This is a genomic window from Streptococcus cristatus ATCC 51100, assembly GCF_000222765.1.
GTDB lineage: Bacteria > Bacillota > Bacilli > Lactobacillales > Streptococcaceae > Streptococcus > Streptococcus cristatus.
Genome location: NZ_AFUE01000010.1, coordinates 1 through 115,343, shown reverse-complemented (window position 1 = coordinate 115,343; position 115,343 = coordinate 1). Strand labels below are relative to the sequence as shown.

Sequence of the window (115,343 nt, the reverse complement as noted above, 5' to 3'; positions counted from 1 at the left end):
ATCCCGATGAGGTAGGCAAAAATGGACAAGGCGAGACCAAATAGTGGATTGCTCCAAAGATTAGACATGATCCATCCCTCCTTCCTCATAATCACCTTCAAAATGCTGCTTGATGAACTGTACGACAAGGGCAATGACGATCACATTTAAAACAATGGCACCAAGGATAATCAAGATAATCGGTAGCAGGTAAGGAGCAATCACATGAAATTTATCCATAATCCCAACTGCCGGAGGTAGAAAAAGAATGGTCATATTGGCTAACAGAAAATTGCCGACCATACTGACGTGACGGAGTCTCAATAACTTAAACTGCAGAGCAAGAAATAGCAAGATTAAGCCGATAATACTACCTGGAATGGGAAGATGGAAGACACTTGATATCCCCTCTCCAATGATGGAAATCGAGAATATAATCATCAACTGGACATATAACTTCATGCAGAACCTCCGAAACTTTCTATGTACAGTTTACTCCTTTTCAGAAAAATTTCAAGGTTTTTCTCAAATAAAAAAGATGGAAACGAATCCATCTGATTGCTTACAACTATACTTGCTTCTGCATTCCGCGGGTCTAGCATTAAACAAAGTGATTATCGTTCTTCGTCCCGCTATCAAAAAAACGCCTTTAGGCGCTTCTTGAAATACAACGGAAGACATGGGATTCGAACCCACGCACGCTTTTACACGCCTACTGCGTTTCCAACACAGCCTCTTAAGCCTCTTGAGTAATCTTCCATAAAAGAGAAAGACCTGCTTTCTCAAAACTCTATCCATTATACCACATTGCAGCTCCAGCCGCTATACTTTCCGTTATATTTTTTCGAAATTTCTATTAATTCCCAAACATGTTGGTTTATGCTAGGGAGCTCTGTGGTATCGAATCGGGATATTTCTAGTTTGTAAGGACGAGGATCTCCTTCTTCTTTTTTCCTAGAAGAAATATCATAATCAAGAGCAGAGGCATCCCCCATAAAGGAAACACGATCATCGTAAGTCTCAAAACTAAACTGATGCCTGATTTCCCGTAGTTGACTATGGTCGTCCCCTTCTTTTTCTAGGCGATACCAGATACGCTGGTTTAAAATAGATTGGTACTCATATTCATTCGGATACAAGAAGTCAAAGTATTGTTTCCATTCAGGATCCACCAGAGTAGCTGAATTATATTGATACTTCGAAAATTGCTCCATTACCTGAGCAATAATCGGCATGTGCCGCTCTCTATCTCTCAAATAGTAATAAAATTCTATATGACCATCTGTGATGACTACTCCGACATAGATAGCCGCAATGCGCTTCATCGCTTCTGAAAGACGATCTTCGATGAGGTTCAAATTAGAAAATTCGTCATAATCTGGAAACCCTGTCTCTGGATCAACATTCAAAATAGCAATTCTCAAACGTAGTGCATAAGTATAGGATGAATAGGGAGCGATAGAATTCAACGCTAAATTTAGACGGATACTAGCCATTCGGTCATCAATAAGGGTCGAAAAAGAGCCCCATTCATTCGGAAGATTTTCTAAATCAACACAAACTTTCTCAATGGGTCGATGACTATCTTGACTCTTCCCTAAGATTTTTCCAAAAAAACTCATATCATCAAAAACCTCATTTATATATCCCTATGGAGCCGGTGGGAGTCGAACCCACGTCCAAACACCTGCCAACACATTTGTCTACGACCATAGGCCATGTCTTCATTTAACTCAGCTTTGACACATGGCTCAAGCCCAAGCTAAGCGAGTCTATCAATCTCTTGTAAAATCCCTAGACTTAATTTTACCGTAGCTTGCTCATAATAAGACCGGTCATCAGACACAAGCAATCCGAATCAGGTCACGCTGGCTGGTTTTTAGGCAGCTAAAGCGTAAGAATTGTTATTTTTTGCAGTTATATTTAACTGGCGTTTTACATCCGCTAGATGAGTCGCAAAATGTGCCGCATAAATGCCTGTCGAATCCGTAACGACCCCAAGACAAGTAACTATTATACCAAAATAATGTCCTAATTGCAAAAATCAAGATAAAATTACTCCAAAGATGCTAAAATTCCCTTGATATAAGGCACCAAGGGGATTTAACTACATATGATCTTTTACTGCAACTGCTACCATTCTAGCCTTGGCTCTTGGCTGTCCTGCTACTGACATCTCCATCACTATTATAGCTTTCCTTGCTCCCAATTCCTCAAGCTGCGAAGTGACGATGATTTCTTGATCAATAGGCGTCGGGCTCTGGTAATCAACTTCTAAGCGGGCTGTGATAAAGCGACCAATGACTGTATCTTGGGTCAAGTCCAAGCCTTTTTCTTGATGGGCAAACCAAGCTGCTGAAGCTGTTCCATGGCAATCAAAAATCATAGCAATCATGCCACCAAAAAGATTAGCCGGCACACCACCAGTATAGTGAGATTCTGGTCGTATTCTAGTGACACATTCCTTCCCATCCAAGCTAGGATAAGTCTTTAAATGCAGGCCTAGATCATTCTTAGGGCCGCAGCCCCAACAATGTTGAAATCGGTCGCCATATGTATCTTGAATCGCAATCTTTCTTGTTCCTAAAGTCATACCAGTTCCTTTCAAAAATGATTTTGTAAGCGTTTTTTGACTAGTATATCAGCCTTTGGAGCAATAGTAAATAGAAAGCAAGGCCAATATATTTTAATTGTTGCTATAATCTGATTTTATAAGTTTTTCTACCTCTTTCTTGAATTAAAAATACTCATTTTCAGCCTTAATAGCCTTTCTAAAGCATAGAAAAACCAAGAAGGCCCGATCTGGCTTCTTGGTTTCATCTAATTTTATAACTTCTTCTATTAGAATAGTTCCTGAATTGGTTCAAAAATAATCCGTTCAATATCAGACAAGTAGATAGAGAGTTGTTGTTGCTTATTAAAGAAGGCTGATAATAAATCATTGCCTTGGATTTTATCTCCAAAACTCTGCATCTTTTCTTGAATGTCTGGAGTCGGCATTTGACCTGTTTGAGCCAGTTGCTGCAGCTCTTTCTGGAAAGCTAGGTAGTCATCAAAAATAGCCTTGGCTTCACTATTCGCATTGATAGCCTGCTTGCTTTCTACCACAGCTTTGTACTCTGGCATTTCACGAAGTCCTCGACTGAGTTCATTGGCTAAATCATAAATATTTGACATAGAGTTCTCCATTCTATATTAGTCTACGGACACTAGGTAATCCGTATTTTCTTTTACTATTTTAGCAGATTTTTCCAAATCTTGGCGATTTTTAAAGGTGATTTGCAGAATACCGTTGATATCTTCTCGGTTTTCCTCGTTGATACGAATATTGACGACTGAAATTCCACGCAGAAGCTCCAGAATGCCCAAAATCGCATCTTCTTCGTCAGGCACTTCAATAAAGAGGTCATAAAAGCTATCCACACCCGCTCGCTTATGAATTTCCATCTGCTTACGGCTCTGCCGTCCTCGATCGAAAAATTCCCAGATAGCTGTCTCGTCCTTGGCCTCAATCGCTGCGGCCACCTTGTCTAACTGATCTTTAAAATCTTCCAGCCGCTCCAAGATAGCTTGAGGATTTGTCAAGAGGATAGAGGTCCACATACCCGGCTCACTCTCCGCAATCCGCGTCATATCTCGAAAACCACCGGCTGCAAAAGATTGGGTCAGCTCATGCTCCTGGCTATAAGCTGCCGCTTGCTCCATGAGGCTGGAGGCTAGGATATGCGGAAAGTGACTGATTTGACTGGTCACTCGGTCGTGCTCAGCTGCATCCGCCTGGATAAAGCGGGCATGAAGACCACCCAGCAAGTCTTTCATTTCCTCAATAGTACCAGGTTTGGTCAGACTAGAGGGCGTGAAGATATAATAGGCATTTTCAAAGAGGGTGACATGGGCAGCCTTGGCTCCGGTCTTGTGACTTCCAGCCATAGGGTGAGCTCCGACAAAGCGGACGGGCTTATTCTGCAGATACTTTTCTGCAGCTGCCACAATCTCTGCCTTGGTCGATCCAGCATCTGAGATGATAACATTTCCCTTCAGGTCCAGCTCCGCTAGATTTTTGATAAATGCTATGGTCTGCTTGATGGGCACAGCCAGAATAATCACATCAGCCAATGGAGCAAAGGCCGCAAAATCAGCCGTCACTCGGTCTACCATTCCACGTTCCAAGGCAACTCTGCGCGATTCTTCACTGCGATTATAGCCAAGAATCTCTATCTCAGGATGAGCTCGCCTAATGCCCAGAGCCAAAGAAGCTCCAATCAGTCCCAGACCTGCGATATAGACTGTCTTTCTCTCCATGCCCACTCCTCTCTTCTAAAAGTTCTTGACAAATTCCCGATGGCGGGCTACCGCATCCTTTAGTTCTTCCAGATTGTCCGAAGAAAACTTCGCTAGGACTTCAGTGGCTAAAATTGTTGCCACCACGCTTTCCATGACAACACCCGCCGCTGGCAGAGCCGTAGGATCGCTCCGCTCCACTGTCGCCTTATAAGGCTCGTGGGTCTCAATATCCACGCTCATCAGTGGTTTATAAAGGGTTGGAATGGGCTTCATAACACCTCGTACCACGATTGGCTGACCATTGGTCATACCGCCCTCAAAGCCGCCTAGATTATTAGTCCTGCGAGTGAAGCCATCTTCCTCAGACCAGAGGATTTCATCCATGACTTGACTGCCCTTGAGACGGCCTGCTTCAAAGCCCACGCCAAACTCGACTCCCTTGAAAGCGTTGATGGACACGACTCCCTGAGCAATCTTGGCATCCAGCTTCTTGTCCCATTGGACATAGGAGCCCAGACCGACCGGCACACCGCCAACGACAGTCTCAATGACACCACCGATGGTATCCCCGTCTTTCTTAATCTGGTCAATGTAGGCCTTGATTTCTTCTTCGCGCTCGGGATTGACAATGGAAACCTCTGACTGGGCAGTTCTTTCCTTGATTTCTGCTACAGTCAGATCGTCCGGCACATCAATATCAATGCCACCAAAGGTTACGATATGGCTGGCTACCTCTACACCAATTTCTTCCAGCAAGCGCTTGGCTACCGCTCCGACTGCTACACGCATGGTCGTTTCGCGGGCAGAAGAGCGCTCCAGGGAATTTCGCAAATCGTCAAAGCGGTATTTCATACCACCAACCAAGTCCGCATGGCCAGGGCGTGGTTTGGTAATCTTGCGCAGTCCTTTTTTCTTGTCATCCACATCAGCCACACTCATAATCTCCAGCCATTTCTGATGATCCAGATTCGTGACATTAAGGGTAATCGGGCCGCCCATGGTCAAGCCATGACGAACCCCAGACGTAATCTCGACTTGGTCGCTTTCAATCTTCATGCGGGCACCACGGCCGTAGCCACCCTGACGGCGCTTGAGCTCAGCATTGATATAGTCAGCGGTCAGAGGAAGACCAGCCGGCACTCCCTCAATAATAGCTGTCAGACGAGGTCCGTGCGATTCTCCTGCTGTTAAGTATCTCATACATTTTCTCCTATTCTGGTATGGAAAGACATGGACGGCCTGTCTTTTTTTATCAAAACCGTCCAATCGTCTTAAACTCCATCTGGCACTTATTTCTTCAGAAATTCTTTCATCTCTTCCAGCGGAATCTGGTGAATGCTAGCCGAGCCCAGCTCAGGCACCAGTACTAGCTTGATAGAGTTGCCTCTAGCCTTCTTATCATGGGTCAAGGCCTGATAAAGAGCATTCTCATTCCAAGGTTGGTAATCCACTGGCAAACCAAACTTCTGACACATACGGATGATGTTTTCTGTGATTCCGGCTGGCATGAGGCCTTTCTTTTCAGCAACGCGGGAAACCTGTACCATGCCAATCGCCACAGCTTCACCGTGCATGACTTTTCCATAACCCGCCGTCGCTTCAATAGCATGCCCAATAGTATGGCCGAAATTCAGATAGAGACGGACGCCATTATCCAGCTCGTCCTCGACCACAATCTTACGCTTGACATCGCAGGAATGGTAAATGATGCTTTCAGCATGTTCCAAAATCGACTCTGGACTGCCATCCATTTCCGAAAGCTCATCCCAGAGTTCCTTATCCTCAATCAATCCGTACTTGACCACTTCGCCCATACCTTCAATCAGTTCACGCTGACCTAAAGTATGTAAGACTTCTGGATCAATCAGAACTCCGTCAGGCTGGGTAAAAGTCCCGACCATATTCTTGGCCCAAGGGGTGTTAACGCCTGTCTTACCACCGATAGAGGAGTCCACTTGGGCTGTCAGACTGGTCGGAATCTGCACGAAATGAATCCCCCGCATGTAGGTCGAAGCAACAAAGCCTGCCAAATCACCGACAACACCACCACCCAAGGCTACAATGCCGTCACTGCGGGTCAGGCCAACCTTGACCAGGAATTCATAAGCTTTGTTGACTGTCTTTAAGTTCTTACTGGCTTCGCCCTCCAAAAAGTCAAAGACAAAAGTCTCAAACCCAGCCGCTTCTAAGCTCAGCTTGACCTTTTCCGCGTAGAGTCTAGCCACTCGATTGTCCGTGATGATGACCACTTTCTGAGGCTGCCAAAGCTGACTCAGCCAGTTTCCAGCCTGAGATAAGGCTCCTTTTTCGATGGTAATATCATAGGGATGGTGGGGGAGATTTACATTCAATTTCATAAGTGCCTCCTTATTTTTCCTGCTCCACCATAGAGCAGCTGAGTACGAGTGACTATTTATACAGAGCTTCTAGCTGCTGCCAAATTTCCTGACAAGGCATGGGTTGTCCTGTCCAAAGCTCGAAAGCTTCTGCTGCCTGATAAAGCAACATACCTAGACCATTCACTGCCTCTACCTTCTGACTTCGAGCCCACTTTAAAAAAGGTGTTTCAAAAGGTTTGTAAATCACATCCGCAACTAAAATCTGGCTCGGCAGCTGATTACCTTCTGCTAATGGTAAAGTCTCGCCATCCATACCCACACTTGTTCCATTGACTAGAAGGTCTGATTGGTTAATTTTATCCTGCAAGGTAGCCAAGTCTTCTAAGTTCAAAACATGAATCCTACTCTTAGTCTGGCGGCTGATAACTTCCATCTTGCTGACAGTCTTATCATAGGAAGACTGCCGAGTAAAGACAAAGATTTCTTCTGCCTGATCCAAAGCAGCTTGAGCGATGATAGCTGTCGCGGCTCCTCCAGCACCTAAAATGGTCATTTTTTTGCCCTGAATAACAAAAGACGGCAAGCTCTTAAAAAATCCCTTGCCATCCGTATTATATCCTATCAATGTACCATTTTTATTCACCACTGTATTCACAGCCCCGATAAGACGGGCACTGGAAGCCAATTCATCAAGATATTGGATGACTTCCTGCTTGTAGGGCATTGACAAATTTATCCCAAACATATTATACCTTCGGATATTAGCAACGGTCGCTTCTAAATCCTCTGCTTCAATTTCCAAAGCAAGGTAGACACCATTGACAGCAGTCTTCTCAAAGGCAGTATTATGAATAAATGGTGAAATGCTATGCTTAATCGGCTTAGCAACCACTGCAGCTAGACGAGTATGGCCATCAATTTTCATTTAAAATCTCCCGAACAACCTTCATGTTTGCGAGGGAAACCTGACCTGGTGCACTCGGCTGTTCAACGCTGGCAAAAGACCAGCTGGAACCTGTCAAATCTGCAGCTAAGCGAGAAATCTTTCCGACTTTTCCCATAGAAATCGTCACATACTCTTGCTCAGGATTCAAAATCTTAAATCCACGAGTGTAGTTCATCAGATCCAAGACATCCTGCTCATTGTGCGCCATGACAGAAACTTTGACCACTTTTGGTGCCAAACTCGTCAATTCTGACAGAATTTCCATCATATTTTCAGGCGTTTCCTCAAAATTATGATAACTGAGAACTAAATTTGGAAACTCGAGCATTTCTTCAAATTTATCTTTATGCGAATAGTATTCAAAATCAACATAGTCTGGCGAATAAAAATTGGCTACTTCTTTGATAAGAGCAACATATTCATCATCTGACAGATCAATTTCGCCACCTTCTCCGCGACTTCGCAGCGTGAAGAGCAATTCACGGCCAGCAAATTTCTCGAAAATAGCAGGAGCAACGTTCAGAATGCTCTCTTTCGGCAAAAAGTCCGCGCGCCATTCGATAATGTCAGCATCATCATAGCGACTCACATCAATTGCTTTAGCCTCTTCTAAACTTCTGGGCATGATTGAAACGACTAATTTCATTTGTCCACCTTAATTGTAAATACCTTGAGGTAGTTACTATTCTCATCTTTCTTATTGTATACAAAGTCTGCTGGTAGACCATATTCCGCTAGATAGCGGTGAGGAACTCCTGCAAATCCTTTTTCAATTTCTTTTTTAAACTTACTTTTAGAGACATTGGCTGCGTTGGTCGAAAGAATCAATGTTCCTTTTGGACTCAAGATTTCCAAGGCCTGAGCCACCAAACGATGATAATCTTTCGAAACAGAGAAAGTCTGTTTCTTATTGCGAGCAAAGCTCGGCGGATCAAGGACAATCACATCATATTTCAACTCGTGACGCTTGGCGTATTTGAAGTAATCAAAGACATCCATGACCACGAAACGATGGGGCTCTAAATCCAAACCATTGGCTTCAAAATGCGCCTGAGAAAGCTCGCGGCTACGTTTGGCCAAATCCACCGAAGTTGTTTGACTGGCACCGCCCATGGCGGCTGCCACCGAAAATGCTGCTGTGTAGGAGAACATATTGAGCAGACTTTTTCCGCTAGCTAAGCCGTCAACCAGACTCCCCCGCACCTCGTGCTGGTCTAGAAAAATCCCAGTCATCAGTCCATCATTCATGAAGACTTGATAGCGCACGCCATTCTCCAAAACCGTAAAATAGGCTGGCGCTTCTGCTCCGTAGAGGTGGGCAGACTCATAGTCCAAACCCTTGAAGCGAATCTTCTCGTAAGCTCCAGCGACCTCAGGAAAGACCTGTTGGAAAGCAGCCACTATCTGGTCCTTGATTGAAAAAACAAAGGAATTGTACCAAGAGAAAACGGCATATTTCTCATAGATATCAACCGTAAAACCGCCAAAACCGTCACCTTCTTGGTTAAACAGGCGATAGGCTGTCGTATCCTCTGCATGACGGTAATAGAAACGCTTGTCTTTAGCTTTTTCAAATAAATGCTGAAAGAAAGCTGAGTTCAGCTCTACCTTAGCATAGGAAATCAGCCAGCCAAGTCCCTTATTTTGTAAGGAGAGATAAGCCGTTCCCAAAAACTTCCCTTGCTGACTATGCAATTCCACACATTGATCAGTGAATGAAAGAGTTGGAAAATCATTCTTATCTAGAACTAAAATTCCTTTTCTCAACTTTTCCTCTGTCTGTTTATTAACAGTAAGTTTCTTCATAAGCATTATTATACCAAATATTGTGAAAATTCTCAAAGCATATTTATTATTTTCACATAATCTTGTTTTAGTAGAAGAAATTTTCAACATTTTATATATTAAGTATTTATTTTAACAGGCGGGCTTTCAAGCAAGCTTCCTCTACTACCACTTTCCACTATCTATCATGAAGCAAAGTCAGTTTAATTTTAGATATTCTTGCGAACAATCCTGAAGCTAGGAAATAATTGCCCTTATTAAATTACCTTACAAATAAAATAAACTAAACACTAAATCACCTCAATTTTTCCTCAACTTGAAAAATTGTGATATACTTAGAAGAAGAGAATTTTTAGGAAATAAGACAAGGAAGTATCTTTCTGTGAAAAAAATAACCAAGAATTTACTCAATTTTATGAGTACAAGGCTCGGTTTCGTCTTGAGCTTACTCACGATTTATTGGTTAAAAACCATGTGGGCTTATACCGTTGATTTTAATTTAGATATTCAAGGAGCCTATCAAATTTTTCTGGCTCTGATTAACCCTTTCCCAATTGGACTTTTACTGATTGGGCTTGCTCTTTATATCAAGCCGACTAAGCTTTTTTATTGTGTCAGCACGGCTATCTACATCATGCTCTTTGTCTGGTTGGTCTCAAACTCCATCTACTACCGTGAGTTTACCGACTTTGTGACAGTCAATACCATGTTGGCCTCTAGCAAGGTGTCTGCAGGTCTCGGGGCAGCAGCCATGGAGCTCTTCCGCCCTTGGGATGCTATCTATATCATTGATTTCCCCATTCTAGGCTGGCTTTTTTATAAAAAATATATCCGCTTGGATCATCGTAGGTTTAATTTCCGCGCCAGCTTTGCCGTGACATCCCTATCAGCGATGCTCTTTTCAGCCAATCTTTTCCTAGCAGAAATTGATCGTCCTGAGCTCCTGACACGCGGATTTTCAAATTACTATGTCGTTCGCGCCCTTGGTCTTCCCGCCTTTCTCGGCTACAGTGCCAATCAAACCTATGCTGCTAATAAAGAGCGTTCCAAAGCCTCTGCCAAGGATCTAGAACCCGTTCAACAATATATCCAATCCCATTATGCTGAGCCAAACTCTGAATACTATGGTATTGCCAAAGGTCGCAATGTTATCTATGTCCATCTAGAAAGCTTTCAGCAGTTTCTGATTGATTATAAACTGCAGATGGAGGGCAAGGAATACGAGGTTACGCCTTTCCTCAACTCCCTTTACCACTCCAACTCAACTTTGGCTTTTTCAAATATCTTTAACCAGGTCAAGGCTGGAAAGACTTCTGATGCGGAGACCATGATTGAAACGGGTCTCTTTGGTCTCAACCAAGGCTCCTTCATGGTAAACTACGGCGGTACCAATACCCAGCAGGCAGCACCTTTTATCCTGTCAAAAAATGGAGATTACACATCTGCTGTTTTCCATGGAAATACAGGTAGTTTCTGGAACCGTAACACTGCCTACAAGCAATGGGGCTATAATTATTTCTTCGATGCGTCCTACTTTACCAAGCAAGACGAGACCAACTCCTTCCAGTATGGCTTGAACGATAAAATTATGTTCAAAGATTCCATCAAATATCTGGAACATTTACAGCAGCCTTTCTATGCCAAATACATCACCGTCTCTAATCACTATCCTTATACGACCAGCTTGATTGGCGATGAGATTGGTTTCCCACTGGCAGATACCAAAGATGAAACCATCAATGGCTATTTTGCAACAGCAAACTATCTCGACTCAGCTGTCAAAGCCTTCTTTGACTACCTAAAAGAAGCTGGACTGTATGAAAATTCAATTATCGTCCTTTACGGCGACCACTATGGAATTTCCAATTCTCGTAATCCAGCTTTGGCACCTTTGATCAATAAAAATTCTGAGACATGGTCTAGTTACGACAACGCCATGTTGCAGAGAGTGCCATACATGGTCGTGATACCTGGAATGGAAAAAGGAAAAATTATCGATACCTTTGGAGGACAAATCGATATGCTGCCAACCTTGGAGCATTTATTGGGAATTGACTCCAAAAATTACCTTCAAGTCGGGCAAGACCTCCTCTCACCTCAGCACCAGCAAATCGTGGCCTTCCGCTCAACCAATAACTTTGTAACACCAAAATACACAAGTTATAGCGGCCGCATTTACAACACACAAACTGGTGAGGAGATCACTCTGCCAGACGAGTCAACAACAGCTGAACTAGAAGCTATCCGAACAGCCGCAAATACACAACTGAAAATGAGCGATGCTATTCAGACAGGGGACCTATTCCGCTTTTACACAGGCAATAATCTAGGAAAAGTCAATCCTGATGATTACAACTATATCAACTCTTTGAAAGCCCTCAAGGCCATTGAGAAAGAAAAAGGCGACCAATCAACCAGTCTTTATTCAAAACGTGGCGGTGTATCCTCTGTGGATCTCTTTAATTCACCAAGTTATCGAGCACTTCACCCAGAACAATTTCACTCTAGCACTAGCAGCGAAGAGGGAACTAGCGGAGAATCTTCCAGCTCTTCTAGCTCCTCCAGTTCGAGTGCTAGTCCCTAATATCTATGAGACTACTCAACTCTTCCTAAAGCATTGAAAAATGTTTTGGGGAGAGTTTTTATTTTTGAAGCACAAAAAAGATTGAAAACTTAAGCTGCAAAGCCTGTCTTCAATCTTTTCTTATTTTTATTCATATTATGCAATCACTTCAAAAACAGAAGCGGTCAGATTTTCAACATAGAAGGGTCTCTTATGACGACTATTTCCGACCAACAAACGTAGGTGATCCGCATTCTCAAGGTAATATGGCAGGCCACTTGCGTTAAAAATGATTTCATAATGTTTTTCATCTTTAATCTCAAAAATGACGATACCACTGCCAGCAAAGGCTTCTCTTACAAAGACATGTTTGTAAATCTCTTCATAGGTTTGATAAGAAAATTCCTTCTGACTTGTCTTTAAGTGAATAATCTGCTTGATATAGTCAATACTCTCCTGATGTTGGCTGATCAGTTCCCAATTCACTTGGTTGACAGCATCGGGAGCATTGTAGCTGTTCATTGCTCTGTCACGGTCGCTAGGCAGGACTTGGCCCTCTTCGCCTGTTCCTACTAGTTTTGTGCGGGAAAATTCTTGGCCCAATTCCATAAATGCCATTCCCTGCATAAGCAAGTTCATAGCTGTTGCCAGCTCAATTCTTTTGGCCCGAGTGACCTCATCATCTTCTGGGTGCAAGTCAACCAGCAAGTCATGCAGATTGAAATTATCATGCGCCTCCACATAATTAAGAACTTGGCTCGGTGTCAAATAGGAGCCTAACTCACTGCTACCCAAAATAGCCTTTGCTATAATATCTTCAGTCGCTTGTCCGCTCACATAACCAGCTTTCAGACCACCGTAGACTTCAGCACCCTTTATCGCATCACGCTGTGTATCATTGAAGAAGCCAATTCGCGGCAGTTGATAAGCATTGTCTTTCTTAGCCTTGTCCTCTGGCATCAGGCCTGTTCCCATATCCCAACCTTCACCATAAAGCAAAATCCGTGGATCAATTTTGTCCATTTCTTCTCGGATGATATTCATGGTGGTGACATCATGGATTCCCATCAAATCAAAACGGAAGCCATCCACATTGAATTCTTCTACCCAATAGCGAAGTGAATCAATCATGAATTTGCGGAACATTTCATGCTCACTGGCCGTCTCGCTGCCAACTCCGGTACCGTTTTGGAAAGAACCGTTGGGATTCATCCGGTAGTAATAATCGGGAACCGTTGACTGAAAGGCTGAGTCAAAAGTCGAATAAATATGATTGTAAACCACATCCAAGGTCAAAGAAATCCCTGCATCATGATAAGCCTGAATCATGGTTTTCAAATCTCGGATAGCCTGACCTGGATCATCTGGATTAGAAGAAAAACTGGTTTCTGGTGCATTGTAGTTCTGTGGATCATAGCCCCAGTTATAAGTAACTTGGCCATTTTCGTCATAGTCCTTGTGTCGATCAGAAACCGGCTGGAGCTGCACGACATTGATACCTAGATTGCGAATATAATCAAAAGTGGTCTGGTCTCCCTGACTATTTCTAGTGCCACGTTGACAAGCACCTAAAAAAGTTCCTCGCAAATGCTCTGCGACACCTGAACTAGGCGATTTGCTAATATCTCGGATATGCATCTCATAGATGACCGCTTGATTTGGGTTATCTAAACGCCAAGTTGCCTCCTTGCCTTGGCATACCTTAAAACCAGCAACAGTCTTGTCCTGTTCAGCAATAATAGCTGAGCGCTTGCCATCTGGACTGGTAGCAATTGTATAAGGATCTCGCGTCAAAAAATGCTGGTTTTCAAAATGAACATGATACTGGTAGGCCTTGCCAGCTAAATCTTCTGGCACTTCCACCGACCAAACTCCGATTGTATTTTTTGCATGATCGTGCGAGTAAATTTCGCCCTTTTCCATAGGGAATTCTTTATAAACGGGTGCTTGATTATCAGAAGTTTCATAGACTAGCAATTCAACTTTTTTGGCTGTCGGAGCCCAAACTTTAAACTCATTTACCTGCCCCTGCAGACGATGCCCAAGCCAGCCTTGGTAGCCCCAGCATTCATCAAAATAATCCGACCGCATAGCCACATCGAAATTATGAGGACGTCGCCGCGAATATTGGTGGCTCGTCGTCGCCGCTTGCAAGGAATAGTAGACCTGATGATCTCCTTCAATCAACCAAACCTCTGTGGGCAAATGTACTGGCAATAAATCAATGTGGTAGTCGCAAGATTGGCTGGACCAGTCTGAACGCTTGACAATCACATGAGCCTGACTAAGGGGCTCCCAACTTTTAAAAGATAGTTCTCCCTGGATACCAAAATAATCTAGTTTAGAAAAAGGTGCTTCTTTTCCCCACTGATCCGTCTGCCACTGCCACAAATCATAAGAAAAGTAATCTCCCTTAGGATTGTGGTAATGGACAATGACTTTATAGTCTAGCATTTTTATTTATCTCTTCATTCTAATTTTTCTAAGGAAAGAGCGCTCTCATCGATTTCATCTATATTGGCGAAAAACTCCAGATGATTGTGCAAAACTTCCAATTCTACTGGTGTATCTCCTCCGTACTCACCGTCCAGATTCAACATAAAGGGGGCTTTTTTATCTAATACCTCTAGCTTCAATTTGCTGGTTTTCAGATATTCAACATTGGCATCCGTCACATGTTGGCCACCATTAATTGCTTGTATGATGAGACTAAGCATATCAAACAGCTTGGCCGTTTTTACAAGAATCAAGGTGAAATTTCCATCGTCCAGTTTTGTATCTGGCGCTAGTTTTTCAAAGCCTCCGATAGAATTAGTCAAGGCTGCAAAGACAAGCGAAATCTTGCCCTCAAAAACACCATGGTCATGCTCAATCCGTACCTTACGGGATTTGGAGCGTGGCAGCATTTTGGCTCCTTCGGCTACATAAGCCAGATAGCCTAGACGGGTCTTGACTTCACTAGGGACGCTGTAAGTCAGCTCTGTCAGCGTGCCCGCCGCCGCAATGTTGATAAAGTATTTGCTGCCATAAGCCCGACCGATATCCATCTGAATCGTCTGGTTCTTTTCGATAATGCGGGCTGCCGCTACTGGATCTCCCATGGGAATTTTCAAGGCACGCGCATAATCATTGGTCGTACCAGTTGGGATGAAAGCCAGCTTGGGGCGCACTTCTAGACCCGCAACCCCATTCACTACTTCATTGATCGTACCGTCTCCACCGGCTGCTATGACCAAATCAAAACCTGCTCTTGCTGCCCTTTCAGCCTCTCGCTGAGCAGAGAAAGGCTCTGGAGTCGTCTGGTAGGCACTGGTTTCATAGCCAACATCTTCCAAAACATCCAAGACTTCGGCAATATTTTTTTTGATAATTTCCTGCCCAGAAGTTGGGTTATAAATCAATCTTGCTTTTTTTATCTTATTTTCCATTCTCAGCCTCACAAGCTATCTAGCCAGTCCTCATCTCGAATCTCGATCCCAAGTTCTTGGGCTTTGGTTAATTTGCTGCCGGCATCGGTACCTGCCACCACCAAATCTGTCTTTTTGGACACACTTCCAGCAACATTTGCACCCAGACTCAGCAATTTTTCTTTAGCTTGATTCCGTGTTAATTTTTGTAATTTTCCGGTCAATACGACTGTTTTGCCAGCGAGAGCGGCATCAGCTGCCACTTTCTCCCCCAGATAGTCTAGGTTGACGCCAGCTTCTTGCAATTCCCGCAAGAGAAGCTGACTGCCTTCCTGCTCAAAGTAAGAATGCAGACTCTGAGCGATAACTGTCCCCAAGCTGTCAATAGAAGAAATTTCCTCTTGACTGGCCTGTGACAACTTGATCATATCGTGGAATTTCTCCATCAAAATCCGACTAGCCTTGCTTCCCACGTGACGGATTCCCAGACCAAAGAGCAATTTCTCTGCTGAGTTTTCCTTAGAAGCTTGAATGGCATTATACAATTTATTCGCTGATTTTTCCTTAAAGCCGTCCAAGGTCAGTAAATCTTCTACAGAAAGTCGATAAATTCCAGCCACATCCTTGACCAAGTTCTTATCAAAGACCTTTTCGACCACTGCTGGACCAAGGCCAGTAATATTCATAGCATCCCGGCTAGCAAAGTGAATCAAGCCTTCCTTGATCTGGGCTGGACAGAGCGGATTGATACAACGCAGAGCCACTTCGTCCTCGAAATGCACCAGCTCACTCTCACAGCTCGGACAGTGACTTGGTATTTCCAAAGCCTCTTCTGAGACCCGCTTAGACTCCACCACGCGCAAAACAGCAGGAATAATATCCCCCGCTTTATAGACGATAACGGTGTCTTTCTGACGAATATCCTTCTCTGCAATATAGTCCACATTGTGCAAGGTTGCTCGGCTAACAGTCGTCCCCGCTAGCTGAACTGGCGTCAAGTTCGCCGTTGGAGTCACAACTCCCGTCCGGCCGACTGTCCAGTCAACAGACAGAAGCTGGGCTTCCTTTTCCTCAGCTGGAAACTTATAAGCGATGGCCCACTTAGGTGCCTTGACCGTAAAGCCAAGTTCTTCTTGCACCGCCAAGTCATTGACCTTGATGACAATACCGTCGATCTCATAAGACAGACTATCCCGTTCCTGAGCAATCTTTTCAATAAATTCCCAAACGCCATCAATCGAATCCGCTAGAAAATGAATCGGATTGACTGAGAAATCCAAAGACGCTAGCTTGTTTAAGACTTCTTCCTGGCTGCCAGCCTGAGTCGGACTGGCTTCTTGGTAGAGGAAGGTTGCTAGATTGCGCTTGGCCACAACTGCTGTATCCAACTGGCGCAAGGTTCCTGCTGCCGCATTGCGGGGATTGGCAAACTCAGGCTCACCATTCTCCTGCCGCAATTGATTAACCGCATCAAAGGAAGCCTTAGGCATGTAGCACTCTCCACGAACGGTAATGTCCAGCGGTTCTTTCAAAGTCAGAGGAATATCCTTGACCCGCTTGAGGTTTTCCGTGATATTTTCACCAACAGAGCCATCTCCCCGAGTCGCCCCTGCTACCAAGATTCCCTTTTCATAGGTCAGGGAAATAGAAAGCCCATCAATCTTGAGCTCACAAATATAGGAAACCTGAGGAAATTCCTTGCGAATCCGCTGGTCAAAAGCCATTAATTCTTCACGTGAAAAAGCATCCTGCAAACTAAAGAGAGGATACTGGTGTGGATATTTTTCAAATCCTTCTAAAATCTTCCCACCCACCCGATGGGTCGGGCTATCAGGTAGGATATCAGTTGGGTACTTTTCTTCTAACTCCACTAGCTCACGATAGAGTCTGTCATACTCGCTGTCCGATACACTTGGCCTGTCTGCCGTATAGTATTCATGGGCGTATCGATTGAGCAATTTGACTAATTCTGACATTCTTTCTTTCATACTTCTATTTTATCACAAATACACAAAATCTTCCTCTATTTGTCCCGAATTCTTCCTAAAAAAGAGGACATAAAAAGAGCGGAAATGCCGCTCTCTACTGTCTTATTTTGTCAAATCAATCCTTTTTGCAATCTGGTTAATAAGGATAGCTCCAGCAATCAAGGAAGCAAACTCTCCAATAGCCGTTGTAAACCAAGTCAGGAAGAATGGCAAGCCCTGTAAGAAATACAACTCTGCCGCAATCGTCACCATCGAAATAGAAAAGAAAATGGCAAAATAGAAGTGATCCAAACGAAGCAAATCTTTAATCAGGTATTGATTCTTATAGCGGCTGAAAAGGTAGACACCTAATGATAGGAAGACTAAAGTTGACCAACCGCCGACAAAGACGTCAATGATTCCAAAGCTATATAGATTGGCAATCATACAGCCGATGGTCACTCCCAGGATGTATTTCCGATTATAAAAGGCCATAAAGTTCATCATTTCAGAAATTCTGAACTGGTAAGCACCATAGCTGATAGCATTTAAAGGGGGCGTAATCGTAAGGGCTACATAAATAGCAGCAACAATGGCAATCTGAACCAAATCACGGACTGATAAGTTTTCTTGTTTCATTTTTTCTCCTTTAGCGCATGAGCGCGTGTAATATGCTTGGCGAAAGAAGTTAAGCGCCAAGGGTTGCGTCAGACGGAAAAATCATCTCCCAAAAATCGACAACTTCACTAGTATAGCATAAATCCTAGAAATGTGATAGACTATGCTTATGAAAACTTTGATTAAAAAATTCTTTGACAATGAGGTTCTGTCCTATCTTTTCTTTGGTGTGGCAACAACTGTCGTATCCGTTGTCAGTCGGATGCTCTGCTATGAACTGACGGGAAACGAACTACTGGCTACGATTATTGGTGATATTCTGGGTATTCTCTTTGCCTTTGTGACCAACGATACTATCGTTTTCAAGCAGAAAAGACAGGGCTGTCCAGTTCGATTGGTCAAATTTTTCACTGCCCGACTGGCTACTATGGCTTTGAACTTGCTGCTAACCTTTATCTTTGTCACTAGCTTCCCGCAGATTATTGGGCAATTCGTCCACAACGATATTAAGATGGTCAATACCATTGAAACCTTGATAGCTCAAGTGCTGATTATCGTCCTCAACTATATCTTCAGCAAGATTTTTGTCTTTAAAAACAAGGCAAAATAAGAATGACTCGGCTTACTCTCCTATAAAAACAAATCTGGACCAGATAATTCTGATCCAGATTTGTTTCTATTTTTAGACTTCCAAACTGGGATTTTCAGCTGTCAAGTGGGTAATATCACCTTTGACACCGAAATATTCCTCAATCAAAGTCTGAAGTTCCGTCATAGCTGCTTGAGCACGCGCCGCCTGCTCTCCATTGATGGCTTCGATAACCAAGATGGCATCCTTGGTCTCTTCTGTCAACATGGTTCGCTGCGCTTCTCTCCAGTTAAGGCAACGGCAGACTGCTCCCTCCTCATCATAATAGATAATTTCCTCCGGTAAAGCCGGTGCGTCAGTCTCAGCTCCCAGTGGGAAAAAGGCTTCGCCACCCTTAGCCTTACCCAAATAAAGACCACCGACAATCTTGTCCAAATCCTCACCGCCACATGGAACCGCATAAGAGAGGGAAACACTATTATAAATATCTACTAAGGGATTGATTGGGTTAAATTCCCGTCCTTGACTGACCCGCTTGAGTAGGGCTTCGATAGAGGAACGCGCTCCTTTTTTGGTCTTGAATTGGCTGAAAGCCTGCCGCCACTCCTGAATGACATCATTCTGAGTGAAATTCTCATCTGGAATAAAGTCTGCTGCTCGCTTTGCGCCCTTGTCCAGCAGGGATTTGAAATACGGGTCCTTACTTTCATCAACTCTATTATCCAGCCCCTTGGCCACTAAAACACTAATCTGAGCTTCTGGAAACAAAGCCCAAAATTCATTTTCAACTGTAATTTTCATGCTTCACCTCAATAATTTCTTTTCTGGCCTTTTTTGACTAGCTCCCAGTCCTTGGTAATATTCTCTCGGACGCGAACCAGCAACTTTCCTAACTCTTTTCGCTCGTTCTCTGAAAATTTTTCCAACGAAACCTGCTCCGAATATTCGTTTTCCGCTAAGATAAGAGGATAGAGGGCCGCCCCTTTTTCAGTAACGAACCATTCCTTGTTCTTGCGGTTATTGGCAGCTGGCCGCTGTTCCAGTAAACCCTTGCTTTCTAGCTTTTTGACTGAACGAGCCACCGTCGAGCGATCTACCTTGAGCAAGTCTGACAGCTCCTCCTGAATAATCCCAGGATTCTCCGCAATCCGCACTAGATAGAGATACTGCCCCCGCGCCAAATCTATGTCACGAAACTCAATATTAGCGATTGAATCCAAAGCCCGAGCAATGATTCCAATCTCACGTAAAATTGACATACCTCCTCCTTCTGAAGATAGTATAACAGATTTTTATTGCAAATGCAATAAAATACTCTTGGATATTTATCTTTGAAAAATTTCATGAAAAACTAAACTTCCACACAGAACTCTTCCGCCTTTCCCTTATCTAGACCATCAAAAAAGAGGCTAGGAACAAGTCTTAGCCTCACTTTTGAATCATTACGCTAGGATAAATGATAAATGGGGATAAGGCCGTATTCAGTAGCTATCTTATCCAAGTTATATAAGCAAAAGAGAAGGCAAATTGTTTGGAATCTGTTTTATATGTAAGTAGAGCTGGCACTATCTGTTCGGATGCTACATCCAAAGCAAGCTCCTTCTTATCCTCCTAGTTCTCCTTTTTCAACCAGTATTCGGCGTTGTTTATTTAGTTCGCGGTCTTTGGCAATATCGTAATACAAGTCAAATTCTTCTTTGGTATTGACTGAATGTTCTTGATCATCCTTGCTAAGTTCGGCTGGAATCGTCAACCCTTCGTAAAGGTTTGTATTAGCTGGGACAAAAAGCTGATACAAATCGAGAAACTGTGGGACATCTCCATAAATCTCATCGTTATATATCTTAGAATCAATTAAGAGATAAAACTGTGAATCTTGCTCACTTAATACTTGATAAACTTTAGGCGCAGCTGTCTCCAAAACACTTCCCTTCAATACACCTTGGTGGAAGGAAAGTTGATTTTGATACAACTTATCGAGTATAGTAGTTGTTCCAAACATTACTGTCATTTCTTCCATTTTATCCTTTAAAGGACCCAGATCTACCGAAGGGCTTTCAGGATACTTTTGTATTTTTGTATCTTCCCATTCAATTTGCTTGGTTTCTAAATTCAGCCATAATTGTTTTTTCTGTGATAACTCCCATCCTCGTTTGTATACTTGTAATGGTATATAATCTTTACCATCCTTTTCGATAATACCACCAGTTTTTTCGGGTATATAATCAGGGTTATAGTCCTCTACAAGTTTATAAATATCGAGCTGACTCCCTTCCAATTTTCGATCTCCTATCCGATAAATGGACATGGCATAATAAACTTCGGGATCCTCTTTTGGTAATTTTTGTGTCCCTCTATAGGTAGAATTATGGAAATAATCACGAACAATATAGCGTTGATTGGAAGCCCCATGAACGCCTAAAAAGTTCTCAGCCACCTCTGGATTGTACTTGGCAAACAATCGATCTTCTTCTGGAGTCAGCGACTTCCAATGTACGGCCACTCCCCTGCCATCTTCTAAAAACTCATACGAATCAATTTCCCATTTTCCTGTATAGTAATCCATATTTTCATATTTTTGGCGTTCTTGCTTGGCCTGCTCTGATTGTTGGCGTTCTTGTTTATCCTGCTCTGATTGTTGATAACTATGATAACCCCATAGAAGCAGAACACCCAACAGGACGAATCCGACCATTGTTAGTACTTTCTTCACTTCTCTCACCCCTTATTTACCATATTTCTGTTCGAAATACTTTTGAAAATTCTCTTCCTATAATCTGATTTAGACAATTCGTTAGTTTTGGAATCTGATTTGAAATGATTGCCAAACTGAAAAACAAAAGAAAGATGTCTTTGTATCATTATACCACATGAGCGATACCGTCGTGAAAAGATAAGAAAAACCACCTGAACATAATTTAAGTGGTTAGCTTCATGTAGAAACGACGTCCTAAATTCCTCATCCTCTTCAAGAGACTATGAATAGACTCTATAAACCTTTATCTCTTTTTAGACTTCTTAACATATTCCTTGTACATTTTTGACTTTTTCCCATACCATTCCTCGATGGTATAGCCATATTCTTCACGGTATTTCTCTTGATTTTTATTGACTGCATTCAAGTTCTCTAGCGTTACTACACTGGATTTAAAAAATGATACCAAAAATAGGCATAAGAAAATAGGTGAAATTGGTAATAAAGCAAGCAAGAGATACGCTAGGAAATGATTAAGCCCATGGGTAAAGAGGTTGATTCCATACATCAACAACCATAAGAACAAAATAACATTCAAAAACTTTTTATAATATTCTGAGGAGAAATAATCCTTGCTAGCGCGCTGCTTTGTAACAAGGATATAAACAAGGTAAATCAGTGATAACACAAAACCAATCCAGTAGACGATACGAATTGCAACTAGAGGGATTAAATACAAGATGGCTCTAAACCAACCATAATAAAAAATCACAATCAGGCACAATTGAAGAATCTGAGTCAATAAATAGGCTTTAATACGATTTCTTTTGGAAATTATATAAAAGCTAATAAAACTGAGCCAACAAAATAAAAATAGAAGAACAAAAAACTAGTTGGAGGAATAAGGCTATTTTCTACTGATGTCAATTGCGTAACTAGGTCATGTCCATCTTCACTAGCCATTCGAAGCATAGCCATTGGAAAGTATGAGGCCCAAGTAATCAAAAACGAATATAGAGACATTACGAAAATCATTACTAATATATTCCATCCTCGCGTTGTCTCTAGTGCTTCATTAATATCTTTTTGTATCTTATCCATTTATTTTCTCCTATTTGGTTCAGGTTACATTGTAAAAGGAGGTACCATCATCATCAAAATCGAGTGGGTAAACCAGCATTGACTAAACTTCCTGATCCAACGACTCTTTGTATATTTTCGATTCTTTCCCATACCAGTCTTCTATGGAGTAGTCAGATAACTGGCGGTAATCTTCCAAATATTTTTTGAGATAGTAGCCTTGAAAATTGTTCACACTTAAAACATACAGAAAGTAAAGGAAGGGGACAAATATTATTGGATTAATGGCTACAAAAATTGAACGAAAGGTACCATTTTGCTGAATAAGATCCGAGTTTGGGAAAAAGATACGGAAAATAACTATTAGGAATAGGATAAGCCCTCCGTACCTTTTTGCAAATACAACAAAACGGTCGAGAAAATCTGCTCCTCTATTTGAGTAAGTAGACTCTTGATACAAAATTTCGAGCGTATTCTTCTGAAAATTTTGAAATAGTCTAATAAAGTACAAAATAAAAGCAACCGTATATAATGCGCCAGATAAAATCATTCCTATTATCGTTCCTGCTCCAGCTATACCTATTACTAGACACTGCAAACAAAGAAGAAAAATCATAAAATTAGACCATACATTGAAGTAATAATATGATAGTATTGACTGATTTTTTATTTTGGTTAGATCAATTAAATAGCCAGCAAACCCTACAAATCCCAATCCAAATAAAGCACCATTTATGAGGCTTACTTTCATAAATAAAAACTGCAAATTTTGAGAATCAACCCAAATACTAAAAAGAAAGATTAGAAATAGGATAAATTGTATTGTAACAAATCCTAAAAGCTTTCCCTCATAACCTTTTTCATTGAAATCCTCAAATGAAGTTTTGATATACTGATCTGTCACTAAGTTCATACTTTCCTCTAACGAGGCATTAAAAATTGTTTGTTTCATATTTCACCTATTATACATCTGTATTCTTATCTGCATGTCCTTCGTCGTCAAATCTCAGAATAAGCTCACCACTACGGCTTTCAAAGTGCGATACGAAACGACTTTGGATGCTTGCATTGAGGACAGCACCGACGATTAGCACCTTGGCAATCAAGATAAACCAAAACATGATAATCACAACCACCACTGAGCCGACAAAACGCACATCTAAAAAGCGATCTAGATAAGCTTCGATATAAACAGTAAAAAGGTTCATGAGGCTATAAATGATAACAAGAACCAAGGTCGCACCTGGTAACACATAGCGGATTTTGGGAATCTTCACATTGGGTAAAGAAAAATAAAGCAGAATCAGCGAGAGAAAGAGCATCAGATAAATCGTAGGCTCTGTCATGGTCAGCAACTGCTGGTAGAGGCCGCGGTCAAAGTGCCAGAAATCATAAAGAATCCCAACCAGCATTCGACCAAATAGTGTCAAAACGAGCGACAAGCCTAGTAGGACTTGCAAACCTAGACTCATGATAAAAGCAAAGATCCGCTCCCAGATAAGCCCCCGCCCTTGCTTCGTACCATAGCATTTATTAAAAGCCTTTTGCAAAAAAGTCATACTCTGGGAAAAAGTCCACAGGGCAGACAGGATAGAAATACTCAGCAAACCCGTCGATGGCTTGGTCAGCACATCGCGGACAACCTTGGCGATCGTCAGATACAATGACTCTGGCAGTAAGTCTTTCAGCGCAACTAAGAGCTCATCTGGCCGAATTTGAAAATAGGGCAGAATATTTGCCGCAATCAATAGCAAGGGAAAAATCGAAATCAGAAAATAATAGGCCACAGCAATGCTGGTAATATCTGCCTCCGACGCCTGATAAAAATGGAAAAAAGCTCTGAGAAATTCATTTTCTCTTATCTTTTTGATGAATCCTGTCACATCTCTCTCCTATTCAAAAAGACTGGGACAAGCCCAGCCCTGTATACTTAATAAGTCCCTTCTTCGCCCTGGCTGGTTAGAATCACAGGACCATCTTTGGTAATGACAAATTGGTGCTCATATTGGCAAGAAAGACCGCCATCTAGGGTTTTATGTGCCCAACCGGTCTCAAAGTCTGTGTCAATTTCCCAAGTACCTGTATTGATCATTGGCTCGACAGTCAGAACCATTCCCTCCCGCAGGCGCAAACCGCGTCCTGCACGGCCATAATGCGGCACCATTGGCTCCTCATGCATGGTTGGACCAACCCCGTGACCAACCAAATCACGAACTACTCCGTATCCATGACTTTCAGCATATTCTTGAATGGCTGCACCAATATCTCCAATGCGATTACCAACTTTTGCAGCTGCAATTCCTCGGTAGAGACACTCCTTAGTCACATCCATGAGCTGCTGCGCTTCTGGACTAATCTGACCAACTGCATAAGCCCAGCAAGAATCTGCGACACCACCACGGAAGCTTTCTGTATATTGCTTCATCTGCTCTACGTTGTTAAAGTCCAGCTTAGATACATCCAATTCAGCCTTGTCGACTAAGCCAACAACCATGTCCACACAGATGATATCACCTTCTACCAATTTTTGATGACGAGGAAAGGCATGGGCCACCTCATCATTGAGAGAACAACAAGTCGCATAAGGATAATCCATGATACTGCCCTCTACGCCAATCTGAAGAGGCAAGGCATTAGCTTCTTTACAGCGCTTGCGGACATATTCTTCAATGTCCCACATGTCAATACCTGGCTTGATCAAATCTCTCAAGCCGATATGAACAGAAGCTAAGAAATCTCCGCTCTTGTCCATTAAATCAATTTCACGTTGTGATTTTATAGTAATCATTATTAACCTCTTTACTAATTAATTTTTACAGTAATCGTCGCTTTGGCAACGAATAGCGAATCTAAGTAGATATCATAGTCAATCACTGCTGTCCGCCGCGTTTGATGAATAATCCGAGGCCGAATCTGCAGGACATCATCAATCTGAACAGCCTGAAAGAAATGGATCATCATCTGATCAACGATTAAGCTCTGACTATTCCTCGTCATCAACTGCTGTGTAATCCGAGTGATAATTTCCGTCAAGACGCCATTAGCCAAGACTCTATTTTGCTCCAGCATGAAAGGCTCGACAGTGAAAGAAAAAATATCCTCTTGGCGATGAAGCTTCTGGCCCACCTGCTCACTGAAGGTCGGTAGACTGGAAATCTGTGAGCGGCTCATTTTTTCCATAATATCCCGACGTGTAATCACTCCAAGAAGAGTCTGATTTCCACGCACTACCGGAATCATTTCAAAATCCTCTGCAATCATGCGCTGACTGATGTTGGCAATATTTGCTGAAAGACCAGTCATGAAGATTTTTCGGGTCATAACCTTATCCAAGGTAGTCAAAGGAGACTTATCTCCCGCATCCCGCATCGTCACGACACCAACCAGCATTTGATGCTGATTAACGACTGGAAAACGGCTGGTCCGATTACGACGAACCAAGTCCAGATAGTCACGAACGGTATCTGTATCGTGTAAGAAACCATATTCGTGACTGGCCCTATAAACCTGCTCTACTGTCAAAATATCAGTTTTAATCTGGATATTGGACAGGGCACGGTTAATCATGGTCGCCACAGTATAGGTATCGTGCTTGGTTCTTAGGACGGGAATTTCAATACGATTGGCCAGTTTTAAAACCTCTGGATCGACTTCAAATCCTCCCGTTACTAGCACGGCATTCTCATTTTCAAGAGCCAAGATCTGAATCTGCGTCCGATCCCCGACAATAAGTAGGCCGCCTTCGTTTAAGTAACGTAGGATATTTTGCTCGGTCATAGCTCCGATAGAGAACTTGTTAAATTCTTTTTCCAGTCCTCTTTCGCCAGCAAGCACCTCTGAACCAGTAATATCCGCAATTTCCTTGTAGGTCAGGTGCTCTAAAACAACCTTTTTCGACTTCACTCGGATAGTCCCACTTCTGGGTCTGGTTTCGACAATTCCTCTATTTTCAGCTTCCTTGATCGCTCGGTAGGCCGTTCCGTCGCTGACACCCAAGTAATTTGAAATACTCCGAACACTGACCCGCTTACCAATTGGAAGATTTTCAAGATAAGCCAAAATTTCCTGGTGTTTACTCATTGAAATCTCCTTTTTCGTAGCGATATTCGGTGTAATCTCTCATCTTTCTCGTATAGCGGTCGCTCCCTTTAAACTGACGGAAGAGCTTAAAACCAGCTTTCTGTGCAACTTTCTGACTAGCAATATTCTCTTCATGCGTGATAATGGTCAGACGCTTAAAATCGAATTTCGTAAAGGAAAGAAAAACCAATTCACGGACAACTTCGGTCATCAAGCCCTGTCCCCAGTAGTCTTTCCTCAAAAAATATCCTAGTTCAGCTTCTTTTTTTATTTCGTCCATTTTTTCAAATTTAATGGAACCAATCATTTCATTCGTTTCCTTATCACAAATTGCCCAAATTCCCAAGGGATTTTTCATAAAATAATTGGCGATGACATATTCACTTTCCTGTAAACTACTTTCAGTCGGAAAAATAAACTCGGTATTATCCGGATTGGAAGCAATTTTATAAAGGGATTCTGCATCTCCAAAAAGAATCGGGCGTAAAAAGGAATGCTCCGTTTCAATAAAAGAAAAAGCTGCTAACTGTGTCCACAAATTCATAGGCTTCCTCTATAAAAAATAAGCGATGAACGCTTATTCTTCGATGAGCTGGATGTCCGCACCCAGACTTCTTAATTTTTCAATAATATTGGAATAACCGCGTAAAATAAATTCAATATTGGTAATCTCTGTTCGGCCTTGAGCCATCAGACCAGCAATCACCAATGCTGCACCTGCACGCAAATCCGTTGCCTTCACAGAAGCACCTTGCAGTTGATTTGGTCCTTCATAGACGATCTGATTGCTAGCAGTCGAAATTTTACCAGTCATCTTTGCCAATTCAGCAACATGGTTAACCCGTTTCTCATAGATGGTATCAACGATTTTTCCATGACCATGAGCTGTCAACAAAAGCGGAGTGATCGGCTGCTGCAAATCCGTAGCAAAGCCAGGATAAGGCGAAGTCTTGATGTTAATAGCTTTTAATTCCTTCTGCCCTTCTACAAAGATGCTGTCTTCTGAAATGGTCATGCGCACCCCCATTTCCTCTAGCTTAGCAATGAAACTTTCCAAATGTTCATAAAGGACATTATTGATCTGGACACCTTGTCCAATTGCCGCCGCCAAAGAAATATAGGTCCCAGCTTCAATCCGATCTGGAATCACTTGATGGCGCGTTCCATGAAGGCTGTCTACACCTTCAATCGTGATAATATCAGTCCCAGCCCCACGAATATGAGCTCCCATATTGTTAAGCAGCGTAGCTACATCGATGATTTCTGGCTCACGTGCCGCATTTTCAATCACCGTACGCCCCTCAGCCTTGACTGCTGCCAACAACGTATTTATCGTGGCACCGACACTAACGGTATCCATGTAAATACTAGCTCCAGCCAAGCGTTTGCCGCCCGTTGACAATTTCATATAATTGCCTTCCATGGTCATATGAGCACCCATCGCTTCAAAAGCTTTGAGATGGAGATCAATCGGACGAGGACCAAGGTCACAGCCTCCAGGAAGCCCAACTGTCGCTTCTCCAAAACGCCCTAGCAAACTTCCATAGAAATAGTAAGACGCTCGTAGACTATTGATTTTACCAGATGGCATCGGCATATTCTTGATATTTCTAGGATCAACCTCTAGGCAATCTCCAGACCGCTTGACAGACGCTCCCATGATTTCCATGATTTCGATAAGGCTATCAACATCCGAAATCGCCGGCACACCATCTAAAGTAACAACATTATCAGCTAAAATAATAGCTGGGATAAGGGCCACAACACTATTTTTGGCACCATTAATGGTCACCTCTCCTTTTAAAGGGCGACCACCATTAATTACAATTTTTTTCATGTTTTAAAATTTAGCTCTTTCACGGTATTACTCTTTATTATATCATAGTTTTATCCATTTTCCTAGACAAAAAAGCCCTCAGTTTAAACCGAGAGCTATTATTTTATTGCAAAGCTGCTTGGAGCGCAGCTACCTTGTCTGTGCGTTCCCAAGGAAGATCGATATCTGTCCGACCCATATGACCGTAAGCAGCAGTTTGACGATAGATTGGGCGTTTCAAATCCAACATTTGGATAATACCTGCCGGACGCAAATCAAAAATTTGGCGGACAGCATTCTGAAGTCTGCTTTCAGAAACTACGCCGGTTCCAAAAGTATCAATGCGGACTGAAACGGGCTGAGCTACCCCAATAGCATAGGCCAACTGAACTTCTACTTTTTTAGCCAAACCAGCAGCTACGATATTTTTAGCGATATAACGAGCCGCATAAGATGCAGAGCGATCGACCTTGGTTGCATCCTTACCAGAGAAGGCACCACCGCCGTGGCGAGAATAGCCACCATAGGTATCCACAATAATCTTACGTCCTGTCAAGCCAGAGTCCCCTTGCGGACCACCGATAACAAAGCGGCCAGTAGGATTGATAAAGACCTTGGTCTGACCATCCAAGTATTCGCTTGGAATCACCTGAGCAATGACCTTTTGGATAACATCCTGATGAATCTGTTCATTGCTGACTTCAGGATCATGCTGAGTAGAAATAACTACCGTATCTACACGAATTGGTCGATCATTTTCATCGTATTCGACCGTAACCTGAGACTTGGCATCTGGTCGCAGATAAGACAATTCACCTGACTTGCGCAGTTCTGCCAAGCGACGCACCAGTTTATGACTGAGAGAAATAGGCAATGGCATGAGCTCTGGCGTTTCATCCACCGCAAAACCAAACATAAGGCCTTGGTCACCAGCCCCAATCAAATCCAACGGATCTTTTTGAGTATTTCCTCGTACCTCAAATGCTTCATTGACCCCTTGAGCAATATCTGGCGACTGTTCCACCAAAGATGGATGGACTCCAACTGTCTCTGCAGAAAAGCCATACTCTGTATTGGTGTAGCCAATCTCTGCAATGGTATCACGAACCACCCGATTGATATCTACATAGGCTGTAGTCGAAATTTCTCCAAAAACATGAACGGAGCCTGTATAAACAGCAGTTTCAGCTGCGACATGAGCCTCTGGATCCTGAGCTAAAATAGCATCCAAAATAGCATCGGAAATTTGGTCTGCAATCTTATCGGGATGTCCCTCCGATACAGACTCAGACGTGAAAAGTTTACGTTCTGACATAGAAATGTCCCCCCTTAAAAAATATTAAACAAGTAAACAAACTCCAAAATGATTGCAAATCATCTCGCCCACGAGTTACGACGCAAAAGGAATAAAAACGATACCTTTTTATTTCTGAAGCTAGTAAGGCGCATAGGGTGACCGCTGCATAGCTGCAACCGTTGAATGACGAGTAACTTTGGAGCCGTCATTGTTTGCGAGTTACAAAGTACTGATAGAAGTTTCCTACCATCTTATCGGGACTATATAACCTCTCCATTATATCATGATTTTTAGAATTATGCTGAATCATTTTCAAAAGAAAAGCTATAGTTCAAAACTATAACTTTATCATTTAGATTTATTCGATCTAAGCGGATGATTAGTGCTAAATATTTCAAGCAAACTATACCAACTCCGTCTGAGCAATAGCCTCTTTCACATCTTCTAGTGGCAAATGCACCAGTTCCACTTCCTTTTCCTTGTAAAGGTACTGAGCATAATCATCTATCCGATATTGGTTGATGTAGACCACACGCTTGCAGCCAACCTGAAGCAGTTGCTTGGTACAGTTTAAACAAGGAAAATGAGTCACATAAGCCGTAAATCCCTTAGGAACGCCTCTCTCAGCTCCCTGCAAGATAGCATTGACCTCTGCATGCAAGGTTCGCACGCAATGACCATCGATGACCAAACACTCATGATCAATACAGTGCTCTGTTCCTGAAACAGAGCCATTGTAGCCGGTCGATATGACCTTATTATCCTTGACTAAGACCGCACCGACCTTGGCGCGCTTACAGGTCGAACGGTTGGCAATCAAAAGTGCCTGTGCTGCAAAGTATTCATCCCAAGCTAGCCGATTTGACTTCATCATTCAGTCCTCCATCCATTCTCACTATATTATACTAAAACACTTAGCGATTGTCATCCTGAAAAGAAAAAAGTTGAAACAATGTTTCAACTCTTTGTATTCTTATTTAGCAAGTTTAGCTTTAGCTGCATCTGCAAGAGCTGTGAAAGCTGCTGCATCGTTAACAGCCAAGTCAGCAAGCATTTTACGGTTCACTTCGATCTCAGCCAATTTCAAACCATGCATCAATTGTGAGTATGAAAGTCCGTTCAAACGAGCTGCCGCATTGATACGAGTGATCCACAATTTACGGAAGTCACGTTTTTTCTGACGACGGTCACGGTATGCATAGTAGTAAGAGTTCATTACTTGCTCTTTTGCAGTACGGAACAAGATGTGTTTTGCTCCATAGTAACCTTTAGCTAATTTTAAAATACGTTTACGACGTTTGCGTGATACAACGCCACCTTTAACACGTGCCATGTTTTATTTCCTCCAATATTTCCTAGATAATTGTTACAAAATCTCTTATTTAAGACCTGTAAGCATTGCTTTGATACGTTTGAAATCTCCTGCATGCACCATAGATGCTTTACGAAGATGACGACGTTGTTTCTTAGTTTTTCCGTGGAAACGGTGAGAAGTGTAAGCACGGAAACGCTTCAAGCCACCAGAACCTGTACGTTTGAAACGTTTAGCTGATGCGCGGTGTGTTTTTTGTTTTGGCATGATAAAATCTCCTTTTTCTAACTTTTTGACAGTTTATTTTTTGTCACTAATCGGTGCCATTTGCATGAACATTTGACGTCCATCCATCTTAGGCTTTTGCTCAATGATCGCAACATCTTGAGTTGCTTCAGCAAAGTCTGCCAAGACCTTAGCTCCAATTTCTTTATGGGTAATCATCCGTCCTTTAAAGCGAATGGATACCTTAACTTTGTTTCCTTTTCCAAGGAACTTGCGTGCGTTACGAAGTTTTGTATCAAAGTCCCCTTTATCAATGGTAGGACTGAGACGTACTTCTTTCACAGTGACAACGCTTTGTTTTTTACGTTGTTCTTTCTGCTTTTTCTGATACTCAAACTTGAACTTGCCATAGTCCATAATTTTCGCAACAGGTGGTTTAGCTTGTGGCTGAATCAGGACTAAATCGACATTTGCTTCATCCGCAAGAGATTGGGCTTCGCTAAGCGGTTTAATACCTAATTGTTCGCCGTCAAGACCGATCAACCGAACTTCACGCACACGAATTTCATCATTGATGAATAAGTCTTGTTTTGCTATGGTTTTCACCTCTTTTTTTATTTTTAGAGAAAAACAAGTGCGGACCTGCTAACGCAAACCCGCACTACATGATAGTATTTCATCACTGAAACTGAATCCTGTAGAGCCAGACAACGTTAGTCGCAAGGCGAGAAGTTCTCACTTCTGCTTTTCTCAACTCCACTATCATACCAAGTTTCTTTTTATTTGTCAATAATTTTTTTCGCTTTTTCTTCAATAAATTTGACAACTTCTGCAATTCCAATGCCAGTCGTATCAAAATGAATGGAGTCAGCTGCTGGTTTCAAGGGTGATACTTCGCGATGACTATCCTTGTAGTCCCGCTCCGCTATTTCTCTTTTGAGAGTTTCCAAATCAGCTGGAATCCCTTTTTCAAGGTTCTCTTTGTAGCGGCGTTCTGCTCTTTCCTCAACTGAAGCAACTAGAAAAATCTTCAATTCTGCATCTGGCAAGACGACCGTTCCAATATCACGTCCATCCATGACGATGCCGCCCTGTGCAGCAATCAACTGCTGCAAATGAACCAATTTTTCACGCACTTCCGGGATAGCTGCCACCCACGACACATTATTGGTTACTTCATTTTCTCGGATCGGATGAGTGACATCAACATCTCCTACAAACACTAGCTGCTCACCATTTTCAGAACGACCAAAACTAATCGAATAAGTCTCGAGCAAGGTTACGATCTCATCTACATCATTTTCAGTCAGATGATTTCGCAGAGCCATATAAGTAGCTGCACGGTACATGGCACCCGTATCCAAATAGGTATAATTAAAATCTTTGGCAATAATCTTTGCAACAGTGGATTTTCCACTTGACGCAGGTCCATCAATCGCAATCTGAATCTGTTTCATAACCCGCTCCTACTGAATCTTAACAATGTCACCTGGGTTGGCATACCAAGAACCAGTAGACATGTGCGACGGATTTAATTGCTCCAATTTTGCAATAGAGATACCTGCACGCGCTGCAATCGCAGCTTCTCCTTCACCAGGCTGAACAGTCAAAGTACCTTCTGAAGACTGAGTTGGCTTTTCTTCTGATTCACTTGGTTGCTCTGATGGAGCTGGTTGTTCTGCGCTGCTACTTGAAGATGCAGCTGCATTAGAAGTACCATAAAATCCATCCATAACGGTCTTTTTATTACTTCCACCAGTAGATAGGTAGGCGAAAAAGAGTGCCATAGCAATGACCATCACTAGAAAAACAGCCGCTAATATTGTCAGCCAGCGATCAACTCGACTCGCCTGACTTTTCTTTCTGCGATTCAATTTCTCTGCTCCATTATCATATACATCTGCTTCCCATGGTTCTTTTTCCATGACTTCCTCCTTGAGTTTTTCTAAAAATCTTATTACAATATGAGTATGAAAGTTACACTCATTCCCGAACGTTGCATTGCTTGCGGACTCTGCCAGACCTACTCAGATCTTTTTGATTATCACGATAATGGCATTGTCAAATTTTATCAAGACGACCAGCTCTTAGCGAAAGAGGTTGAGAGTCAGCCTGAGATTCTCGAGGCTATTAAAAACTGTCCAACCCGAGCTCTGCTAAAAGACTAATTTTTCTTAGATTGGTCACCATAGTAGACCTCGAAATAATCTAGAAGAGTCAGATTGTCTACTAATTCCACTTCGCCTTTAAAATGCTCATTTAAAGCTAGGGCGTTGACAAAATATTTTTTTGGCCACTTCCGCATACAGAAGGTCCTGCTACGACTCTTCCCTGTAAAATGAAGGGTGATAGACGTTTTTGTAACTTCTAGCTTCTCAATCGTTGAAATATCAATCTTGATTGGCGTGAAAGGATTTGCCGTAATAATGCGCAAAATACCGTCATCATAAATCGTGAAATATCTATGCACACCGATAGCCAGTAAGACCATGAACAAAAAGAATGAAAAGAGGACAAGAGTCGGAACATTGGAGCTTTCGTACATCAAGGCCAGTCCTATAAAAATCGGAATGACTGACAAAGACCAATAAATCACCAACACCGACATTTCTGGTTGCCAATGATAGCGGACTTTCCCAAAAATCTTTATCATATCTTCACCCCCCTTACTACTAGTTTAGCATAAAATAATAAAAAATAGAATTGGTAAACCTATTCTATTTTTATTTTGCTGGTACAGCAAAGAAATCCTTCGAAAGATATCCTTTTCCACCAACCATATCATACTCGATCAATTTCAAATCATCTGCAATTTCCTGAGCTGATGAATCCAGTGCTTTCTTGTCCACACTGGCTTTATGGAGAACCTCAGTCAATAAGGCGTAGTAAGGAGATACTTTCGAATTGGTCTGCTCAAGTAGTAGGGCTGAAAAATCACTAGAATTAACCAAAGGATAGTTCAACTTAGGTGTCTCATAATTACTCCAGATAAAGTAATCGGTCAAATATTGATTTTCGGGATGATCCTTAAAAGCTGATTGAGGATATAGACCTGGCAAGTGATCACCATAAAAGACTACTGTTATCTTTTTATCAAACTTAGAAAGCTTATCTAGAAACTCCTTGGTCGCATTGTCTGTGTGGTAGAGCAAGCGAGTATAGTTTATTAACTTGTTATTTTCATTGGCTGTAAAGCCCTCGCCTTGTGCCATAAGATTTGAGGGCTCGCTTTCTGACCAAGGTGCATGATTCTGCATTGTTATTACTGAAAAAAACTGATTTTGCTCTTTCTTTAAGTTATCTATTACTAGTTGATAAGTAGAAGCATCGCTATAATTCTCTCCTTGTCTATAAACAGATAATCCACTAGTTCCTAAAGAAATAAATTTATCATACCCTAATGTCTTATAAATAATATCTCTAGAGTAATTCGTTGGAGCAGCTAAATGTATGGCAATACGATTCTTCGATTCAAATTGATCACTAATTGCAGGAAATACATTCATTCTAGGAACAATTTCTGTATAGAGAACCGATATACTTGGTGAAAGATTATAGTATGGAAGTCCTGAAATTGTTTGAAACTCCATATTTGCAGTTCCGCCACCGTAACCGTCTGATTGCATCAAACCACTTGTCGTTCGTGATTTGACATCACGAATATTTGGAATCGGATTTGTTGTAATTGATATGCCTGAAAGCCTTTCAGGATCAGAAAAACTTTCACTCAAAACATAAACTACAGTTTGCTCGCTTATTAGGTTTGACCTAGTAGTATTTATTGAATCTGCTAATTGTTTATACTTTTCTTCCAAAGAACGAATCTTTGACTGACTATAACCATTCGGCTGTGTCATCACAGTTTCTGACATCTGCGAGAACCATACGAATGTCAATGATCGTAATTGAGAATTAATCGTATTGCCATACCAAGTTAGATCATGGTAATTATTCAAAATAGAAATCACAGGGATATTTTCTGCAATTCTTCCATCTTTTTTAGACGAAAAGATTCCTGTAACTGTAGCAAAAAAACTGCAGATTAGTAAAATTAAAGCTAGTCTATGTTTGAAATTCTGGATTAATTTATTTGGTAAAATATATTTTCTAACAGCAAGATAGAATATTGTTACTATAGAAACGCTAAGTAAAATATACATTCCATAATGTCCATCTGCATAGCTTAGCAAGGTTCTGGGTGTCTTCAACCAAGCTAAGTCACTAGGAAGAATTGGCTCCTGCCTAAATTGAAATTTCAAACTATTTGCAATAGTTGTAACAACTCCCAAAAATATACAAATGATTGTCGGGAATAAAAAACTATTACAAATTAAATAAATTAATAAAAATAAAGCAAAAAAGATAATAATCTGAAAAAGTGTTGCTCCTGTAAATAAGCGTAAATCTAATATGATTACATCAGCCTTGAGACTATCCTGAATTGTGTAATTGAAGATAAACGCAAAAAGTGCACTAAATGTAAATGCTACTGAAAAACTAGAACGATTGTTAATAACATCTCTCATACCTTTCACAAGTATGAAGCTTGGAATTGTAGAGACTAGAACAATGTAGATAACAAACCCAATTAATCGAAAAATATATTGCTCACTATTTGTATTCGTAAATTCTAAAAATAATGAAAGTTTATCCATTACCGCTGGCAATTTATAATCTGTTAAACACATTATAATAAATAACTGGGAAACGACTAATGTCTCCATAAAACTTAAGTTCTGGTAATTAATATTAAAAGTTTTAAATGGTTCCTGCTTACCTTCTTTCAGAATATATTTGTTAATAATTCCAAAAGCTAGTATGGGAATTATTAGATATAAACTATTAGTTTGCCATAAATGATTCTTGTCAATATCCCATATTTTATAAGAAAAATCATTCAAGTTTCTTGTGATTTCCAGCAGATAAGAAAATAGCATATAGATAAAAAAGACAACTACAATAGCGATAAATGTTTCTTTTCGTAGAAATTTTGAAATATAGCGTCCTAGCAACCAGCATGCAATTCCACTAATAATCATTGCAAAAATTAGGAACGGGGAATTGATAGTAAATATTCTAAAAGCTGAGGAGACATTAATATTAACAGCTGTCACATCTAAGATTAAACAACTAATTAAAATAAAACAAATCTGTTCATAATAGTCACCTAAAAATTTCAGTTCTTTTTTCAACTAACTTCTTCCCTCTTTATCTGATAAATTATTTCTTGTCCCATTTATCTTTATTAATATTTTTTTTATAATATACTTTATCGCACTACCTGGCCCTCGATAAATATATTTTAAGGCGCCTTTGATTCCCCCGATATTATCAAAATTAATATAAGTATTAGGTAAAGTATCTGGACGGATATTTAAAACAGTATTATCTACAAATGGTGTGATATAAATATCATTTTTAGAAATAGCATAGTCAAACCTTTGTGACCAAGCTAAATAAACAAGAATTCTCTCGATAGAATGTAAAATAGTATGTTGCGGAAGAGGCTCCGAAGGAATATCCTCATCTTGTAGATTTAAATCAAAGAGTGGTTTCAAGGCATCATACTTGAACCAAATGAATGTTCCATAACTCATAATAAAGGTATTTAATTTATTAAAGTCAATAGAACGATTAATGTCCATTCTCTCCCAAAGAATATTCATATCGTCAGCAAATTTATTTTCATTCCACGGATCCACAATCTTAGTATATCGGAAAAAAGTCGGGATATCTGCAATTACTAATCCTAAACGCTTATCATTTTCCAAACTAGCCATGATCAAATCAGCCGGTTTTAATAACATGTCAAATAGCTCATTTCTCCATGAATCTCCTACCCAATATGGATATTCTGGAGATTTTTTAGTATGGAAATGCCCGATATAATCATAGGTACACAATTCTTCCCGCAATTTCAGCATTGGGATAATATCTCGACCTTTATTTCCAGTAATATATATCTTCCCTAGTTGATTACGTTTTAATAAAACAGCTTCAATTTCTAATTTTTTCTTTTCTGAATCCGTAGTTAGGAAGAGGTCATAAGTAAAGTGAAAATTTTCAAATTGCTTTAAAAAGTCTTCTAGTAAGTCAACATAGTAGGTATGAAGATGTACAGCAATTTTTTTAGTGTCTGAATATGTCTGTGAACTTTCCTCAATAACTTTGCGATCAAGTAAATAAGGTGGAGTTGGTAAACTCATATCTGACATGTGAGATAAGATAAATTCTACTGGATAGTTCGTTCTTTTCTCGATTTCCTTAAGCAAATAAGGAGCTAGATGCTGAGTTAAATCAAATGTTTTAACCTTGATGAACGGCACTCCTGCATCAAGCAAAACATGGGGATAATGAATAGTGAAATTGCTATGGAAAAACTTGTCATTTAATGGAATCGTATTGAGAATAGATTCATAGTTAAATCCAGCATCCATGAATTTCTTGGTATAAAGAGTTTCATAATTATCAATTACCTTTTGAACATCTTCGAAACTCTCAACTGATTTCCAGAACTTTTGGAAAACACTAGATTCAACTAAGCGTTTTTTAAATGAAATAAAGTAAGATTGCAAATGTTCATGAATATAAATATCACCGGCTTTAATTCCTTGATGATTAGTCATACCCCAAAAATCTACATTTGGGTTTGATTCATAGTTATCATAGATCGGTGCCATGTCCCAGAGTGGACCAAAACAAGTGTCATTCATAACAGTGACAGAATCATACTGTTTCAAGTTATCAAATCCAACAAATTTCATACCATCATGCCAAGCAGCAAAATCGTAACCTTTATTCTCACGTTGGATAAAATCATCAATCAGGTGTTTATCACGAAGTTTTTGTACTTCACTTTCACTAAGACGACTATTTGAAATAAAAACTAATTTATCAAACAATGGTCTCATATGTTCAAGTTGATAAAATACATGCCGACTAATATGATCATATTTATTAAAATGAACATAAAGCAATAGACGTTTCATTTACTTCTCCTAAAGAAATTAATAATTTTAGTTGGTATTGTCCATCTTCTCGAAGTAACAACACTGTTATATTGGTTTTGTAAGTCATCATATAAAATCTGTAAACGATTGAACTTATTTTGAAACTCTTGACTCTCTTTCTTCAAAACTTCAATATACTCATTTTGGTCATGAGAAATTCGCGACACCTGATTCAGTCTTAAATCTAAGTCTTCTATCTGACGATCTTTTTTAAAAACTAAGACATCCAAATCACGATCCTTAACAAGCGCTAAGTGTGAGATTCTTTGAATATCCTGATCTGGATACTTGTTGAGATATTTAATTTGAGAATCCAAGATACCTGTGAACCGCTTTTCAGCAGTCTCCAATGTCATAGGTTTTGAATCGGACCCTAAATTCATACGATACACAGTGGTGGAATCACTCAAAAAAGAAATTTTAGTGCGTTTGAATAATTCAAGTTGTAACTCAAATGTATCGTCTGCGGCTGTATCGCTAATTTGAGCAGATACATCTTGCATAAGTGCGGTATCAACCAACCAGGTTGAAGCCATCGTCATACCTTTCATAACAAGCATCTCTTCATAGGAATCAATCAAAGGAAGCGCCTTATTAGCAAAGGCATTTTTTTGGATAAGATTCCCGTCTAAGTCTACCATATCAAATTCAGTATTTGACCAAAGTGAATCAATTGAAGCATCCAACAAATCAACTTGCTTTTGAAGTTTTAATGGGTCAATCCAAAAATCATCACTATCACATCTTGCGATATATTGACCTTTAGCTTCTCGGCAAATTTTTTTCCAAGTTTTAGTAATGCCAAGGTTCACTTCATTACGAAAAGTTCTAACTTTTTCAGGAAACTTATTTTGATATTCTTGAATAATCTCATACGAATGATCTGTTGAAGCATCATCAATGATAATAATCTCGAAATCAAAATTTGTTTTCTGATTGAGAAAGCTATCTATAGCCTCTCGTACCCAATCCCCCTTATTATAATTGGTACAAATAATCGATACTTTCATTCAAACTTCCCTTTTTCTCTTAAGAAAAACTCCACTTCCCATTTCTTTGAATAATACCAGTTGCAGAATCTTTAGCTGACTCATCATCTTCATCAATATCGTCCCTATTTAGAACAATAACTGGAATCTCATCAGTCGGAAGAAAGGCTAAAACTTGATTATTCTCATCCCTCACAGTAATTTCAAGTTTTAACTTAATATCATTTAGTCCTGCTAGTGAACACTGATAGTTTACCTTAACATCACCCTTGCCACTTGTTAAATTATCCATCGTATTATCATTATAAATCCAAATATTACGATCAATATCTGTAAATGAGATAGCAATATAAGTCGGCACAGCTTCTAGCAAGGTATACGTCAAATCAAATGAAATTGGTTCATTTGGTGCAGCTCTTTTAGAAGACAATAGTGATAACTTCAAATTTTCAACAACTGAACCACTTCTTTCAATTCCCGGTTGATCTGAAGTGATTACTTGTTCTGTATTGTCAAAGCTATATTGATTGGCAACATCTCTAGGCTCACCTTTGGCTTTAATGTAACCATCTTCAATTAAAATAGCCTTATTACAATATTTCTTGACAGCTCCCATATCATGGGTAACCAGAATAGTTGTTTTCCCAGAATTCTTTCTTTCTAAGAAATAGTCATTACACTTGCGCTGAAAAGCTTCATCCCCAACAGCCAGAACCTCATCCAAAATCAGAATGTCACCTTGAGCCTTGATTGCCACAGAGAAAGCCAGACGAACCTGCATCCCGCTAGAATAATTTTTGAGTTTTTGATTCATAAACTCACCCAGCTCAGCAAATTCAACAATGTCATCATACATGGCATCTACTTCTTCAGTTGAGAAGCCCAGCATGGCACCATTCATATAGACATTTTCGCGGCCGGTCAGCTCTGGATTGAAGCCGACACCTAGCTCGATAAAGGAAACCAACTTGCCATCAATGGTCACTGTTCCCTTTTCGGGAATATAAATCTCTGAAATGATTTTCAAAAGGGTTGATTTTCCTGAACCATTACGGCCGACAATTCCAAAAAAATCTCCCTTTTCCACTTCAAAGGAAATATCCTTTAGGACATGTTGTTCTTTGTAACCTTTGATTCCTCGAAATCGGTTAACTAGGCTTGTTCTTAAACTTTGTGTTGACTCTGTTGGCAGTTTAAAAAACTTACTGACATGGTCAACTTTTACTGCAATATTATTTGACATTATAGAATCTCCGCAAATCTCTTAGCATTTTTATTAAAGATATAATATCCAAGTCCAAATATCACTACTGGCAATAAATAAGGAATCAGAGCAATCCATGGATTTTCAATCAAATCCCATCCTCGCATGCTCCCTGAATAAATTGCAAAGTGGCGTAAATCTTGAATAATTTGTGCAATTGGATTTAGCATCATTAATTTTGCAAAAGTAACTTGTCCTCTCTGAAGAATAAAAGTCAGTGAATAGATGATTGGTGTCGCATATAAGCCTGCCTGCAGCACTACTTCCCAAATTGGACCAATATCGCGATATTTTACAAAGAGCGTAGAGAGCATAAAGGCAAAACCAGCCGACATTAAAACCAGCTCTAAAAACAAAGGAATGATGACTAACCATCCAAAACTAAATGAGACACCATTAATCAACGCAAAAACAAAAACCACCAATAGATTAATTGCATAGTTTATTGCCGCACCTGCAATAGCAGAATAGACAATAATCGACTTAGAGAAATTCAACTTTCGTAACAAGTCCCCTCTAGACACAATAGACATCATGCCCATATTGGTTGCTTCTGAGAAAAAGTTCCACGTCACCATTCCTAAGAGAAGCGATACTGCGTAATGAGGGGTACCATCATCGAAACGTAAAAAACGTACAAAAACTAAATACATGACCGTAAATAGTAGTAGAGGTTTCAAAATAGACCATAAGTGGCCAATAAGAGAGCCTTGATAACGTAATTTAAAATCTGTTTTAATCATCTCTCTCAAGAGAATCCAGTTTTTTTGGCTAAAATAATCTAGCATGCATATTACTCCTTATAAGCAAATTTTGTGAGAATGAGCGTCGTGAAAACCAAAGTATGAAAGGCACGATTTTTTCTGTAGCCATACTTTCGAATCCGTCGCAGTCGCTCTGCAAAAGGGGCTTCCATGATTGTCACAAAATTCTCAATAATTTCTCTATTTTCAGTTGTCAGAGGCTGGCTGAGAAGGTTGCGAGCTTGAGTCTGACTGTCTTTTATCAATTTCCAATATTTAACAAATAGACGGCTAGGATGAATCCAGTTCTTCATCCGCTTGCGTAAGGTTCGGGCTCCTAATACATTATTGGAATGTTGGCGGTAAAGTTCTCCTGGCTGATCTAGATAAACGAGTTGCCCAAAGGCCGAAGCCAACAAGCCCAGATACCAATCGTGCATAAGCAGTTCATGCTCCTCCTGCCCTGTCCACAAATCAGCCAGAGCGCGGTTGATCATCGAAACGCCACCTGTCACCGTATTTTCCGTCAGTTCCTGAATCAATTCTGTATTGGCATGGTCAGACTGCGTCCGAATCATACTTTCGTGAACAACATTTAGCTCCTGATCCACCACTTTTAAATCCATATAAACCAACAAAGGTACGGAAGCATCATAGTTTTCTGCTGCAGCCAACTGAATCGCCAACTTATCCGGCAACCAGACATCATCCTGATCACTAAAAAAGTAAACATCCGAATCCTGATACTTCAGCAAGCTATGAAAACTCTTAATGACACCCAAATTTTGAGCGGCTTCTGGGTTGATAAAGAAGATCCGGTCGTCCTGTTGGCAAAAATCCTCAATAATCGCTCGCGTCCCATCACTAGAGCCATCATCTCGAATCAAGAGCTGCCAATCCCTATAAGTTTGGGCTTGAATACTTTCAATCTGCTCTGCCAAAAACTGCTCACCATTATAGGTAGACAGAAGAATAGTCACTTTCATGATAAAAATAGCTCCTCGTATTCACCTACAATTTTTTCCCAGGTGTAGTTTTCTTTCATATTTTCTTTGGCTGCCTGACCTAGCTCAGAAAAATCGAGCTGACCATCCACTTTGTCAATCAGCTGGGCCAACTGCCCCTCTTCTTTTTGCCAATACAAAGCTGTTTCTTGGGCTACTTGATGGTTGAAGTCCACGTCCAAAACCAAATTGGCATCAGTCTGAGCCAGAGCTTCCAGAAGCCCGGGATTAGTTCCACCGACTTCGTGGCCATGCAAGTAGGCAAAAGCTTGATTGCGGATGTATTTGAGCAATTCCTGATCATAAACAGTCCCGACAAACTTAATCCGAGAATCCTTATCAAAACCCGTTTTTTGCTTGAGCTCTTCAAAATAAGGATTTCCCTCATGATTGCAGATAATCAGCAAGTCACGTTGGGTTTTGGATTTCATAAATTCTCGAATGATAGCTTCGTAATTGTTTTCTGGCACAAAACGTCCAACAATCAAATAATATTCCTTTTCTCTGCTCTGCCATTTCTCAAAAAAATCACGCACGCAAGCATCCTGAGAGTCAAGAGAAGATAGCTGGAGATCTGTCCCATAAGCAATGAAAGCCGTCTTGGACCAAGGATAGAATTCTTTTATATAACTTTCAATGCCTTGGTTGTCCGCAATGACCAGATCAGCATGCTTGGTCATAAGCTTCTCAGAATATTTAAGATAGGCTTGAACCGGCTTAGGCCACTTAGCTCTCTTCCATTCCAGACCATCTGGATTAATAAAGAAAGTCCCGCCTGCTTTATGAATTTTATGTGCAAAAGGTGCCACAAAGGCTCCAATCGTATTACCCAAAATATAAAAAAATGGACTCTTAATCTGCTGCTCTTGCACTAGCTTTAAGGAATAATTGATGGCCATCATATCATAGGCAATCACCCGAGCCGGCCCCAACTTAGGAGCCTTAATGGTGAAGCAATCCACTCCCTTGTAATCAAAATGATGAAAATCTTCATCATCCGACAAACAAGCTACATGATACTGGATTTGGGAAGAAACCTTATTTTCTACTAATTTTTCAACAAAGGTTTCAAATCCGCCATATTTAGCAGGAAGTCCGCGACTCCCGATGATGAAGACATGTCTCATGCTTTTCCTCTATTCAAAGATTTACAATCTAGTCTATTATATCATTTTCTTGGTGATTTGTGGAACTTTCAACAAGGTTCATTAAGTTGTTTAACCCATAAAATAGACTAGTTCATAGTGAACTAGTCTATCAACGCCTTATTTTCTCACTTCCTGCTTGTAAAACTCTTTCAAAGCATCCTGCCAAGTTGGAATGACAAAGCCTGTAGCCTTAGCCTTGGCCAGGCTCATAGTTGAGTTGAAAGGTCGCTTAGCCTTGGCTGGGAACTTGCTGGAATCAACCGGCTGGACTTCCACATCTGTATCTTTGAGAATTTCCACTGCAAAGTCATACCAAGTTGTGTCCTCTGATGCATCATTAGACAGATGGTAATAACCAAATTCCTTTTGGTTTTCAGCCAAATGAGTCATAAACTCAGCCAGCGTACGAGTCCAAGTTGGACGACCATGCTGGTCATTAACTACGGTCAGAGTTTTATGTGTCTTAGCAAGATTTTGCATGGTAAAGACAAAATTTTTACCGTAGTTCCCAAAGACCCAGGCAGTACGGATAATATAGAAACGGCTGGAATATTTCTCAACCAGCTCCTCACCCATGCGCTTGGTACGACCATACTCAGTCTGCGGATCTGGTCGATCGTCTACTTCCCATTCCTCGCCTACAGGCTTTTGTCCGTCAAAGACATAGTCTGTTGAGATGTAGACCATGGTCGCCCCATGTGCTTCTGCTGCTTTTGCCACATTTTCGGTACCAATCACGTTGATGGCATAGTCCAGCTCTTTGCCTTCGTCTTCAGCTGCATCAACAGCGGTATAGGCTGCGCAGTGATAGACCAAGCTTGGCTTGACTTCCGCAAAGACCTTGTCCACCATTTGGGCATTGGTAATATCCATTTCCGCCACATCAACAGCCACATACTCTTCATTGCGCTCATCCAAAAGATAGCGGAGCTCTGTCCCCAGCTGTCCATTCGCACCTGTAATTAAAATCATTTGTTTTTCCTTTCAGATCATAAATATTCGATGAATTTATTATACCAAAAAAAGCAGAAAAAATCTGCTTCTTTACTTACTCTTCTCTTTAATCACATAAACAGGGCGTTTCTTTGTTTCCATGAAGATTTTGCCGATGTATTTGCCCAGGATACCGATGGTCAGCAGCTGGAAGCCACCGATGAGTAAAATGACGGTCATGAGGGACGGCCAGCCAGATGTCGGATCACCAAAAACCAAGGTACGGATAATAATTACTGCCATCAGGATGAAGGCTAAAATCCAAGACAGGATGCCACCTAAAAAAGCGATGTTGAGCGGCGCATCAGAGAAATTGACGATGCCTTCCAAAGAATAGTTGAAAAGAGACCAGAAATTCCAAGAGGTCTTGCCAGCCACTCGTTCAACATTTTTGTATTCCAAGTACTCAGTATTGAAGCCAACCCAGGCAAAAATTCCCTTGGAGAAGCGATTGTACTCTGAAACCTCCAGAATGGCTTCTACCATCTGACGGCGCATCAGTCGGAAGTCACGCGCACCATCTACCATCTCAACCTGACTAATCTTGTTAATCAGCTTATAGAACAAATTGGCAAAAAAGCTTCGGATTAGCGGCTCTCCCTCGCGAGTAGTACGACAGGTCCCCACACAGTCCAGCTCAGGATTCGTGTCCAGCATGGCCTTCATCTCAATCAGGAGCTCTGGCGGATCTTGCAAATCCACATCCATGACCGTAACAAAATCCCCGCTCGCCTCTTGCAAACCAGCATAGAGGGCAGCTTCTTTTCCGAAATTACGAGAAAAGGACAGATAGTGCACATCTGCACAGCGGCTACTGAGCTCACGCAAAACAGCCAAGGTTTGGTCTGTCGATCCGTCATTGACAAAAATATATTCGAATTGGTCGTGGACTTGATATTTCACCGCTTCCATAGCTTCATAAAACAAAGGAATAGACTCTTCTTCATTGAAGCACGGAACAATCACTGAAATTGTCATATTCTTCCTTTCCTACACACATAGACAATAAATCATCTCATTTTTCGCACGCTACTCCATCTCCGTCTTTATCTAACTTGCTACTATAACCCGGTTGCCCACGATAAATAGGGGTAACTCCTGCTCTCCTAGCAGCTTCACAATTAGGATAAATTCCACTTTCTGATATTGTATCTGAGTGATTTTCTACAGAAGAGTTATTAGATGAATGAGAAGCTGGTTTGCCCAGCCCGATAGCGTTCCAACTTATCCCTTCATAACGCCATCCTACTTGAACCAAATAGTCCTTCTCTCCTTCAGATAAAGTATAATGATGACTACCAGCTTTTGCATTAGGATTATATAATCTATACAACGGATGCTGACCTGAAGATTTCCATGAAACTCCTTCATATCTCCAACCAGCTCGTATTAAGAAATCTCGTTCATTTGCATTCAGAGTATAGTGATGATCACCCGCATTTGGATTGTACATTCTGTAAACATCTTGACCTTCCAGAGGAGCAATCCAACCGATTCCCTCGTAGTGCCACCCTACACCTACCAACATCTCTTTTTCATTCCAACTTGCTGTATAAAAATGTTCTCCACTATTTGGATTATACATTCTATACATTTCTACTCCACCATCGTTTGCACTTACTGACAAAACGTTTATAAACACCATAGATAGCAATACAGTAATAAAAATATAAACTTTCTTCATTTATAACTCCTTAACTAGGCTTTGACACCATAATATTCTAAAATTGTCAATACTATTGACATAACAATAAATAACAACGCAATGAATAATACCAGACTATCTCTCCTCTCTTCTTCCTCATTAGTCAAGACGACAGGTATAGGAACATAGAAGTGCGAAACATTTAATGCTAATCCCATTGAAAGTATGACTCCAATAAAATATCGTCCTTGAATGCCATTAAAACTCATTTCCGTTACTTTTCCCCACATCAGATAGGCTGTCATCAAAATTCCCAATGTTATACCGAAACCTACTAACAATGTTCCAAACTTACTAAAAGTAGGTAATGGATTATATTGCGGAATCATAAATATGATACAAGCAATAAAAGGAAGATAAAACCACATAAGATTTCCTAAACCATAGCTTAACCAACCAAATGTAAATAGGGACGGGAGTAAATTTGGAATTAAATTAATTAGCTCTTTAAAAGAAAATAGCGAAAATGTTTTTAAGTGGGCGAAAGTGTACTTTAATTTTTCAACTGGATTCGCAACATCATTTACCTGAGTTATATTAATTCCACTAGATAAACGTAACCATAAAAAACTAATTATTGCAACAAAAACAATTGCAGTAATTATATACAAGTATATATGACGGCTTTTAAATTTATTTTTAGGAATGAATAATAATAAGCCAACGAGCAAGACATAAGGAAGTTTTATAGTTGCCATTAATAAACATAGAGATGCAAAAATACAAATATCTTTCACATCCACTTTATTCTGACCTACCAAACTACAAAATGTTCCCAACAGTAAGAAAGTTAAACCATTCGCCATTCCATCAGTACTAAAAGACGAAGCTAAATAAACCGCCATCGGTATCATAGCAATTGTAGAGAATAATAATTCTTTTCCGTTAGATTTTTTTATAGCCAATCTCACCAATAATGAATACACAATTAAGTTAGAGAGTCTTCCCAAGAGTATAGATGCAAATACACTTAGTCCCAGAATTTTTGCTATTAAAATACCTACTACTTGAGGTAAGTATGGAACAAAAGAGGAAGCATTCGTTGCAACAAATTGCGGATAATAGGCTTTATCTGATGATGTTCGTACCTTATCTAATCCCGATTTTATTAGAGGTGTTTTCATAACTTTATCCGCTATAACCACATCCTTAGAAACCTGAAATTCCTTTGGTTTACTAGGTAAATAAAGATGTCCTTCAGATATATACAAAGCCCGCGAATAGTGAGCATTCTCATCTGGAGCGTCCAGAACTGGAGTTATGAAAGCAAAGATGCTTCCCATCAAGATAATCATTGTACATACTTTATTATGTATTTTCCCATCTACACAAACAGCTAAACTGCCAATTAGCCCCGTTATGATTAATAATGTTTTAGGTATAAAAATAATCGAGCCACCTAGATAAACATATATAGCTAAAACCATGAGCCATAATAGCAACAAATATTTCCATCTTTTTTTTACATTAACAGTTATTGCTAAGCAATATTGTTGTGCAAAATGAAGGAAGTGTTTAAAATATCCATCAAACATATATCCACTCATCCTTTTATATTTAACTGACTTTATGTTTCATAACCAGTAATAAACTGAAACATCTATATTTCAAAATTTTCAAAAATAATGGAACCACATATGCTAATGCAGAATTTATATTTACTTTTTGAATTCCTTGTTTAATGTATTTATTTCTTTCCCAATTTTTTCCAAAATATTTTTCCATAAATAAAATGATGTCTTTAAAATCTTGTTTCGTTGCCTTAGGGTATTTTAATAACCGATAAGTATGCCCCACACATAAATGCTCCAAGGCTAGATATTGTAATTCTTCTCTATACATTTCAAATTCATCACCAAATAAAGAGAAAAGATATTCTAAAGCATCATAAATATCAAAAATATTAGACTTACTTGAATTCATGATGGAATTAGAAGTATTCACTGTATATTTATATAAATATTTTTGTATATATGAAACATCCGAACATTTTGAAGTAACAAAAGGCATAAGAGCGATGTCTTCATAAATCTTTCCATTTGGAAAACGATACGATTCTATAAGTGAGCTTTTGTAAATTCTAGTCCACGATGCATGCTTAGTAAGCATAAAAAGACGAATATTATTTGTAGTAGCGGTAGAATCATAGAAAGGATTAACTTTTAAATGTTTTATTGTTTTTTCAGCATTATCAAACAGATCAATATCAAAATAAATAACATCCTTTCCTTTGGCAAGCATAAACTCCTTTAAATAGCTTTTATAGATACTATCATCTGGATCAATAAATGCTATGTAGTCACTATACTTTGTCTGTTCAATGCCATAGTTTCTAGCATCTGATACTCCCCCGTTCTCTTTTGAAAACAATTCAATAAATGTATATTTTTCAACATATTCTCTAATAATATTTTCTGAATTATCGGTACTGCCATCATTGATACAGAGTACTCGCAATGAACACTTTTCTATTTCCTCCTGATGGACAATACTATTTAAACACCTTCTCAAATATTTTTCAGTGTTATAAACAGGAATAATCACCGTTAAATCATATTTCATTTTTACTTCCTTTATCTCTACTTGCTAAAAAATAAATACTTGCAATTCCAAATAAATAAACTAACGTAACAATAAAAAAACTAATCGCGGCACCAAGCATACCTTTTTGATAAATAAATGGTTCTGTGATCAATTTAGTAAGTATCAAAAGAATAATATACAAGCCAACTAAAATATGCTGTTTCCGTATAATCGTTAAAATATTCTCAAAAACAATTGCTAAAGCATATAAAACTCCCGAGAATATCAGAATAGTAAAAGGAAGTACATACTTGTTCAAATCCACGCCAAATATTAAACTAAGTACAGGCACACCAAATAAATAGGCTATAAATGTGACGAACAAACCGCCTAAAGATAGAAATCCTAATAATCTTTTTATAATTAATGAGAATTCTTTATATTCTTTTTTATTCCATAAAATGGCTAATTTTGTAATCAGGGGTCTAACAATTAAAATAATAAGACTCATAAAGAAGACAGGCATAAACAGAATATTAAAATCACGTTGCATTCCAGTTTGTAAAAAGCCCTGATTAAGACCTTTTTCAATGATTATTTTAGGCTCATTTAAAATATATAACAAAATAAATCCATTTACAAATAGTGGCCAACAAGCTAACAATATATCCTTTATATCTTTTTTATAGCGAGTAGACAACAATTCTCGGACTTGAATTTTTTCGAAATAAGCTACAAAACGCATCTCGTAGAAAAAAATGAGTAGCCCATTCCACATAACTAAAGAAAGCAAAGCAAGCAGAACAGACTCAGATAGTAGCAATGTTATTAGTAATACTAGAACACTCGTAGAATATCGAATAAACATTGTTTTTCCAGCAATGTCCATACGCTCTCTTTGTTGAAACAATCCTTGAAATAAATCTGATACTGCATCCCACATGCGATAAAGAATCATAAGAAAGGTCAATAGAAGAGTCTCTAATGAATAACGGCCTTCACCAATTATATATAAATATGGAAACAAGGTAAGTATCATTATCGTAATTGTGAGGATACGAGTCTGAAAATAACCTATAAAACTATGCCGCTGCTTTACATCCGTTCCTTGATAATTTCGAACTTGAAATAAACCGATAACTATCCATAGTGTTCCGATGGAATTAGCTAGGCTAAATTGATCTGCTACTTTAGCAGAACTCAATCTTGTGATAATTAAAAGATATAATACAGATACCCCAGATGCTGCTAAATTTCCCAACAAATTCCAAAAATATATTTCTTTATCCGATGGATCAGTGCGTATCTTCATCTTTATTCCTCAATGCAATTATCTGTACTAAATTTTTAAATTTTGTATCTAATTTTGATAACTTTAAAGTTAATTGAAACTGATTAATCAACAATAAAAAAATAATGAATAAAAAGATAAAGTTAACGGCTGAAACTATTCCTAAGGCATTCGCAATTTTTTCTGCTAATTTTGGAAAAATACTGAAAACTAATAAAACTATCGAGAAAAATATCCAAAATAAGGCATCATTAATTTGAACTTGTGATTTTCTGATACTACGCAAAATGAAACTACATGTCAAAATAGATACAATAGTTAATACAACTTGAAACCAAATCGTCATTATTTTAACCTCTCTTTCTAAAGTTTTGGATAATCAAAATAGATGCAAACATATGTATCATATACTGAATGGAACGCGAAAATGTCAAATAACTTTCACCTGCTTGGCGTTCTCTCATCCGTACCTGAGCTTCCGCGACCTTTACTCCATGACGGATCAAATAGGAAACTGTATCTGGTTCTGGTCCATAATTGATATTAAGTGCAAATTCTTTAATCAAATTCTCAGAAAACATCCGCATCCCTGATGTAGGATCGTTAATCGTTTTACCTGTTGTTAATTTAATTGCTCCACTAATCAATGTATTCCCTAACATTCTGAGAGAATTTTCGCGTTTTTCTGTAACAAAACGCGAACCAATCACCATTTCATATCCCGAATCAATCATTTCTTCTAAAACAGATATATATTCAGGTAAGTGTTGACCGTCAGCATCAAACTGCACTGCTTTTTTATATCCTTTTTCATAAGCATATCGAAGCCCCGTCTGAAAAGCACCTGCCAACCCCAAATTTACTGGTAAATCAACAATATTATAGCCTTTAGCATGAGAAATTGCTGATGTTTGATCTTTCGAACCGTCATTAATAATAACATAATCATACTGAGAATAATTTTGAATGATATTATCTACAACACTAACAATTGATGCTTCTTCATTATAAGCAGGAATAATAATTAACAAATCTGAAGATTTCACTGATTTGTATCTCCTTAAAATAGTTTACACCTATTATACAATATATATGCCTCATTTTCTACTGTATAAATGATTATAGTAGTCTCAATCATAAACCAATTTAGAATACTCAAAGACTAAGATTTCTTTATATCTAACTTTATAAGTCAAAATAAGATAAAAATACGAACAAACTCAGATTAGTGTTCACTAATTTTAAGAGTTTATTCGCATTTATCTATCAATATAGAAGAAACTAGATTTTCACTTGAAGCACCCTAATCATCAAAGCCATTCGGATGCTTACTCTGCCAACGCCAAGCGTCTTGACACATTCGCTCAATATCAAACTCGGCTTCCCATCCTAGTTCATCTTTAGCTTTTTTGGAATCTGCATAGCAAGAAGCTATATCACCTGCACGCCGTTCTGTAATCTCATACGGAATTTTCTTTCCGACTGCTTTTTCCATATTTTTTATAATTTCTAGAACAGAATAGCCTTTTCCTGTCCCAAGATTATAAATATTTAGTCCAGACTTTCCCTCTAGCTTCTGAAGCGCAGCAACATGCCCTCTTGCCAAATCTACAACATGAATATAATCTCTAACTCCTGTCCCATCAACTGTAGGGTAGTCGTTACCGAATACTCGTACTGATGGCAGTTTCCCTACTGCAACCTGAGTTACATAAGGAAGAAGGTTATTTGGGATTCCATTCGGATTCTCCCCTAAATCTCCACTTTCATGTGCACCAATAGGGTTAAAATAACGAAGAATCACCACATTCCAACTTATATCGGCTTTATAAATATCTGTCAAAATTTCTTCTGTCATTAATTTTGTTCGGCCATATGGGTTTGTAACTGAAAGTGGAAAATCTTCTAAAATTGGAACTGTGTGAGGATCCCCATACACCGTCGCTGAAGAACTAAAAATAATATTTTTACAATTAACCTCTTCCATCACTTTTAAAAGCGTTAAAACACCTGTGATATTATTCTTATAATATGTAAGAGGTATTTCCGTAGACTCTCCCACTGCCTTTAATGCGGCAAAATGAATAACTCCTGTAGGTCTTTCTTTCGTAAAAATTTCGAGCAGCTTTTCCTCATCACAGACATCTGCTATATAAAATGGAATGTTTTTCCCAACAATTTTTTCAACAATTTCAATGCTTTTTTTGTTGCTATTGATTAAATTATCAACTACCACTACTTCATGACCAGCATTAACTAGTTCAATAACAGTATGAGTACCTATAAAACCTGCCCCACCTGTAACTAAAATTTTATGTCTCATTTAAATCAACCTTCACTAATTAAAATATACTGACATTATCTCACAAAAAATCATTATATTCAAAAAAAATAGAATATTTAAAAATTCAATTTCTAAATATTCTAAATTATAGCTATTATTTGTTAAATAGATTCCAAAGCTATTCTCAAATCCTCTATCAAGTCATCCACATTTTCCAAGCCGATAGAGAGACGGATTTGATTTGGTGTAATGCCTGCTGCCAGTTGAGCCTCTGGCGACATCTGACCATGAGTCGTTGTAGCTGGATGGACGACCAGGGACTTAGCATCTGCTACATTGGCCAAGTCAGAGAAAATCTCTAGGCTGTCAATAACCTTACGAGCTTCTTTCTCACCACCTTTGACATTAAAGGTGAAAATTGAGCCCACGCCTTTAGGGAAATATTTTTCTGCCAAAGCATGATAAGGTCTGTCAGCAAGCTTCGGATAATTGACCTGCTCGACCTTAGGATGCCCTGCTAAGAATTCCACAATCTTCTCGGCATTGGACACATGGCGTTCTACACGCAAAGAGAGAGTTTCCAACCCCTGCAGGAAGAGAAAGGCATTGAAGGGAGACATGGCTGCACCCGTATCGCGCAAGAGCTGGGTCCGAACAGCAGTAACAAAGGCTGCTGCTCCGACATCGCGCGTATAACTGATATCATGATAGCTCGGGTCCGGGTCCACGAACTGCGGAAACTTGCAAGAAGCTTCCCAGTCAAAACGACCGCTGTCCACAATCACACCGCCAATGCTTGTTCCGTGACCACCTATAAACTTGGTCGCAGAATGTACTGCAATGTCCACTCCATGAGAAAAGACATTGATTAGATAAGGTGTAGCAAAGGTATTGTCAGAAATCAGCGGAATCTTGTGAGCATGAACCAGCTCGGCCAAATCATCAAAGTCAGGGATATTAATCAGCGGATTGCCTAAACTTTCAATCAAAACCAACTTGGTATTGTCCTGAATGGCTGCTTCTACTTCAGCCAGATTTTCAATATCCACAAAAGTCGTGGTAATGCCATAGCGAGGCAGGGTTTCCTTGAGCAGATTAAAGGTACCGCCGTAGATGGTAGAGGCTGCTACTACATGGTCGCCAGTATGGGCCAAAGCTAGAATGGTGTAGGTAACAGCTGCCATACCAGAAGCTGTCGCTAGAGCTCCGACTCCACCCTCCAAAGCCGCAATCCGCTCCTCAAAAGCAGACAGGGTCGGATTGGTAATCCGAGTGTAGATATTGCCCGGTTTGCGTAGGGCAAAAAGATCTTCTCCCTCCTGAGTATCGTCAAACACATAGGAAGTTGTCTGGTAAATAGGCAGAGCCCGTGATTTGGTTGTCGGGTCCACTGTTTGTCCGGCATGAAGCTGCAGAGTTTCAAATTTAAATTCACGTGTCATAAGGTCACCTCACTATAGTTATGTGATAAGTCTACCATTAAATGCCCCGCTTGACTAATAGAATTTCCTTATCAAAAGAAATAAAGAGAAGCTATATCTTATAGCTTCTCAGACATAATCTCAAAAGTCGCTTGATTGCTGGGCCAATAAAGCTGCGACGAAACTTTGTCTAAAGCTACCCACTGAGCCCCTACATGCTCATCAGAAATCTGGATTGCCTTCTGTTCAGTCAGAACTAGAAAGAGATTTTTGTGGATGGTCAGATTTTCATCAATCTTTACCATAAAATCTCCAAGACTAGTCAGATTTGAACGATGTAAGAGCAAGCTAGTCTCTTCTTTTATTTCACGAAGACAGGCTTCTTCTGGACTCTCACCACTCTCAATCCCACCAGTAATGGGCTGCCAAAAGGAAACTTTCTCAGCTTCCACTTTTAAGAGCAAGATTTCTCGTTCCTCTGGATGATAAATCCAGGCTTCAATCGACTGCCTCATCATGATTTTTTCTCAATCGGTGCTATGCTGGCCAGCACTTTCTTCAGGCCGACTTCTGGGAAACTAATCTTGAGCTCTTGACTGTTGCCGCTGCCAGATACTGCCAAAACTGTTCCATCGCCCCATTTCTTATGGTGGGCAATATCCCCGATAGCCCAAGCAACTTCTGGCTTAGATGGCTGGCTCTGACTGCTCTTTCCAAAAGGCAGGCTGTTTGTAGAAATCGAACTAGGTGCCGCTTGACGCTTCCTCTCCTGCAGGGCTTGAGCCAGACTCATGCCCTGACCGAATTTGCTAGTATCGCTATTGGTATAGCTAACCTTAAAGGAGCTGTTTGCCGGTCGAGCCAGTCCCTGATAGTTTAGCAAGTCTGAACTGATTTCTCTCAAGAAACGGGTCGGCTGATTGTAGTTGGTACGGCCGTAGAGCAAGCGGGAGTTAGCATTGGTCAGATAGAGAATCTTCTCTGCTCGGGTGATGCCGACATAGGCCAGACGGCGCTCCTCTTCCAGCTCATCCTCATCTTCAGATGCCCGGCTCAGAGGGAAGACATTTTCCTCCATACCAACCAGAAAGACGACTGGAAATTCCAATCCCTTTGCCGCGTGGAGCGTCATCAAAGTCACTTCAGAACTCTCCATATCTCCATCATCTGTGTCCGCAATCAAGGCTAGGTCATTGAGAAAACGGCTAAGCTTGTCCAGACCTGTCTCATCAGCAGGATTGTCTGGATTTTCGTCAAAGTTCTTGGTTACAGACAGGAATTCTTCGATATTTTCAATCCGAGCTTGGCTCTCCAAGGTTGCCTGAGCTGCCAAAGCTGCAGCGTAACCTGTTTTTTTCAGAACAAGCTCGACTAGTTCAGTCACGCTATAGTCATCCAAACGATCCCGCAAATCGAGTATCAGATTGGCAAACTCATAAACTGCCTGAGCTGCCTTGCCCTTGACTGGTGATAGCATGATATTAGCTGACGCCTCCAGCAAAGAGATTTCTTGACTAGCCGCAAAATCCCGAATTTTCTCCACCGTTCCCGGCCCGACACCACGTTTGGGCTCATTGACCACGCGCTCGTAGCTGATATTGTCACTAGGATTGGCGATGAGATTAAGGTAAGAAATAACATCGCGGATTTCTTTACGGCTATAGAACTTGGTGCCCCCAACCATGGTATAGGGGATATTAGCCTTAAGCAGGGCTTCTTCCACCGTCCGTGACTGGGCATTAGTCCGGTAAAGGACCGCAAAATCCTTATGACTGTAACCTTCTCGGCTCAGTTGATCAATAGTTCGAGCGACAAAGAGAGCCTCGTCCTGCTCGTCATTAGCCCGATAGTAGACAATTTCCTCACCGTCTTCATTTTGAGTCCAGAGATTTTTAGGACGGCGATTGCGGTTGTTTCGGATGACTTCATTAGCCGCCTGAAGGATGGTCTTAGTCGAGCGATAGTTTTCTTCAAGCAAAACAACTTTGGCTTCTGGATAATCCTTTTCAAAGTCTAGGATATTCTGCATATCGGCTCCCCGCCAGCCATAGATAGACTGGTCAGCGTCTCCGACCACACAGATATTCTTAAAGCGAGAAGCCAAGAGCTTGACCAGCTGGTACTGGGCATGGTTGGTATCTTGATACTCGTCCACATGGATGTACTGGTAACGTTGCTGGTAGTAGGTCAGGACATCTGGATTCTGGTCAAAAAGCCGCAGGGTCAGCATGATCAAATCGTCAAAATCCATGGCTTCAGACTGGCGCAATTCCTTTTGATAGGCCGTGTAGCACTTGGCCACAATCTCTGTGTATATATCACCAGCTAGATTCGCATAGGCCACCTCGTCAATCAGGTCGTTCTTAGCATTGGAAATAGTACCTAGAATGGCGCGCTCGTTCCACTTTTTAGGATCCAGATTGAGGTTTTTGAGAATCCGTTTCATCAGAGTCCGCTGCTCGCCTGGATCAACGATAGTAAAGTTGCGGTTGTAGCCAATATGATCTGCTTCTCGCCGCAGGATGCGCACACACATGGAGTGGAAGGTAGCGATTAAGCAGTCTTGGGTGGCTGGATTGAGCGCTGCTGCTCGTTCTTTCATCTCCCGCGCTGCCTTATTGGTAAAGGTAATGGCTAGGATATTCCAAGGATTGACCATCTTCTCATCAATCAAATAGGCGATGCGGTGGGTCAGGACTCGAGTTTTTCCTGAACCAGCCCCCGCCATAATCAACAAGGGGCCTTCCGTCGTCTGGACCGCTTCGGCCTGACGGTCATTCATACCGTTTAATAAGGGATTCATCTTCTATCCTTTCAATACAAAATCAAACTGAAAATCAATGCTTCCATTATATCAAAATTCGAGCGAATTTGTTATCGAAAAGGCAACTGTCCTCAATTGAAATTCAAGTGTGAAAAAGCTATAATAGTAGTCTAGAAAGGAGCAGCCATGAACAATCATCCAAGTGACAATCTCAAACTTGCCGAACGAGGCGCCCTCCTAGCAATTGCCACCTACATTGGCTTATCCGTTACAAAGATCATTGCAGGTACGGCACTGACATCCTCCAGTTTGACGGCGGATGGTTTCAACAACGTATCCGATATCGTTGCCAATATAGCAGTCTTAATCGGTTTGCGCATGGCAAGAAAACCAGCGGATAAGGACCACCGCTTCGGCCATTGGAAGATTGAAGATCTGGCCAGCCTAATTACTTCTTTCATCATGTTTTTTGTCGGTTTCAATGTCCTCATTGATACGGCTCAAAAAATCATTAACAAGGAAGAAACCTTGATTGATCCTGTGGGAGCCATCGTCGGGATTGTATCGGCCATCATCATGTTTGGCGTTTATCTTTACAATAAAAACCTAGCCAAAAGGGTAAAATCCAAAGCTCTGGATGCGGCTGCCAAGGACAATCTCTCGGACGCCATCACTTCTCTGGGCACATCGGTTGCTATTATTGCCAGCTCCCTGAAGTTTCCCATCGTTGATAGGCTAGCAGCCATCATTATTACTTTTTTCATTCTGAAAACAGCCTATGATATTTTCATGGAGTCCTCCTTCAGCCTATCAGACGGCTTTGATCAGGACCTTTTAGACGACTATAAGCGTGCCATTCTGGAAATTCCTAAAATCACACGCGTCAAATCCCAGCGTGGTCGGACCTATGGCAGCAATATTTATCTAGATATTATACTGGAAATGAATCCTGACCTCTCCGTCTTTGAAAGCCACGAAATTGCTGATCAGGTAGAGGATATGCTCAAGGAAGACTTCGGTGTCTTCGACATTGATATTCATATTGAGCCAGCTCCGATTCCTGAAGATGAGATTCTGGATAATGTTTATCAAAAGCTCCTGATGCGTGAGCAATTAGTCGACCAAGGCAGTCAATTGGATGCACTTATTTCCTCTGATTTTGTCTACATTTCCCAAGATGGTCGCCAGCTAAACAAAGAGGAATTTCAACTAGAGAGAGCCCAAACTTCTCCTATCAAAAATTTAGAAATTACATCCGTTAGCCAAAAGACTAAGCTGATTCGCTATCAAATCGGGGATGTCATCCATACCAGCCTCTGGCGCCGCCACGAAGTCTGGCAAAATATCTTCCACCAAGAAACACGAAAAAACAACTAGTTTTCTGCTAGTTGTTTTTATATGCTTTCACTTGGTCTGTCGCAATATCCTCTCCAAACCACTTCTCAGCGATTTTCTGGAATTTTCCCTCTTGGTATAATTTCCCGAAAGCGGCATTTACTTTTTCAACTAAAGTACGGTCCGCCTTTCTAGCCCCGACCGCAAAGTCCTCGCTCTCAAATCCAACTGAAAAAACTGAATATTGATCTAAAATTCCTTCTTCTGTCAGATAATAATTGGCATAGACGCGGTCAATCAAGAGACCATCAATCCGGTCGTTTTGCAAGTCAATCAGCGCCTCGTTAAAGCTCTGATACTGAGTCGCTGTATGATTTTTAACAATGGTTTTCAAAATTTCAGGATTGCTTTCAAACGCTACGTAGCCAGAAGATCCTGCTTGAGCACCCAATACTTTTCCTACCATATCACTGGCCTGTGAGATATGAGAGGATTTTTTGCTGACCAAAACCTGCTCATTTTTCATATAAGGAATGGTAAATTCTACCTTTTCTCTTCTCTCATCCGTCGCGGAGTAGCCATTCCAGATAAGGTCAATCGTGCCGTTGGTCAACTCTGTTTCTTTCATATCCCAATCAATCGGCTGCCATTTCACCTTAATTCCATATTCCTCAAAAACAGCATTGGCCAAATCAATGTCAAAGCCTGCATAAGTGCCATCTTTTTGCTCAAATCCCATAGGGACAAAGGTATTATCAAAGCCGATTGTAATCTGTTTTTTTCCTCATACTTGCTCCAGTTATCCAAGCTGGGATCACTGACATTGGAACTACAAGCACTAAGCAGGAAGGTCAGGATCAGGGTCAGACAGGTCAAAAGAATATTCTTTAGTTTCATTCGGACCTCCCTTATTTTGGTATGACTTTGAGAATAGAATCCGCAATATTTTCCGCAAACTGCAAATCATGTGTGACCACAATCTGTGTCATCCCCATTTCCCGATTTTGGAGGATGAGTTTTTCTACTTCCAAGCGTAATGCAGGATCCAAGGCAGAAGTCGGCTCATCATATCCGATAATCTCTGGGTTGATCATCATAGTACGAGCCAAAGCAACCCGCTGTTTTTGCCCTCCTGACAGCGAATAAGGATAGGCCTTGGCATGCTCGGACAAGCCTAAGCGGGTCAATAAGGCCTGCGCCTTCTCTTCAGCTTCTTCTTTGGAAACATTCATTGTATGTATTGGTGATAAGGTCAAGTTTTCCAAGACAGACAAATGAGGAAAGAGCTGAAAATCTTGAAAGACAAAGCCTAGAAGATTGCGCTTTTCAAGTTCAGCGACATCCAAAATCTCTCCATTGTAAATCACTTGTCCCGAATCAATTGTCTCCAAGCCTGCCAGCATACGTAGAAGAGTCGTCTTCCCTCCGCCAGAAGGTCCAACAATGGCCAATACTTGCTTTTCAGGCACAATTAAATTAAAATCCTTTAGAATCTGCTTATCACCAAATTTTTTACTAATATTTCGTAATTCTAACATAATAGCACCTACTTATAATAACTAAATTTCTTTTCGACCTGTTTTGCAACCAGCGTAGCCAGACCGATTAAGAGTAAATAAATCAAGCCTGCAACAAACATCGGGGCCAGACTTGCATCTCGGTTGGCTGCCGTACGACTAGCCAAAATCAAGTCTGAAATGCCTAAAGCATACACCAAAGAGGTATCTTTCACCAAAGTCATAACTTCGTTAAAGACACTTGGTAGCACAATTTTTACGACTTGTGGCAAAATAATCAGGCGAATCGTCTGAACAGGAGTAAATTTCAAAACCTTCGCAGCTTCATACTGTCCAGTCGGAATGGAAGAAATACCGCCTCGGAAAATCTCCGCAAAATAAGCGGCGTAGTTTAGTGTAAAGGCAATAATCGCTGCAGGAATCCGATCCAGCCGAATGCCGAGACTTGGCAACACATAGTAAATGAAGATTAACTGCAATAGTAGCGGCGTCCCACGCATGATCCAAATGTAAATATGAAGCAGCCATTGCAGGGGCTTCAAGCGAATTTGCATTGAAAATGCCAGCATAATTCCCAAAGGAATCGAAAAAACCAAGACCAAAGCAAACACTTGCAAGGTGGTTGCTGCTCCACTTAGAAGACTAGGTAAAATTTCCAAAATATAGCTCATTCTCTTCCTCCTAAATAAATATTATACCATTATAGCAGAATTTTAAAAAAATACAACCAGAAATTACAAAAAATTTATAGTAAGAAAATCGAAATCGAATAAAATTAAAATCCGACCCTTTTTTCAAGAATCGGATTTATTGGACTATGTAAGGCTCTTTGGAGCGATTTTGGAACCATTCGAAACAACACAGCTCTAAAACTGGGTCTTGATGAAATAGTTATGAGAAATAGTTTTGGAACCATTCGAAACAACACAGCTCTAAAACAAGAAGTTTGCAGAAGCTGCATTGGCCTACGTTTTGGAACCATTCGAAACAACACAGCAAGTTAAAATAAGGCTTTTGTCCGTACACAACTTGAAAAAGTGCGCACCGATTCGGTGCTTTTTATTTACTATAATAACTATATTTTACTCTTATTTCTATAAAAAGGCAACGAAATTCAAAGCGTTTTCAACAAATTCACTAAAAAAACTACGTTCATTTGAACGTAGTTTTAATATTTATGTCCCCTGCCGGAATCGAACCAGCAACTACTCCTTAGGAGGGAGTTGTTATATCCATTGAACTAAGGGGACTAGAGAAAAACTCTGCCAAGTGACAGAGTCATTTCTGATATTAACGACGGATTTCTTTGATACGCGCTGCCTTACCTTGCAATGCACGAAGGTAGTACAATTTAGCACGACGAACTTTACCGTAACGAACGACTTCAATCTTGTCAACACGTGGAGTGTGGATTGGGAAAGTACGTTCAACACCTACACCGTTAGAGATTTTACGAACTGTGTAGTTTTCTGAGATACCAGCACCTTTACGAGCGATAACGACACCTTCAAAGATCTGGATACGTTCGCGAGTTCCTTCGACAACTTTCGCGTGAACGCGGACAGTGTCACCAGGACGGAATGCAGGGATATCTGAGCGAAGTTGACCTTCAGTCAAGCTTTGAATTAATGGATTCATTTTTTCTCCTATCTTGCTAATCTTGTAGTTCTAGACGACAGCGGATTAGCCTTTTTTTAGTGCATCCATTTATGCACAAAATATATTATATCAAAATTCTAGCAAAAGTAAAGATTTTTAGATAAAAATTCCTAAAAGAATGGCTAAAAATCCTATAAAGTAGGTCAGCATTAAATAGAGACTAAACTTCTTCCTATCTGAGAACAGCTCTGCTAATTCAGCATTAAACGTGGAAAGAGTTGTTAAACCGCCACAGAAGCCTGTTGCCAGAATGCTATACAGCTGTTTATCTTGGATATGATTATAAAAATATCCAATCAAAAAGGTTCCCAGTACATTAGCCATCAAGGTGCCTATTGGCAAAGTAGCTCTGCTATTAACCTTAGAAAAAAAGTAACGGACGAGAGCTCCTAGACCGCAAGCAATGAGCAAAACCCAAATCATGCGGTCACCTTCCTTCCAGCCCATAAGGCAATGCAAAGGCTGCCGCCGATACTCAAGGCAAGATATAGGAGCAATTCTGGATAACGACCCAAATCCAGCAATTTGAGCGAATCTAATAGAAGACTAGAAAAAGTCGTCAAGCCGCCACAAAATCCCGTCGACAAAGCCAATAACAAACGCTTAGAAACTTGCTTGCGACTGAGATAGCCTTTAACTAAATAGATGAGCAAGAAAGTTCCTAGATAGTTGACTAAAAGTGTCGCTAGCGGAAAATATCCCGTAAATGTGAAAAAGGATGAGCATTGATAACGAAGTAAACCGCCTAGCATAGCTCCCAAGAAGATTGCTAAAGAATTTTTTACTTCACTCATCTTATTTGCTTCTCCTGAAAAGCACGTGAATGCTTTAGGATGTCCGCAAAGGTCGCAAGAATCGTTTCTTGATAGTCCTTATTTTCAATCTTGCTCGCAACTCTAGCAAAGATCCTTTCTTCTCGCTTAGGATCTGCGACGGCCTTCCCATTCGATTGTTTAAAAGCCACAACTTGGCCAACCAGATTCATACGCTGCTCTAGTAAGGCAACGAGTGCGTCATCTACTTGGTCAATTTCCTGTCTGATTTCTTCTAACGTCATCTCATTCCTCCTCATATTCTATCTATCATATCAAAAAATAGTAAAATGTTCTAGTTTTATCCTAAATAAAAAAGGGCCACTGGACCTTAAATTAAAAGAAAACTCGCAAAGGCGAGTTTTTATCCGCAGATTAAAAAGGTCCCCTGGACATTTTTAACCAACTGAGCCTTCCATACTCATGTTGATGAGTTGGTTGAGTTCAACGGCATATTCCATTGGTAGTTCTTTGGTAATGGGTTCCATAAATCCGTTGATAATCATAGCTGTGGCTTCTTCTTCGCTGATTCCTCGACTCATCAGGTAGTAGAGCTGGTCCTCAGATACTTTGGAAACCTTGGCTTCATGCTCTAGCGCGACATTTGAATTATGGATTTCATTAAAAGGAATAGTGTCAGAACTGGACTCACCATCCATCAGAATGGTATCGCACTCAATATGAGATTTGGAACCAGCACTATTCTTACCAAAGCGAACCTGACCACGATAGTCGGTCTTACCACCATCCTTGGCAACTGATTTAGAAATCAAGGTACTGGAAGTCTTGGGCGCATTATGAAAGACCTTGCAACCCGCATCCAAGTGCTGGCCATAGTTGGCAAAGGACATAGAGAGGACAGAGGTTCTGGCATTTCGGCCGTTGAGAATACTGCAGGGGTATTTCATATTGACTTTGCTGCCTAAGTTCCCATCAATCCACTCTAAGGTGCCGCCTTCTTCAACAATCCCCCGCTCCGTTACGAGGTTATACACATTGTCCGACCAGTTTTGAATGGTCGTATAGCGGAAAAAGGCATCCTTTTTGACAATGATCTCAACATTTGCAGCATGAAGACTATTAGTCGTATAAGTCGGTGCTGTACAGCCCTCGATGTACTGGATAGAGCCGCCCTCCTCGATAATCATCAAGGAGCGCTCAAACTGACCGACATTTTCTCCGTTAATACGGAAATAGGTCTGAACAGGGACTTGGCACTGGACGTTCTTGGGCACATAGATAAAAGTTCCGCCGGACCAAACCGCACTATTAAGCGCAGAAAATTTATGCTCAGCATTTGAAATCACAGTACCAAAATACTGCTTGACCAAGTCCGGATATTCCTGGACAGCCGTATCCGTATCGGTGAAGATAATCCCCAGCTTGGCAAACTCTTCCTTCATATTATAATAAACCACTTCCGATTCATACTGTGCAACAGCTCCAGATAGAAACTGCTTCTCAGCTTCTGGAATTCCCAGGCGATCAAAGGTTTTCTTAATCTCCTCTGGGACTTCATCCCAACTGCGAGCCCGATCTCCGCTTAGTTTCTGATAGTAGATAATATCATCAAAGCGGATACCAGATAAATCTGGTCCAAAGTCGGGCATGGGTAACTTATGAAAAAGTTCCAAAGAGCGCAGACGATAGTCCAACATCCACTGGGGCTCATTTTTTATTTCTGAGATTTCTCGAACAACTTCTTCAGTCAGACCCTTACCAGTTGAAAAGAGTGGCTTGATATCATCATGGAAGCCAAAGGCATAGTCGCGTTCTTTCATAGGAACTCCTCCTTTATCTAAGGGATAACGCTTACCTATATTATACTCCTAATCATGAGAATTGTCAGAAAATAATACTTTAACAAAAGAAAAACGGCCACAGCCGTTTTCCATTTTGTCATTTTAAACTTTACTTACCAACTCTTCCGCAAATGCTTCCAAGCGCTCAATGTCATCTTCTTCTGCAGAAAGATCTACTTTGACACATTCTGAACCTTTCACTGCTCCTGTAGCCGCAAAAACAGCATCAAAGTCATCAACAGCCTTGCAGAATTCATCATAAAAAGTATCGCCTGAACCGACTACCCCATAGACCTTGCCAGACAAGTCCAATCCAGATAAGTCTTCGTAGAAGTCCATCATTTCATCAGGTAGCTCACCGTCACCGTAGGTATAGGTCGCTACAATCGTAATATCCGCTTCCAAGAAATCTTCTGCATCGACAGTGGTACACTCGTCCACTTCAACTTCTACATCTAGTTCTCTTAGCTTATCCGCCACAATATCGGCAATTTCCTCGGTGTTTCCAGTCATACTGGCAAATACAATTTTCGCTAAGGTCATAGTTCCCTCCAAATTATAATCTTCATTCATTATAACACATCTTTTTTATTTTAAAAATAAAAATTCTTGTGCTACAATAACTAGAGAAAGTTTAAGAGGTTTACAATGAGTATCTATAGTAAAATTCTGAAAAAAATTAAGGAATACGATAAAATTATCATCCACCGCCACATGCGCCCCGACCCAGATGCAATTGGCAGTCAAGTCGGCTTACAAAAACTTCTCCAGCTCAACTTTCCTGAAAAATCCATCAAAGTAACAGGTTACGACGAGCCTAGTCTTACTTGGCTAGCAAAGATGGATGAGGTGACAGATGCGGACTATGAGCAGGCCTTGGTAATCGTGTGCGATACAGCCAACACTCCCCGCATTGATGATCAGCGCTATAGCATGGGCGACTTTTTGATTAAAATCGACCATCATCCCAACGATGATGCCTACGGAGATTTGCTGCTGGTTGATACAGATGCTAGTAGTACAAGCGAAATTATCGCTCTTTTTGCCTTCGAGAATCACTTAGAAGCAAATGACTATATCGCTAAACTTCTCTATGCTGGCATTGTTGGGGATACCGGGCGCTTCCTCTATCCAGCGACTACTGCACGCACATTTGAGGTAGCTGGCAAACTTCGCCAATACGCTTTTAATTTTTCAGAGCTTTCTCGAAAAATGGACTCCATCACGCATCAAGTGGCCAAACTGCAAGGTTATGTTTACGATAATCTAGAAATTGATGAGAATGGTGCTGCGCGCGTTATCCTATCTCAGCAATTATTGAAAGAAAATCATCTGACAGATGCTGATACTTCAGCTATTGTAGCTGCCCCCGGACGGATCGAAGATGTCCAGATGTGGGCCATCTTTGTCGAACAACCTGACGGCCATTATCGCGTGCGGATGCGCAGTAAATTTACTCCAATCAATGAAATTGCCAAGCAACACAATGGCGGCGGCCATCCACTTGCCAGCGGTGCTAATGCTTATTCCAAAGATGAGGTTGACTTAATTTATCAAAAATTAAAAGAAAGAGCAAAAAAGTAAGAAAATCACCCAAAAGACTTGTCAAATTAGTTAGAATTTGATAAACTATCAAAGTAACGAATCTATGGCTCGCAAAGAGACCATGGCAGAAAGGAATTTTTAAAATGAGAAAAGACATTCACCCAGAATACCGCCCTGTTGTATTCATGGACACTACTACTGGCTACAAGTTCCTTAGCGGTTCAACTAAGCGTTCTAACGAAACTGTTGAATTCGAAGGCGAAACTTACCCATTGATCCGTGTCGAAATTTCATCAGACTCACACCCATTCTACACTGGACGTCAAAAGTTCACTCAAGCAGATGGACGTGTGGATCGTTTCAACAAAAAATACGGTCTCAAATAAGAACCGTATTGACATTAAAAAGAATGTTGATACAAAGCCATTTCCGAGAAATCGGATTTGGTTTTTTTGTTTTTCCAATAGAAAATCCTTTGAAATCTGGAATGAGGCAGCATGACTACTGTCACTCATTCCTTCATCTCAAAGGATTGGTTTCAACTATTGATTTTCTTTCAATTTTTCTCGCTCAAGGCGAAGTTTGCGATTTGGATTTAGCCGGTTGAAGAGTTCTTCCAGCTTTTCTGCATTCCAAACATCTGCTGCTGAGACAAAGTTGCCATTTTCGTCTCGGAAAGATATTGGTTTATCACCCATTATATATCTCCTTAGTCAACAAATTCAAACTCAAACTTACCGATGCGCACCAAATCTCCGTCCTTGGCACCACGCGCACGAAGTGCTTCGTCAACGCCCATACCGCGCAACTGACGAGAGAATTTCATAATGGACTCATCACGGTCAAAGTTGGTCATTGTAAAGAGTTTTTCTAGTTTATCACCTGAAAGCACCCATGTAGCATCATCATCACGGGAGATTTCGAAGGCTGGCGCTTCTTCATCAAAGCCATAATAAGCCTCGTCTTCCATATCAGATTCTTCATAAAGCAGAAACTCAGGCGTCTTATCCAGCAGCTCAGCCGTTGCATCCAAGAGCGTGGCAAGCCCCTGCTTGGTCAGACTAGAAATAGGGAAAATCTGTGGCAACTCTTCAAATTCATCATAGTTGGCAGCCAATTTTTGCTTGAATTCTTTCAAGTTTTCTGCGCTATCAGGCATATCCATCTTATTGGCTACAATGATCTGTGGCCGTTCCATCAAGCGCAAATTATAGGACTCCAGCTCTTTATTGATCGCAAGGTAATCCTCATAAGGATCGCGCCCCTCACTGGCAGACATATCAATAACATGCAAAATGACCCGTGTCCGCTCGATATGACGAAGAAACTGGGTGCCTAGGCCTACTCCCTGACTGGCTCCTTCGATCAATCCTGGCAGATCGGCTACAGCAAAAGATTCTCCAGACTGAGTCCGAACCATACCCAGATTAGGCACAATCGTGGTAAAGTGATAGGCCCCGATTTTTGGCTTAGCTGATGTAATCACACTCAGAAGGGTTGACTTGCCAACCGAAGGAAAACCGACCAGACCAACATCAGCCAGCACTTTTAGCTCCAGCAGTAATTCTCTTTCCTGACCCGGCTCCCCATTTTCAGAAATTTCCGGAGCAGAATTTTTAGGTGTAGCAAAGCGGATATTGCCACGGCCGCCACGGCCGCCATGCGCTACGACGAAACGTTGACCGTGCTCAATCAAATCTGTAATCACCTTGCCAGTCTCAGCATCACGCACGGTAGTCCCCTGCGGTACACGGATAATCAAATCCTCCGCTCCTCGGCCGTGCATTCCCTTGGTCATTCCTTTTTCGCCCGATTGAGCCTTGAAATGACGATTGTAACGGAAGTCCATCAAGGTACGGAGACCTTCATCCACGACAAAAATCACATCGCCACCACGGCCGCCATCGCCGCCCCAAGGTCCGCCATTAGGTACATATTTTTCTCGGCGAAAAGCCACCATGCCGTCGCCGCCCTTGCCAGCCTTGACCTGAATCTTGGCTGTATCTAAAAACATACTCATATAAATTCTCGCTTCTTTTTTACTCTAAAAAAACGCCTTGCAGCGTTTAGGATTAGAAGATTGCGCTGATAGCTTGTGCAAAAATTGCACCAACCGTTACAAGTAACATGATTACGATAACCAGCATTGTCAATTTTTCAAATCCAGTTTTTTTACGTTGTCCGTTATCTCCAAAAGCCACTTTATTACCTCAATTCCAAGATTACTCTCTCTATTTTAACACGATTAGCACACTTTTTCAAATATTTACGAAAGGAAAAGGAAAAAGAGAGTTTTCACCCTGTCAGCAAAAAACTTCTAAAAAAGATTGAAGAACTTGCCTCAAATAGGGACTTTCTCCAATCTTTTGAATTTTATCTTGCTTTTTAGTCGATGCCAATCTCAGCACGGACAACATCCGCAATTGTATCCACATAATAGTCCACTTCTTCATGAGTTGGCGCTTCAGCCATAACACGCAGAAGCGGCTCTGTTCCACTTGGGCGGACAAGGATGCGGCCGTTTCCTGCCATTTCAGTTTCCATTTTTTCAATAATGTCTCTGATAGCTGGTACTTCCATAGACTTATCTTTCATGGCATTTTCGACGCGGATATTAACCAATTTTTGTGGGTAAATAGTTACTTCTGCTGCAAGTTCAGACAAGCTCTTGCCAGTTTCTTTCATCACTTTGGTTAATTGCACCGCTGACAATTGACCATCACCAGTAGTATTATAATCCATGATAACGACATGTCCAGACTGCTCGCCACCTAGATTATAGCCGTTCTTGCGCATTTCTTCTACCACATAGCGGTCACCAACAGCAGTCACTACTTTATTGATGCCTTCCCGCTCTAAGGCTTTGTGGAAGCCAAGGTTGGACATAACGGTCGTTACAATGGTGTTTTGAGCTAATTGGCCTTTTTCAGAAAGATACTTGCCGATAATGTACATAATCTTGTCACCATCTACAATATCACCTTTTTCATCAACGGCAATCAAACGGTCACTATCGCCATCAAAAGCGAGACCAATCGCTGCTCCTGACTCACGGACTGTTTCTTGTAAGCCTTCTGGATGAGTAGAGCCTACATTTAAGTTAATGTTGAGACCATCTGGATTTTCTCCGATAACAGTCAGTTGGGCACCCAAATCAGCAAAAATTTGACGGGCACTGGTTGAAGCAGCACCATTTGCCGTATCAAGGGCAACGTGCATTCCTTCAAGATCTAAACCAGTTGAAACGATGTATTGTTGGTACTTACGCAAGCCTTCAGGATAGTCCATGACTTTTCCTAAACCTTCTGCACTTGGACGTGGAAGGGTATCTTCTGCTGCGTCCAGCAAAGCTTCGATTTCGAGTTCGCGTACATCATCCAGTTTATAACCATCGCCACCAAAGAATTTGATGCCATTATCGAGAGCAGGATTGTGGCTAGCTGAAATCATGACACCCGCACTGGCTTTTTCGGATTTGACCAAGTAAGCAACACCTGGAGTCGCGATCACACCTAGTTTGTAGACGTGAATCCCGACAGAAAGCAGACCTGCAATCAAGGCACTCTCCAACATTTCTCCCGAAATGCGCGTATCACGGCCAACAAATACCCGAGGAACTTCACTTTCGTGTTGGCTCAGAACATATCCACCAAAACGACCCAGTTTAAAGGCCAATTCCGGCGTTAATTCCACATTAGCTTCTCCACGAACACCATCGGTTCCAAAATATTTACCCATTTTTAAAATTTTCCTTTCAAATCTTGCATTTATTTACTAGATGAATTCGAAGTTGAGCTCGATTTTGAGCTTGACGAATTCGAATGTGTTATTTTTGTCGTAACTTTCATCGTTGTTTCAAACGGTGTCACAACGCTTGGCAAAGCATTCCCATTGGCATCCATAGCCTGCAAGGAAGCTGCCCCACTATAATTTCCTGAAATAGTGACATTGCTTGGCAAAACTGCTGCGACATAGTTGACTTTTTCCAAAGTTTCTTCATCGCTGGTCACCGTCACTTCTTCGTGCTCTAAGCTCACATTTGTGATAGAAATATTTTCCGCAACCTGACTGACTGTGATGAGATACTTCACTGGCACTTTCTTGCTTGCTTTTTTGCCTATCTTGACTGAAATCTTTTGTGGATTGACCGTAGCAGACAAGCCGCTTGGTAGATTTTCCACCTTCAGCTGCACTTCGACCGTTCCTTCTGATGCATTGGATAAATCCGCTACCCAATGAAACTTCCGTGTACTCTCTTGCATTTCGCTGCTTAGGGTCACTCTATTAGACCCCGTCAAAACAACGCTAGCTTCGGAAGTGAAGCCACTAATGAAGTAACGTTCACTATCGTACTTGATGTCAATCGGAACATTGGAAATCGTATTGCTGTACGTTTCCGAGGTCACTTGTCGAATGCTGATACTGTTTTGAAAACTACTAGAGGTCGCATAAATAAACAAAACTATCGCAAAGAATAAAGAGGAGACAATATAAAGAATTTTTTTACTTTCTTTCATTCTTCCATCCTCCTAGTAAACGATTCTTTAGACTCAGTTTTTCATGCTTGTCTGATAGCAGGACTTCCCGCAGTTGTAGCTCAAACTCATTCAAGCTCAAGTTGTGCTTGAAAACTCCATTATGTGTCGTAGAAATACCACCTGTTTCCTCAGACACGACAAAAGTAAAGGCATCTGAAACTTCCGAAAGGCCAATCGCAGCCCGGTGCCGAGTTCCAAATTCCTTGGAAATACCTGTACTTTCTGTTAGTGGCAAATAGGCACAGGAAGCTGCAATCTTATTATCCTTGATAATAACAGCTCCATCATGCAAGGGCGTATTTGGAATGAAAATATTGATTAACAGCTCCCCAGAAATATCCGCATCCAGAGGAATTCCAGTCGCAATATATTCCTGCAGTGTTCGAGTTCCTTGAATAGCCACCAGGGCACCAATCTTACGTGGACTCATGTAAGCCACTGCCTTGACAAAGGCTTGAATCAATTTCTCCTCACTGCTGACCGGAGCAGCAGAAAAAATTTCGGTCGCTCGACCCAGTTTTTCAAGACCAGTCCGAATCTCTGGTGAGAAAATCACTACCGTCGCAATCACCCCGTAGGTGATAACCTGGTTGATCAACCAAGAAATCGTCGTCAATCCAATAATGTTGGCCAGAATCTGCACCAAAATAAAAACTAAAGCCCCACGAACCAAAATCATGATCTTGGTACCGGCAATCGCTTTAGCAAAATGATATAAGATCCATGTAACTAAGGCAATATCAATAATGTTGATTAAAATACTCCAGGGACTACTGAATACATTAGACCAGTATTGGAGATTGGTTAGTTGTTGAAAATTCATTGCATAGTGGCCCTCCCAGTCAAAAACAAACGGTTCTCAACCATTATATCACTTTTAAGGATATTTTTCTGTAACCTTCTTTACTTTTTTATGATAAAATATTTCTTATGAAGATAAATACAGCATTGGGCCTCTTGGCAGGCAAGTCCTCCCACTTTGTTCTCAGCAAAATGGGACGCGGCTCGACTCTGCCAGGGAAAGTTGCCCTCACATTTGACAAAAACATTCTGCAAAACTTAGCCAAGAACTACGAAGTTGTGGTTATTACAGGAACAAACGGAAAAACTCTGACTACAGCTTTGACGGTGGGCATTCTCAAGGAAGCTTTCGGAGAAGTGGTGACCAATCCTAGCGGTGCCAATATGATTACAGGGATTACAACAACCTTCCTGACTGCTAAAAAAGGCAAATCTGGCAAAAATATCGCTGTACTGGAAATCGATGAAGCCAGCCTATCTCGGATTTGTGATTATATCAAGCCTAGCCTCTTCGTCTTTACCAATATTTTCCGAGACCAGATGGACCGCTATGGTGAGATCTACACGACCTATCAGATGATCTTGGATGCGGCGGCTAAGGTTCCTGAAGCAACTGTGCTGATGAATGGCGATAGTCCGCTCTTTAACTCGGTCAGCCTGAAAAATCCTGTCCGCTACTATGGTTTCGACACGGAGAAAAGCCAGGCTAAGCTGGCGCACTACAATACCGAGGGCATCCTCTGCCCTAAGTGCGAGCATATCCTCAAGTACGAGCTCAATACTTATGCAAATCTAGGAGCTTACATCTGTGAGGACTGTGGCTTCAAGCGTCCTAAGCTAGACTACAGCCTGACCGCTCTCAAGACACTTGAGCACAACCGCTCTGTCTTTACCATTGATGGACAAGACTATCAGATCAATATTGGTGGTCTCTACAATATCTACAATGCCTTGGCCGCTGTGTCAGTTGCACAGTTCTTCGGAGTTGAGCCGGCTACTATCAAGGCTGGCTTTGACAAGAGCCGAGCTGTCTTTGGCCGTCAGGAAACTTTCAAAATTGGCGATAAGGAATGTACCTTGGTCTTGATCAAAAATCCAGTCGGTGCAACCCAAGCCTTGGAAATGATTGAGCTGGCACCTTTTGACTTTAGCCTATCTGTCCTGCTCAATGCCAACTATGCGGACGGTATTGATACTAGCTGGATCTGGGATGCTGATTTTGAGAAAATTTTAGAGATGGATATCCCTCAGGTCCTTGCAGGCGGAGTTCGCCATTCTGAGATTGCTCGTCGACTGCGGGTAACAGGCTATCCAGCAGATCAGATTACTGAAGTCAAAGATTTGGAAGCAGTCTTTAAGTTGATTGAAGAACAAGAAACCAAGCATGCCTACATCCTAGCTACTTATACCGCTATGCTGGAATTCCGCGAGTTGCTGGCAGAACGACAAGTAATCAGAAAGGAGATGAACTAATGGTTTATAGATCCCTCGTTTCTCCTGAGAACCAGGATTATCACTATGACTTAAAAATCGCTCATCTCTACGGCGACCTTATGAATACCTATGGCGACAACGGCAATGTCCTCATGCTCAAGTATGTAGCTGAAAAGCTAGGCGCTAGGGTTGAGGTTGATATTGTCTCCCTAGAGGATGACTTTGATAAGGATAGCTATGACATCGTCTTCTTTGGCGGAGGTCAAGACTATGAGCAAACGATCGTGGCTCGTGACTTGCCAGCTAAAAAGGAAACTTTGGAAAATTTCATCAATGACAACGGCGTTGTGCTCGCTATCTGCGGCGGTTTCCAACTTCTAGGCCAATACTATATCGAAGCGTCTGGCCGTCGAATCGAAGGACTGGGCATCATGGGACACTACACTCTCAACCAAGTCAAGAATCGCTATATTGGTGACATTAAGATTCATAACGAAGAATTTAACGAGACCTACTACGGCTTTGAAAACCACCAAGGACGAACCTTCCTCTCTGACGATGAAAAACCTCTGGGAAAGGTCGTTTATGGAAATGGCAATAACCAAGAAGACGGCAATGAAGGCGTTCATTACAAAAATGTCTTCGGCTCCTATTTCCATGGTCCCATCTTGTCCCGCAATGCGAATCTGGCCTACCGTCTCGTGACTACTGCTCTGAAAAACAAGTATGGCTCTAACATTGAATTAGCAGCCTATGAGGACATCTTAGCCCAAGAAACTCAAGAAGAATATGGCGATATCAAGAGCAAGGCTGAATTTGAATAATTAGGAGATCGTTATGAAAGAAAAATTGCACTATATCCTGCTATTGATTACCATCCTATTGGTTGCTAGTATTTCTTTAGCAAATATGCAGAGCGTCAATGTTAGCTTTATCCTTTTCAGCTTTAAACTTCCCTTAATCATTTTGATTTTGGTCTCTGTCCTCCTAGGCTCTATTACAACCTTTCTCATCAGCATGCCCAAAAACTTCTCATTAAAAAATGAGCTTAAGAAAACCAAAGAAGCTCTGAAAACATCTCAAAAAGAAAACTAGGTTGGAATTTCCAGCCTAGTTTTTTTACTACTTCGTTTCAATAAAACCAAATTTATTCAAGGGAGACACGCGAAATTCTACACTGCCCTTAATATGCTCCTTTTTAATCAGACCAAACTCACGGCTATCTTTTGTATTTTCTCGCCGATCATTTAAGATGAGAAAAGAATTTTTAGGGATTGTATCAGAAGTCGCTCCTTTTAAGTCAACAATAGAAAAATCGTGGGTATAATAGCCCGTACTGGCAGCTGAAGCCAGATATTTCTCTCGCATCTTTTCGATATATTGCTCTGATTGCACCTGATCGTTCAGATACAGCAAGTTATCCATATAGGTCACCTTGTCATTTTCCATAGCAATAACACGACCGACATACTCTTTTCCATCGACCTCATAGAGGGCAAATTCCCCACGAGCAAGCTTGGCTGTCTTATCCGCCAAGACCAAATCATTTTCCGCTAAGAAAGAATTGGCATCTTGCTTGGTGATGCGATAAGGTGTATAGACAAACAAGCGTAATCCCACCAGAATGGCAATAAATACCGTTACAATGATAATATTTCTCAGTAAATCTCTCTTTAACATCTCTCTCCCCTGTCCTTTTGTTCTATTATATCATTTTTCATGGGATTAGACAAAACACAGAGATAAGAGAGGATTACGTTTAACAAAATTGTAAAAAATGAAAAGGCAAAGCCTATTGAGGAGCTCCCTCAATCGAATTTGCCTTTCTTATTTTAATCTTCTTTAGCCACACGTGATTTGTTGGCGATATCAGCTAGGATAGCTTCTACAAATTCATCAACTGAAACAGTTTGTGTTTCTTTTTGACCGTAGCGACGGACATTGACCGTTCCGTCTTCCATTTCCTTGTCCCCAACGATCAATTGGTAAGGAATCTTGCTGGTTTGTGACGCACGAATCTTGAATTGCATTTTTTCATTGCGCTCATCCACATCAGCACGGACACCACGGTCACGAAGTTTCTTAGCCACTTCCCATGCATAGTCCACATGTTTTTCGTTAGAAACTGGGATGAGGGTCACTTGGTGAGGTGCGAGCCATGTTGGGAAGGCACCCTTGTAGTTCTCAATCAAGATAGCTGTAAAGCGTTCCATAGTTGAGATAACCCCACGGTGGATCATAACCGGACGGTGCTCTTCACCATCAGCTCCGATGTATTTGAGGTCGAAGCGTTCTGGCAATAAGAAGTCAAGCTGAATAGTAGAAAGGGTTTCTTCTTTTCCAAGGGCAGTCTTAACTTGGATATCCAATTTTGGTCCGTAGAAGGCTGCTTCCCCTTCGGCTTCAAAGTAGTCCACACCCATTTCATCAAGTGCTGCACGAAGCATAGTTTGGGCATTTTCCCACATCTCATCGTTGTCAAAGTACTTGTGAGTATCTTGAGGGTCACGAAGAGAGAGACGGAAGCGGTATTCCGTCAAGTTGAAGTCTTCATAAACATCGATAATCAACTGAAGGGCACGTTGGAATTCTTCTTGGATTTGTTCAGGAGTAACAAAGAGGTGACCGTCATTAAGAGACATTTCACGCACACGTTGAAGGCCAGTGAGGGCACCAGATTTTTCGTAACGGTGCATCATCCCAATTTCAGCGATACGGATTGGCAACTCACGGTAAGAGTGAACATGGTGTTTGTAGACCTGGATGTGATGTGGGCAGTTCATTGGACGAAGAACGAATTCTTCCCCGTCACCCATGTCCATAGTTGGGAACATGTCTTCTTGGTAATGATCCCAGTGACCAGAAGTCTTATAAAGCTCTACTGAAGCAAGTGGTGGAGTGTAAACGTGTTGGTAGCCAGAAGCCAACTCCTTGTCGACAATGTAGCGTTCCAATTCACGGCGGATAGTCGCTCCGTTTGGCAACCAGAATGGAAGTCCTTGACCAACCTCTTGAGAGATCATGAAGAGGTCAAGCTCTTTACCAAGTTTACGGTGGTCACGTTCTTTGGCTTCTTCGCGCATTTGAAGGTAATTCTTCAAGTCTTTCTTGTCAAACCAAGCTGTTCCGTAGATCCGTTGCATCATAGCATTGTCGCTATTTCCACGCCAGTAAGCACCAGCTACATGGAGAAGGTGGAAGATTTGGATGCGACCTGTTGAAGGCACGTGAGGGCCACGGCAGAGGTCCACATATTCACCTTGACAGTAGATAGTCAAACCACCCTCGTCTTCTGAGTGTTCTTCAATCAATTCCAATTTGTAAGGGTCATTCTTGAAGATTTCACGTGCCTCGTCTTTGGTTACTTCCTCACGAATTGATGGGAAGTTTTCTTTAACGATTTTCTTCATTTCTTCTTCGATACGCGGAAGGTCTTCGTTGGAGATTTGACCAGCTTGATTATCCGTATCGTAGTAGAAACCATCCTCGATAGCTGGCCCAACACCCAAGTGAATATCTGGGAAAAGGCGACGAGCTGCTTGGGCGAACAAATGAGCCGCTGAGTGGCGCAAGATTGGAAGAGCATCTTCGTGATCAGGTGTCACGATTTCGATGCTTCCATCTTCAGTGATAGCACGAGTCGTGTCGATGAGTTTGCCGTTGAATTTACCAGCCAAGGCTTTTTTAGCGAGGGAATTGCTGATAGATTGAGCAATTTCAAAAGTTGTAACGCCAGATTCGAATTCACGAACAGCGCCATCTGGGAAAGTAATCTTAATCATGGTTTTCTCCTTAAAATTTTATCATATTTTTATAACTGAGTTTTGAAGAACTGGGAAACCAGCTATCAACAAAGAATGATAACAATCAATTTCATTTTAGCTTTTTCATTCTAAAAATAAAGAAAAGCATAGAAATAAATAGATAGCCTACCAAAGAAAGAATGAGAGACAAATATTCCTCCTGAGTCATCTCACCCCTCATATATATCCTTATTGGATAACTTTTTATCGCATTGACCAAATAGATAGCAGCTGTCAAACTTAAAAGATATCCTGTTATAATGAGTTTCTTGTTGTTGAAAAACATTAAGATACCAAGAAAGGGAGCAAGAAATGGCAAGAGAGGAATGAGTAGAAAAAATGAAAAGACGACAATATTTTCCGTTCCCCATAGGCTAAGAGTTTTCATTAGCCAAACATAGACTAATAGGAAGGTACAAGTCATCATCCAAGATAAATATTTCTTCAAATCTATCACCTCATTCAGCTCTTAGCTAAATTCATTTTAACTTTGTCGTAACTATTCTCCATATAAAAAAACGACATCCTCGAAAGGACGTCGTAACGTGGTTCCACCTTCATTTATGCAAGTCAAAAAGACCTACACCTCTGATTGGCTCTAACGTAGCCACCGTTTTATGTTTTCATAAAAGCCAGTAGAGTAGTCCCAACTGCATCCTCTACGCGATTTCCAGCTCCACGCGCTCTCTAAAAGATTTTCTGCAGGTGATATGTCTCTAAAAATTATTATAGCACGATTGAAAAAATTTGCAAGAACTTTTATTGGTTTTCAGCTCTGCTATTTTTCCTACTAAATAGATAAATCAAGTGTCCTAAACCATTTCCAGCTAGTGAGCATAGGAAATAGGCGGCATGATAAAGAGGAATCCACTCCCCAAAGGTGAAAATAGTCAGGAAAAATAAGAGAGCAACCAAGAAAGAAAAGCGCAGAGAAAACCCATAAAAAGCTGCATAGAGCAAGGACACCAACAGGGTCGCAAGAGGAGAGTAGATGAGAACATTTCCAACTACCAGCCCCTTACTTAAGATGGAATCCATGGGCACATATCGTAACAGTATATAAAAGACAAAATAGAAAAAGAAAAGGGGGAGCAAAAAGAAAATTTCTTTTTTATTGACTTTCATAAGAGCACCTCCGTTCATTAGGCCTTATGAGAAAGTTTATTCCCAATATTTCCGAATATTCTTAATCTGCTTCTTAGATGCTTTTATCATCCTAGTTGAGCTGTTGACCGGCAGTGACATGATTTTTCCTGGTAAATAGACAATTGTCTTGGCTAAGCGTTTGGCCATCGTTTCTTCAGGATTGAGATCATTATGAAAATCCTTGCTAATGGTCAAATCCAAATAGAATTCATAGATACGACGACCAAAATTCTCAGCGGAAATCTCGTATAATTTATCGGCTAGCTTTTTCTCGTCCATATCTGGTGTTGCCAAAATGGCCTCCAAAATAGCTCCCGCCAAATCCCGACTCTCGTAATAAAGCGTACCAAAGGTTTTATCGCTGATTACATTGTCCAGATAAGGATTGCCATGGGCGATGATGGGGGTACCGCTGGCTAGACTTTCCAGATAAGTCAGCCCCTGCGTCTCACTGGTTGAAGCCGAAATAAAGAAATCTGCTGCCTTATAGTAGAGAGCCGTATCGCTCGGCGCAATCATTCCTGTAAAAATGACTGAATCCTCAATATGAAGCTGGGCTACCAAGGCTTTTAAGTCCTCAGCATAAGGCCCATCTCCGACAATGACCAACTTCACCTTGGCATTTTCTTCCAAAACCATCGGTAGTGCTTCAACAATCGCTTGGATATTTTTCTCGTAGGAAATTCTTGATAAACTGAGCAGCATGACTTCATCTTCTGCTATTCCCAGCTTAAAGCGTAGTTTCTTGATGTCTTCCCGTGAGAGTTCTGGGCGCTCAAATTTGGCCAAGTCGATTCCTGTTGGAATGACCCGTTTTTCCGCCTTGATTTTATAACCAACCAAAAGGTCATAAACAATCTCAGAAGGACAAACGACACCATCCAAATCGCTCATGAAACCACGCACGATGTACTTGACCATACTCGGACGAATCACCATGCCCTTGGCAAGATAATGCACATAATCCTCATATTGGGTATGGTAGGTATGAACCACTGGAATCCGTAGTTCCTTGGCAATCCAGATGCCCAAGAGACCCAGCGAAAACTCTGTCTGGGTATGAATAATGTCCAACTGATACTGGCGAGCAATTTCTAAAGCATTGGAAAAGCCACGATAAGCCACGCGCCGATCCTTAAAAGCGAAGAAAGGCACGCTGGGAATACGGATAATCTGCCAATCTTCATAACGATTGACATCCTTGTCCGTCGTAGTAAAAATAAAGACTTTGTGACCTAGTTTCTCTAGCTCAGTCTTGAGGGTGCGAATGCTCGTCGCCACCCCGGAAACCTGAGGAAAATAGGTATCTGTAAAAAGACCAATCCGCATATCACATCTCCAAAACTGTTTGGTAAGCCTTGACTAATTGAAGCGCGACGTCATCAATGGAGCGACTCTCCGCAACACGATAGCCTGCTTCACGTTTATCTACTTTTCCGTCAAGAACCTTACGCAGCGATTCGACAAACTCATCTACATTATGACAAAGCTCCGCCGACTCCTCATCAATCCAGCCATTATAAACAGGAATATCACGCAGAACTACGTGTTGGCCGCTGGCCAGCGCTTCTAAGACCACAATCCCTTCAGTCTCTTCATAAGACGGGAAAAAGAAGGCATCGCTGCCTGACATGGCTCCTTGGAAAACTGCACCTTTGAAATAACCCGGAAATTCTACGTTTTCAGGATGATTATAAAGGACAAGATTTCGAATCTTGCGCGGAATAATCCAGAGATTGATAGAGCCCAGCCAGATAAAGCGGACATCTGGCATTCTGCGAGCTACTTCGACAAAGTCTTCGATTCCTTTTCGTCTGAAATAAAGGCCGGCACAAATTACGACTTTCTGTCCCTCTGCAATCTGAAAATGTTTTTTAAAGACTTCTTCCTTGCGTTCATCTTTCTTGTATTTCGACAGGTCAATGCCGTTTGAGACAGCCATGATGGGTGTCGTCACACCGTAGGACTCAATCAATTTTTTTGAATACTCAGACGGAGTAATGATAAAGTCCGCCATTTTATACATGTGCGCTAGATATTTGCCAAATAAGGGCGCAAAAAGATTGGAGCCAATAAAAGAATTTTCAAAGTCTTCTTTGGTCGAATGTCCGTGCATGATTACTTTTTTGCCTCCCCGCTTAGCCGCGTGAAGAAGAAGTAAACTACGAGGTCCGTAAGTGTTGATGTGCACGACATCATAATCTCCTAAAACATCTGTGGTATAAGGAATTCCTGCCAGATCCAGTGCATGCATTTGATGCTGCAAGGCACGGCCGATACCTGATTTTTCTAAAACAGACTTTCCTTCTAGATATAGTAATACTTTCATATCTTCTATTATACCCAAAAGAAGCAAAAAAAGGAAACGCCAAGGGAAGATTAGTACTTAATTCATGTACCTATCCTTCCACTAAGCATTTCCCTTAGTAATATCCTTTCTTGCTGGGATTTATTCCGTTCACAAGCAGACTAGTCCACCTTGACCACCTGCAGTTCAGTCCCTCCTAGTAGAATCAAATATTTGTCTACTTGGCTAAGACCATAGGAACGGCTGAGTGCTTCAGCATAGAGGTCCAGCTGAGCTCGGTAACGCTCCACCAACTCTGCCGGATCATGATAGCGGTCAGTCTTATAGTCAAAGAGGACAATGTGATCATCAAAGAGCAGGTAGCCATCCAAGATTCCCCGAACGACAAAGTCTTGACCACTTGCTGGATCCTGCTTGAGCATGGCAAAAGGTGCTTCCCGATGGAGATGATTGGACTGATGCTGGATTAGCTGACCTAGTTCTGTAGCGAAAAAGGCCTCAATCTTCGCTAAATCAATCTCTTTCTTGACTGCCGCATCTACCTGAACCTGAGCCAAGGCTTGACGAATGCTAGTCTTAGTAATAGGACGATCCAGCGGAATCCGTTGCATGAGTTCATGAACAGCAGAACCTATTTGGGCTCCCGTGACTTGCTTCTTCTTACCAAAATCAGGCAAATCAAAAGTCAGCTGAGTCTGATGGCTTCGAGGCGCATCCATAATGTCCAGCCCTTCTGAGTCCATAACTGGCTCATAGAACTTCTTGATTTGGCTGGGCGTGCGGACACTAGGCAATTCAATAGCCGCTTGATAGAGACTGTTGAGCCGGTCTACATTCTCCAAGATATCCAGAGCTCGGCGGATATCTTCTGACTGACGGTTGCCCGTCAAATCATCTACTGGAATAGGATCAACCTGCTCTACTAAGCCAATCTGTTCGTCTGTCAGCTCCTGATCAGTCACAAAGCGGGTTTGATAAGCCAGATTTTCCTTTCCAAACACAGACTGGATAGCATAGAGCCAATCCTGAAAATTAGTCAGCTGGCTTCGAAGACTGCTAGATAAGCGCCCATTTTGGCTAGTCCCCCACTTGCGCTCTTGGAGCTTAGCTTGCTTGCCCTTGCCGACCAGATAGAGCTTGGTTTCAGCCCGCGTCATGGCCACATAGAGCAGACGCATCTGCTCAGACAGGCTCGCCAGCTTGAGTTCTTCGGCATTCTGCTGATAAGGTAGGGTCTCCATAGAAATACGGATCTGCTTAGGCGCATGAGGACCCTGAGCCTCAAGGTCCACATCAGCCACATATTTGATTCCAATACCCTTTTGTCGGCTGAGGATAATAGCAGAGCTGCTATCCTGACGGTTGAAGGCCTTGTCCATATTGAGTAGAAAGACATATTTGAACTCCAGCCCCTTACTCTTATGAATAGTCACTAGCTGGACCGCATTTTTCGGAGCAGCCAGGGGGACACTGGCCAAATCGTGCTCATTTTTCAAAATTCTGTCAATCATGCTGATAAAGCGGGATAGCCCCTTGAAACTCGACTTTTCATAGTCGTTGGCCCTCAAGGACAGGGCATAGAGATTAGCTTGACGCTGCTCACCGTTGGGTAGAGCCCCGACCATATCGTAGTAAAAACGATCCTGATAAATCTTCCAGATTAAATCATAGAGAGAATGGGTCTTGGAATAGCTGCGCCAGTCATTCAGCGTTTCCTGGAAGTGCTGCAGTTTCTTACGCAATTCACCATGGATGAGCTGAGGTCCCAGACCTTGATCAGCCAGAGCATTCCTCAGCTTTTCGTAGAGATTTTCCATAGACTTGGTACTGGAGGCTTGCAAGGCTAGCCGAGCCAATTCATCCTCATCAAAGTCAAACATTGGCGACTTTAGGAGAGCGGTCAGGGCATAGTCATTGAGAGGATTGTTAATGGTCCGCAGGGTATCCAGCATCACCATAACCTCTACTGACTGGAGATAATTGGTCTCGCCGTCATCAGGCACAATCGGGATATGATGCCTGTCAAACTCTGCCAAAATCAGATCATTGCGGGTCCGCGAAGCTGTCAGCAAGGTAATATCCTTGAAATCCACTCCTTCTTGATTATGAAGTCGGATAATTTCTTTGATTACCAAGGCCACCTCACCCGCTGAAATGCTGGGCAGACCTTGGTCAGAATCCTCTTCTTCGCTATCGGCACTGCCATCATAAAGGAGAAATTCCGCTTGATTGGCTGGATTTGGCTCCCGTTTGGCTGGATTTCCCGCCACCAAGTAGTGGGTCTCATTGTAATCAATCTCGCCGATTTCCTCGTCCATGAGTCGTTTAAAGACATCATTGGTCGCTTCCAGCACCTCGATGTGACTGCGGAAATTTTCCTTGAGGATAATCAGCTTGCCCTGACTAGGATCGGCCTGATAGAGTTTAAATTTATCGTTAAAAATCTGCGGATCTACCTGACGGAATCGATAGATGGACTGCTTAATGTCGCCAACCATAAAGCGATTATTTTCTCGAGCCAGCAATTCCAGCATTCGCTCCTGAGTATGGTTGGTGTCTTGATACTCATCGACCATGACCTCATGGTACTTATCTTGATAAAAACGCCGCACTTCTGGATAATTTTCTAAAATCTCAATTGCAAAATGGCTGATATCACCAAATTCAAAGGCATTTTCTGCTACCTTGCGCTCCAAATAAGCTTGTGAGAAATCTCGGACAAAATCGCGTAACAAATCCAATAGAGGAAGAGCTTCCGATTGATGCTGCTCCATAAAGTTCAGATGGTAGAGGCGGACATCCAGCTCTTTAATTCGCTCTATCAAGGGCTTACGGGCTTCATTATAGGCTTGGGCTATCTCTTTTTTGAGCTCGTCTGCATTTTTACCAACTCGGGCAGTAAAAGCCTGATGGTTAGAGGTCTTGGCCAATTCTAAAAAGCGCTGAATCAAGTCTAGCAACTGTTCAGATCCAGTCTGCTCTGTCAGCTCAGCCAAGATATCTAAGGCTGCCTGAATATTTTCCTGATACTTAGCCCCAGCAAATGCCTGACCTTCATGAGCCAAATGGCTCTGGAAAAAATCTTCCAAATCCAGCAAAGACTGCCTAGCCTCAGAGAGAATTCGCTCCCGCTCTGCTCCAAAATCACTGGTTTCATAGCCTAGAAGAAAAGTATCTTCCAACCATTTCCGTGGATTGCTGGTAGACTGGAGAAAGCTATAAATACTATAAATCTGCTGGCGGAAACCAGAAATGTCCTTGCGCTTACCAGTGAAATTTTTGACCAAGCGACTGAATAATTCCTGCTGATCACTCTCATAGTAGGTATCGAAAAGCTGGTCAAAGACTTCATTTTGCAGAATGAGCTGCTCACTGGCCGACTGTAAAATCCGAAAATGCGGTGCCAGCCCCAGCAAATAGCCGTACTTATTGACTACTTTCTGGGTAAAAGCATCCATGGTACCAATATCTGCATTGGCAATCTCAGCCAACTGCTGAGCCAGATGCTGGCGGAGTTCCTGATCTTGCGTCTCCTTAATTACCAGACTCATCTCCTTCTCCAGCCGTTCTTTGAGCTCACCTGCCGCCTTAACAGTAAAGGTGGAGATGAAGAGTTGGCTGACCTCCACACCTCTGAGAATCTGGTCAATGATCCGCTGAACCATAACATAGGTCTTACCAGAGCCAGCCGAAGCCGAAACGAGAATATTCTGACCAGAGGAGTAGATAGCCTGGATCTGCTCTGGTGTGCGCTTTTGAGGCTTGTCAGAGGCAGCTTCCTCAGCTTGCTTGACTAGGATATCCTGCTCGTTTAAAAAGGGAATCCGTCTCATTTATCCAACTCCTCCTTGATTTTTTCTAGCCAGGCTTGCCGTAGCTTCTCACCTGTCGGTCGTTTTTCGTACTGCTCAAGATTTAGCTTTGTCAGCTGTCTAGCCTGCCCCAGATGGAGATTGGCTTCAAATCCTGTAATGGCCTTAAACTGGTCCACGTAAGGGGCAATGCTGCGCCCATTTTCTGTATAAGGATTGATGGCAAATCGACCAGCTAAAATGCCTTCTGCTGCTTGCTGATAGAGATAGGCATTGTAGGCCAGAATCACTTTCAATTCTTCCTTAGTCAGCAGATTAACCTTGCTTTTCTCATAGTTAGCGCCCAAGTCCTTGGCTTGGTCAGCCAGAAAGAGGCCTTTATAGACCTGACTTTTCATGACCTGTTTCACTGCCTCGTCCAGCGCCTTGGTCTCCTTTAAGCTAGCTAGAGGCTCTGTCATCTGTAGGTACATGGCACCGAAAATTCCCTTGTCCTCTTGGTATTCTGGCATTTCTCGGATAGCTGCTAGGTAGGTCGGCAGCTGGGAATTAAGCCCATTAAAGAACTTCTCAAAGCTGAATTTGGTATCGCCAGACTTGTAATCCACGACTCCCAGACTCCCCGTCTCCTTCAGACGATCAATTCGGTCCACCTTACCGCTAACTTGAAGAGCTCTGCCATTGTCCAAAAGCAAGAAAGGCCGATCACCCCGACCAAAGTCAGTCTCCTCACCGATGACCTCCAGCCCATCCGACTGAGCCAAGATACGACCAGTGGCCTGAGCCGTGTCCAATAGCAAACGGCGGGCAAACTGGGTCTCCCCATTTTCACCATAGATAGACTCAAACTCAGCCTCCCAGCTAGTCTCCTCCATAGCCCGATGCAAGCGAGTGTCGAAATCCTGCTCCAAGTGCTCCTGCATAACCTTTTCAAAGATTCGGTGGAGGAAAATCCCGTGACTGCGCGCATCCGGCTGAATGGTCCACTCCTCCTGTATCCGCAGGACATATTTAAGGAAATAGGCATACTGGTTTTTAAAGTATTCATTGAGAGCAGAGGCTGATAATCTCAATGGCTGCTCTGAAGGATACAGAGCCTGAAGGGTTTCCGACTTGAGAGGCTCCGTTTTCAACTCCTTGCTGATCTGGGGAATAGAAATCCCTTCAGCTACCAATTTCTTACGCAAAACTCGGATGGCCACCGCCCAGAATGTCTGCTCCTCCGGTGTCCATTCGCGGTCAATATCCTCCTGATAGAGGTCAATCACGCGCGCCAACAGAGCCCGATAAGTCCCAATATCGTCGCTACTAGCCTGTGGTTGCTTGCTGATGATGGGTAGGGAAATAGGCGCTATTTCCAGCTCCGTCAAATAGGAAGACATAGCATCCTCTACTTCATTGGTCAAGACAGGAGCAGACAAGACCAAATCTTCTGTCGCTGAATTAAGCAAGGATAGCGCTGCAAAGCGATTTTTCTTGAGATTTTCACTGCTAGCTACCTGCAACTCTGACTCGTCCCCAGTTGCTTGGTTTAATTTCTGACGTTCTTCGTCACTGAGCAGACTTTTATTTTGAGCTAACTTGGGCAAGCGCTCCTGCGTCAGCCCGATGGCATAGACATAAGGCGCAGCCATGGGCTCAATCAAATCATAGGACTGAACCGTCACCACATCCACTGTCGCTGGTACAACTCGGTATTTAGCCAGAAGCATACCAGACAGAATCAGAGCCAGAAAATCATCGATCTTGAGCTTGCTACCATCAAACACCTGAGCAAGCTGCTCCAAGACATGGCAAAAAGTCTTCCAGACCTCCTCCTGCCGTTCCACTTCCTGCTGGCTTGCACCTTCCAGCAGCCCCATCAGATTGTCATCCAAGCGAACTTCTTTGATAAAGCTGGTAAATTTATCCAAGAGACCAGCCACAGTCTGACTGCGAGATTTGAAAAAATCCAACAGAGGCGTGATAAGACTGCGACGCATGACATTGAGCCGCTTTAGGTCAAATTTCTCCTGACGGTTGATGGTGAAATCTCTCCCCAGCTTGGCTGCTCCTTTAATTTCCGCAAAGCGAAGGTACTGTTCAAAACTATCCAGCCCCTCCTGACGCAAGCTACCATAAAGGCCAGTTTTTAGGAGATTGAGTAAATCTTCTGTCTGAAAATTATAGCGTTTCAACCGTTCCAGTGACTCTAAAAACTGGACCAAGGGATGCTGGGACATGGGCTCAGACCGCCCTAAATAAAATGGAATTTGATACTGGGCAAAAATGGTCTTCAGCTGGAGCTGGTAGGCCTCCACATCACCCAAAAGCAGCCGGATATCCTTGTAGCGGGCGCCATCATGGAGCCGCTGACGGATGGACTTGGCCACATATTCCAGTTCTTCTTTTTGATTGCGCACCGACCAAATCTCTACGTGAAAGCGATCCTCCGCAGTCAATTCCACATGGGTTTCAGAAAAATCATAGCGACTCTCTAAAATCTTGGAAATCTTGCCAAAGGCATCATCCGACTGAATCGAATCTCCCGCTAGATACACTGGCTTGACCTCATAGGTTTGAGCCAGCTTGAGCAAAAAGTCCACGCTGGCCTGATAAAGATTGCCCTCACGAAAGGATGTCCGGTAGGCTTTTTGACTAGCATAAACGCCAATGACAATCTCCACTCCCTTGCGATGCAGCAAATCTACTAGATATTCCTCCTCTGCTGAGAAGCGTGTAAAGCCATCGATAACCAGCGCGAGATTAGCCAATTCCCCATCCAAATCTCCAGCTAGAATATGCTGGGCAAAAATCGTGAGTTTAGAGGTCGCATCATAATTTCCTGCCTGAAGAGCAGCAGAAAAGGCCGTGAAAATCTTGAGTAAATCCTCGCGCTTCTCTGGCTCTTCTAGATAGTTCAAATCCGTAAAAGTCATCTGGGCTGTCTGAAGCTCATGATAAAGGTCTAGCAGTTGCTGGATAAATTGTGCATCCTTCTTGATCCGCCCATAAACCTTTAGTTCTCGGTCATCCATTTCCGATAAAATCCGATAAAATAGCATACCTAGACCAATGTCGTCCAAGGGCTGTCCATCTTGAACATTATTAAGGACAAAATAGCGAGCCATCTGAGCAAAACGTGTCACCGTAATAGCAAAAGAAGCGTGATTTTCTAATGCCTCCAAAACTGCTCTCTCCTTTTCAAAAGAAAGCGAGTTGGGAGCTATATAAAAGACCCGCTTGCCATCCGCTGCTAAGTCCTGAGCTTGCTTAGCCAAATGCGCCGTCAAAGGACTGCGGATGTCCGTATAAAGTAATTTCATACCGTCTCTTTTCAACAACAAAATATAAAAACATTATATCATGTTTGCGAGAAAAAGGCTTTCTCAAAAAGAAAAAGCCCCGCCGAAGCGAGACTTTTCGTGTCTGATTTTATAATTGTTATCTGGGAACGAAATCGAATTAAGCTTCGATTTCAGTAACCATACCTGAACCAACAGTACGTCCACCTTCACGGATAGAGAAAGTAGTACCTTGTTCAACGGCGATTGGGTGGATCAACTCAACGTCGATAGTTACGTTATCACCAGGCATTACCATTTCAGTACCTGCTGGAAGTTCGATTGAACCTGTAACGTCAGTTGTACGGAAGTAGAACTGTGGACGGTAGTTGTTGAAGAATGGAGTGTGACGTCCACCTTCTTCTTTAGTAAGGATGTAAACTTCACCCTTGAATTTAGTGTGTGGGTTGATTGAACCTGGTTTAGCGATAACTTGACCACGTTCGATTTCATCACGTTGGATACCACGAAGAAGTACACCTACGTTGTCCCCTGCAAGACCTTCGTCAAGCTGTTTACGGAACATTTCAACACCAGTAACAACTGCTTTTTGGATTTCTTCTTTGATACCAACGATTTCGATTTCATCGTTGACACGAACAGTACCACGGTCGATACGTCCTGAAGCAACTGTACCACGACCAGTGATTGAGAATACGTCTTCGACTGGAAGAAGAAGAGGTTTGTCAGTATCACGTTCTGGTTCTGGGATGTACTCATCAACAGTGTTCATCAATTCCATGATGATGTCTTCGTACTTAGTATCACCTTCAAGAGCTTTAAGAGCTGAACCTTGGATAACTGGAAGATCGTCACCTGGGAAGTCGTATTCTGACAAGAGGTCACGGATTTCCATTTCAACCAATTCAAGCAATTCTTCGTCATCAACCAAGTCGATCTTGTTCATGAAGACGATAAGGTGTTTAACACCAACCTGACGTGAAAGAAGGATGTGCTCACGAGTTTGTGGCATTGGTCCGTCAGTTGAAGCTACTACAAGGATAGCTCCGTCCATTTGAGCGGCACCAGTGATCATGTTTTTAACGTAGTCCGCGTGTCCTGGAGCGTCGATGTGAGCGTAGTGACGTTTTTCAGTTTCGTACTCAACGTGCGCAGTGTTGATAGTGATACCGCGTTCGCGTTCTTCTGGAGCAGCATCGATAGACGCATAGTCTTTTGGTTGGTTAACTGATGAAGGCAAGCGACGTGCCAATACAGTTGTGATAGCTGCAGTCAAAGTAGTTTTACCGTGGTCAACGTGTCCGATAGTACCAATGTTAACGTGTGGTTTACTACGATCGTATTTTTCTTTTGCCATTTGAGTAAAAGCCTCCAATAAAATATATTTTATAGATAGACAGTAGGCAATACAGTCTAACTTTCCTTACTATTTTATCAAATTTTACTGAAAATGCAAGCCTTTTACACATTTTTTGTCAATTATTCCTTATCTAGCTTATAGTAAGGCTGATTGGGAACGGAAGCACCGATACTCGAAGCATAAATCCACTCTTTTCCTTCTAATTGAGTGAAATTTTCAGCTTTTCCTGTCAGGATGACACCGGAGAAAGTTAATTGATCCCGATTTTCTGCTTCACGAATATCTAACTGACCAAATTTCTTTAGATAGGCCTCAACATCATTATACATGTTGTACCCACTAAGACTTGGGAAAAGATTTTTATCTGCCTTTTTCAGATAATCCAAGAAAGTCTGCTGCTCTTTCTTAGCCTCTTTTGCCTTCTTCCTAAAATCTAAGTCATAAGTAAAGAGAAGACTAGCGTTAGCTCCATAGGTGAACTGGGGATCGGAAAACAGCTCAATACCTTTTTCACCATCTTCTGACTGGCTGCCAATCCAGTACCAGTTAATCTTGAGGTTGTTCGGTATCAGCTTCTGGATTTCCTTATAGGTATAAGCTTTATCAAAAGTCAAAGCTACTTCCACCAATTGATTTGGCATTTCTTTAACAGAAGCCAACTCCTTAGGCATAGAATTACTATCCTTTGTCCCCTTGGCATTAATATTGTAGAAGACCGGATATTTTTGACGCAGGGTTCGCGTATAGGTTCCTGAGAGAGACAAATAAGTCCCTTCCGCAGTCGGATCTCTAAAAGCACCTATGAGTGAATAATTCCCCTCATAGGAAGGATAAGCCACCTTCACTCCATCTAAATCTTTGAAACGATCAGAATGTAAGGTTCCTGAAAACAAAGAATTTTGAGTGTAGTAAAGACTGTCATAGTCAACATTAGGGTAGGCGATTTCCGACATAACTTCGTACTCTTTCTGCAAATTTCGACCATTACTAGAGGCTAATTCTATCAATCCCTTTCCTAGTAAAAGCAATAAAGCTAAGGAGACAAGACTACTGATGGCAACTGTCTTCCAAAGTCGTTTTCTTTTACTTTTCTTCGCTAAAATTTCAAATGTTTCCATTTTTATATCCTTTCTTTTCCAATTTATGGCGGAGCTTAATTCGGCTACGCATGAGTTGTACTTTCACTTTACTTACAGAATACGACATAATTTGAGCGATTTCCTTTACTGTAAAATTTTGGAAATAATAAAGATCTAAAAGCATTGCTTCCTTAGTTGGGAGCTCTTCTATCGTCGACCTCAACAGCTCATAATGGTCGTTTTCAAATGGTTGAATCACATCTTGTTTGAAAAATTCCTTTTGCAAAATTTCTAGATAATGCTGATCGCGCCTATAGCGATCGATATAGCGGCGGATGGAAACCCGATACATCCAAGCTCGCATCTTCTCTGCTGGGATGACCAGATCAGTCTCTAACATTTTGACAAAAACATCCTGCACCACATCTTCTGCCTCGGCCTTAGAAGCTCCTGACTTTTGCAAGTAGAAAACAATCTCTCGGGCAAAGCCAATCAAGATGTTTTCGTATTCATCCAGTTTGATAATCTCACCTCCCCACAACTTCTCCTAACATCTCTCATTATTTGCACTTCTTTAAAAAGAATAACAAAAAAGCCTTTCTAATCCAAAGCTCGCAGCTGCTACTTTTCATTTGAAACTGCTTTTCTCTATTCAATACTTTTCTATTCTTCCCCCTTTCTACTAGTATAACGAATAGAAAGTCATTTTGGTTACAAAAGTTTAAAAGACGACAAAAAACCCCAGATAGATTGAAACTATCTAGGGTCGATATCTTATAGATTTTATTGAGAGATTGACTCCGAGCTATTGATTTGTTCAGAAGCAGTTCCCAGAGCTTGTTCTGCAGTTTCAGCTTGAGACTGATGAGCTTCTACTGAATGAACTGATTCAGCTGGTTCTGAAACTGATGCTGAGAAGGCTGATTGGGTTGACTCTTGAGTTTGGGCTTGGCTAGCAGCAAACGGTTGAGTTGGCTGGTTCACTTGATTCTGACCAAAAGGTTGCTGAGGCTGACCAAATCCTTGATTTTGAACTGGTGCTTGTTGCTGAGCAAATGGTTGCTCTTGGCTAGCAGGCTGACTAAACTGTTGGCTTTGAGCTGGCTGTTGAACTTGACCAAATTGTTGGTTTTGTGTCGGCTGTTGTTGTCCTTGGAATCCTGGTTGAGCAAACTGTTGGTTTTGAACTGGTTGTTGAGCTTGACCAAATTGCTGACCTTGGAAGCCTTGTTGACCATAAGGAGCCCCATTAACTGGCTGAGCTGGTTTGCTAGCTTGGCAAAGCAAGACAATCAGAGCAATACCACATGGCAGAGAAACCAAAGCAGCTAAAATATTCAAAACTGGAATGAAAGAAGCTATTGTTGGCCCTACTCCCAGAAAAATAAATGCCCAGTGGAAGCCAGCGTCGCGAAGACGACGAACTGTGATAGCAAGATAGGGAACGATCGTTGCAAGCCAATAGATGGTAAGCAAGAACATGATGAACACAGCTAAACCAGCGCCAGCCATAGCTCCAGATAAATCAGGTTCATAATCGTACAATCCCGCATAATAAATTTCACTAAAAAGTGGAATGAGGAAGCCGAAAAAGGCAATCAACGAAAATGGTAGAGAAATCAAAAAATTACATAGGACAACCCACCAGTAATCTGAACGGCTTGAACGACCACTAAAGTCTGCATAACGAGTCCAAAATTTTTTATAAGCAGAAAACATAGAAATCTCCTCTAAATTTTTATTAACAGAATTCATTGTATCATAATTTTAGCTCGAAATCAAGGTAAGTTAATCCTGGCTCACTCTCAGAGAAAGGAAACAGGGGTTACTTTACCGTTTCGATTTCCCATGAATCCCAGCCACTGAAGCGAATAGCTCCTTGTTCATCTGTACGAAAAATCTGTGTCTGAATGTTCTCAAATCTGTCCAGAGTTTCCTGATGAGGATGCTTGTAGCGGTTATTCTTACCGGCAGAAATGAGGGCAATTTTGGGCTGAAGCTGATGTAAAAATTCTGGGCTAGAGGATCCTTTAGAACCGTGGTGTCCTGCTTTTAAGATATCCACCTTGAGTTGCGGAAAACGCCGCATCAAGGTAGCTTCGCCTTTCTCCTCTAAATCTCCCGTAAACAAAAAGCTGGTTCCAAAAAATTGTCCATATAAGACGACAGAGTCGTCATTACTGCCGTCGCCCGTCTCCTCAGGATAAAGAACTTGCAGGGCTCCATCAAAAATTGGAAGTCTATCTCCTACTTCTACCACATGAACTCCCGTCTGCATCCGCTCCAATTTCTCCACAAAATCCGACTGGGTCAAACTTCCCTTAGATACGTAAATTTCCTTTATAGAGAAATGCTTGGCCACCTCCAACATATCACCCATGTGATCGGTATCCGTGTGGGTCAAAACCAGCACATCCAAGCGGCTCACTCCCCGACTTTTCAGGTAGGGAATCAAGGTCTTTTCTGCATTTGTCGAAGAAACCCGCTTCTGCCAAGCTTCTTTTTTGCCAATCTCCACTCGACCACCCACATCAATCAGAACAGATTTCCCCCACCAATCACGTAAGAAAATGCTATCTCCCTGCCCAATATCAATGACTGTAATTTCATTTTGTAGAGGATGTTTAGTAAGGAAAAATAGCAGAGCAAGAACCAAGCTAAGTAAGGTCACAACTTTCTTCTGTCTGCGAAAATCATAGAGCAAGCCAAGTGTGATAAGCAGGCCTAGCATCATCCAGATAGATGGCTGACCAAAAACCACTGGCCGTGAGGAAATAGACGCCGTCCAACGAATCAACTCTTCCAGCAGTTCAAACAAGACATTGACCTGAGTGATTTTCAAAAGAGGTGATAGGACAAAAATAAAGGTCAGGGCTGGAAGCATAAAAAGATCAAAAACTACTGAGAATAGAAAAGTCAGCAGAACAGACCAAGGCTGAAATTCGGAAAAATAGAAAATCAGAATCGGCAAAATTCCCAGTGAAATAGTCAGACTTTCTGCCAGCACCTTTCGCACGGGAGGTAAATGCTCAAAATCCATGACAGAAATGACAAAAGCATAGGCACAGGAAAGAATGCCACCCGTCGTCAAGAGAAAATTGGGCATAAAAATGGCTAGAAGCATGATTGTCAAAGCAAAGTTGTCCAACTTAGTCACACCAAACTGCGAGAGCAGCTTTTGTACTAAACTCCTCACGACTGACACTGAAAAGCCCGTTAAACCTGCATAGATAAAGGAAAAAGGGAGCTGTATCCAATCAACAGTTTCTCTTTTTAAACCAGATTTGAGGAGAAGCTTGCGAAAACCATCCATGAAATAGCCGACCTGCATGCCAGATAGGGCAAAGAGGTGGATAATCCCCAGACTGGAATAAAGCTCATTCATCTCGGCAAAATCTGTATCCAAGTCACCAAACAAAAGTCCAGTCATATAGTGGCTCATGGGGCTAGGAAAGTTTTCTTTGATATAAACCAAAGCTTTTCTCCGCCAAACCGACAACCAGTCCCAAGGATTAAGACTGCTAAATTGCTGAGTAGACTTGATTTGATTGATTTTCAAAATCCTGTAAATCCCCTGCGTTTTCAGATAAGCTCGATAGTCAAAACCTGAAAAATTGCGCTGGTCTTCTGCTAAACTGAGTTCTCCATCAATCTTCACAAGGAGTTGATCGCTCAGCTTTTGAAAAGCTTGTTTTTCCTTTTCTGACTGGATTTTATAAAAGGCCTGATAGGTTCGATCATTGGAATAACCACGAAAAGAAAGCGAATCGCCATTGACTTTAATTGTATCTGGCTTGATCACAATGGTAGAAATGGTTTCCGGTTCATCTCGAAAGGCTTTATTAGCCATTTCTCTCCGAAATAGGAAAAATCCTGCAAAGAGACTCAAGAACACCAAAACAAGCAGACTATTTCTAGTCGAATAAAGCCAAAAGAGCCGAACAAGGAGAACTGCCAAACCTAGATAAGCTGACAGACTACTAGTGTAAATCGCAAAGTAGGTCAGCACCAGCAAAAGACAAAAATAGATTGGTTTGATGGGAAATTTATTTATCCACTGTGACATAGTCTTTTAACTTTTCTAAGGTTTTTGCACCGATTCCTGAAACATTTTTCAGCTCGTCTACTGACTTAAACTTACCATTGGCTTCCCGATAAGCAATGATGTCTTGCGCTTTCTTTTGACCGATGCCTGAAACTGTCTGAAGTTCAGCTTCGGTCGCCGTATTGAGATTGACCAAGTCAGACTTTCCTTTCTCTGTTCCCCCATTTCCAGCGGGCGTCTGACTAGCTTGCGTCACATCTGCTCCTTCCTCACCGACTTTAGCTACATAGACAACTGCCTCATCTGTTAATTTTTGTGCTTGGTTGATGGATTTTGACTCGGCATCTGGCAATAGGCCACCTGCTTTTTGTAGGGCATCATGCACACGCGCTCCTGCCCGCAACTGATAAACTCCTGGATTTTTGACAGCACCTTTGACATCAACGGTGACTTCTTTCTCAGATTCCTCTGAATCCATATCTTTTTCTGAATCGATTTTTTCTTGATTCGCACTTCTTTTTTCTGCATTGGTTTCAGATGAAGCTGATGTAACCACTTCCTGAGCCAGTGCGCTGACCTGATTCTGTGGCTGAGCGTTGCCCTTCAGCAAGAAAAAGCCAGCAAAGATGATTCCCAACAAGGAAAGTCCAACAAAAATCTTGTATTCCTTTAATTTCTCAACTATTTCTTCAAACATAATTTTTCTCCTTTATCTTTATATTCGTAAAAGAAAAGGAAAATTAGAAAAATCTGAAACAAAGTTCCAAATATAAATAAGAAAAACTAAAACAGCCTTTAGATAAAAATCTAAAAGCTGTTAGCATTATTTTCTATGCTTATCTGGATCCCAGACAAAGCTTGCAAGGAAACTAAAAATGAAAGTTAGAATACCAATCAATGCTGCTGGAATAAAGGCAATTGCTCGTAAAATCCGCCAGAAGATATTTGGTTTTTTACCTGTCTGGTAGGGCGCTACTTCTGCATCCAAGCGGTCAAACTCTGCCTGAATCCGGCGAGCTACTTCCTCAACTCCTTCATCATTCATCTTTTTGATATCCGAAATATCAATTGGATTACCGAAGTTCATATCCACGCGCTCCCCAGCTGCCAAGCCTTTGAGGCTCATGGGACCAGCATAGACTACAGGCATGATACGGACCTTAGCCATCTTAGCAATCACTGCTACTCCTCCCTTGACATCCGTAGAATGGCGGCTTCCGCTCGGGAACATAATCAGGGAACGATTGCTCTTTTTCAGCATATTGACTGGGTACTTGATCGCTGACGGTCCAGGATTTTCTCGGTCGATGGGAAAGGCACCACACATACGAATCCACCAGCCGAACACCCGATTTTCAAAGAGCTGTTTCTTAGCCATGAAAATGAACTGCTTGGGCTTGGTCGCAAAAGCCATATAAACTGGATCCCACCATGTTCGGTGAGGAGCCACTAAGATATAGTTTTCATCTTGTGAAGGAATCTTCTCTTTATTATGGTAATGGGCATTTCCGTTCAAAGCCCAGAGAATAAAAATCACAAGACCTCTCAAATAGGTATAAAACATAAACTCTCCTTATTTCAAACTGTGATTGTACTTGAAATTGATTACATCCTTTCTCATTATACCCTATCCTATTATAGTCTGCAATATTTTTCCAAACTTTGGCTGTAACAGCTGATTCGGATAGCCATTTCCATAAAAAAATGGTATCATTAATCTCATGAACAAGAAAGAATTAATTGGTTTAAACCAAACCCAAGTAGATGAAAAGATTTCGCAGGGCTTGACCAACGATTTTACAAGTGACACCAGTACTAGTAACTGGCAAATCGTTAAGCGGAATGTTTTCACCCTTTTTAATGCCCTTAACTTTGTGATCGCTCTGGCCTTGGTCTCTGTCCAAGCCTGGAGCAATCTGGTCTTCTTCGCCGTCATCAGCTTTAACGCCGTCACTGGTATTATCACGGAGCTGCGGGCTAAACACATGATTGACAAGCTTAATCTAGTCAGCCGAGAGCTGGTCACAGTCATCCGCGACGGTCAGGAAGTCAAGATTCAGCCGGAAGAAATTGTACTGGGCGATCTGATCAAGCTGTCAGCCGGTGAGCAGATTCCCAGTGATGCCCGTGTAGTAGAGGGTGTTGCAGAGGCCAATGAAGCCATGCTGACAGGTGAGAGTGATTTGGTTCTCAAGGAAAAAGGCGCCGAGCTGCTGTCTGGTAGCTTTCTGGCTAGTGGGCAAATCTATGCTGAGGTGCATCATGTCGGTGCAGACAACTATGCCAACAAGCTCATGACTGAGGCTAAAACTCTCAAGCCTATCAACTCGCGAATTCTATACAATCTTGCGAAAATTTCCCGCTTTACTGGAAAAATCATCATTCCCTTCGGATTGGCACTCTTCTTTGAAGCCCTGATGATAAAGGGACTGCCTGTCAAAAACTCTGTCATTACCAGCTCGACAGCCCTTTTGGGTATGCTCCCCAAAGGAATCGCCCTGCTGACAGTCACGTCACTTCTGACAGCTGTCATTAAGCTAGGTATGCGCAAAGTGCTTGTTCAGGAAATGTATTCTGTTGAGACCTTAGCTCGGGTGGATACTCTCTGCCTGGACAAGACCGGGACAATTACCCAAGGTAAGATGACTGTTGAAGCCTTGCATAGTCTGTCAGATAAGTTTTCTGATGAGACAGTCAGTCAAATCTTAGCAGCCTACATCCAAACCAGCGAGGATAATAACCCAACTGCTCAGGCTATCCGCAAGGGATACGGCCATTTAGAACACACCTATACTAGCGACAATGTCATCCCATTTTCTAGTGACCGAAAATGGGGCGCTATGCATTTATCAAGTGTTGGAACTATCTTTTTGGGGGCACCAGAAATGCTGCTGGATAGCAATCCTGCAGCGGTTGGAGAGGCTCAAAAACGCGGATCGAGGGTTTTGGTGCTGGCTCACAGCGACCAAGTGCTAGACAAACACAGCATCCAACTGCCTGAAGATATGATTGCTCTGGCTGTTCTGGAAATCACTGATCCTATTCGTGAGGGAGCGGCTGAGACACTGGACTACCTGCGCTCTCAGGATGTTGATCTGAAAATCATCTCTGGTGACAATCCTGTGACCGTTTCACATATTGCGAGCCAGGCTGGATTTGCCAACTACGCCAGCTACATCGACTGCTCTAAAATCAGCGATCAAGAACTGGTTGAGCAAGCAGAAGAAACAGCCATCTTTGGCCGTGTTTCTCCCCATCAGAAGAAGCTGCTCATCCAGACTCTTAAAGCCGCTGGTCGGACAACAGCCATGACCGGAGATGGGGTTAATGATATCTTGGCTTTACGCGAAGCTGACTGTTCCATCGTCATGGCGGAGGGCGACCCCGCAACTCGGCAGATTGCCAACTTAGTCCTTCTTAATTCCGACTTTAACGATGTACCTGAGATTCTTTTTGAAGGCCGCCGGGTTGTTAACAATATTGGCCGGATTGCTCCGATTTTCTTCATCAAGACGATCTATTCCTTTATCCTGGCTATTATCTGTATCGCCAGTATCCTGCTAGGAAAAACGGAATACCTCTTGATTTTCCCATTCATTCCGATTCAAATCACCTTGATTGACCAGTTTGTTGAAGGCTTCCCACCCTTTGTCCTCACCTTTGAGCGCAATATTAAGCCGGTTGAAAAGCACTTCCTCAAACGCTCCCTGCAGCTAGCTCTGCCAAGTTCCCTCATGATTATCTTCAGCGTGCTATTTGTCCGTATCTGGGGCAGCAGCCATGGCTGGAGCGACATAGAAATGTCCACCCTGACCTACTACTTGCTAGGCAGCATCAGCTTCTTGTCAGTCATTCGGGCCTGCCTGCCACTCAACCTCTGGCGCGCTCTTCTGATCATTTTTTCAGTCGCAGGCTTCTATCTATCCGCCTTTGTCCTGCAACACCTTTTGGAAATTGCGACGCTGACAGCCGCAACCTTGCCAGTCTATCTGATTCTCATGGTTTTCTTTATCGGAATTTTCATCGCTTGTACTATCAAGCAAAAATATGAATTCAACTAAAATTCGCACCTGACTATGTCTGTCAGGTGTTTTTTCCTATAAAATTTCTCTTTCTCCTTTGGAATAGCACTTAATCATGCTATAATGTTGGTATGACAGAATCAAAATTAAAAGACGGGGAAAGAGTCAACCAACTCTTTTCCACTGATATAAAAATCATTCAAAATAGCGAGGTTTTTAGCTATTCAGTCGATAGTGTCCTGCTTTCTCGCTTTCCAAAATTACCCAAACGAGGGCTCATCGTTGATCTCTGCGCTGGAAACGGGGCTGTTGGTCTCTTTGCTAGCACACGGACTCAGGCCCAGATTCTAGCGGTGGAAATTCAGGAACGTTTGGCAGATATGGCCCAGCGTTCCATTGAATTAAATCACCTTACTCAACAGATGCAGGTCATCCATGACGACTTGAAAAATCTAGGCGCCTATATATCTGGCAGTAAGGTTGACATCATTCTCTGCAATCCTCCCTATTTCAAGGTTGATGAACATTCCAATCTCAACGGCAGTGAACATTATTTGCTGGCGCGTCACGAAGTTGCTACGAATTTAGAAGAGATTTGCACGATTGCCCAGCGAGTTCTCAAGTCCAATGGCCGCTTAGCTATGGTTCATCGGCCAGATCGCTTTTTAGATATTTTAGAAACCATGAAAAACCATAATCTAGCGCCCAAGCGCATCCAGTTTGTCTATCCCAAGCAGGGGAGAGAAGCCAATATGCTCTTAATTGAAGCTATTAAAGATGGTTCACCGGACGGCCTGAAGATCCTCCCGCCTCTCTTTATCCACGAGCAAGACGGCAGCTATACGCCAGAAATTCAAGAGATTTACTATGGAAAATAAAGCCTATATGTACGTCCTTGAATGCGGGGATGGCACCCTCTATACAGGCTATACCACCGATGTAGAAGCTCGTCTAAAAACACATCAGGCTGGAAAAGGAGCCAAGTACACTCGCGCCCGATTGCCCGTCACACTCATCTATCAAGAGGAGCATCCCGACAAATCTGCAGCCATGTCGGCTGAATCCCTCTTCAAAAAGAAGAAACGAGCTGAAAAACTAGCTTATATAGAAGAAAAACGTAGCAAGTCCTGAAACTTACTACGTTTTTTGAGTTCTACATCAAGATTAAATTAGATACGTTCTTTCCATGAAGTCGCTGTTGTTTGAAGAACTTTATTGAGTTCGTCAATGTTCTCAAATCCAGTTGTGCGAAGCCATTCACGAGCTGCTGCTTCACCGTCTTTGATGTAGGCTTCAACTGATCCAGCCCAGGTTGCACGGCCGCAAAGAACTCCGTTGAAGTTTGCACCTGATTCGTGGGCAAAGACAAGAGTTTCTTGGAAAAGTTTCGCAGATACACCCGCACTCAAGTAGATGTATGGCAAGTTAGTTGCTTCATCTTGTGCTTTGAAGAAAGCTGCTGCTGCTTCACGAGTATGCACGATTTCACCATCGCCAAAGCCTTCAACGTATTTAACATTGACTGGAACTTCCACTTTCAAGACATCGATGTTGAAGCGTGGGTCTGAGAAGACTTTCATAGCACCGATAACCTTGTGTGGTTTCACTTTAGCGTATTCTGCAGAACCTGCGTCAGCAATCTTTTCATCGTAAGCCAATATTTCAAGGAAGAATGGAATGTCTTCTGCCACACACTCAGAGCCGATGCGTTCGATGTAGGCTTGTTTTTGTTGGTTGAGTTCGTCAGAGCTGTCTACGTCATAGTAAAGCAAGAACTTAACAGCATCCGCGCCTTGTTCCTTGATGCGTTTGGCAGACCAAACATCCAAGCAGTCTGGCAAACGTTTAGTGCTAGTTGTGTCGTAGCCAGTTTTTTCGTAAGCAAGGAGAAGACCAGCATTTGGTGCAAGCGCTTTTGTAGCTGGAAGTCCGTACTCAGGGTCAAGAAGCATAGAGGATGCGTATTTAGTCAATTCATCTGCTACCAAGACTTTGAGTTCTTCCATTTGAGCAACTGTTGGTTCTTCTGTTTGGTATTGAGCCATGAGGCGTTTCAAAGCACCACGTTGGTCAAAGGCAAGAGCTGAGATGATGCCGTTCTCGTCAGAGAGTTTTTCCAAATATTTGCGTTTTTGTTCTGTTAAAGCCATTTTATACCTCTTTTACTATTAATTGTTCATATAGACCTTGATAGTTAGCCATATTGACATGACCTGTCATTTTTTCTTGAGCATTGAGCATACCAAGGACATTTGCCTTGATGAGAAGATCTGCATCTGATTCCTTATGAAGAAGTCCTGATGAAATCCCTGCTACAGTAGAATCTCCAGATCCGACAGGATTAACTACCTGAATTCTTGGAATATCTACCTTGTAGAAAGTATCCCCATGTTTTGCAAAAGCACCATTTGCACCAAGTGAAACGATAATCCACTCAATCCCTGCAAATAGAGGCTCTTGAAGAACTTCTTTTAATTCATCCAAATCCTCTGAAACTTCTTTTCCAAGAAGTTGAGACAATTCTTCGTTATTTGGTTTGATAACTGTTGGTTTGTGTGGTGATTCAAGAACCGCCTGAAGAGCAGCGCCTGAGCAATCCAGAACAACTGGTTTTCCTGCGCGATTAGCAAGTTCTACCAAGTTTGCATAGTAGTCAACTGGAAGACCTGCTGGCAAACTACCAGAGATAGCCACTACTGCCACAGTGTCAAGGAGATTCTCGAAATGAGCCAAAAAATCTTGACCTTCTTGTTCAAGAACTTCAGGCCCTTTCTCAAGAATTTCAGTTTGGTTGTCTCCGTGTAGAATAGCAATACAGTTACGAGTCTCTCCTTGAATCAAGAAGAAACGTTTCGTTACTTTATCATCGATATGCTCTACTAAAAACTCACCAAGTTTACCCCCAACTAAACCAGTAGCAGCAACAGAATCACCAAATTCTGAAAGAACTCGTGTAACATTGAGACCTTTACCACCAGCTGTCTTGGTCACATCCACCACACGGTTGACAGTGTCAATTTTCAATTCATCCAAAGGATAGGAAATATCAATGGATGGATTCATTGTGACAGTTAAAATCATGCGTCACCTCTTAGTCGTGGTATTCACCGCGATCCCATTTTTCAAGGAATTCTGTAAAGAAGTTTGCATCTGCTTGATGAGCATTGTGACTTTCAACGTGCTCAATTTTAGCAATCAATTTTTTGTTTTCTTCTGATGGTTTGTATTCAGCATTGATGAAAGCTTCAATGATATCGCACATGAGCAATTCACCAGTGATTTTTCCACCAAAACCAATAACGTTGGCATTCAACTGTTCTTTAGCGTAAAGAGCTGTTGTCATATCACGAACCAAAGCAGAACGAACGCCTGGAACTTTATTTACAGCGTTGTTGATACCAACACCAGTACCACAGATACATACCCCAAGATCAGCTTGACCGCTAGTTACAGCTTCCCCCACTTTTTTACCAAAAATTGGGTAGTGTGTACGAGCATGATCGTAGGTACCAAAGTCAATGACTTCATGTCCTTTTGATTTCAAAAATTCTGAAACCGCCATTTTTTCATCTGTTACGATGTGGTCACATCCAATTGCAATTCTCATTAGTTATTCCCTCCGATTAATTATATAAATCTCATATCATTTATCCTTACTCAAGAAAAATCAAGATTAGCTTAGGAAGCGAGCTGCGAGCATAACTGAAGTTAGCTAAAGTGAGCTGACGACAGATTATCTTGATTTTTGAAGAGTATTAGCACATTTTGTTCAACATATCGACACGAATCTGGTGACGGCCACCATCGTATTTACCGTTAACAAATCCTTTAGCAATGTTTTTCGCCAATTCATCACCAACAGTTTCTGCACCCATAGTGATCATACGTGAGTTGTTGTGGCCACGAGTCATATAAGCTGAACGTTCGTCTGAAACCTCTGCGGCAACCATTCCTTTAATCTTAGTTGCGACCATGAATGGGCCAGCACCATAGGCATCAATCACGATACCAAGGTTTTGTTCTTCTTTGTTTACTTCTGCAGCAACAGCAAGAGTCACATCGACAAAGTCTTGACCTTCAGCCGTAACATCCACTACGTGGAAGTTTTCTTTTTCCAAGAAGTCTTTCACAACTTCTTTCAATCTCAAACCTGCAGCATCTGCACCAATGATAATAGACATATTAAGTCCTCCTTTAATTTTCTATATAATGAACTAAAATGTTTTAAAACATTAAACGTTATTTGATTCACAAGTTTATAATACAACATTTTATGTTCGCTGTCAACATTATATGTTTGTTTTTAAACATTTTTAAAATTTTTCTTTAAAAAATAGTAATATCAAATCCAATTTCTTCTTTTTCTCCTGCTGGGAGTAGACGGACATTTTTCTTGCTTTCTAAATAATCTCCCTCTTCTAACGAGGTCGACAAACCTGACCAAGGTTCCAAGGCTATAAATGGCCCTTTGTTAATAGTTGACCAGATAATTAGATTTGGAAATTCTTGAAAATCCAAACGTAACCCTTTATCATGATTCCGAGAACGAAGAGCAATAGTCCGTGATTTTAGCTCATCAAGGGTCACTGCATCTTTAGCAAAGATAGCATAGTCCAAATCTAGTTCTTTTTGATGATCTAGGAAGCTTGTACGTTCCAGAAAGTTTAACATACCAGTTTCAGGATAAGAGAGAGGAACACTGCAGGTTTCTTCCTGTTCAAACTCCAAATAGTAATCCTCATACTTTTCATCATCAAATAATGGGCAGTTAAAGCCGGGATGGCCTCCGATGAAGTACGGCATAGCGCCACTATCTCCAAGATTTTCTACAATATACTGGGTGCGAAGCTTCTTACCAGTCAAGCTATAGCGAATTGATAAGCGGAAATGATAGGGATAGTTCTGAAACATCTCCTCTGTGTCCTCAATAGCAAAAGTCACACTCGTATCCGTTTGTTCTACTAATTCAAATTCTTTCTTGCGAACGAGCCCATGCCGAGGAATGACTCCACTCGCTTCTTGACCATCTTTTAATCCATAGTGAGCGGTGTCATTGCGCAAACTCCCACAAATAGGGAAAAGAACTGGAGCTTGACCACTCCAATAGGTCGCATCACCCTGCCAGAGGTATTCTACACCATCCTTATCCTTGATTGAAGAAAGCGCTCCTCCCAATTTCTCAAACTGCACTGTCAATTCATCATTTTCTAGCGCGATTACCATCCAAATCTCCTCTCTACTTCAGAGAAAAAGGCAGGCTTCTGACTTCTCTCTGCTTAGTATTCATCACATAGGAAAAGCTAGATTATCAACATTCCCATTTGGAAATGGACAATCTAGCTTCCCTAGTCTTACAATATTTAACAATAGTTAACGGATATTATTTTGCTTTTGCTGCATATTCTGCATTCCGTTTGATCATTTGCTTTCTGTACCAAGCAAAGATTCCAATATAAGCACCAAGGAAGACAATAGCACCAATGATAGCTTTAATATCACCTGTAGTAGTATTACCAATAGTCCAGCCCAAAAGTTTTTCGATTGGTCCTTCAAGTGTTGAGTGAGTGATCAATTGAGACTGGCTAACTCCTTCAGGGAAGGCACCTACGCCTTTAGCAAGTTCTGTTGCAAACGGTGCAATCAGGGTACCTGAAAGAAGGAAGAGTGGTAACAAGAGTGTTCCAAAGACAATCATACGAAGCAATTTACCACGAGTAACAACCAGAAGGGCAGGTGTCACACCCATTGCGATGATACCAGCCAATGGCAAGATACCGTTCCCTACATTAGAAAGCAGAACTGCTTCAATCAACATGATTGGGGCAAGTACGTTAGCGCAGGCCCAGATTTCTGCACGACCAGCGATAAATGGCCAGTCAAGACCGATGTTGAATTTACGTCCTTGTAGACGCTTTGTTGCTACGTTTGTAATACCTTGTGAAAGTGGTTCAACGGCTGCGATAAACCATGATCCGATAAGTGAGAAGAGCTCCAAGCAGACACCGGCAGTCAAACCAAGAGACAACCATCCTTTAATAACCAATTGCCATGTGTTGCCATCTTCTACACCTGCTACTGGGTGCGGAGTTCCCATGATACCGATAACCACACCAAGAAGGAAACCGATGAAGAATTTAGATCCCCAGAAACCGATTTTCTTGTTCAAAGCGGCAGCATCAAAGTCATATTTGTCCAACCCAGGGAAGAATTTGTCAAAAATCTTATCCAAAACCATGATAACAGGGTTCATCATGTAGTTCATGTGAGTTGAAGTCATTGGAGATGAGCTTGGTGCATTCAACAAATCATCAAAAGTTGGTTTCATCAAGTCAGAATTGATAATCTTCAAGACACCAACCAAGACAACTGCTAAAGTTGCAATCAAGAGTGACACAGCAGGACTTACATGGCTCTTATCTGCATACCATTTGATGAGCAAGCCAGTAATTGACAAGTGCCAGATATCAAAGATATCCACGTCCAATGTATCTGTTTTTTTCATAGCTAACATTGCCACATTGACAATGAGCATGATGAGCAAGAAGTACAAGGTCCATGGAGAACCCCAAGTGATGGTTGCAAGTGGTGCCCAACCAACGTCTGTGATATTCAACTGGATACCAGTGTTTTCAACGAATTTAGCAAGTGATGCTGAGAAAGCTCCGTTGAGCATACCGATGATGGCACCGATACCAGTAAGAGCGATGGCAAGTTTGATACCACCTTCAAGCGCTTTGGAGAATTTCACTCCAAATAGTAAGGCCAATACTGTCAAGATGATCAGCATGATGATAGGACCACCCATTTCCAAGACTGGCTTGAAAATCTTATTGGCTAGGTCAATAATGACATCCATAATAATTCCTCCCTTTTTTTGTTATATGAATGTTAACAAGATAAAGAATAGATTAACTTAGTCCATGCTCTTTAATAGCTGCTTCAATATTGTCAAAGACTGGAGCGCTCATTGCAGGAATACGGAACAAGATTGGTCCAGCTTCGATAACTGGGATTCCTGGTTCAAAACCAAGATCTGTTGCAGCGATTGGTGTGAAGATATCATAACCTTGCATTAGATCTTCATTGACATCCTTAACCATCACGGCATCACAATGTACATCATAACCGCGGTTTGACAACTCTTCCTCAAGAGCACTCTTGATTTGGTGACTTGAGTTTACCCCTGCTCCGCAGGCTGCTAAAATTTTAATCATAATAAAATCCTCCGATTTATTTATTTATTTAATAACTTTTGAAATATATTGGAACAACTCTTCTTTTGAGTTCAAAGAAGCTAAACCAGCTAGATTTCCTTCACTAGTGAAGAAATCCATTAACTGTGCTAAGATATTGGTCTGGCTTGAGCTAGAGTTGTTGATAATAAAGAACAAGAGAGACACTTCAACGGTTTGCGTAGGAGAAATCATATTGTGGAAGGTTACAGGCTGATCTAGCTTAACAACTACCACATTTTCAGTCAAATTATGCGCAATATCCGTATGAGGTATGGCAACATTCGGCAAGTCCTTGCCTAAAAATTCCATATCCAATCCGGTTGGAAACGCCTTTTCTCTTTCAAGTAAAGCATTTCGATAAGAAGAAGTTACAACTTCTCTTTCTTCTAACAAATCAGCTACTTGATGAAAAAGATCTTCTTGATTTTCTGCATGTAAACAAAACACTAGATTTTCATCAAATAATTTGGCAAGCGCCATTTTATCATCTCTCCTTTTGTTTCTTTTTGTTCGTTTAATTAATTATATCATTATGTGATAGCGCTGTCAATAGTTTGTTTTGTTATTTTTTGTTTATTTATCTAATAACTTAAAATTTTAATGTTCATATGAAGATAGAACATTTCGTCATTCTGAATTGTTAAGGAATAACACGAGTCATAAAAATATCCTTAGCAAGTCTAAGTTGATATACAGGAACTTTGCATCCACTGTTAAATGCAATTCATTTGAAACACGAAATAAAAGCTGCGAAATTCGCAGCTTTCAGAATCTTAAATTAACATTCATGACAACGCGTTCAAATCAGAGAACCTTGGTGTAAGAACTATATTTTGCTCTCACTTTCGGAGAGATATGGTCATCCGTTACAATCGCATCAATATTGTCCAAACGGTAAAAACTATAGAAAGAATAGCTATCAAATTTGCTATTATCTGCAACAATGTATTTCTCAATTGCATTGTTGAGAATAATGGCATTCCCATTCCCCTCTTCTTCATTGGCAGTCGTCACATTGTGGCCGTCAATTCCGTTCACTCCAATAAAGGCCTTCGATACCTTGATTTCTCGTAAAAGTTTATTGGCAAACTGCCCCACAAAAGTCTGGGTCTTAACCCGATAGCGTCCTCCGATCAAAATCAAATCAAAATTAGGATAATCCTTCAACTTTTCGAAAATAGGGAGTGAATTGGTTACAATACTGATATTTTTCCCCTCTAAATAATCGCCGATAAAATCCGTTGTAGTACCCGATCCGATAAAAACTGTGTCTCCTTCAGCAATCAAATCAGCACATTTCTTAGCAATCAGCTTCTTTTCTTCGATATTTAACATTGTTTTTTCAGAGTGCGAAGCTTCATTCAAGCTATCTTTCACCTTTTTATGAGCCCCACCATGCACCCGAATCAAAAGTCCTTGTTTCTCAAGATCAATCAAATCTCGCCGAATGGTCATATCTGTTACATTCAGCAATTCCTTAAGGTTCTTTACAGACACAACTCCCGTCTGGTCCAGCTCTTGTAAAATCACTTTATGACGACTTTCCTTCATGTACAATCCTCCTTGTTGTTGATGTCTAGAGACGTCTCATCAAAGTTTCCCCTTTGATTTCTTAGGTTCCTTGAACACCTCAAATCACTTTAATGTCCATGCACCATTGCTTATATCATTATACTACAATTTTTTCATATAAACAAAAAAATGTATACTTTTTTTCAAAAAAATAGATTATTGTTTGTTTATGCGTTTTCATTATACTATTTTCAAACAAATCTTGAAAGATATTCAAATTATTTTCAATAAAAAGATCCGATATCAGCTGACATCGGATTTTTTTATTTATCGCCTTTATTACGGATAACAAAGCCGGTTTTCTTTTCGCTGGAAGTACGTTGTGGGCGTTTATTTCCTCTGCTTTCGAAGTCGCGACTGTTCTTGTTTGACTTACGTTTAAAGTCACGGCGGCCGCCCTCTCGATCTTCGCGTCCACCACGGCGATCACGGCCTTGGTCGCCTCGACGACCGTTGCCACGACCTCCCTTGCCTTTTCCGCCAAAGCCACCGCCAGACGGTTTAAATGGCAATGGTTTTTCACGGGCGATTTCTACTTTAGGAAGGGTATCCGGATCCTGTACCGTCAAGCTGAGGATATACATAGCCAGCTCTTCTGGACTGAATTCTGCTGCCAGCTTGCGGGCATCCTTACTGAATTTATCAAAGTTAGAACGGATGCTTTCGTCAGCAAAATCGCGTTCAATCTTCTTAAGGGCAACTCTTTTCTTAGCTTGGAAAGCTTCTTCCGCAGTCGCTGGCTTAAGGCCTTTCATACGCTTCTTGGTCAGATTTTCGATAATCAGCAGATAGCCCATTTCATTTGGCGCTACGAACGTGATAGACTGACCTGACTTACCAGCACGACCAGTCCGACCAATCCGGTGAACATAGCTTTCTGGATCCTGCGGAATATCGTAGTTGTAGACGTGGGTCACACCAGAAATGTCCAATCCACGCGCGGCCACATCTGTCGCCACCAAGACATCCAGATTGCCGTTTTTAAAGTCGCGTAGAACGCGGAGGCGCTTGCCTTGGTCCAAATCACCATGAATACCCTCTGCTCGGAAACCGCGGATTTTCAGGCCACGAGTCAGCTCATCCACCCGGCGCTTGGTCCGGCCAAAGACGATTGACAGCTCAGGCTGCTCCACATCCATCAGGCGGGTCATGGTATCAAATTTTTCATTTTCCTTGACACGGATATAATACTGATCTACCAGCTCCGTCGTCAGCTCTTTAGCAGCAATCTTGACATGCTCAGGCTCCTTCATAAACTTGACACCGATACGCTTGATAGCATCCGGCATGGTCGCTGAAAAGAGCAAGGTCTGACGCTCTTCTGGCACACGGGAAATGATAGACTCAATATCTTCCAAAAAGCCCATGTTAAGCATTTCATCCGCTTCGTCCAAGATCAAGGTTTCAATATGATTCAGCTTAAGCGCCTTGCGTTTGATCAAATCCAAAAGACGACCAGGTGTTCCTACGACGATATGAGCACCAGACTTGAGGGCCTTAATTTGCTTTTCAATGCTAGAGCCACCGTAGACAGAACGCACCTTGACACCCTTGCTGCGGCCAAAACGGAACAGCTCTTCCTGACTCTGCACAGCCAATTCACGGGTTGGAGCGATAATCAAAGCCTGCACAGCAGGATTATCTGTATCAATCTTCTCCAGAGTTGGGAAGCCAAAGGCCGCTGTCTTTCCTGTCCCTGTCTGGGCCTGACCAATAACATCCTTACCTGCCATAGCAAGTGGAATTGTCTGCTCTTGAATAGGGCTTGCTTCTACAAAGCCAGCTTTTTCAATCTCTGCTAGTAATTCAGCAGATAAATGTAATTCATTAAATTTCAATGTTCTTCTTCTTTCTAAAGGCGGTGCGAAGCCACCTTATAAGGCTTTTGATACTCAATAACCGAAGCATACCAAGTACATGTCTCTTGCTAAGTCTCGATTTTCTGAGAGTATTCGCTCTTCTCTTCATAAATATGGTCTCTCAAGTCCAGGCACTAAAAAAGCGCCGACTCGGTCGCTAGTTCCCACTGAATAGAAAAACTGTATTTCTGCAACTAATCTAGTATACCACAAAAGCACCCAAAAAGATAGGACTTGCTTGTAAAATATTTTATTAGAGATTTCTTTTGTAAAAAATGAAAACTTGAAAATCATTTTCAAAAACATTATAATCTACAAAGAAGAAAGGAGACAGGTATGAATAAATTTTTACGAGTGACTTTCATTTTACTGATCTTAGCTATGCTGGGCGCGGCTATAATCCAGATTTTCCAGCCCCAGCTCTTGGGCAATGAGTCCATCTATGGTCTAGCTCCCTACTGGCAGCGGGAAATTGGTTTCTGGAATCTGGCTATTCTGCCTTTAGTCATTGCCGCCAACATAAAGTATGATTGGTTCTATCTGCGTATGACCTTGCTAGCACTGATTCTGGGTGGACTGGGCTTTGGAACCAACCATCTGCTAGGCTATCTGGAAAAGGCGAATCAAGCCAACCTACTGGGCTGGATTGAAAATTACCTGCTCGTCTGCTGCTGGATCATCGGTTGGGTATTAGAATCTAGAAAAGAGAAAAAGTGATATAGAGAGTATCCATTATTAACCAATAATATAACGATAATCCATAATTATCATCTTTACACTATTGGTTCTTTGACTCCTTATTAACTGTGGTCGATTGAAAAGTCAAAAATCTGGAGAGGATAATAAGGATCTTCTCTTTTTTGATATGCAAAATGTTACTATTCTTATTTTGAAGTTTTCATAATTACAAAATAAAAAAACTCTAGAACAAAAAATAAACCGATAGAATGGATCTATCGGTTTTTGCATACTATGAAATAAATTAACGTACTGTACGGATACGCATTGTGTTTGTACGAACAGCTTCGCCAAGTGGTACACCTGCAACGATAACGATATCGTCACCAGACTCAACAAGACCTGCTTCAACTGCTTTACGTTCAGCGATTTCGAACATATCATCAGTTGATGATGGAGCTTCAGTCAACATTGGGATAACACCCCAGTTCAACATCAAGCCACGTTCTGTCAATTCATCGAATGTCAATGCCAAGATATCAGCATTTGGACGGTATTTAGAGATCAAACGAGCAGTGTGACCAGTCTTAGTCAAAGTAACAACCAATTTGATATTCATTGAGTTAGTAGCATCTTTAACAGCTGAAGCCATAACTTCTGTCTTAGAGTTACGTTCGAAAGTATCTGAGTTCAAACGTCCGTATTCGTTAAGAAGAGTTTGAGCGTTCTTATCGATTGTAGCCATTGTAGTTACTGACTCAAGTGGATATTTACCGTTTGCAGACTCACCTGAAAGCATTGTAGCGTCAGTTCCATCGATAACAGCGTTAAATACGTCTGATACTTCTGAACGAGTTGCACGTGGTTTTTCAGTCATTGTTTCAAGCATGTTTGTTGCTGTAATAACAACTTTACCAGCTGCATTGACTTTAGTAATGATCATTTTTTGGTAAACTGGAACCATTTCGAATGGTACTTCGATACCCATGTCACCACGAGCGATCATGATACCGTCAGCAGCTTCGATGATTTCATCCAAGTTGTCGATACCTTGTTGGTTTTCGATTTTAGCGAACAATTGAACATGTCCGTTACCAGTTTCTTCACAGATTGCACGAACTTCGTTGACGTCTTTTGCAGTACGTACGAATGAAATCGCGATGAAGTTGATACCTTGTTCCAAACCGAAACGGATGTCATCGTTATCACGTTCAGCAAGAGCTGGGAAAGGAATTTTTGTGTTAGGGATGTTTACACCTTTTTGTTTAGCGATAACACCGTCATTTTCAACTTCAACTACAAATTCACGGTTTGCATCGTCTTTTTCTACAACGCGAAGACCAAGTTTACCATCGTCAACCAATACTTGGCGACCTACTTCAACATCATCGTAGATATCAAGTCCACCAGCAACGTTCAAAGCAATCACATCGCGAGTTGATTTGATTCCTTGTTTTGTCGCAACGCGGATTTTTTCACCAGTTTTGTATGAGTACTCTTTTGCGTCACCTTCGAACAGTTCTGTACGGATTTCTGGACCTTTAGTGTCAAGAAGGAAACCAACTTTTTTACCAGCGATTTCTTCCGCACGTTTAACAGTTGCCATACGCTCACCTTGTTCTTGGTGGTCACCGTGTGAGAAGTTGAAACGGAAAGTGTTTGCCCCTGCTTCAATCAATTTTGCAATATTTTGAGCTGAAGCTTCAACGTCCAGTTTTTCACCCCAGTATCCGTCTTCACCGAATTTTTTACCGCCACGGATTTCTACCGCAGGACCTAAAGTTGCAACGATTTTTACGCGTTTGTTCATGATATTAAGAAACTCCTTCTACTATTTGGGGATTTCGCCCCTGATTGACCAATTAAATATTAATGCTGCGATTGAGCTCTGCTAAGCCGATATCAGCTTTGTGTGGATTGTTGACAACGATTTTGCCGTCTGCAGTCAGGCTAAAGAGTGCGCCTTCTTCAGCAGTTCCCAAGATTGGGCTTTCCACCATTTTTTCATTACGGATACCTACGGCAACACCACCGATACCTTCTTTAAGTAGTTTAACAGCATGCGCTCCCATACGAGAAGCCAATACACGGTCGCGAGCAGTTGGTGAGCCACCACGTTGGATGTGACCAAGTTCAGTCACACGAAGATCGCTAGTATCACCAGCTTCTTTCAGCTTTTTACCAAACTCATCTGCTGACATAACACCTTCAGCAAGAACAATGATATTATGCTTCTTACCTTTTTCATAGCCACGTTTGATGCTGGCAACGATATCTTCAATCTTGAAGCCTTCTTCAGGAATGATAATTTCATCTGCACCTGTAGCAATACCTGCCCAAAGTGCAATATCACCAGCGTTACGTCCCATTACTTCAACAACGAAAGTACGACGGTGACTGGATGATGTATCGCGGATCTTGTCAATCGCGTCCATTGCAGTTGTAACAGCAGTATCAAAACCGATAGTGAAATCTGTTCCGACAATGTCATTGTCAATAGTTCCAGGTACACCAACAGCTGGGAAGCCATGCTCTGTTAAGCGCATCGCACCATGGTAAGAACCGTCTCCACCGATAACAACTACACCTTCTATACCGTGTTTCTTCAGTTGTTCGATTCCCTTTAATTGCCCTTCAAGTTTTGCAAACTCAGGGTAGCGCGCTGAATGAAGGAAAGTTCCTCCACGAGAAATAATGTCTCCAACTGAAGTTGCATCAAGTGGATAAATATCACCAGCAACCATTCCAGCGTAGCCGCCATAAATCCCATAAACTTCCATTCCTTCGGAAATTGCTTTACGAACGACTGCACGAATAGCAGCATTCATACCAGGGGCATCTCCACCACTGGTCAAAACAGCAATACGTTTCATTTCGTAATATGCTCCTTTATCTTTTTAACATTCTTATAGATTATACCACAATCAGAATAAAAATTCTCTTATTTTCCTGATTTTTTACCGAAAAACCGTTTTCATGCTGTAATTTTCTAGTTCAGCTTGAAGTTGGTCTGATTTTTGAACTTGAAAGCCTGATGCAGGAACCGTTTTCTTGTCATTCTCATAGCGTAGCACCACGGGAATATCCCCTGGGTATCGCTGTAGGATCTCCGCAATCTGCCTGTCATGACTAGTATCAGCTAATTGGATCCAAAAGCGTTCTGAGCTTGCTTTCTCCACCTCTGCTAGAACCATCTGTAGTCGGCCATCCCTCTCCTGAATTTTTCCAGTCAGATAGTAATAGCCTTTTTCTTGGATTTGCTTGGCAAAACGACGGTAAACTTCAGGAAATAAAGTGACATCCAACTTTTTCTTGGTATCTGTCACCTGCATAAAGGCCATGTTTTCACCATTTTTTGTGCGAATAACCTTGATAGACTGGACTTCAACTAGAATGGTCGCCTTACTATTATCGGCCAGCTCTTCAATCCAGACAAAAGAACGATTGGCTTTCTTGGCTAGGCTAATGAGCGGGTGATCACTAAGGCCAATTCCAATCAAGGCTTGCTCCTGCTCAAACTTTTCTGCAGCAGTAAAATCCTCGGAATCCGTCCATGAATAGCTAGTATCAGCAAATAAACTCCCCAGCTCATCTGCAAAGACAAAAAGATTCGGTAGATTGTGCAAAATCTTCTGCCGATTGGGCTCAAAGACATCAAAGAGTCCCAATTGCACCAAAGGACTTAAAAGTGGCAACTTATGATAACTCTGCGGCAGGCGTAAGATAAAATCTTCCACACTGCTGAAGGGATTTTTTTGACGCTCTTCTATGATCCAGAATGCAAAATCCCTTGGCAAGCCCTTGATATTTTTCAGGCCAAGATAGATTTTTCGCTCCTGAAACTTATCTTTATAGGGAATGTTATGGATGGTCAAGGGAGCTAGCTCAAAGCCAAAGCCGAGTGCATCCGTGATATAATCCGAGCTCGAGTAGTTGAGCATAACATCAAAGAAGATGTCTGGATAATGAGCCTTGAAATAAGCCAGCTGAAAAGCTAGGGCCGAGTAAGCATAGGCGTGGCTACGGTTGAAGCCATAGCCGGCAAATTTCTCCATGACCGCAAAGACTTCCTTAGCCTTGGTCTCTGAGTGCCCTAGTTTGACAGCTCCCTTAACAAATTCTTCCTCCATTTGATGCATTTCAGCAGCATTTTTCTTGCCCATTGCTCGCCGTAAAATATCGGCCTTCCCCAGACTAAAGCCACCAAAGCGCTGGGCTACCTGCATGACCTGCTCTTGGTAAAGCATGATGCCATAGGTTGGTGCCAAGATATCCTCCAAGCTCGGATCAATCATCTCCACGCGCTCGCGACCATGCTTGCGCTTGACAAAGTTATCAATATAGTCACTAGCTCCAGGACGATTGAGAGAGGTGGTAGCTACTACTTCCTCAAACTTTACAGGTTGGACTCTTTTCAAAAGACTGATGGCACCCGCTTGTTCAAACTGGAAAATACCCTTGGTATTACCCGCTGCAAAGAGGCGGAGAGTTTCCTCATCTTCCAGGTCAATACGAGCAATATCAATATCAACTCCGTATTTGTCTAGAGCTGCTTCTTTCATCTGCTGGACAAAGGTTAAATTGCGCAGGCCCAGAAAGTCCATCTTAAGCAGTCCATTGCTTTCGACACCGTGGGCATCGTACTGGGTGATATACATGTCTTCCCCATATTTTAAGGGAATCTGATTGGTCAAATCATCATCGCTCATAACGACACCTGCCGCATGGATTGAGGTCTGACGTGGATTGCCTTCGATTTTTTTGGCAATTTCAAAGGCCTTCTGGTATTCTAGTTTGCTATTGATAATCTGACGAAAAGCTATATTTCGCTCATAAGCAGTGGTTAAATTGTCTCGAAAGCCGATTTTTTTGGTCATATTGGTCAGCTCGTACTCTGGCAAACCAAAGCGCTTAAAGACATCTCGGATGGCCTGCTTAGCCCCAAAGGTTGAGTAGGTCACAATCTGAGCCGCATGCATGCTGCCGTAGCGATCTCGGACATAGCGGATAAACTCTGGCCGATACACATCGGGAATATCAATATCAATATCGGGCATGGTATAGCGTTCTAGATTTAGGAAACGTTCAAACAGTAGGTTCTTTTCTACTGGGTCAATACCTGTAATTTCCAAAGCATAGGCCACCAGACTGCCAACTGCAGAGCCACGGCCCATCCCCATGTAATAACCTTGACTACGGCCAAAGCGCAGCAAATCCCAGACAATAAGGAAATAATCATCAAAGCCCATCTGATGAATGACATCCAGCTCCTGATCCAACCTTGCTTGATAGACTTCACCCGCAAGTCCCCGCTTAGCCAATCCTGTCTCAGCTAATTCCCTCAGTTCTTCTACAGCTGGCCGCTCAGGATTAAAGCGTGGAAGTTTCAACTCAGTATTGATTTCATAGTGAACACCAGCCACCAATTTCTCCAAGTTGGTCAAACTCTCTGGAAAGTTTTCAGCGAAAGTTTCCTCTAAAGATTCTGGCGCTAATAAAAATTCATGACTTGACAAGTGACCGACCTCTCGCAAGCTGATATTATCCCGAATCGCCCTCAGCATTTGCAAGGTTTCTAAATCTCCTTGCTCAAAGTAACGAACCGTATGCAAGGGCAGGACTGGCCTAGTCAATTCCTGCCTAGGCGTATCTGGAAAGACCCCAACATAAAAGTCTAAGCCAAGATCTAGTTGATCCACGCCCTCAAAGATTGGCACAATCAGAGCCAAACCTTTAAAAAGATGTTGAAAGTCTTCCCAATTTTGACGATTCATCATTTTCAGAGTTGAAATCTTCATCAAATTACGATAGCCCTGACTATCCAAAGCCAAGAGTCTCAGATTGAGAGGATTTCCATCTTTAAAAACTTCCATCTCTAGACCTAGCAAGGGCTGAAGTCCTGCCGCTTTTGCCTCCTCTAGAAAATGATAAGCCCCATAAAGATTGTCCACATCCATCATGCCTAGACTTTTGTAGCCCAGGCCCTTGGCCCGTTGAACATATTTTTTGATAGAGACTAAACTATCCATAAAGCTATAAACAGTCTTGGTATCTAGTTGCGTAATCACAAAATTCTCCTTGATACAGCTACGATAAATGATGCCTACTAGTAAAAAGAAGATAAGAAAAATGCGTTTCCACTTCTTTATTTTTTCGTTTTACTGAAAATCTATCCCAAGCTCTAACTAGCCTATTTCTTCTTAACCTTCGTCAGTCAAATAAGTGGAACAAGAACTAATTTCAGCATTCCTACTTCTATTATACCTAAATTTCTGTAAAGAAGAAACTCAGAGTCTCTTATATTCGGCGACTGTGTTTAACTAAAACAAAAAACGAGACAGAACTAAATTCTTTCAAAATTTAATTCTGTCCCATTCCGTATCAATTTTATTATTTACGAGTCGATTTACGTTCATTGATCGTATGAGCTAAGAGAACTTCGCGCTCTTCCAACTCTTCTTTATGCATAATCTTCGTCAGCATCCGCATACTAATCGCACCGATGTCATACAGAGGTTGTCCGATAGTAGACAGATTAGGGCGAGTAAAGCGAGCAATTTGCGAATCATCGCTAGTAATGATTTCAAAGTCTTCAGGAATACGAACACCTCGATCAGCCAAACCATTAAGCAAACCTGCTGCCAACTCATCTCCGGTCACAAAAGCCGCCGTTGCCTTTGAAGCAATCAGACGTTCAGCTAGATGATAACCATCATCATAGCTATATTTAGACTCGAAGACCAAGCCTTCGCTGTATGAAATTTTCTTGCCCTTCAGAGCTTCTTTGTAGCCAGACAAGCGGATTTTACCATTGATATCATCTACCAAAGGACCGCTGACAAAAGCAATTTTCTTGTTGCGTTTAGCCAATAGTTCCACAGCATCAACCGTTGCCTGTTTATAATCAATATTGACACTTGGTAACTGATGTTCTACATCCACCGTGCCCGCTAGAACCACTGGTGTCCGTGAACGTGAAAATTCTGAGCGAATTTTCTCTGTCAGATGGTAACCCATAAAAATAATACCATCTACTTGCTTAGAGAAAAGGGTATTAACAACCGAAACTTCCTTGTCATCATCTTCATCGCTGTTTGCCAGGACGATATTGTACTTATACATTTCGGCAATATCATCAATCCCTTTAGCTAAAGTAGAGAAGTAACTATTCGTGATATTAGGAATTACAACACCAACTGTAGTTGTCTTTTTGCTGGCCAAACCACGGGCAACTGCATTAGGACGATAGTCAAGACGTTCAATTACTTCTAGTACTTTTTTTCGTGTATTTTCTTTTACATTCTTGTTACCATTTACAACTCGGCTGACTGTCGCCATTGAAACTCCCGCTTCACGGGCGACATCATAAATGGTTACTGTGTCGTCTGTGTTCATATAGTTTCCTTTCTTTTGTTGAAAATATCGTTTTCATTTTTCTACACTTATCATTGTATCACTAATTGTAAACACTTTCAAGTATTTTAGCGCACAGATATGAAAACTTTTTCATTTTTTATTTACACGAATCACAGGAAATGAGTTATGGACTCAAAATAGTTTAAACTCAATAAAAAAT

At 41.6% G+C, this 115,343-nt stretch carries 108 protein-coding genes, 2 tRNA genes, 1 other RNA gene, 2 pseudogenes, 1 riboswitch and 1 other annotated feature (1 of these 115 running past the window's edge); of the genes and pseudogenes, 13 read left to right on the top strand and 100 right to left on the bottom strand.

Translation table 11 applies throughout. The features are described 5' to 3' along the window. From HMPREF9960_RS09420 to HMPREF9960_RS09365, 13 genes are all read right to left on the bottom strand, one after another. Window positions 1–68 carry the beginning of an LrgB family protein gene (locus HMPREF9960_RS09420; RefSeq protein WP_005590546.1) on the bottom strand. Its footprint begins 628 nt before the window's first position, so the window shows 68 of its 696 coding nt (coding positions 1–68); its start codon is at window positions 66–68; its stop codon lies off the left edge, out of view. Further along, window positions 61–441: a CidA/LrgA family protein gene (locus tag HMPREF9960_RS09415; protein ID WP_005590547.1), complete on the bottom strand. Its 381-nt coding sequence runs from the start codon at window positions 439–441 to the stop codon at window positions 61–63. The genes HMPREF9960_RS09420 and HMPREF9960_RS09415 overlap by 8 nt, the downstream gene beginning before the upstream one ends. Window positions 442–650: 209 nt before the next feature. Further along, a tRNA-Ser gene (locus tag HMPREF9960_RS09410) sits at window positions 651–738 on the bottom strand. A 38-nt stretch (window positions 739–776) separates the two neighbouring features. After that, window positions 777–1,601 carry a DUF695 domain-containing protein gene (locus HMPREF9960_RS09405; RefSeq protein WP_005590550.1) on the bottom strand — a complete coding sequence of 275 codons (825 nt, stop codon included), beginning with the start codon at window positions 1,599–1,601 and terminating at the stop codon, window positions 777–779. Between the two features lie 27 nt (window positions 1,602–1,628). Beyond that, window positions 1,629–1,978: a transfer-messenger RNA gene (gene ssrA / locus HMPREF9960_RS10190) on the bottom strand. Window positions 1,979–2,086: 108 nt separating this feature from the next. Beyond that, on the bottom strand, window positions 2,087–2,572 hold the full coding sequence (locus tag HMPREF9960_RS09400) for a thioesterase family protein (protein ID WP_005590552.1): 486 nt from the start codon (window positions 2,570–2,572) through the stop codon (window positions 2,087–2,089). Between the two features lie 248 nt (window positions 2,573–2,820). Beyond that, on the bottom strand, window positions 2,821–3,156 hold the full coding sequence (locus tag HMPREF9960_RS09395; protein WP_005592507.1) for a YlbF/YmcA family competence regulator: 336 nt from the start codon (window positions 3,154–3,156) through the stop codon (window positions 2,821–2,823). A gap of 18 nt (window positions 3,157–3,174) precedes the next feature. Then, complete coding sequence (locus HMPREF9960_RS09390) at window positions 3,175–4,281, bottom strand: prephenate dehydrogenase (protein ID WP_005590556.1); 1,107 nt, start codon at window positions 4,279–4,281, stop codon at window positions 3,175–3,177. A 15-nt stretch (window positions 4,282–4,296) separates the two neighbouring features. Continuing rightward, window positions 4,297–5,463 (bottom strand): chorismate synthase, encoded by a 1,167-nt coding sequence (gene aroC / locus HMPREF9960_RS09385; protein ID WP_005590557.1) that lies wholly within the window; start codon window positions 5,461–5,463, stop codon window positions 4,297–4,299. An 89-nt stretch (window positions 5,464–5,552) separates the two neighbouring features. Beyond that, entirely contained in the window at window positions 5,553–6,620 is a 1,068-nt protein-coding gene (gene aroB / locus HMPREF9960_RS09380) for a 3-dehydroquinate synthase (RefSeq protein ID WP_005590559.1), read from the bottom strand. Between the two features lie 52 nt (window positions 6,621–6,672). Further along, complete coding sequence (locus tag HMPREF9960_RS09375) at window positions 6,673–7,527, bottom strand: shikimate dehydrogenase (RefSeq protein WP_005590560.1); 855 nt, start codon at window positions 7,525–7,527, stop codon at window positions 6,673–6,675. Continuing rightward, window positions 7,517–8,194 (bottom strand): type I 3-dehydroquinate dehydratase, encoded by a 678-nt coding sequence (gene aroD, locus HMPREF9960_RS09370; RefSeq protein WP_005590561.1) that lies wholly within the window; start codon window positions 8,192–8,194, stop codon window positions 7,517–7,519. Before aroD ends, HMPREF9960_RS09375 begins: the two co-directional genes overlap by 11 nt. Next, window positions 8,191–9,354, bottom strand: coding sequence for a class I SAM-dependent rRNA methyltransferase (locus tag HMPREF9960_RS09365; protein ID WP_005592496.1), 1,164 nt, complete (start codon window positions 9,352–9,354; stop codon window positions 8,191–8,193). The genes aroD and HMPREF9960_RS09365 overlap by 4 nt, the downstream gene beginning before the upstream one ends. Before the next feature lie 361 nt (window positions 9,355–9,715). Between HMPREF9960_RS09365 and HMPREF9960_RS09360 the strand changes: the two genes are divergently transcribed. Next, window positions 9,716–11,917: an LTA synthase family protein gene (locus HMPREF9960_RS09360; protein ID WP_005590563.1), complete on the top strand. Its 2,202-nt coding sequence runs from the start codon at window positions 9,716–9,718 to the stop codon at window positions 11,915–11,917. A 135-nt stretch (window positions 11,918–12,052) separates the two neighbouring features. Here the strand turns inward: HMPREF9960_RS09360 and pulA are convergent, their stop codons facing one another. The 4 genes from pulA to HMPREF9960_RS09340 form a co-directional block, all read right to left on the bottom strand. Then, complete coding sequence (pulA, locus tag HMPREF9960_RS09355; protein WP_005590564.1) at window positions 12,053–14,350, bottom strand: type I pullulanase; 2,298 nt, start codon at window positions 14,348–14,350, stop codon at window positions 12,053–12,055. A gap of 14 nt (window positions 14,351–14,364) precedes the next feature. Continuing rightward, a complete protein-coding gene (locus HMPREF9960_RS09350) occupies window positions 14,365–15,324 on the bottom strand; it encodes a diacylglycerol kinase family lipid kinase (RefSeq protein WP_005590565.1) in 960 nt (319 codons plus the stop codon). 8 nt (window positions 15,325–15,332) lie between these two features. Beyond that, window positions 15,333–17,291 carry an NAD-dependent DNA ligase LigA gene (gene ligA / locus HMPREF9960_RS09345; protein WP_005590566.1) on the bottom strand — a complete coding sequence of 653 codons (1,959 nt, stop codon included), beginning with the start codon at window positions 17,289–17,291 and terminating at the stop codon, window positions 15,333–15,335. A gap of 102 nt (window positions 17,292–17,393) precedes the next feature. Then, window positions 17,394–17,909 carry a QueT transporter family protein gene (locus HMPREF9960_RS09340; RefSeq protein WP_005590567.1) on the bottom strand — a complete coding sequence of 172 codons (516 nt, stop codon included), beginning with the start codon at window positions 17,907–17,909 and terminating at the stop codon, window positions 17,394–17,396. Next, window positions 17,907–18,029, bottom strand: a riboswitch (PreQ1 riboswitch). It overlaps the preceding gene by 3 nt. A gap of 28 nt (window positions 18,030–18,057) precedes the next feature. Here HMPREF9960_RS09340 and HMPREF9960_RS09335 point away from each other — a divergent pair. Further along, window positions 18,058–18,498: a GtrA family protein gene (locus HMPREF9960_RS09335; protein WP_037586417.1), complete on the top strand. Its 441-nt coding sequence runs from the start codon at window positions 18,058–18,060 to the stop codon at window positions 18,496–18,498. A 72-nt stretch (window positions 18,499–18,570) separates the two neighbouring features. On the opposite strand, the gene HMPREF9960_RS09330 is transcribed toward HMPREF9960_RS09335, so the two are convergent. The 17 genes from HMPREF9960_RS09330 to HMPREF9960_RS09250 all read right to left on the bottom strand — a co-directional run bounded on the left by HMPREF9960_RS09330 (window position 18,571) and on the right by HMPREF9960_RS09250 (window position 32,907). Then, entirely contained in the window at window positions 18,571–19,278 is a 708-nt protein-coding gene (locus tag HMPREF9960_RS09330) for a B3/B4 domain-containing protein (RefSeq protein ID WP_005590571.1), read from the bottom strand. A gap of 8 nt (window positions 19,279–19,286) precedes the next feature. After that, on the bottom strand, window positions 19,287–19,736 hold the full coding sequence (locus HMPREF9960_RS09325; RefSeq protein WP_005590573.1) for a MarR family winged helix-turn-helix transcriptional regulator: 450 nt from the start codon (window positions 19,734–19,736) through the stop codon (window positions 19,287–19,289). 344 nt (window positions 19,737–20,080) lie between these two features. After that, complete coding sequence (locus HMPREF9960_RS09320) at window positions 20,081–21,190, bottom strand: hypothetical protein (protein WP_037586409.1); 1,110 nt, start codon at window positions 21,188–21,190, stop codon at window positions 20,081–20,083. A gap of 816 nt (window positions 21,191–22,006) precedes the next feature. After that, on the bottom strand, window positions 22,007–22,273 hold the full coding sequence (locus HMPREF9960_RS10890; RefSeq protein ID WP_255209857.1) for a hypothetical protein: 267 nt from the start codon (window positions 22,271–22,273) through the stop codon (window positions 22,007–22,009). An 82-nt stretch (window positions 22,274–22,355) separates the two neighbouring features. After that, window positions 22,356–23,204: a hypothetical protein gene (locus HMPREF9960_RS09310; protein ID WP_005590579.1), complete on the bottom strand. Its 849-nt coding sequence runs from the start codon at window positions 23,202–23,204 to the stop codon at window positions 22,356–22,358. Window positions 23,205–23,214: 10 nt separating this feature from the next. After that, window positions 23,215–24,135 carry a YihY/virulence factor BrkB family protein gene (locus tag HMPREF9960_RS09305; protein ID WP_005590581.1) on the bottom strand — a complete coding sequence of 307 codons (921 nt, stop codon included), beginning with the start codon at window positions 24,133–24,135 and terminating at the stop codon, window positions 23,215–23,217. 47 nt (window positions 24,136–24,182) lie between these two features. After that, window positions 24,183–25,040 carry a methionyl aminopeptidase gene (locus HMPREF9960_RS09300; RefSeq protein WP_005590582.1) on the bottom strand — a complete coding sequence of 286 codons (858 nt, stop codon included), beginning with the start codon at window positions 25,038–25,040 and terminating at the stop codon, window positions 24,183–24,185. A 14-nt stretch (window positions 25,041–25,054) separates the two neighbouring features. Further along, complete coding sequence (spxR, locus tag HMPREF9960_RS09295; RefSeq protein WP_005590583.1) at window positions 25,055–26,332, bottom strand: CBS-HotDog domain-containing transcription factor SpxR; 1,278 nt, start codon at window positions 26,330–26,332, stop codon at window positions 25,055–25,057. Next, on the bottom strand, window positions 26,325–26,876 hold the full coding sequence (locus HMPREF9960_RS09290) for a GNAT family N-acetyltransferase (RefSeq protein WP_005590584.1): 552 nt from the start codon (window positions 26,874–26,876) through the stop codon (window positions 26,325–26,327). The genes spxR and HMPREF9960_RS09290 overlap by 8 nt, the downstream gene beginning before the upstream one ends. A gap of 33 nt (window positions 26,877–26,909) precedes the next feature. Continuing rightward, complete coding sequence (gene murA, locus HMPREF9960_RS09285; RefSeq protein ID WP_005590585.1) at window positions 26,910–28,169, bottom strand: UDP-N-acetylglucosamine 1-carboxyvinyltransferase; 1,260 nt, start codon at window positions 28,167–28,169, stop codon at window positions 26,910–26,912. A 103-nt stretch (window positions 28,170–28,272) separates the two neighbouring features. Next, complete coding sequence (metK, locus tag HMPREF9960_RS09280) at window positions 28,273–29,463, bottom strand: methionine adenosyltransferase (RefSeq protein ID WP_005590586.1); 1,191 nt, start codon at window positions 29,461–29,463, stop codon at window positions 28,273–28,275. Between the two features lie 385 nt (window positions 29,464–29,848). Further along, window positions 29,849–30,316: a deoxycytidylate deaminase gene (locus HMPREF9960_RS09275; protein WP_037586416.1), complete on the bottom strand. Its 468-nt coding sequence runs from the start codon at window positions 30,314–30,316 to the stop codon at window positions 29,849–29,851. Between the two features lie 102 nt (window positions 30,317–30,418). After that, window positions 30,419–30,778 carry a 50S ribosomal protein L20 gene (rplT, locus tag HMPREF9960_RS09270; RefSeq protein WP_005590588.1) on the bottom strand — a complete coding sequence of 120 codons (360 nt, stop codon included), beginning with the start codon at window positions 30,776–30,778 and terminating at the stop codon, window positions 30,419–30,421. A gap of 45 nt (window positions 30,779–30,823) precedes the next feature. Next, window positions 30,824–31,024, bottom strand: a complete 201-nt coding sequence (gene rpmI / locus HMPREF9960_RS09265; protein ID WP_005590589.1) for a 50S ribosomal protein L35 — start codon at window positions 31,022–31,024, stop codon at window positions 30,824–30,826. A gap of 33 nt (window positions 31,025–31,057) precedes the next feature. Next, on the bottom strand, window positions 31,058–31,588 hold the full coding sequence (gene infC, locus HMPREF9960_RS09260; RefSeq protein WP_005590591.1) for a translation initiation factor IF-3: 531 nt from the start codon (window positions 31,586–31,588) through the stop codon (window positions 31,058–31,060). A gap of 16 nt (window positions 31,589–31,604) precedes the next feature. Further along, window positions 31,605–31,735: a sequence feature (ribosomal protein L20 leader region), on the bottom strand. A gap of 26 nt (window positions 31,736–31,761) precedes the next feature. Continuing rightward, window positions 31,762–32,439: a (d)CMP kinase gene (gene cmk / locus HMPREF9960_RS09255; protein WP_005590592.1), complete on the bottom strand. Its 678-nt coding sequence runs from the start codon at window positions 32,437–32,439 to the stop codon at window positions 31,762–31,764. 9 nt (window positions 32,440–32,448) lie between these two features. Beyond that, window positions 32,449–32,907 carry an SAG1386/EF1546 family surface-associated protein gene (locus tag HMPREF9960_RS09250; protein ID WP_005590594.1) on the bottom strand — a complete coding sequence of 153 codons (459 nt, stop codon included), beginning with the start codon at window positions 32,905–32,907 and terminating at the stop codon, window positions 32,449–32,451. 45 nt (window positions 32,908–32,952) lie between these two features. Between HMPREF9960_RS09250 and HMPREF9960_RS09245 the strand changes: the two genes are divergently transcribed. Next, window positions 32,953–33,150 (top strand): ferredoxin, encoded by a 198-nt coding sequence (locus HMPREF9960_RS09245; RefSeq protein WP_005592494.1) that lies wholly within the window; start codon window positions 32,953–32,955, stop codon window positions 33,148–33,150. Here the strand turns inward: HMPREF9960_RS09245 and HMPREF9960_RS09240 are convergent. The 20 genes from HMPREF9960_RS09240 to pcrA form a co-directional block, all read right to left on the bottom strand. Next, window positions 33,147–33,635, bottom strand: a complete 489-nt coding sequence (locus HMPREF9960_RS09240) for an EbsA family protein (protein WP_005590596.1) — start codon at window positions 33,633–33,635, stop codon at window positions 33,147–33,149. The genes HMPREF9960_RS09245 and HMPREF9960_RS09240 overlap by 4 nt on opposite strands. Before the next feature lie 70 nt (window positions 33,636–33,705). Next, window positions 33,706–36,162, bottom strand: coding sequence for an LTA synthase family protein (locus HMPREF9960_RS09235; protein ID WP_174263570.1), 2,457 nt, complete (start codon window positions 36,160–36,162; stop codon window positions 33,706–33,708). A gap of 12 nt (window positions 36,163–36,174) precedes the next feature. Further along, window positions 36,175–37,971: a rhamnan synthesis F family protein gene (locus HMPREF9960_RS09230; RefSeq protein ID WP_005590598.1), complete on the bottom strand. Its 1,797-nt coding sequence runs from the start codon at window positions 37,969–37,971 to the stop codon at window positions 36,175–36,177. After that, on the bottom strand, window positions 37,968–39,002 hold the full coding sequence (locus HMPREF9960_RS09225) for a glycosyltransferase family 2 protein (protein WP_005590599.1): 1,035 nt from the start codon (window positions 39,000–39,002) through the stop codon (window positions 37,968–37,970). The genes HMPREF9960_RS09230 and HMPREF9960_RS09225 overlap by 4 nt, the downstream gene beginning before the upstream one ends. A gap of 19 nt (window positions 39,003–39,021) precedes the next feature. Next, entirely contained in the window at window positions 39,022–40,224 is a 1,203-nt protein-coding gene (locus tag HMPREF9960_RS09220) for an ABC transporter ATP-binding protein (protein WP_005590600.1), read from the bottom strand. Then, window positions 40,224–41,033, bottom strand: coding sequence for an ABC transporter permease (locus tag HMPREF9960_RS09215; protein WP_005590601.1), 810 nt, complete (start codon window positions 41,031–41,033; stop codon window positions 40,224–40,226). Before HMPREF9960_RS09215 ends, HMPREF9960_RS09220 begins: the two co-directional genes overlap by 1 nt. A 5-nt stretch (window positions 41,034–41,038) precedes the next feature. Then, window positions 41,039–41,974, bottom strand: coding sequence for a glycosyltransferase family 2 protein (locus tag HMPREF9960_RS09210; RefSeq protein ID WP_005590602.1), 936 nt, complete (start codon window positions 41,972–41,974; stop codon window positions 41,039–41,041). Further along, window positions 41,971–43,119 (bottom strand): beta 1-4 rhamnosyltransferase Cps2T, encoded by a 1,149-nt coding sequence (gene cps2T / locus HMPREF9960_RS09205; RefSeq protein WP_005590603.1) that lies wholly within the window; start codon window positions 43,117–43,119, stop codon window positions 41,971–41,973. Before cps2T ends, HMPREF9960_RS09210 begins: the two co-directional genes overlap by 4 nt. Window positions 43,120–43,257: 138 nt before the next feature. Continuing rightward, window positions 43,258–44,112: a dTDP-4-dehydrorhamnose reductase gene (gene rfbD, locus HMPREF9960_RS09200; RefSeq protein ID WP_005590605.1), complete on the bottom strand. Its 855-nt coding sequence runs from the start codon at window positions 44,110–44,112 to the stop codon at window positions 43,258–43,260. Between the two features lie 72 nt (window positions 44,113–44,184). Next, the gene (locus tag HMPREF9960_RS09195) at window positions 44,185–45,111 is read right to left on the bottom strand and encodes a glycosyltransferase family 2 protein (protein WP_005590606.1); all 927 of its coding nucleotides are present in this window, start codon (window positions 45,109–45,111) and stop codon (window positions 44,185–44,187) included. Window positions 45,112–45,148: 37 nt separating this feature from the next. Then, window positions 45,149–45,817, bottom strand: coding sequence for an excalibur calcium-binding domain-containing protein (locus tag HMPREF9960_RS09190; RefSeq protein ID WP_005590608.1), 669 nt, complete (start codon window positions 45,815–45,817; stop codon window positions 45,149–45,151). Window positions 45,818–45,831: 14 nt separating this feature from the next. After that, window positions 45,832–47,373, bottom strand: a complete 1,542-nt coding sequence (locus HMPREF9960_RS09185) for a DUF2142 domain-containing protein (RefSeq protein WP_005592472.1) — start codon at window positions 47,371–47,373, stop codon at window positions 45,832–45,834. A gap of 22 nt (window positions 47,374–47,395) precedes the next feature. After that, window positions 47,396–48,400 (bottom strand): glycosyltransferase family 2 protein, encoded by a 1,005-nt coding sequence (locus tag HMPREF9960_RS09180; protein WP_005590611.1) that lies wholly within the window; start codon window positions 48,398–48,400, stop codon window positions 47,396–47,398. Then, a complete protein-coding gene (locus HMPREF9960_RS09175; RefSeq protein ID WP_005590612.1) occupies window positions 48,390–49,673 on the bottom strand; it encodes a lipopolysaccharide biosynthesis protein in 1,284 nt (427 codons plus the stop codon). Before HMPREF9960_RS09175 ends, HMPREF9960_RS09180 begins: the two co-directional genes overlap by 11 nt. Next, window positions 49,657–49,998, bottom strand: coding sequence for a DUF2304 domain-containing protein (locus HMPREF9960_RS09170; RefSeq protein ID WP_005590613.1), 342 nt, complete (start codon window positions 49,996–49,998; stop codon window positions 49,657–49,659). Before HMPREF9960_RS09170 ends, HMPREF9960_RS09175 begins: the two co-directional genes overlap by 17 nt. A gap of 4 nt (window positions 49,999–50,002) precedes the next feature. After that, complete coding sequence (locus tag HMPREF9960_RS09165) at window positions 50,003–50,698, bottom strand: glycosyltransferase family 2 protein (RefSeq protein ID WP_005590614.1); 696 nt, start codon at window positions 50,696–50,698, stop codon at window positions 50,003–50,005. 257 nt (window positions 50,699–50,955) lie between these two features. After that, window positions 50,956–51,975, bottom strand: a complete 1,020-nt coding sequence (gene galE, locus HMPREF9960_RS09160; RefSeq protein ID WP_005590615.1) for a UDP-glucose 4-epimerase GalE — start codon at window positions 51,973–51,975, stop codon at window positions 50,956–50,958. Between the two features lie 122 nt (window positions 51,976–52,097). Next, window positions 52,098–53,378, bottom strand: a complete 1,281-nt coding sequence (locus HMPREF9960_RS09155; RefSeq protein WP_005590617.1) for an O-acetylhomoserine aminocarboxypropyltransferase/cysteine synthase family protein — start codon at window positions 53,376–53,378, stop codon at window positions 52,098–52,100. 98 nt (window positions 53,379–53,476) lie between these two features. Further along, window positions 53,477–53,875: an NUDIX hydrolase gene (locus HMPREF9960_RS09150; protein ID WP_005590618.1), complete on the bottom strand. Its 399-nt coding sequence runs from the start codon at window positions 53,873–53,875 to the stop codon at window positions 53,477–53,479. Continuing rightward, window positions 53,872–56,160: a DNA helicase PcrA gene (gene pcrA / locus HMPREF9960_RS09145; RefSeq protein ID WP_005590619.1), complete on the bottom strand. Its 2,289-nt coding sequence runs from the start codon at window positions 56,158–56,160 to the stop codon at window positions 53,872–53,874. Before pcrA ends, HMPREF9960_RS09150 begins: the two co-directional genes overlap by 4 nt. 147 nt (window positions 56,161–56,307) lie before the next feature. Between pcrA and HMPREF9960_RS09140 the strand changes: the two genes are divergently transcribed. Further along, window positions 56,308–57,498 carry a cation diffusion facilitator family transporter gene (locus HMPREF9960_RS09140; RefSeq protein WP_005590621.1) on the top strand — a complete coding sequence of 397 codons (1,191 nt, stop codon included), beginning with the start codon at window positions 56,308–56,310 and terminating at the stop codon, window positions 57,496–57,498. 7 nt (window positions 57,499–57,505) lie between these two features. Here HMPREF9960_RS09140 and HMPREF9960_RS09135 read toward each other — a convergent pair. The 10 genes and pseudogenes from HMPREF9960_RS09135 to HMPREF9960_RS09090 all read right to left on the bottom strand — a co-directional run bounded on the left by HMPREF9960_RS09135 (window position 57,506) and on the right by HMPREF9960_RS09090 (window position 63,789). Further along, a pseudogene (locus HMPREF9960_RS09135) lies at window positions 57,506–58,353 on the bottom strand (amino acid ABC transporter substrate-binding protein). A gap of 11 nt (window positions 58,354–58,364) precedes the next feature. Continuing rightward, window positions 58,365–58,994 carry an amino acid ABC transporter ATP-binding protein gene (locus HMPREF9960_RS09130; protein WP_005590625.1) on the bottom strand — a complete coding sequence of 210 codons (630 nt, stop codon included), beginning with the start codon at window positions 58,992–58,994 and terminating at the stop codon, window positions 58,365–58,367. 8 nt (window positions 58,995–59,002) lie between these two features. Next, the gene (locus HMPREF9960_RS09125) at window positions 59,003–59,644 is read right to left on the bottom strand and encodes an amino acid ABC transporter permease (RefSeq protein WP_005590626.1); all 642 of its coding nucleotides are present in this window, start codon (window positions 59,642–59,644) and stop codon (window positions 59,003–59,005) included. A gap of 507 nt (window positions 59,645–60,151) precedes the next feature. Further along, window positions 60,152–60,223, bottom strand: a tRNA-Arg gene (locus tag HMPREF9960_RS09120). Window positions 60,224–60,263: 40 nt separating this feature from the next. Next, window positions 60,264–60,611 (bottom strand): 50S ribosomal protein L19, encoded by a 348-nt coding sequence (gene rplS / locus HMPREF9960_RS09115; protein ID WP_005590628.1) that lies wholly within the window; start codon window positions 60,609–60,611, stop codon window positions 60,264–60,266. 117 nt (window positions 60,612–60,728) lie between these two features. Next, window positions 60,729–61,055 carry a fluoride efflux transporter CrcB gene (gene crcB, locus HMPREF9960_RS09110; protein WP_005590629.1) on the bottom strand — a complete coding sequence of 109 codons (327 nt, stop codon included), beginning with the start codon at window positions 61,053–61,055 and terminating at the stop codon, window positions 60,729–60,731. After that, window positions 61,052–61,426: a fluoride efflux transporter CrcB gene (crcB, locus tag HMPREF9960_RS09105; protein ID WP_005590630.1), complete on the bottom strand. Its 375-nt coding sequence runs from the start codon at window positions 61,424–61,426 to the stop codon at window positions 61,052–61,054. Before crcB (HMPREF9960_RS09105) ends, crcB (HMPREF9960_RS09110) begins: the two co-directional genes overlap by 4 nt. Further along, window positions 61,423–61,689, bottom strand: a complete 267-nt coding sequence (locus tag HMPREF9960_RS09100; protein ID WP_005592492.1) for a chorismate mutase — start codon at window positions 61,687–61,689, stop codon at window positions 61,423–61,425. Before HMPREF9960_RS09100 ends, crcB (HMPREF9960_RS09105) begins: the two co-directional genes overlap by 4 nt. A gap of 153 nt (window positions 61,690–61,842) precedes the next feature. After that, window positions 61,843–63,225: a Fe-S cluster assembly protein SufB gene (sufB, locus tag HMPREF9960_RS09095; protein WP_005590632.1), complete on the bottom strand. Its 1,383-nt coding sequence runs from the start codon at window positions 63,223–63,225 to the stop codon at window positions 61,843–61,845. 123 nt (window positions 63,226–63,348) lie between these two features. Further along, window positions 63,349–63,789 carry a flavodoxin gene (locus HMPREF9960_RS09090; RefSeq protein WP_037586414.1) on the bottom strand — a complete coding sequence of 147 codons (441 nt, stop codon included), beginning with the start codon at window positions 63,787–63,789 and terminating at the stop codon, window positions 63,349–63,351. 105 nt (window positions 63,790–63,894) lie between these two features. Here HMPREF9960_RS09090 and HMPREF9960_RS09085 point away from each other — a divergent pair, with 105 nt between their 5' ends. Both HMPREF9960_RS09085 and HMPREF9960_RS09080 read left to right on the top strand, forming a co-directional pair. Further along, window positions 63,895–64,830, top strand: a complete 936-nt coding sequence (locus HMPREF9960_RS09085) for a DHH family phosphoesterase (protein WP_005590634.1) — start codon at window positions 63,895–63,897, stop codon at window positions 64,828–64,830. Window positions 64,831–64,934: 104 nt separating this feature from the next. Beyond that, on the top strand, window positions 64,935–65,177 hold the full coding sequence (locus tag HMPREF9960_RS09080; RefSeq protein WP_005590635.1) for a type B 50S ribosomal protein L31: 243 nt from the start codon (window positions 64,935–64,937) through the stop codon (window positions 65,175–65,177). A gap of 156 nt (window positions 65,178–65,333) precedes the next feature. On the opposite strand, the gene HMPREF9960_RS10625 is transcribed toward HMPREF9960_RS09080, so the two are convergent. The 6 genes from HMPREF9960_RS10625 to cdaA form a co-directional block, all read right to left on the bottom strand. Continuing rightward, window positions 65,334–65,489 (bottom strand): hypothetical protein, encoded by a 156-nt coding sequence (locus HMPREF9960_RS10625; RefSeq protein WP_005590636.1) that lies wholly within the window; start codon window positions 65,487–65,489, stop codon window positions 65,334–65,336. Window positions 65,490–65,500: 11 nt separating this feature from the next. Continuing rightward, window positions 65,501–66,811, bottom strand: coding sequence for a GTPase ObgE (gene obgE / locus HMPREF9960_RS09070; RefSeq protein WP_005590637.1), 1,311 nt, complete (start codon window positions 66,809–66,811; stop codon window positions 65,501–65,503). 52 nt (window positions 66,812–66,863) lie between these two features. Beyond that, complete coding sequence (locus HMPREF9960_RS10185; RefSeq protein ID WP_005590638.1) at window positions 66,864–66,992, bottom strand: DUF4044 domain-containing protein; 129 nt, start codon at window positions 66,990–66,992, stop codon at window positions 66,864–66,866. Window positions 66,993–67,176: 184 nt separating this feature from the next. Continuing rightward, window positions 67,177–68,529, bottom strand: a complete 1,353-nt coding sequence (gene glmM / locus HMPREF9960_RS09060) for a phosphoglucosamine mutase (RefSeq protein WP_005590639.1) — start codon at window positions 68,527–68,529, stop codon at window positions 67,177–67,179. Window positions 68,530–68,558: 29 nt separating this feature from the next. Next, window positions 68,559–69,308: a CdaR family protein gene (locus HMPREF9960_RS09055; RefSeq protein WP_005592511.1), complete on the bottom strand. Its 750-nt coding sequence runs from the start codon at window positions 69,306–69,308 to the stop codon at window positions 68,559–68,561. Further along, complete coding sequence (gene cdaA / locus HMPREF9960_RS09050; RefSeq protein ID WP_005590641.1) at window positions 69,295–70,152, bottom strand: diadenylate cyclase CdaA; 858 nt, start codon at window positions 70,150–70,152, stop codon at window positions 69,295–69,297. Before cdaA ends, HMPREF9960_RS09055 begins: the two co-directional genes overlap by 14 nt. A gap of 107 nt (window positions 70,153–70,259) precedes the next feature. Between cdaA and murT the strand changes: the two genes are divergently transcribed. Genes murT through HMPREF9960_RS09035 form a run of 3 tightly spaced genes read left to right on the top strand, consistent with a single transcriptional unit; the run spans window position 70,260 to window position 72,659 of the window. Beyond that, window positions 70,260–71,603 carry a lipid II isoglutaminyl synthase subunit MurT gene (murT, locus tag HMPREF9960_RS09045; protein ID WP_005590643.1) on the top strand — a complete coding sequence of 448 codons (1,344 nt, stop codon included), beginning with the start codon at window positions 70,260–70,262 and terminating at the stop codon, window positions 71,601–71,603. Further along, a complete protein-coding gene (gene gatD / locus HMPREF9960_RS09040; RefSeq protein WP_005590644.1) occupies window positions 71,603–72,388 on the top strand; it encodes a lipid II isoglutaminyl synthase subunit GatD in 786 nt (261 codons plus the stop codon). Before murT ends, gatD begins: the two co-directional genes overlap by 1 nt. Before the next feature lie 13 nt (window positions 72,389–72,401). Further along, a complete protein-coding gene (locus HMPREF9960_RS09035) occupies window positions 72,402–72,659 on the top strand; it encodes a LapA family protein (protein WP_005590646.1) in 258 nt (85 codons plus the stop codon). 27 nt (window positions 72,660–72,686) lie between these two features. Here the strand turns inward: HMPREF9960_RS09035 and lepB are convergent, their stop codons facing one another. From lepB to HMPREF9960_RS08960, 16 genes and pseudogenes are all read right to left on the bottom strand, one after another. Then, the gene (gene lepB / locus HMPREF9960_RS09030; protein ID WP_005590647.1) at window positions 72,687–73,244 is read right to left on the bottom strand and encodes a signal peptidase I; all 558 of its coding nucleotides are present in this window, start codon (window positions 73,242–73,244) and stop codon (window positions 72,687–72,689) included. A gap of 152 nt (window positions 73,245–73,396) precedes the next feature. Next, window positions 73,397–75,346: a threonine--tRNA ligase gene (gene thrS / locus HMPREF9960_RS09025; RefSeq protein WP_005590648.1), complete on the bottom strand. Its 1,950-nt coding sequence runs from the start codon at window positions 75,344–75,346 to the stop codon at window positions 73,397–73,399. Window positions 75,347–75,437: 91 nt separating this feature from the next. Beyond that, window positions 75,438–75,794 (bottom strand): hypothetical protein, encoded by a 357-nt coding sequence (locus HMPREF9960_RS09020; RefSeq protein WP_005590649.1) that lies wholly within the window; start codon window positions 75,792–75,794, stop codon window positions 75,438–75,440. A gap of 72 nt (window positions 75,795–75,866) precedes the next feature. Next, a pseudogene (locus HMPREF9960_RS10885) lies at window positions 75,867–75,990 on the bottom strand (AAA family ATPase); the annotation flags it as partial. Window positions 75,991–76,126: 136 nt separating this feature from the next. After that, on the bottom strand, window positions 76,127–76,492 hold the full coding sequence (locus HMPREF9960_RS09015; RefSeq protein WP_005592499.1) for a hypothetical protein: 366 nt from the start codon (window positions 76,490–76,492) through the stop codon (window positions 76,127–76,129). 36 nt (window positions 76,493–76,528) lie between these two features. Next, window positions 76,529–77,842, bottom strand: a complete 1,314-nt coding sequence (locus HMPREF9960_RS09010; protein ID WP_005590651.1) for a glycosyltransferase family 4 protein — start codon at window positions 77,840–77,842, stop codon at window positions 76,529–76,531. A gap of 1 nt (window position 77,843) precedes the next feature. Then, window positions 77,844–78,842: an LTA glycolipid anchor biosynthesis glycosyltransferase, IagA/BgsA family gene (locus tag HMPREF9960_RS09005; RefSeq protein ID WP_005590653.1), complete on the bottom strand. Its 999-nt coding sequence runs from the start codon at window positions 78,840–78,842 to the stop codon at window positions 77,844–77,846. A gap of 140 nt (window positions 78,843–78,982) precedes the next feature. Continuing rightward, window positions 78,983–82,654, bottom strand: a complete 3,672-nt coding sequence (gene addA / locus HMPREF9960_RS09000; protein WP_005590654.1) for a helicase-exonuclease AddAB subunit AddA — start codon at window positions 82,652–82,654, stop codon at window positions 78,983–78,985. Continuing rightward, the gene (gene rexB, locus HMPREF9960_RS08995) at window positions 82,651–85,938 is read right to left on the bottom strand and encodes an ATP-dependent nuclease subunit B (protein ID WP_005590655.1); all 3,288 of its coding nucleotides are present in this window, start codon (window positions 85,936–85,938) and stop codon (window positions 82,651–82,653) included. The genes addA and rexB overlap by 4 nt, the downstream gene beginning before the upstream one ends. Before the next feature lie 139 nt (window positions 85,939–86,077). Beyond that, on the bottom strand, window positions 86,078–87,274 hold the full coding sequence (gene tuf / locus HMPREF9960_RS08990) for an elongation factor Tu (RefSeq protein WP_005590656.1): 1,197 nt from the start codon (window positions 87,272–87,274) through the stop codon (window positions 86,078–86,080). Between the two features lie 122 nt (window positions 87,275–87,396). Then, on the bottom strand, window positions 87,397–88,395 hold the full coding sequence (locus HMPREF9960_RS08985; RefSeq protein ID WP_005590657.1) for an anti sigma factor C-terminal domain-containing protein: 999 nt from the start codon (window positions 88,393–88,395) through the stop codon (window positions 87,397–87,399). Beyond that, complete coding sequence (locus HMPREF9960_RS08980) at window positions 88,382–88,852, bottom strand: RNA polymerase sigma factor (RefSeq protein ID WP_174263569.1); 471 nt, start codon at window positions 88,850–88,852, stop codon at window positions 88,382–88,384. The genes HMPREF9960_RS08985 and HMPREF9960_RS08980 overlap by 14 nt, the downstream gene beginning before the upstream one ends. 287 nt (window positions 88,853–89,139) lie before the next feature. Further along, window positions 89,140–90,075, bottom strand: coding sequence for a DUF805 domain-containing protein (locus HMPREF9960_RS08975; RefSeq protein WP_005592493.1), 936 nt, complete (start codon window positions 90,073–90,075; stop codon window positions 89,140–89,142). Window positions 90,076–90,181: 106 nt separating this feature from the next. After that, on the bottom strand, window positions 90,182–92,422 hold the full coding sequence (locus tag HMPREF9960_RS08970) for a DNA internalization-related competence protein ComEC/Rec2 (protein WP_005590660.1): 2,241 nt from the start codon (window positions 92,420–92,422) through the stop codon (window positions 90,182–90,184). Beyond that, window positions 92,403–93,098, bottom strand: coding sequence for a helix-hairpin-helix domain-containing protein (locus HMPREF9960_RS08965; RefSeq protein WP_005590661.1), 696 nt, complete (start codon window positions 93,096–93,098; stop codon window positions 92,403–92,405). Before HMPREF9960_RS08965 ends, HMPREF9960_RS08970 begins: the two co-directional genes overlap by 20 nt. Before the next feature lie 126 nt (window positions 93,099–93,224). Then, complete coding sequence (locus HMPREF9960_RS08960) at window positions 93,225–93,965, bottom strand: lysophospholipid acyltransferase family protein (protein ID WP_005590662.1); 741 nt, start codon at window positions 93,963–93,965, stop codon at window positions 93,225–93,227. Window positions 93,966–94,122: 157 nt separating this feature from the next. On the opposite strand from HMPREF9960_RS08960, the gene HMPREF9960_RS08955 reads away from it, so the two are divergent. The 3 genes from HMPREF9960_RS08955 (at window position 94,123) to HMPREF9960_RS08945 (ending at window position 97,554) form a co-directional block, all read left to right on the top strand. Beyond that, the gene (locus tag HMPREF9960_RS08955; protein WP_005590663.1) at window positions 94,123–96,462 is read left to right on the top strand and encodes a cation-translocating P-type ATPase; all 2,340 of its coding nucleotides are present in this window, start codon (window positions 94,123–94,125) and stop codon (window positions 96,460–96,462) included. Between the two features lie 92 nt (window positions 96,463–96,554). Continuing rightward, window positions 96,555–97,301, top strand: coding sequence for a tRNA1(Val) (adenine(37)-N6)-methyltransferase (locus tag HMPREF9960_RS08950; protein WP_005590664.1), 747 nt, complete (start codon window positions 96,555–96,557; stop codon window positions 97,299–97,301). Continuing rightward, window positions 97,291–97,554: a GIY-YIG nuclease family protein gene (locus HMPREF9960_RS08945; protein ID WP_005590665.1), complete on the top strand. Its 264-nt coding sequence runs from the start codon at window positions 97,291–97,293 to the stop codon at window positions 97,552–97,554. Before HMPREF9960_RS08950 ends, HMPREF9960_RS08945 begins: the two co-directional genes overlap by 11 nt. 38 nt (window positions 97,555–97,592) lie before the next feature. On the opposite strand, the gene lacD is transcribed toward HMPREF9960_RS08945, so the two are convergent. The 10 genes from lacD to cshA form a co-directional block, all read right to left on the bottom strand. Beyond that, the gene (gene lacD, locus HMPREF9960_RS08940; RefSeq protein ID WP_005590666.1) at window positions 97,593–98,573 is read right to left on the bottom strand and encodes a tagatose-bisphosphate aldolase; all 981 of its coding nucleotides are present in this window, start codon (window positions 98,571–98,573) and stop codon (window positions 97,593–97,595) included. 1 nt (window position 98,574) lies between these two features. Next, window positions 98,575–99,504: a tagatose-6-phosphate kinase gene (locus tag HMPREF9960_RS08935; RefSeq protein ID WP_005590667.1), complete on the bottom strand. Its 930-nt coding sequence runs from the start codon at window positions 99,502–99,504 to the stop codon at window positions 98,575–98,577. 10 nt (window positions 99,505–99,514) lie between these two features. Then, window positions 99,515–100,030: a galactose-6-phosphate isomerase subunit LacB gene (gene lacB / locus HMPREF9960_RS08930; RefSeq protein ID WP_005590668.1), complete on the bottom strand. Its 516-nt coding sequence runs from the start codon at window positions 100,028–100,030 to the stop codon at window positions 99,515–99,517. A 148-nt stretch (window positions 100,031–100,178) separates the two neighbouring features. After that, window positions 100,179–100,604, bottom strand: a complete 426-nt coding sequence (gene lacA / locus HMPREF9960_RS08925) for a galactose-6-phosphate isomerase subunit LacA (RefSeq protein WP_005590669.1) — start codon at window positions 100,602–100,604, stop codon at window positions 100,179–100,181. A gap of 145 nt (window positions 100,605–100,749) precedes the next feature. Next, a complete protein-coding gene (locus tag HMPREF9960_RS08920; protein ID WP_005590670.1) occupies window positions 100,750–101,646 on the bottom strand; it encodes an aldose 1-epimerase family protein in 897 nt (298 codons plus the stop codon). Between the two features lie 157 nt (window positions 101,647–101,803). After that, the gene (locus tag HMPREF9960_RS08915) at window positions 101,804–103,279 is read right to left on the bottom strand and encodes a PTS galactitol transporter subunit IIC (RefSeq protein ID WP_005590671.1); all 1,476 of its coding nucleotides are present in this window, start codon (window positions 103,277–103,279) and stop codon (window positions 101,804–101,806) included. A 52-nt stretch (window positions 103,280–103,331) separates the two neighbouring features. Next, window positions 103,332–103,637, bottom strand: coding sequence for a PTS sugar transporter subunit IIB (locus HMPREF9960_RS08910; protein WP_005590672.1), 306 nt, complete (start codon window positions 103,635–103,637; stop codon window positions 103,332–103,334). 24 nt (window positions 103,638–103,661) lie between these two features. After that, complete coding sequence (locus tag HMPREF9960_RS08905) at window positions 103,662–104,138, bottom strand: PTS sugar transporter subunit IIA (protein WP_005590673.1); 477 nt, start codon at window positions 104,136–104,138, stop codon at window positions 103,662–103,664. Window positions 104,139–104,462: 324 nt separating this feature from the next. Beyond that, window positions 104,463–105,209: a DeoR/GlpR family DNA-binding transcription regulator gene (locus tag HMPREF9960_RS08900; protein ID WP_005590674.1), complete on the bottom strand. Its 747-nt coding sequence runs from the start codon at window positions 105,207–105,209 to the stop codon at window positions 104,463–104,465. Between the two features lie 284 nt (window positions 105,210–105,493). Then, complete coding sequence (cshA, locus tag HMPREF9960_RS08895) at window positions 105,494–107,068, bottom strand: degradosome RNA helicase CshA (RefSeq protein WP_005590675.1); 1,575 nt, start codon at window positions 107,066–107,068, stop codon at window positions 105,494–105,496. A gap of 357 nt (window positions 107,069–107,425) precedes the next feature. Here cshA and HMPREF9960_RS08890 point away from each other — a divergent pair, with 357 nt between their 5' ends. After that, a complete protein-coding gene (locus HMPREF9960_RS08890; RefSeq protein ID WP_005590678.1) occupies window positions 107,426–107,806 on the top strand; it encodes a hypothetical protein in 381 nt (126 codons plus the stop codon). 265 nt (window positions 107,807–108,071) lie between these two features. Here HMPREF9960_RS08890 and pyk read toward each other — a convergent pair whose 3' ends face one another. The 4 genes from pyk to ccpA all read right to left on the bottom strand — a co-directional run bounded on the left by pyk (window position 108,072) and on the right by ccpA (window position 115,162). Beyond that, window positions 108,072–109,577 (bottom strand): pyruvate kinase, encoded by a 1,506-nt coding sequence (pyk, locus tag HMPREF9960_RS08885; RefSeq protein WP_005590680.1) that lies wholly within the window; start codon window positions 109,575–109,577, stop codon window positions 108,072–108,074. Window positions 109,578–109,629: 52 nt separating this feature from the next. Further along, window positions 109,630–110,640, bottom strand: a complete 1,011-nt coding sequence (gene pfkA / locus HMPREF9960_RS08880; RefSeq protein ID WP_005590682.1) for a 6-phosphofructokinase — start codon at window positions 110,638–110,640, stop codon at window positions 109,630–109,632. Window positions 110,641–110,724: 84 nt separating this feature from the next. Further along, window positions 110,725–113,835: a DNA polymerase III subunit alpha gene (locus HMPREF9960_RS08875; protein ID WP_005590684.1), complete on the bottom strand. Its 3,111-nt coding sequence runs from the start codon at window positions 113,833–113,835 to the stop codon at window positions 110,725–110,727. A 322-nt stretch (window positions 113,836–114,157) separates the two neighbouring features. Beyond that, the gene (gene ccpA / locus HMPREF9960_RS08870) at window positions 114,158–115,162 is read right to left on the bottom strand and encodes a catabolite control protein A (RefSeq protein ID WP_005590686.1); all 1,005 of its coding nucleotides are present in this window, start codon (window positions 115,160–115,162) and stop codon (window positions 114,158–114,160) included. Between the last annotated feature and the right edge of the window lie 181 nt (window positions 115,163–115,343).

Excerpts from the sequence above, each read along its gene's own strand:
- HMPREF9960_RS09415 (WP_005590547.1), bottom strand. The coding sequence starts at position 441 with ATGAAGTTATATGTCCAGTTGATGATTATATTCTCGATTTCCATCATT.
- HMPREF9960_RS09405 (WP_005590550.1), bottom strand. The coding sequence starts at position 1,601 with ATGAGTTTTTTTGGAAAAATCTTAGGGAAGAGTCAAGATAGTCATCGA.
- HMPREF9960_RS09400 (WP_005590552.1), bottom strand. The coding sequence starts at position 2,572 with ATGACTTTAGGAACAAGAAAGATTGCGATTCAAGATACATATGGCGAC.
- HMPREF9960_RS09395 (WP_005592507.1), bottom strand. The coding sequence starts at position 3,156 with ATGTCAAATATTTATGATTTAGCCAATGAACTCAGTCGAGGACTTCGT.
- HMPREF9960_RS09390 (WP_005590556.1), bottom strand. The coding sequence starts at position 4,281 with ATGGAGAGAAAGACAGTCTATATCGCAGGTCTGGGACTGATTGGAGCT.
- aroC (WP_005590557.1), bottom strand. The coding sequence starts at position 5,463 with ATGAGATACTTAACAGCAGGAGAATCGCACGGACCTCGTCTGACAGCT.
- aroB (WP_005590559.1), bottom strand. The coding sequence starts at position 6,620 with ATGAAATTGAATGTAAATCTCCCCCACCATCCCTATGATATTACCATC.
- HMPREF9960_RS09375 (WP_005590560.1), bottom strand. The coding sequence starts at position 7,527 with ATGAAAATTGATGGCCATACTCGTCTAGCTGCAGTGGTTGCTAAGCCG.
- aroD (WP_005590561.1), bottom strand. The coding sequence starts at position 8,194 with ATGAAATTAGTCGTTTCAATCATGCCCAGAAGTTTAGAAGAGGCTAAA.
- HMPREF9960_RS09365 (WP_005592496.1), bottom strand. The coding sequence starts at position 9,354 with ATGAAGAAACTTACTGTTAATAAACAGACAGAGGAAAAGTTGAGAAAA.
- pulA (WP_005590564.1), bottom strand. The coding sequence starts at position 14,350 with ATGCTAGACTATAAAGTCATTGTCCATTACCACAATCCTAAGGGAGAT.
- HMPREF9960_RS09350 (WP_005590565.1), bottom strand. The coding sequence starts at position 15,324 with ATGGAAAATAAGATAAAAAAAGCAAGATTGATTTATAACCCAACTTCT.
- ligA (WP_005590566.1), bottom strand. The coding sequence starts at position 17,291 with ATGAAAGAAAGAATGTCAGAATTAGTCAAATTGCTCAATCGATACGCC.
- HMPREF9960_RS09340 (WP_005590567.1), bottom strand. The coding sequence starts at position 17,909 with ATGAAACAAGAAAACTTATCAGTCCGTGATTTGGTTCAGATTGCCATT.
- HMPREF9960_RS09335 (WP_037586417.1), top strand. The coding sequence starts at position 18,058 with ATGAAAACTTTGATTAAAAAATTCTTTGACAATGAGGTTCTGTCCTAT.
- HMPREF9960_RS09330 (WP_005590571.1), bottom strand. The coding sequence starts at position 19,278 with ATGAAAATTACAGTTGAAAATGAATTTTGGGCTTTGTTTCCAGAAGCT.
- HMPREF9960_RS09325 (WP_005590573.1), bottom strand. The coding sequence starts at position 19,736 with ATGTCAATTTTACGTGAGATTGGAATCATTGCTCGGGCTTTGGATTCA.
- HMPREF9960_RS10890 (WP_255209857.1), bottom strand. The coding sequence starts at position 22,273 with ATGGATAAGATACAAAAAGATATTAATGAAGCACTAGAGACAACGCGA.
- HMPREF9960_RS09310 (WP_005590579.1), bottom strand. The coding sequence starts at position 23,204 with ATGAAACAAACAATTTTTAATGCCTCGTTAGAGGAAAGTATGAACTTA.
- HMPREF9960_RS09300 (WP_005590582.1), bottom strand. The coding sequence starts at position 25,040 with ATGATTACTATAAAATCACAACGTGAAATTGATTTAATGGACAAGAGC.
- spxR (WP_005590583.1), bottom strand. The coding sequence starts at position 26,332 with ATGAGTAAACACCAGGAAATTTTGGCTTATCTTGAAAATCTTCCAATT.
- HMPREF9960_RS09290 (WP_005590584.1), bottom strand. The coding sequence starts at position 26,876 with ATGAATTTGTGGACACAGTTAGCAGCTTTTTCTTTTATTGAAACGGAG.
- murA (WP_005590585.1), bottom strand. The coding sequence starts at position 28,169 with ATGAAAAAAATTGTAATTAATGGTGGTCGCCCTTTAAAAGGAGAGGTG.
- metK (WP_005590586.1), bottom strand. The coding sequence starts at position 29,463 with ATGTCAGAACGTAAACTTTTCACGTCTGAGTCTGTATCGGAGGGACAT.
- HMPREF9960_RS09275 (WP_037586416.1), bottom strand. The coding sequence starts at position 30,316 with ATGAAGTCAAATCGGCTAGCTTGGGATGAATACTTTGCAGCACAGGCA.
- rplT (WP_005590588.1), bottom strand. The coding sequence starts at position 30,778 with ATGGCACGTGTTAAAGGTGGCGTTGTATCACGCAAACGTCGTAAACGT.
- rpmI (WP_005590589.1), bottom strand. The coding sequence starts at position 31,024 with ATGCCAAAACAAAAAACACACCGCGCATCAGCTAAACGTTTCAAACGT.
- cmk (WP_005590592.1), bottom strand. The coding sequence starts at position 32,439 with ATGAAACAGATTCAGATTGCGATTGATGGACCTGCGTCAAGTGGAAAA.
- HMPREF9960_RS09250 (WP_005590594.1), bottom strand. The coding sequence starts at position 32,907 with ATGGAAAAAGAACCATGGGAAGCAGATGTATATGATAATGGAGCAGAG.
- HMPREF9960_RS09245 (WP_005592494.1), top strand. The coding sequence starts at position 32,953 with ATGAAAGTTACACTCATTCCCGAACGTTGCATTGCTTGCGGACTCTGC.
- HMPREF9960_RS09240 (WP_005590596.1), bottom strand. The coding sequence starts at position 33,635 with ATGATAAAGATTTTTGGGAAAGTCCGCTATCATTGGCAACCAGAAATG.
- HMPREF9960_RS09230 (WP_005590598.1), bottom strand. The coding sequence starts at position 37,971 with ATGAAACGTCTATTGCTTTATGTTCATTTTAATAAATATGATCATATT.
- HMPREF9960_RS09225 (WP_005590599.1), bottom strand. The coding sequence starts at position 39,002 with ATGAAAGTATCGATTATTTGTACCAATTATAATAAGGGGGATTGGGTA.
- HMPREF9960_RS09220 (WP_005590600.1), bottom strand. The coding sequence starts at position 40,224 with ATGTCAAATAATATTGCAGTAAAAGTTGACCATGTCAGTAAGTTTTTT.
- HMPREF9960_RS09215 (WP_005590601.1), bottom strand. The coding sequence starts at position 41,033 with ATGCTAGATTATTTTAGCCAAAAAAACTGGATTCTCTTGAGAGAGATG.
- HMPREF9960_RS09210 (WP_005590602.1), bottom strand. The coding sequence starts at position 41,974 with ATGAAAGTGACTATTCTTCTGTCTACCTATAATGGTGAGCAGTTTTTG.
- cps2T (WP_005590603.1), bottom strand. The coding sequence starts at position 43,119 with ATGAGACATGTCTTCATCATCGGGAGTCGCGGACTTCCTGCTAAATAT.
- rfbD (WP_005590605.1), bottom strand. The coding sequence starts at position 44,112 with ATGATTTTAATTACAGGTGCGAATGGACAGCTGGGGACAGAGCTCCGC.
- HMPREF9960_RS09195 (WP_005590606.1), bottom strand. The coding sequence starts at position 45,111 with ATGACAATTTCAGTGATTGTTCCGTGCTTCAATGAAGAAGAGTCTATT.
- HMPREF9960_RS09190 (WP_005590608.1), bottom strand. The coding sequence starts at position 45,817 with ATGAAGAAAGTTTATATTTTTATTACTGTATTGCTATCTATGGTGTTT.
- HMPREF9960_RS09185 (WP_005592472.1), bottom strand. The coding sequence starts at position 47,373 with ATGTTTGATGGATATTTTAAACACTTCCTTCATTTTGCACAACAATAT.
- HMPREF9960_RS09180 (WP_005590611.1), bottom strand. The coding sequence starts at position 48,400 with ATGAAATATGATTTAACGGTGATTATTCCTGTTTATAACACTGAAAAA.
- HMPREF9960_RS09175 (WP_005590612.1), bottom strand. The coding sequence starts at position 49,673 with ATGAAGATACGCACTGATCCATCGGATAAAGAAATATATTTTTGGAAT.
- HMPREF9960_RS09170 (WP_005590613.1), bottom strand. The coding sequence starts at position 49,998 with ATGACGATTTGGTTTCAAGTTGTATTAACTATTGTATCTATTTTGACA.
- galE (WP_005590615.1), bottom strand. The coding sequence starts at position 51,975 with ATGAGACATAAAATTTTAGTTACAGGTGGGGCAGGTTTTATAGGTACT.
- HMPREF9960_RS09155 (WP_005590617.1), bottom strand. The coding sequence starts at position 53,378 with ATGACACGTGAATTTAAATTTGAAACTCTGCAGCTTCATGCCGGACAA.
- HMPREF9960_RS09150 (WP_005590618.1), bottom strand. The coding sequence starts at position 53,875 with ATGATGAGGCAGTCGATTGAAGCCTGGATTTATCATCCAGAGGAACGA.
- pcrA (WP_005590619.1), bottom strand. The coding sequence starts at position 56,160 with ATGAATCCCTTATTAAACGGTATGAATGACCGTCAGGCCGAAGCGGTC.
- HMPREF9960_RS09140 (WP_005590621.1), top strand. The coding sequence starts at position 56,308 with ATGAACAATCATCCAAGTGACAATCTCAAACTTGCCGAACGAGGCGCC.
- HMPREF9960_RS09130 (WP_005590625.1), bottom strand. The coding sequence starts at position 58,994 with ATGTTAGAATTACGAAATATTAGTAAAAAATTTGGTGATAAGCAGATT.
- HMPREF9960_RS09125 (WP_005590626.1), bottom strand. The coding sequence starts at position 59,644 with ATGAGCTATATTTTGGAAATTTTACCTAGTCTTCTAAGTGGAGCAGCA.
- rplS (WP_005590628.1), bottom strand. The coding sequence starts at position 60,611 with ATGAATCCATTAATTCAAAGCTTGACTGAAGGTCAACTTCGCTCAGAT.
- crcB (WP_005590629.1), bottom strand. The coding sequence starts at position 61,055 with ATGATTTGGGTTTTGCTCATTGCTTGCGGTCTAGGAGCTCTCGTCCGT.
- crcB (WP_005590630.1), bottom strand. The coding sequence starts at position 61,426 with ATGAGTGAAGTAAAAAATTCTTTAGCAATCTTCTTGGGAGCTATGCTA.
- HMPREF9960_RS09100 (WP_005592492.1), bottom strand. The coding sequence starts at position 61,689 with ATGACGTTAGAAGAAATCAGACAGGAAATTGACCAAGTAGATGACGCA.
- sufB (WP_005590632.1), bottom strand. The coding sequence starts at position 63,225 with ATGAAAGAACGCGACTATGCCTTTGGCTTCCATGATGATATCAAGCCA.
- HMPREF9960_RS09090 (WP_037586414.1), bottom strand. The coding sequence starts at position 63,789 with ATGACCTTAGCGAAAATTGTATTTGCCAGTATGACTGGAAACACCGAG.
- HMPREF9960_RS09085 (WP_005590634.1), top strand. The coding sequence starts at position 63,895 with ATGAGTATCTATAGTAAAATTCTGAAAAAAATTAAGGAATACGATAAA.
- HMPREF9960_RS09080 (WP_005590635.1), top strand. The coding sequence starts at position 64,935 with ATGAGAAAAGACATTCACCCAGAATACCGCCCTGTTGTATTCATGGAC.
- HMPREF9960_RS10625 (WP_005590636.1), bottom strand. The coding sequence starts at position 65,489 with ATGGGTGATAAACCAATATCTTTCCGAGACGAAAATGGCAACTTTGTC.
- obgE (WP_005590637.1), bottom strand. The coding sequence starts at position 66,811 with ATGAGTATGTTTTTAGATACAGCCAAGATTCAGGTCAAGGCTGGCAAG.
- glmM (WP_005590639.1), bottom strand. The coding sequence starts at position 68,529 with ATGGGTAAATATTTTGGAACCGATGGTGTTCGTGGAGAAGCTAATGTG.
- HMPREF9960_RS09055 (WP_005592511.1), bottom strand. The coding sequence starts at position 69,308 with ATGAAAGAAAGTAAAAAAATTCTTTATATTGTCTCCTCTTTATTCTTT.
- cdaA (WP_005590641.1), bottom strand. The coding sequence starts at position 70,152 with ATGAATTTTCAACAACTAACCAATCTCCAATACTGGTCTAATGTATTC.
- murT (WP_005590643.1), top strand. The coding sequence starts at position 70,260 with ATGAAGATAAATACAGCATTGGGCCTCTTGGCAGGCAAGTCCTCCCAC.
- gatD (WP_005590644.1), top strand. The coding sequence starts at position 71,603 with ATGGTTTATAGATCCCTCGTTTCTCCTGAGAACCAGGATTATCACTAT.
- HMPREF9960_RS09035 (WP_005590646.1), top strand. The coding sequence starts at position 72,402 with ATGAAAGAAAAATTGCACTATATCCTGCTATTGATTACCATCCTATTG.
- lepB (WP_005590647.1), bottom strand. The coding sequence starts at position 73,244 with ATGTTAAAGAGAGATTTACTGAGAAATATTATCATTGTAACGGTATTT.
- thrS (WP_005590648.1), bottom strand. The coding sequence starts at position 75,346 with ATGATTAAGATTACTTTCCCAGATGGCGCTGTTCGTGAATTCGAATCT.
- HMPREF9960_RS09020 (WP_005590649.1), bottom strand. The coding sequence starts at position 75,794 with ATGATGACTTGTACCTTCCTATTAGTCTATGTTTGGCTAATGAAAACT.
- HMPREF9960_RS09015 (WP_005592499.1), bottom strand. The coding sequence starts at position 76,492 with ATGAAAGTCAATAAAAAAGAAATTTTCTTTTTGCTCCCCCTTTTCTTT.
- HMPREF9960_RS09010 (WP_005590651.1), bottom strand. The coding sequence starts at position 77,842 with ATGCGGATTGGTCTTTTTACAGATACCTATTTTCCTCAGGTTTCCGGG.
- HMPREF9960_RS09005 (WP_005590653.1), bottom strand. The coding sequence starts at position 78,842 with ATGAAAGTATTACTATATCTAGAAGGAAAGTCTGTTTTAGAAAAATCA.
- addA (WP_005590654.1), bottom strand. The coding sequence starts at position 82,654 with ATGAGACGGATTCCCTTTTTAAACGAGCAGGATATCCTAGTCAAGCAA.
- rexB (WP_005590655.1), bottom strand. The coding sequence starts at position 85,938 with ATGAAATTACTTTATACGGACATCCGCAGTCCTTTGACGGCGCATTTG.
- tuf (WP_005590656.1), bottom strand. The coding sequence starts at position 87,274 with ATGGCAAAAGAAAAATACGATCGTAGTAAACCACACGTTAACATTGGT.
- HMPREF9960_RS08985 (WP_005590657.1), bottom strand. The coding sequence starts at position 88,395 with ATGGAAACATTTGAAATTTTAGCGAAGAAAAGTAAAAGAAAACGACTT.
- HMPREF9960_RS08975 (WP_005592493.1), bottom strand. The coding sequence starts at position 90,075 with ATGTTTTCTGCTTATAAAAAATTTTGGACTCGTTATGCAGACTTTAGT.
- HMPREF9960_RS08970 (WP_005590660.1), bottom strand. The coding sequence starts at position 92,422 with ATGTCACAGTGGATAAATAAATTTCCCATCAAACCAATCTATTTTTGT.
- HMPREF9960_RS08965 (WP_005590661.1), bottom strand. The coding sequence starts at position 93,098 with ATGTTTGAAGAAATAGTTGAGAAATTAAAGGAATACAAGATTTTTGTT.
- HMPREF9960_RS08960 (WP_005590662.1), bottom strand. The coding sequence starts at position 93,965 with ATGTTTTATACCTATTTGAGAGGTCTTGTGATTTTTATTCTCTGGGCT.
- HMPREF9960_RS08955 (WP_005590663.1), top strand. The coding sequence starts at position 94,123 with ATGAACAAGAAAGAATTAATTGGTTTAAACCAAACCCAAGTAGATGAA.
- HMPREF9960_RS08950 (WP_005590664.1), top strand. The coding sequence starts at position 96,555 with ATGACAGAATCAAAATTAAAAGACGGGGAAAGAGTCAACCAACTCTTT.
- HMPREF9960_RS08945 (WP_005590665.1), top strand. The coding sequence starts at position 97,291 with ATGGAAAATAAAGCCTATATGTACGTCCTTGAATGCGGGGATGGCACC.
- lacD (WP_005590666.1), bottom strand. The coding sequence starts at position 98,573 with ATGGCTTTAACAGAACAAAAACGCAAATATTTGGAAAAACTCTCTGAC.
- HMPREF9960_RS08935 (WP_005590667.1), bottom strand. The coding sequence starts at position 99,504 with ATGATTTTAACTGTCACAATGAATCCATCCATTGATATTTCCTATCCT.
- lacB (WP_005590668.1), bottom strand. The coding sequence starts at position 100,030 with ATGAGAATTGCAATTGGATGTGACCACATCGTAACAGATGAAAAAATG.
- lacA (WP_005590669.1), bottom strand. The coding sequence starts at position 100,604 with ATGTCTATTATCATTGGTGCAGATGCTGCAGGTTTGAGATTGAAAGAA.
- HMPREF9960_RS08920 (WP_005590670.1), bottom strand. The coding sequence starts at position 101,646 with ATGGTAATCGCGCTAGAAAATGATGAATTGACAGTGCAGTTTGAGAAA.
- HMPREF9960_RS08915 (WP_005590671.1), bottom strand. The coding sequence starts at position 103,279 with ATGGATGTCATTATTGACCTAGCCAATAAGATTTTCAAGCCAGTCTTG.
- HMPREF9960_RS08910 (WP_005590672.1), bottom strand. The coding sequence starts at position 103,637 with ATGATTAAAATTTTAGCAGCCTGCGGAGCAGGGGTAAACTCAAGTCAC.
- HMPREF9960_RS08905 (WP_005590673.1), bottom strand. The coding sequence starts at position 104,138 with ATGGCGCTTGCCAAATTATTTGATGAAAATCTAGTGTTTTGTTTACAT.
- HMPREF9960_RS08900 (WP_005590674.1), bottom strand. The coding sequence starts at position 105,209 with ATGAAGGAAAGTCGTCATAAAGTGATTTTACAAGAGCTGGACCAGACG.
- HMPREF9960_RS08890 (WP_005590678.1), top strand. The coding sequence starts at position 107,426 with ATGAATAAATTTTTACGAGTGACTTTCATTTTACTGATCTTAGCTATG.
- pyk (WP_005590680.1), bottom strand. The coding sequence starts at position 109,577 with ATGAACAAACGCGTAAAAATCGTTGCAACTTTAGGTCCTGCGGTAGAA.
- pfkA (WP_005590682.1), bottom strand. The coding sequence starts at position 110,640 with ATGAAACGTATTGCTGTTTTGACCAGTGGTGGAGATGCCCCTGGTATG.
- ccpA (WP_005590686.1), bottom strand. The coding sequence starts at position 115,162 with ATGAACACAGACGACACAGTAACCATTTATGATGTCGCCCGTGAAGCG.